This is a genomic window from Paenibacillus sp. FSL H8-0048 (genome assembly GCF_038002825.1).
GTDB lineage: Bacteria > Bacillota > Bacilli > Paenibacillales > Paenibacillaceae > Paenibacillus_AQ.
This window is the reverse complement of the sequence record NZ_JBBODF010000001.1, coordinates 4,898,076-5,013,418: the sequence shown is the minus strand read 5'-3', so window position 1 is coordinate 5,013,418 and position 115,343 is coordinate 4,898,076. Positions and strand designations below refer to the sequence as shown.

96 protein-coding genes and 2 riboswitches (1 of these 98 only partly in view) are annotated in these 115,343 nt (G+C 54.7%); of the genes, 23 read left to right on the top strand and 73 right to left on the bottom strand.

Annotated features, from left to right (window positions below; translation table 11 throughout):
- Positions 1–831, top strand: partial view of an ATP-binding cassette domain-containing protein gene (locus NSU18_RS21550; RefSeq protein ID WP_341015995.1) — the 3' portion only. It extends 990 nt beyond the left edge of the window; 831 of the gene's 1,821 nt are visible here — the last part of the coding sequence; the start codon falls outside the window, past its left edge; it ends in the stop codon at positions 829–831.
- 571 nt (positions 832–1,402) lie between these two features.
- Here the strand turns inward: NSU18_RS21550 and mprF are convergent.
- From mprF to NSU18_RS21510, 8 genes are all read right to left on the bottom strand, one after another.
- A complete protein-coding gene (gene mprF, locus NSU18_RS21545) occupies positions 1,403–4,054 on the bottom strand; it encodes a bifunctional lysylphosphatidylglycerol flippase/synthetase MprF (protein WP_341151080.1) in 2,652 nt (883 codons plus the stop codon).
- 672 nt (positions 4,055–4,726) lie between these two features.
- Positions 4,727–5,086, bottom strand: a complete 360-nt coding sequence (locus NSU18_RS21540; protein WP_341150021.1) for a FlxA-like family protein — start codon at positions 5,084–5,086, stop codon at positions 4,727–4,729.
- 88 nt (positions 5,087–5,174) lie between these two features.
- Positions 5,175–6,041 carry a DMT family transporter gene (locus tag NSU18_RS21535; protein WP_341150020.1) on the bottom strand — a complete coding sequence of 289 codons (867 nt, stop codon included), beginning with the start codon at positions 6,039–6,041 and terminating at the stop codon, positions 5,175–5,177.
- Entirely contained in the window at positions 6,038–7,264 is a 1,227-nt protein-coding gene (locus tag NSU18_RS21530) for a multidrug effflux MFS transporter (RefSeq protein ID WP_341151079.1), read from the bottom strand. The genes NSU18_RS21535 and NSU18_RS21530 overlap by 4 nt, the downstream gene beginning before the upstream one ends.
- A 758-nt stretch (positions 7,265–8,022) precedes the next feature.
- Positions 8,023–8,640 carry an alpha/beta hydrolase gene (locus NSU18_RS21525; protein ID WP_341150019.1) on the bottom strand — a complete coding sequence of 206 codons (618 nt, stop codon included), beginning with the start codon at positions 8,638–8,640 and terminating at the stop codon, positions 8,023–8,025.
- Positions 8,637–9,587 (bottom strand): ring-cleaving dioxygenase, encoded by a 951-nt coding sequence (locus NSU18_RS21520; protein WP_341015990.1) that lies wholly within the window; start codon positions 9,585–9,587, stop codon positions 8,637–8,639. Before NSU18_RS21520 ends, NSU18_RS21525 begins: the two co-directional genes overlap by 4 nt.
- Before the next feature lie 98 nt (positions 9,588–9,685).
- On the bottom strand, positions 9,686–10,087 hold the full coding sequence (locus NSU18_RS21515; RefSeq protein WP_341015989.1) for a DoxX family protein: 402 nt from the start codon (positions 10,085–10,087) through the stop codon (positions 9,686–9,688).
- A gap of 146 nt (positions 10,088–10,233) precedes the next feature.
- Positions 10,234–10,707 carry a MarR family winged helix-turn-helix transcriptional regulator gene (locus NSU18_RS21510; RefSeq protein ID WP_341015988.1) on the bottom strand — a complete coding sequence of 158 codons (474 nt, stop codon included), beginning with the start codon at positions 10,705–10,707 and terminating at the stop codon, positions 10,234–10,236.
- Between the two features lie 531 nt (positions 10,708–11,238).
- On the opposite strand from NSU18_RS21510, the gene NSU18_RS21505 reads away from it, so the two are divergent.
- The 5 genes from NSU18_RS21505 to NSU18_RS21485 all read left to right on the top strand — a co-directional run bounded on the left by NSU18_RS21505 (position 11,239) and on the right by NSU18_RS21485 (position 16,125).
- The gene (locus NSU18_RS21505) at positions 11,239–11,946 is read left to right on the top strand and encodes a futalosine hydrolase (protein ID WP_341015987.1); all 708 of its coding nucleotides are present in this window, start codon (positions 11,239–11,241) and stop codon (positions 11,944–11,946) included.
- The gene (locus tag NSU18_RS21500) at positions 11,946–12,797 is read left to right on the top strand and encodes a 1,4-dihydroxy-6-naphthoate synthase (protein ID WP_341150018.1); all 852 of its coding nucleotides are present in this window, start codon (positions 11,946–11,948) and stop codon (positions 12,795–12,797) included. The genes NSU18_RS21505 and NSU18_RS21500 overlap by 1 nt, the downstream gene beginning before the upstream one ends.
- 93 nt (positions 12,798–12,890) lie before the next feature.
- Positions 12,891–13,715 (top strand): class I SAM-dependent methyltransferase, encoded by an 825-nt coding sequence (locus NSU18_RS21495; RefSeq protein WP_341150017.1) that lies wholly within the window; start codon positions 12,891–12,893, stop codon positions 13,713–13,715.
- A gap of 251 nt (positions 13,716–13,966) precedes the next feature.
- A complete protein-coding gene (locus tag NSU18_RS21490) occupies positions 13,967–15,340 on the top strand; it encodes a helix-turn-helix domain-containing protein (RefSeq protein ID WP_341015984.1) in 1,374 nt (457 codons plus the stop codon).
- A gap of 110 nt (positions 15,341–15,450) precedes the next feature.
- The gene (locus tag NSU18_RS21485) at positions 15,451–16,125 is read left to right on the top strand and encodes a hypothetical protein (RefSeq protein WP_341015982.1); all 675 of its coding nucleotides are present in this window, start codon (positions 15,451–15,453) and stop codon (positions 16,123–16,125) included.
- 477 nt (positions 16,126–16,602) lie between these two features.
- Here the strand turns inward: NSU18_RS21485 and NSU18_RS21480 are convergent, their stop codons facing one another.
- Genes NSU18_RS21480 through NSU18_RS21465 form a run of 4 tightly spaced genes read right to left on the bottom strand, consistent with a single transcriptional unit; the run spans position 16,603 to position 20,435 of the window.
- Positions 16,603–17,676 carry an ABC transporter substrate-binding protein gene (locus NSU18_RS21480; RefSeq protein ID WP_341150016.1) on the bottom strand — a complete coding sequence of 358 codons (1,074 nt, stop codon included), beginning with the start codon at positions 17,674–17,676 and terminating at the stop codon, positions 16,603–16,605.
- Positions 17,673–18,518: an ABC transporter permease gene (locus tag NSU18_RS21475; RefSeq protein WP_341150015.1), complete on the bottom strand. Its 846-nt coding sequence runs from the start codon at positions 18,516–18,518 to the stop codon at positions 17,673–17,675. The genes NSU18_RS21480 and NSU18_RS21475 overlap by 4 nt, the downstream gene beginning before the upstream one ends.
- Positions 18,515–19,321 carry an ABC transporter permease gene (locus NSU18_RS21470; RefSeq protein WP_341150014.1) on the bottom strand — a complete coding sequence of 269 codons (807 nt, stop codon included), beginning with the start codon at positions 19,319–19,321 and terminating at the stop codon, positions 18,515–18,517. The genes NSU18_RS21475 and NSU18_RS21470 overlap by 4 nt, the downstream gene beginning before the upstream one ends.
- Positions 19,311–20,435 carry an ABC transporter ATP-binding protein gene (locus NSU18_RS21465; RefSeq protein WP_341015978.1) on the bottom strand — a complete coding sequence of 375 codons (1,125 nt, stop codon included), beginning with the start codon at positions 20,433–20,435 and terminating at the stop codon, positions 19,311–19,313. The genes NSU18_RS21470 and NSU18_RS21465 overlap by 11 nt, the downstream gene beginning before the upstream one ends.
- Positions 20,436–20,719: 284 nt before the next feature.
- Here NSU18_RS21465 and NSU18_RS21460 point away from each other — a divergent pair, with 284 nt between their 5' ends.
- Positions 20,720–21,832, top strand: coding sequence for an FUSC family protein (locus NSU18_RS21460; RefSeq protein WP_341015977.1), 1,113 nt, complete (start codon positions 20,720–20,722; stop codon positions 21,830–21,832).
- 533 nt (positions 21,833–22,365) lie between these two features.
- Here NSU18_RS21460 and NSU18_RS21455 read toward each other — a convergent pair.
- The 8 genes from NSU18_RS21455 to biuH form a co-directional block, all read right to left on the bottom strand.
- Complete coding sequence (locus NSU18_RS21455; protein WP_341150013.1) at positions 22,366–24,423, bottom strand: allophanate hydrolase; 2,058 nt, start codon at positions 24,421–24,423, stop codon at positions 22,366–22,368.
- Positions 24,424–24,429: 6 nt separating this feature from the next.
- A complete protein-coding gene (locus NSU18_RS21450) occupies positions 24,430–26,067 on the bottom strand; it encodes a PucR family transcriptional regulator (protein ID WP_341150012.1) in 1,638 nt (545 codons plus the stop codon).
- A gap of 16 nt (positions 26,068–26,083) precedes the next feature.
- The gene (locus tag NSU18_RS21445) at positions 26,084–26,512 is read right to left on the bottom strand and encodes a cupin domain-containing protein (protein WP_341015973.1); all 429 of its coding nucleotides are present in this window, start codon (positions 26,510–26,512) and stop codon (positions 26,084–26,086) included.
- Positions 26,513–26,582: 70 nt separating this feature from the next.
- Complete coding sequence (locus NSU18_RS21440) at positions 26,583–27,653, bottom strand: ring-opening amidohydrolase (protein ID WP_341150011.1); 1,071 nt, start codon at positions 27,651–27,653, stop codon at positions 26,583–26,585.
- The gene (locus NSU18_RS21435; RefSeq protein ID WP_036728133.1) at positions 27,650–28,402 is read right to left on the bottom strand and encodes an ABC transporter permease; all 753 of its coding nucleotides are present in this window, start codon (positions 28,400–28,402) and stop codon (positions 27,650–27,652) included. Before NSU18_RS21435 ends, NSU18_RS21440 begins: the two co-directional genes overlap by 4 nt.
- A complete protein-coding gene (locus tag NSU18_RS21430) occupies positions 28,399–29,208 on the bottom strand; it encodes an ABC transporter ATP-binding protein (RefSeq protein WP_341015970.1) in 810 nt (269 codons plus the stop codon). The genes NSU18_RS21435 and NSU18_RS21430 overlap by 4 nt, the downstream gene beginning before the upstream one ends.
- A gap of 14 nt (positions 29,209–29,222) precedes the next feature.
- Positions 29,223–30,236 carry an ABC transporter substrate-binding protein gene (locus NSU18_RS21425; protein WP_341150010.1) on the bottom strand — a complete coding sequence of 338 codons (1,014 nt, stop codon included), beginning with the start codon at positions 30,234–30,236 and terminating at the stop codon, positions 29,223–29,225.
- 25 nt (positions 30,237–30,261) lie between these two features.
- Positions 30,262–30,945, bottom strand: coding sequence for a biuret amidohydrolase (gene biuH, locus NSU18_RS21420; RefSeq protein ID WP_341015967.1), 684 nt, complete (start codon positions 30,943–30,945; stop codon positions 30,262–30,264).
- 505 nt (positions 30,946–31,450) lie between these two features.
- Positions 31,451–31,543, top strand: a riboswitch (cyclic di-GMP riboswitch).
- Positions 31,544–31,623: 80 nt separating this feature from the next.
- Between biuH and NSU18_RS21415 the strand changes: the two genes are divergently transcribed.
- The gene (locus tag NSU18_RS21415; RefSeq protein WP_341015966.1) at positions 31,624–33,273 is read left to right on the top strand and encodes a flagellar assembly protein A; all 1,650 of its coding nucleotides are present in this window, start codon (positions 31,624–31,626) and stop codon (positions 33,271–33,273) included.
- 107 nt (positions 33,274–33,380) lie between these two features.
- Here the strand turns inward: NSU18_RS21415 and hcp are convergent, their stop codons facing one another.
- Positions 33,381–35,033: a hydroxylamine reductase gene (gene hcp, locus NSU18_RS21410; protein WP_341150009.1), complete on the bottom strand. Its 1,653-nt coding sequence runs from the start codon at positions 35,031–35,033 to the stop codon at positions 33,381–33,383.
- A 132-nt stretch (positions 35,034–35,165) separates the two neighbouring features.
- On the opposite strand from hcp, the gene NSU18_RS21405 reads away from it, so the two are divergent.
- Positions 35,166–35,870 (top strand): Crp/Fnr family transcriptional regulator, encoded by a 705-nt coding sequence (locus NSU18_RS21405; protein ID WP_341015964.1) that lies wholly within the window; start codon positions 35,166–35,168, stop codon positions 35,868–35,870.
- A gap of 18 nt (positions 35,871–35,888) precedes the next feature.
- Here NSU18_RS21405 and NSU18_RS21400 read toward each other — a convergent pair whose 3' ends face one another.
- Positions 35,889–38,852, bottom strand: a complete 2,964-nt coding sequence (locus tag NSU18_RS21400; RefSeq protein ID WP_341150008.1) for an ABC transporter substrate binding protein — start codon at positions 38,850–38,852, stop codon at positions 35,889–35,891.
- 219 nt (positions 38,853–39,071) lie between these two features.
- Between NSU18_RS21400 and NSU18_RS21395 the strand changes: the two genes are divergently transcribed.
- The gene (locus NSU18_RS21395; protein ID WP_341015961.1) at positions 39,072–40,049 is read left to right on the top strand and encodes a LacI family DNA-binding transcriptional regulator; all 978 of its coding nucleotides are present in this window, start codon (positions 39,072–39,074) and stop codon (positions 40,047–40,049) included.
- A gap of 296 nt (positions 40,050–40,345) precedes the next feature.
- On the opposite strand, the gene NSU18_RS21390 is transcribed toward NSU18_RS21395, so the two are convergent.
- Positions 40,346–41,752 (bottom strand): transposase, encoded by a 1,407-nt coding sequence (locus NSU18_RS21390; RefSeq protein WP_341014692.1) that lies wholly within the window; start codon positions 41,750–41,752, stop codon positions 40,346–40,348.
- A gap of 646 nt (positions 41,753–42,398) precedes the next feature.
- Between NSU18_RS21390 and NSU18_RS21385 the strand changes: the two genes are divergently transcribed.
- Positions 42,399–42,770, top strand: a complete 372-nt coding sequence (locus tag NSU18_RS21385; protein WP_341015960.1) for a hypothetical protein — start codon at positions 42,399–42,401, stop codon at positions 42,768–42,770.
- A 422-nt stretch (positions 42,771–43,192) separates the two neighbouring features.
- Here the strand turns inward: NSU18_RS21385 and pgmB are convergent, their stop codons facing one another.
- From pgmB to NSU18_RS21360, 5 genes are all read right to left on the bottom strand, one after another.
- Positions 43,193–46,210 carry a beta-phosphoglucomutase gene (gene pgmB, locus NSU18_RS21380; RefSeq protein WP_341150007.1) on the bottom strand — a complete coding sequence of 1,006 codons (3,018 nt, stop codon included), beginning with the start codon at positions 46,208–46,210 and terminating at the stop codon, positions 43,193–43,195.
- A gap of 131 nt (positions 46,211–46,341) precedes the next feature.
- Positions 46,342–47,433, bottom strand: coding sequence for a carbohydrate ABC transporter permease (locus NSU18_RS21375; RefSeq protein ID WP_341150006.1), 1,092 nt, complete (start codon positions 47,431–47,433; stop codon positions 46,342–46,344).
- Entirely contained in the window at positions 47,433–48,548 is a 1,116-nt protein-coding gene (locus NSU18_RS21370) for a carbohydrate ABC transporter permease (protein ID WP_341015957.1), read from the bottom strand. The genes NSU18_RS21375 and NSU18_RS21370 overlap by 1 nt, the downstream gene beginning before the upstream one ends.
- Positions 48,549–48,684: 136 nt before the next feature.
- A complete protein-coding gene (locus NSU18_RS21365; RefSeq protein WP_341015955.1) occupies positions 48,685–50,112 on the bottom strand; it encodes an ABC transporter substrate-binding protein in 1,428 nt (475 codons plus the stop codon).
- Between the two features lie 366 nt (positions 50,113–50,478).
- Entirely contained in the window at positions 50,479–51,483 is a 1,005-nt protein-coding gene (locus NSU18_RS21360; protein ID WP_341015954.1) for a LacI family DNA-binding transcriptional regulator, read from the bottom strand.
- Positions 51,484–51,843: 360 nt separating this feature from the next.
- Between NSU18_RS21360 and NSU18_RS21355 the strand changes: the two genes are divergently transcribed.
- The 4 genes from NSU18_RS21355 (at position 51,844) to pepT (ending at position 56,892) form a co-directional block, all read left to right on the top strand.
- On the top strand, positions 51,844–52,854 hold the full coding sequence (locus NSU18_RS21355) for an LLM class flavin-dependent oxidoreductase (protein ID WP_341015952.1): 1,011 nt from the start codon (positions 51,844–51,846) through the stop codon (positions 52,852–52,854).
- A 967-nt stretch (positions 52,855–53,821) separates the two neighbouring features.
- Positions 53,822–54,790, top strand: coding sequence for a hypothetical protein (locus NSU18_RS21350; RefSeq protein ID WP_341150005.1), 969 nt, complete (start codon positions 53,822–53,824; stop codon positions 54,788–54,790).
- A gap of 30 nt (positions 54,791–54,820) precedes the next feature.
- Positions 54,821–55,480, top strand: a complete 660-nt coding sequence (locus NSU18_RS21345) for a sortase (RefSeq protein ID WP_341015950.1) — start codon at positions 54,821–54,823, stop codon at positions 55,478–55,480.
- A 179-nt stretch (positions 55,481–55,659) separates the two neighbouring features.
- Positions 55,660–56,892, top strand: coding sequence for a peptidase T (gene pepT, locus NSU18_RS21340; protein ID WP_341150004.1), 1,233 nt, complete (start codon positions 55,660–55,662; stop codon positions 56,890–56,892).
- Positions 56,893–56,939: 47 nt separating this feature from the next.
- On the opposite strand, the gene NSU18_RS21335 is transcribed toward pepT, so the two are convergent.
- The 5 genes from NSU18_RS21335 to hxlA form a co-directional block, all read right to left on the bottom strand.
- Positions 56,940–57,347, bottom strand: a complete 408-nt coding sequence (locus NSU18_RS21335) for a winged helix-turn-helix transcriptional regulator (protein ID WP_341015947.1) — start codon at positions 57,345–57,347, stop codon at positions 56,940–56,942.
- 148 nt (positions 57,348–57,495) lie between these two features.
- A complete protein-coding gene (locus NSU18_RS21330) occupies positions 57,496–58,632 on the bottom strand; it encodes an NADH-dependent flavin oxidoreductase (protein WP_341150003.1) in 1,137 nt (378 codons plus the stop codon).
- Between the two features lie 91 nt (positions 58,633–58,723).
- Complete coding sequence (locus NSU18_RS21325) at positions 58,724–59,098, bottom strand: winged helix-turn-helix transcriptional regulator (protein WP_341015945.1); 375 nt, start codon at positions 59,096–59,098, stop codon at positions 58,724–58,726.
- A 143-nt stretch (positions 59,099–59,241) separates the two neighbouring features.
- On the bottom strand, positions 59,242–59,799 hold the full coding sequence (hxlB, locus tag NSU18_RS21320; RefSeq protein WP_341015944.1) for a 6-phospho-3-hexuloisomerase: 558 nt from the start codon (positions 59,797–59,799) through the stop codon (positions 59,242–59,244).
- Positions 59,800–59,805: 6 nt separating this feature from the next.
- A complete protein-coding gene (gene hxlA / locus NSU18_RS21315) occupies positions 59,806–60,438 on the bottom strand; it encodes a 3-hexulose-6-phosphate synthase (RefSeq protein WP_341015943.1) in 633 nt (210 codons plus the stop codon).
- A 247-nt stretch (positions 60,439–60,685) separates the two neighbouring features.
- Here hxlA and NSU18_RS21310 point away from each other — a divergent pair, with 247 nt between their 5' ends.
- Positions 60,686–62,065 carry an MATE family efflux transporter gene (locus NSU18_RS21310; protein WP_341015942.1) on the top strand — a complete coding sequence of 460 codons (1,380 nt, stop codon included), beginning with the start codon at positions 60,686–60,688 and terminating at the stop codon, positions 62,063–62,065.
- A gap of 93 nt (positions 62,066–62,158) precedes the next feature.
- Here the strand turns inward: NSU18_RS21310 and NSU18_RS21305 are convergent, their stop codons facing one another.
- From NSU18_RS21305 to NSU18_RS21260, 10 genes are all read right to left on the bottom strand, one after another.
- A complete protein-coding gene (locus NSU18_RS21305; RefSeq protein WP_341015941.1) occupies positions 62,159–63,484 on the bottom strand; it encodes an extracellular solute-binding protein in 1,326 nt (441 codons plus the stop codon).
- A 122-nt stretch (positions 63,485–63,606) separates the two neighbouring features.
- Complete coding sequence (locus NSU18_RS21300) at positions 63,607–64,407, bottom strand: response regulator transcription factor (RefSeq protein ID WP_341150002.1); 801 nt, start codon at positions 64,405–64,407, stop codon at positions 63,607–63,609.
- Positions 64,391–66,166 carry a cache domain-containing sensor histidine kinase gene (locus tag NSU18_RS21295; protein ID WP_341018535.1) on the bottom strand — a complete coding sequence of 592 codons (1,776 nt, stop codon included), beginning with the start codon at positions 66,164–66,166 and terminating at the stop codon, positions 64,391–64,393. Before NSU18_RS21295 ends, NSU18_RS21300 begins: the two co-directional genes overlap by 17 nt.
- A 321-nt stretch (positions 66,167–66,487) precedes the next feature.
- The gene (locus NSU18_RS21290; RefSeq protein WP_341150001.1) at positions 66,488–66,730 is read right to left on the bottom strand and encodes a hypothetical protein; all 243 of its coding nucleotides are present in this window, start codon (positions 66,728–66,730) and stop codon (positions 66,488–66,490) included.
- Between the two features lie 128 nt (positions 66,731–66,858).
- Positions 66,859–67,089: a cold-shock protein gene (locus NSU18_RS21285; RefSeq protein ID WP_341015937.1), complete on the bottom strand. Its 231-nt coding sequence runs from the start codon at positions 67,087–67,089 to the stop codon at positions 66,859–66,861.
- Positions 67,090–67,219: 130 nt separating this feature from the next.
- Positions 67,220–67,420, bottom strand: coding sequence for a cold-shock protein (locus tag NSU18_RS21280; protein ID WP_036722718.1), 201 nt, complete (start codon positions 67,418–67,420; stop codon positions 67,220–67,222).
- Positions 67,421–67,699: 279 nt separating this feature from the next.
- On the bottom strand, positions 67,700–67,978 hold the full coding sequence (locus tag NSU18_RS21275; protein WP_340751030.1) for a hypothetical protein: 279 nt from the start codon (positions 67,976–67,978) through the stop codon (positions 67,700–67,702).
- 69 nt (positions 67,979–68,047) lie between these two features.
- Positions 68,048–69,154 carry an MBL fold metallo-hydrolase gene (locus NSU18_RS21270; RefSeq protein WP_341150000.1) on the bottom strand — a complete coding sequence of 369 codons (1,107 nt, stop codon included), beginning with the start codon at positions 69,152–69,154 and terminating at the stop codon, positions 68,048–68,050.
- Between the two features lie 38 nt (positions 69,155–69,192).
- On the bottom strand, positions 69,193–70,491 hold the full coding sequence (locus tag NSU18_RS21265) for a DUF3999 family protein (protein ID WP_341149999.1): 1,299 nt from the start codon (positions 70,489–70,491) through the stop codon (positions 69,193–69,195).
- On the bottom strand, positions 70,463–73,033 hold the full coding sequence (locus tag NSU18_RS21260) for a DUF2339 domain-containing protein (RefSeq protein WP_341149998.1): 2,571 nt from the start codon (positions 73,031–73,033) through the stop codon (positions 70,463–70,465). The genes NSU18_RS21265 and NSU18_RS21260 overlap by 29 nt, the downstream gene beginning before the upstream one ends.
- Before the next feature lie 183 nt (positions 73,034–73,216).
- Here NSU18_RS21260 and NSU18_RS21255 point away from each other — a divergent pair, with 183 nt between their 5' ends.
- A complete protein-coding gene (locus NSU18_RS21255) occupies positions 73,217–74,425 on the top strand; it encodes a polysaccharide deacetylase family protein (RefSeq protein WP_341149997.1) in 1,209 nt (402 codons plus the stop codon).
- Here NSU18_RS21255 and NSU18_RS21250 read toward each other — a convergent pair.
- The 18 genes from NSU18_RS21250 to NSU18_RS21165 form a co-directional block, all read right to left on the bottom strand.
- The gene (locus NSU18_RS21250; RefSeq protein WP_341149996.1) at positions 74,397–75,974 is read right to left on the bottom strand and encodes a diguanylate cyclase; all 1,578 of its coding nucleotides are present in this window, start codon (positions 75,972–75,974) and stop codon (positions 74,397–74,399) included. The genes NSU18_RS21255 and NSU18_RS21250 overlap by 29 nt on opposite strands.
- Positions 75,975–76,123: 149 nt before the next feature.
- A complete protein-coding gene (locus NSU18_RS21245; RefSeq protein WP_036722727.1) occupies positions 76,124–76,372 on the bottom strand; it encodes a type B 50S ribosomal protein L31 in 249 nt (82 codons plus the stop codon).
- Positions 76,373–76,576: 204 nt separating this feature from the next.
- Positions 76,577–77,431, bottom strand: a complete 855-nt coding sequence (locus NSU18_RS21240) for a diguanylate cyclase domain-containing protein (RefSeq protein ID WP_341149995.1) — start codon at positions 77,429–77,431, stop codon at positions 76,577–76,579.
- Complete coding sequence (locus NSU18_RS21235) at positions 77,428–79,512, bottom strand: cellulose biosynthesis cyclic di-GMP-binding regulatory protein BcsB (RefSeq protein ID WP_341149994.1); 2,085 nt, start codon at positions 79,510–79,512, stop codon at positions 77,428–77,430. The genes NSU18_RS21240 and NSU18_RS21235 overlap by 4 nt, the downstream gene beginning before the upstream one ends.
- 42 nt (positions 79,513–79,554) lie before the next feature.
- Positions 79,555–80,805 carry a glycosyltransferase family 2 protein gene (locus NSU18_RS21230; protein ID WP_341149993.1) on the bottom strand — a complete coding sequence of 417 codons (1,251 nt, stop codon included), beginning with the start codon at positions 80,803–80,805 and terminating at the stop codon, positions 79,555–79,557.
- Positions 80,806–80,839: 34 nt separating this feature from the next.
- On the bottom strand, positions 80,840–82,396 hold the full coding sequence (locus NSU18_RS21225) for a hypothetical protein (protein ID WP_341149992.1): 1,557 nt from the start codon (positions 82,394–82,396) through the stop codon (positions 80,840–80,842).
- Entirely contained in the window at positions 82,393–83,940 is a 1,548-nt protein-coding gene (gene wsfD, locus NSU18_RS21220; RefSeq protein ID WP_341149991.1) for a glycan biosynthesis hexose transferase WsfD, read from the bottom strand. The genes NSU18_RS21225 and wsfD overlap by 4 nt, the downstream gene beginning before the upstream one ends.
- A 22-nt stretch (positions 83,941–83,962) precedes the next feature.
- The gene (locus tag NSU18_RS21215) at positions 83,963–85,123 is read right to left on the bottom strand and encodes a hypothetical protein (RefSeq protein ID WP_341149990.1); all 1,161 of its coding nucleotides are present in this window, start codon (positions 85,121–85,123) and stop codon (positions 83,963–83,965) included.
- A gap of 188 nt (positions 85,124–85,311) precedes the next feature.
- The gene (locus NSU18_RS21210; protein ID WP_341149989.1) at positions 85,312–86,328 is read right to left on the bottom strand and encodes a potassium channel protein; all 1,017 of its coding nucleotides are present in this window, start codon (positions 86,326–86,328) and stop codon (positions 85,312–85,314) included.
- A gap of 92 nt (positions 86,329–86,420) precedes the next feature.
- A complete protein-coding gene (locus tag NSU18_RS21205; RefSeq protein WP_341149988.1) occupies positions 86,421–86,813 on the bottom strand; it encodes a DUF350 domain-containing protein in 393 nt (130 codons plus the stop codon).
- Complete coding sequence (locus tag NSU18_RS21200; protein WP_341149987.1) at positions 86,810–87,463, bottom strand: signal peptide protein; 654 nt, start codon at positions 87,461–87,463, stop codon at positions 86,810–86,812. The genes NSU18_RS21205 and NSU18_RS21200 overlap by 4 nt, the downstream gene beginning before the upstream one ends.
- On the bottom strand, positions 87,450–88,673 hold the full coding sequence (locus NSU18_RS21195) for a glutathionylspermidine synthase family protein (protein WP_341149986.1): 1,224 nt from the start codon (positions 88,671–88,673) through the stop codon (positions 87,450–87,452). The genes NSU18_RS21200 and NSU18_RS21195 overlap by 14 nt, the downstream gene beginning before the upstream one ends.
- Positions 88,670–89,356, bottom strand: a complete 687-nt coding sequence (locus tag NSU18_RS21190; protein WP_341149985.1) for a hypothetical protein — start codon at positions 89,354–89,356, stop codon at positions 88,670–88,672. The genes NSU18_RS21195 and NSU18_RS21190 overlap by 4 nt, the downstream gene beginning before the upstream one ends.
- 29 nt (positions 89,357–89,385) lie before the next feature.
- Positions 89,386–89,604 carry a hypothetical protein gene (locus NSU18_RS21185; RefSeq protein WP_341149984.1) on the bottom strand — a complete coding sequence of 73 codons (219 nt, stop codon included), beginning with the start codon at positions 89,602–89,604 and terminating at the stop codon, positions 89,386–89,388.
- Between the two features lie 244 nt (positions 89,605–89,848).
- Complete coding sequence (locus NSU18_RS21180) at positions 89,849–90,985, bottom strand: response regulator (protein ID WP_341149983.1); 1,137 nt, start codon at positions 90,983–90,985, stop codon at positions 89,849–89,851.
- Positions 90,986–91,023: 38 nt separating this feature from the next.
- Positions 91,024–94,092 carry a hybrid sensor histidine kinase/response regulator gene (locus NSU18_RS21175; protein ID WP_341149982.1) on the bottom strand — a complete coding sequence of 1,023 codons (3,069 nt, stop codon included), beginning with the start codon at positions 94,090–94,092 and terminating at the stop codon, positions 91,024–91,026.
- A 138-nt stretch (positions 94,093–94,230) separates the two neighbouring features.
- Positions 94,231–95,529, bottom strand: a complete 1,299-nt coding sequence (locus NSU18_RS21170) for a nucleobase:cation symporter-2 family protein (RefSeq protein WP_341149981.1) — start codon at positions 95,527–95,529, stop codon at positions 94,231–94,233.
- Positions 95,523–96,128, bottom strand: coding sequence for a xanthine phosphoribosyltransferase (locus tag NSU18_RS21165; RefSeq protein WP_341149980.1), 606 nt, complete (start codon positions 96,126–96,128; stop codon positions 95,523–95,525). Before NSU18_RS21165 ends, NSU18_RS21170 begins: the two co-directional genes overlap by 7 nt.
- Before the next feature lie 179 nt (positions 96,129–96,307).
- Positions 96,308–96,411, bottom strand: a riboswitch (purine riboswitch).
- Positions 96,412–96,655: 244 nt separating this feature from the next.
- Here NSU18_RS21165 and NSU18_RS21160 point away from each other — a divergent pair.
- Entirely contained in the window at positions 96,656–100,258 is a 3,603-nt protein-coding gene (locus tag NSU18_RS21160) for a response regulator (protein ID WP_341149979.1), read from the top strand.
- A gap of 8 nt (positions 100,259–100,266) precedes the next feature.
- On the top strand, positions 100,267–101,442 hold the full coding sequence (locus NSU18_RS21155) for an ATP-binding response regulator (protein ID WP_341149978.1): 1,176 nt from the start codon (positions 100,267–100,269) through the stop codon (positions 101,440–101,442).
- 310 nt (positions 101,443–101,752) lie between these two features.
- Here the strand turns inward: NSU18_RS21155 and NSU18_RS21150 are convergent, their stop codons facing one another.
- The 4 genes from NSU18_RS21150 to NSU18_RS21135 all read right to left on the bottom strand — a co-directional run bounded on the left by NSU18_RS21150 (position 101,753) and on the right by NSU18_RS21135 (position 105,237).
- Entirely contained in the window at positions 101,753–102,100 is a 348-nt protein-coding gene (locus tag NSU18_RS21150) for a hypothetical protein (RefSeq protein WP_341149977.1), read from the bottom strand.
- Between the two features lie 59 nt (positions 102,101–102,159).
- Complete coding sequence (locus tag NSU18_RS21145) at positions 102,160–103,065, bottom strand: AEC family transporter (protein ID WP_341149976.1); 906 nt, start codon at positions 103,063–103,065, stop codon at positions 102,160–102,162.
- A gap of 175 nt (positions 103,066–103,240) precedes the next feature.
- Entirely contained in the window at positions 103,241–103,723 is a 483-nt protein-coding gene (gene greA / locus NSU18_RS21140) for a transcription elongation factor GreA (protein WP_341015906.1), read from the bottom strand.
- A 116-nt stretch (positions 103,724–103,839) separates the two neighbouring features.
- Positions 103,840–105,237 carry an MDR family MFS transporter gene (locus tag NSU18_RS21135; RefSeq protein ID WP_341149975.1) on the bottom strand — a complete coding sequence of 466 codons (1,398 nt, stop codon included), beginning with the start codon at positions 105,235–105,237 and terminating at the stop codon, positions 103,840–103,842.
- A 295-nt stretch (positions 105,238–105,532) separates the two neighbouring features.
- On the opposite strand from NSU18_RS21135, the gene NSU18_RS21130 reads away from it, so the two are divergent.
- From NSU18_RS21130 to NSU18_RS21115, 4 genes are all read left to right on the top strand, one after another.
- Positions 105,533–105,964 carry a MarR family winged helix-turn-helix transcriptional regulator gene (locus NSU18_RS21130; RefSeq protein WP_341015904.1) on the top strand — a complete coding sequence of 144 codons (432 nt, stop codon included), beginning with the start codon at positions 105,533–105,535 and terminating at the stop codon, positions 105,962–105,964.
- Positions 105,965–106,060: 96 nt separating this feature from the next.
- Complete coding sequence (locus NSU18_RS21125) at positions 106,061–107,230, top strand: ATP-grasp domain-containing protein (protein WP_341149974.1); 1,170 nt, start codon at positions 106,061–106,063, stop codon at positions 107,228–107,230.
- 13 nt (positions 107,231–107,243) lie between these two features.
- Positions 107,244–107,996 (top strand): esterase family protein, encoded by a 753-nt coding sequence (locus NSU18_RS21120; RefSeq protein ID WP_341149973.1) that lies wholly within the window; start codon positions 107,244–107,246, stop codon positions 107,994–107,996.
- Positions 107,997–108,143: 147 nt separating this feature from the next.
- Positions 108,144–108,356 (top strand): hypothetical protein, encoded by a 213-nt coding sequence (locus NSU18_RS21115; RefSeq protein WP_341149972.1) that lies wholly within the window; start codon positions 108,144–108,146, stop codon positions 108,354–108,356.
- A gap of 200 nt (positions 108,357–108,556) precedes the next feature.
- Here the strand turns inward: NSU18_RS21115 and NSU18_RS21110 are convergent, their stop codons facing one another.
- The 8 genes from NSU18_RS21110 to NSU18_RS21075 form a co-directional block, all read right to left on the bottom strand.
- Positions 108,557–108,844 carry a DUF6509 family protein gene (locus tag NSU18_RS21110; RefSeq protein WP_341015900.1) on the bottom strand — a complete coding sequence of 96 codons (288 nt, stop codon included), beginning with the start codon at positions 108,842–108,844 and terminating at the stop codon, positions 108,557–108,559.
- 33 nt (positions 108,845–108,877) lie between these two features.
- On the bottom strand, positions 108,878–109,966 hold the full coding sequence (gene rlmN / locus NSU18_RS21105) for a 23S rRNA (adenine(2503)-C(2))-methyltransferase RlmN (protein ID WP_341149971.1): 1,089 nt from the start codon (positions 109,964–109,966) through the stop codon (positions 108,878–108,880).
- Positions 109,967–110,159: 193 nt separating this feature from the next.
- A complete protein-coding gene (locus tag NSU18_RS21100) occupies positions 110,160–110,516 on the bottom strand; it encodes a nucleotide excision repair endonuclease (RefSeq protein ID WP_036722768.1) in 357 nt (118 codons plus the stop codon).
- 124 nt (positions 110,517–110,640) lie between these two features.
- On the bottom strand, positions 110,641–111,189 hold the full coding sequence (locus NSU18_RS21095; protein ID WP_341015898.1) for a TetR/AcrR family transcriptional regulator: 549 nt from the start codon (positions 111,187–111,189) through the stop codon (positions 110,641–110,643).
- 53 nt (positions 111,190–111,242) lie between these two features.
- Positions 111,243–112,427 (bottom strand): nitric oxide synthase oxygenase, encoded by a 1,185-nt coding sequence (locus NSU18_RS21090; protein WP_341149970.1) that lies wholly within the window; start codon positions 112,425–112,427, stop codon positions 111,243–111,245.
- 47 nt (positions 112,428–112,474) lie between these two features.
- Positions 112,475–113,323, bottom strand: a complete 849-nt coding sequence (locus tag NSU18_RS21085) for an EcsC family protein (protein ID WP_341015896.1) — start codon at positions 113,321–113,323, stop codon at positions 112,475–112,477.
- 161 nt (positions 113,324–113,484) lie between these two features.
- Positions 113,485–113,766, bottom strand: coding sequence for a hypothetical protein (locus NSU18_RS21080; RefSeq protein ID WP_341015895.1), 282 nt, complete (start codon positions 113,764–113,766; stop codon positions 113,485–113,487).
- Positions 113,767–113,861: 95 nt separating this feature from the next.
- Complete coding sequence (locus tag NSU18_RS21075) at positions 113,862–115,283, bottom strand: hypothetical protein (protein ID WP_341015893.1); 1,422 nt, start codon at positions 115,281–115,283, stop codon at positions 113,862–113,864.
- Between the last annotated feature and the right edge of the window lie 60 nt (positions 115,284–115,343).

The window sequence follows — 115,343 nt, the reverse complement described above, 5'->3', positions numbered from 1 at the left end:
CAAGCCACCGGAGCGGAGACGGCCCAGGCGATCATCAAGCCCGGCAACCCGAGACAGGAGCCGACTCCTCCCCGCAGGCCCGGCTGGCAAGCTGTTGATCCCCGGGCCAAATGGCTGGGGATGATTCTCGGATCGCTGGTTCTGTTAGGGATGCACACTCTGCTTCCGCTGCTGCTTACCGCCGGGCTACTGGCCGGGCTCGCGGCTTCGGCCCGTATCTCCTGGCGCCGGGCCTTCCGCTTCTTCCGCCCGTTCCTGCTAATGTTCCTGTTCCTCTGGCTGCTGTCCGGGCTTAGCTGGAGCGCTCCCGACTTCGCACTCGGGCCGCTCAGCTTCAGCTATGCAGGACTAATGCGCGGGGGAATCAGCGTGCTGCGCTTCCTGCTTCTGATTGCCCTGGGCTTCCTGTTCACCGAGACAACCACCGGCGCCCCCTTGCGCGAGGGGCTGGAATGGGGCATCGCTCCGCTACGGACCCTGGGCATCCGCACTCGTAACTGGTCGCTTGCCGTATCCGTGACCCTGCAGTTCGTGCCGTGGATTCTCGGCAAGCTGGCCCAGCTGCAGCTTGCGCTGGGCTCACGCGGAAGACGCGCACGCGGAGTGGCCCGCTGGTCCCCGAGGCAGATCGCCCTAATCATCGTGCCTCTGCTGATCCTTGTCCTGGGCATGGGCGACGAGCTGGCGACAGCCGTAGAATCACGGGGGTATGATCCCGCCAAGCAGCGGACTCCCGTCTATCAGCTCCGCTGGAGCAGGCGCGATACACTGGCAGCGCTAGGTATTCTGGCGGCCGCAGCCATGCTGTGGTGGTTAGCGCGGATTAGCTGAGCGGATGCAGAGCGAGTCCGCGAACAAAATCACTTTAGCGGATGGATCATGCAGAAACAGTTACCACCACCTTCCCCATCGCCCGTTTGTGGGAGATCCCTCACATCAGCCCAATGTATGCTGTTTTTGGCATACATGGGCCCGTGCGTCTGCGCGGCAGCACATTGTATGCTGTTTTTGGCATACATTGGCCCGTGCGTCTGCGCGGCAGCACATTGTATGCTGTTTTTGGCATACATTCGGCCCGTGCGCCTGCGCGGTAGAACATTGTATGCTGTTTTTGGCATACATTCGGCCCACACTCCCTCTCGCCGCCCATTGTATGCTGTTTTTCGCATACATTCCAAACTCCTCATTCGTATGATTGAAATAGTGCTTATCCCTTACCCTATGCGTACACTTGCCCATCACAGACGGAAATCATAAATTCCAAAAAAACAACAAAATGCCGCTCTCCAGCTTTCGGAGAAGGGCGGCATTTGTTTGAACGGATGCATTTTTATATGCTTGTCTAACTTTTCATTATGCACAACACTCTGAACACTCCAGGATACCTTCCAGTATGAAGAGCTCACTCCTCCTCCGGATGCCTGGAGACCAGCCTCACCAGATCCAGGGTCAAGAGAGGGAGAGTCACAGCAGCGGGATAGGCCAGATACCGCGGCTCCCATACCGGGTTGAACTTCTCCTTATACCGGCGCAGACCGGAAAAGCCGTACCAATGGCCGCCGCGTTCAAAAACAAGCCGGGCAAGCTTCTCCTCCCTCAGCGCTCCAAAACGGCCCCCGACATTGGACAGCGGGGCAGACCCGAGATTGAAGCTTTTGTATCCGCGCGCTTTCGCCCATTCCAGCAGACACAGGAACAGGTAATCCATAGTCCCGTTCGGGGTATCCTTGTGATGGCGCATCAGATCCACCGAGACGCTCTTCTGCCCGTCATAGCCAGGAGCCATGGAGGCGAAGGCCAGCAGGTGGCCCTCTGGTCCGCGCAGCAGTGCCAGCGGTGCGAGCTGGAGATACGGCTCGCTGAACCAGCCCAGCGAGTAGCCTTTTTCCATCCGCCCGGCCAGCCATTCCTCTGACAACAGGCGAAGCTCCTGCAGCAGCTCCTTCGAATGCTCTGCCTCTGTGATCTCGAAACGGTAGCCCTCGCGCTCGAACCGCCCCTTCACATTACGCAGGCTGGCGTTCCGCGAACCGCTAATGCCGAAGTCCGCCAGCGGGACCAGCGCTTCTTCCCCCAGCTTGAAGAACCGGTAGCCCTGCTCATGATAGAGCGGAAGATGCGCCGGGGTCGCCTGATAGAAGACTACAGATAGGCCATATAAGTCCGCAGCCTGCCTGAACTCACTGATTCCATTGTTAAGGAGATCCATCGGCCCCAGCGGGTCACCCAGTACCACCAGCTTGTCCCGGACTCTGGCGAAGGCGAACAGCACCCGGCCTTCCTGAGCCCAATAGAAGCTTTTATCGCCGAGGAACAGCATGTGGCTTAAGGCATTGCCCCAGCCTTCCGAGAGAAAGCGCTCCAGACGCACCATATCCTTATCCGCGAGAAGCGTATCTGCCTTGTGCTGCGGCCTGAGGGCTACAAGCATCGTCAGCAGCAGCCAGGAGACAATCAACCCGCCGGCTGCCGTGGCCGCCACATTACTGTGCTGCCGCAACCATTCCGGCTGGATGCCGGGCGGGAGATGCTTCAGGAAGCCGTGATGGGTATAACTCGCCAGCCCGTAATAGCTGAGGGCTACAACGGAAGTCAGGAGCAGCCACCATAAGGTGCTTTTGGCGCTAAACGGAACACTGATCCGGTAGAACCGGCTTCGCGAGATCCAGAGAATCATCGCAACCACCAGGAGGAACAGGGCCTCCTCGTAGTCAAACCCCTTTGTGAATGCAAAGACCGCCCCGCTGAGCAGCAGCAGGCTAGTCCAGACGTATGCCCTGCGGACACGCAGGGAGATCCCGCGCGACAGCAGAATCAGCATAAAGCCGATTACCACGGACAGATGGTGCGAGATCTGCATCACGGGCAGCGACAGCAGTTCCGCTGTCACCTTCAGCCTGTAGAGCAGCTCAGGCGTAGCTGCGGACAGCAGCAGAAGCAGACCGCTGGCCAGGACCAGTTTGCCGAGCGCCCATACCCCCAGATCACTGAGGAAGGTGTACTGGCCGGGCCAGCCCCATACTTTTTGCCAAACCGTCAGAGGGGCTTCCACTCTGTCGCCGCTGCGTTCAGCACCCTTCGTACCCGGCAATCCGAACTCCAGCGCAGCCAGCACCAGCCCGAGCAGCCAGGGGATAATGTAATAGAATAATCTGTAGATGACCAGGACTGCCATAGCATGGTCGCTCTTGATGCCTAGCTGGGTAAGCCCGAGCAGCGCAATCAGATCGAACGCACCGATGCCGCCGGGAGCCATACTTAGAATTCCCGCTATCGCAGCCACTACATAGATACTGAAAACGGTGAGAAACGGAGCACTTCCGAGCATCTCACCGGCAATGAACCAGAAGGTCAGCCCGGCGAACACCCATTCCAGGAAGGAGGCACCCACAGAAGCAACCACAGTAGGCCAGGCGGTTCGCCCCTCACCCCGGTTGATCCATTTGGCGAAGAGCGCAGAGCGCTGGAGGAGTACAAAGAACGGCAGATACAGCGCTATCCCCCAGACTGCAAAACCCAGCCAGCGATGCGCCTCCAGCAGCCGGTCAGCCGGTAGAAGCCCGGTGATCGTCCCCCACCCGAGCAGCGACAGCCCCGTAATCATAAGTGGTGACAGAAACACAATAGCCGGCGCGAGCAAGGACGCAGGTACACTGCTCCGCTTATAGAGCAGCGTTCTAAGGCCCGCACCAGCCAGACCGGCGAATCCGATCATATTATTGAATGTATTGGCAATCCAAGCATAACGGAAGGTCCGCAGCCAGCCGATCTGCAGGCGGAAATGCCGCCGGATCAAATAATCATACGTACTCATAACCGCCACCGACAGCAGTGATATTCCCAGCATCTGCATAATAGAGGGCACGGGAACGGATTTCAGATCACGGATGATTTTGCCTAAGTGAATCTGCTTCAGCTCATGCTGCCCCTCCAGATAGACAAGCCCGATAATCAGCAGCGGAAAAAGCGCCCGCACCGCCTTAATCCGGTAAATGGATATCAGCAGCCGTACGATTTTGAAGCGTTCCAATTTATTTTTGATTACAGTATGCATGACTTCACCTGTCCTCACTGCCGAATGCTCTTGCTGCCTGAACATATTCAGCCCTCTTCATACGAACCCATTATAACAAGATCCGCAGCAGAACTCCCGTATAATGGTCACACGCTTACAAAAGTTAGACGGCCGGTGGAGGGTTAGTCCCTGCAGCAGAATTGATATTTATTCAGTGATGGTGAGAAGCATATCCCTCTATATTTTCAGCACAAAATCACCCTAACGGGTGAAGGATGTTGGCGCCTCATCGCATTCTGGTAGCATACATCCAGCCCATATTTTTTCTCTCTCACCGACCGCTTGCATAGAGCATTGTTGCATATTTTGCAGGATTTCTCTATTAAGGTTACTGTATGCGGGTACAATGTTGCATTATTTGCACAAATTCCGGTGCAGAAAGCAAGTTAGCGGCTGACGTTGTTGCACTTCGTGCAGGATTTCGACATATACCGCTCCTGTTGGGCTGTATTGTTGCACTACTTACAGGATTTCTCTAAAAATGTTAATACAAAAGAAGAAAATCATAATTTCCTATACAAGATAAAAGCACCCGGACTGCGATTAGTCCGGGTGCTTTTATCATTGTGCCGAGGGTTGTCATCTCCTGACAGAGGGCCTGCCACCACGGCAATGGCGGCTCTCTCCAGAGACATACTGTTCTAGTTGAGGCTATACTCTAATATCGAATCTCCCTGCGCTGTCGGTGGTTGCATTAGCAATCTCCTGAACGGATGCTGCTGCCAGCTTATTGTTCCCGGCAGGCTTGTCCAGAGACGCAGCAGCGCTGTTGGCAGAAGCGGAGCTGCCCGCAGCCTGTGACTTCTGGGCAATTTGCGCTTCGATTTGCTTGATCTGCTGTTCCAGCTGCTTGGTTTGCGTTTCTTTGGCTTGCTCCTTGTCCTGGCTTGCGCTTACTTTCTCAAGCTCAGCTTCCAGCTTCGCCTTCTGCTTCTCAAGTGCAGCGGTATCGCTGGCGCTGGAGGAGGTATAAGATACGGATGCTGAAGCGGCTACGGATGAGACATTCATGGGCGGTCCCTCCTTTCACCTCTTCAATATATCCCTTTTCTCTCAACTGAACGTTAAAATGCGCTGAAAGTTTGCTGAAAATCCGCTCTTAATCCTTCCGCGTTCTCCGGTTCACCAGCATAACGCTCAGCAGGATAATGACCAGCCCGGCAATGGTGTTGACATAGACCTGCTCCCGCAGGAAGATTACGCCCCATAGCAGGCCAAATACAGGCACGAGGAAGGTAACGCTGACGGTCTTGACCGGTCCGACACTGGCAATCAGCCGAAAGTAGAGCAGATACGCCACCGAGGTGCAGATCAGCGACAGGCCGAGGACAGAATACACAGCGGCGGAAGAAGGCAGATGATCCGGGGCAAAAAGCACCGCCAGCGGCAGCAGCACCACACTTGCACCCAGCTGCTGTCCCGCAGCAAGCGCCAGCGGAGAGAGACCGGAGCCTACGCGTGACGCATATAATCCTCCGAACGCATAGCAGAGCGCAGCTCCAAGCGAATAACCTACCGATAAAAGAACCGTACCGGTCAGCGGAAGCGGGCTCCAGCCGACCAGCACACCCACACCTACAAGACCTATTATCAGCCCGGCGGATTTGGCCGCTCCCGGCTTCTCCTTCCGGGTCCCCCACGCCGCCAGTGCCGCAAACATTGGGGTTGTTGCATTCAGAATCGCCGCCAGCGAGGCGCTTAAATGCAGCTCTGCCATACAGATCAGCGTGAACGGAAGCGCCGCGTTAACCGCACCGAGCAGCAGAAAGGACTTCCAGTGCTTGAGGAGGTCGAGTCTGCGCCGGGTCAGCAGCGCATAGAGCAGCAGAGCCGCTCCGGCAATCGTAACGCGCAGCTCTGTCGTGAATACCGGACCAAGCTCCGGCGAGGCAATCCGCATGAACAGGAAGGAGGCTCCCCAGGCAAAAGCAAGCAGCAGCAGGGTAGCGAAGTCCTTGCGGCTCAAGGCTTGGCCTCTCTTCTGCACAGCAGCAGATAGGACAGAAGCGACAGGAGACCCGCTCCCGCGATGACCAGCGCCATCGGCAGGGCCGAGCCGCTGCCTCCAAGTCCGACCAGCGGAGCCGCGCAGCTCCCCAGCAGCAGGGGAAGCAGACCGAGGAGCGCAGAGGCACTGCCTGCCGTCTCCCCCTGATCCTGCATCGCCAGCGAGAAGCTGGTCGTACCCACCAGGCCTACACTGGAGACCACGGCGAACAGACAGGGCAGAATCAGCGCCAGCCCTCCCCCCGCGAGGAGAGTGACCAGCAGCAGGATGCCGCCTGCGGTGCAGAGAAGAAGGCCGCAGATCAGCAGCTTACGCTCACCCACTCTGGCCGACATCCGCCCGGCAATCTGCCCGGTCAGAATAATACCGAGGCCGTTCACGGCGAAGATCAGGCTGTACATTTGCGGGGATACCCCGTAAATGGTCTGCAGCACAAAGGATGATCCCGAGATATACGCGAACATGCCTGCCATAACAAAGCCCTGGGAGAGCGCGTAGCCCATGAAGCCGGCATTGCCAAGCAGTGTGCGGAAGGTACGCAGGGTTCCTGCCAGTCCGCTGCGAATACGCCGTTCCTTAGGCAGAGTCTCCGGCAGCCGCAGAAGAATGACCGCCGCGAAGAGCAGCCCGCATACGAACAAGACGATAAATACACCCTTCCAGTCTGTCACTCTCAGCAGCTGTCCCCCGATGACCGGAGCTGCAATCGGTCCCAGTCCGTTGACAATCATCAGCAGCGAGAAGAACTTGGTTAATTCAGAGCCGCTGTACATATCGCGGACCGCCGCGCGGGAGATCACCACCCCTACCGATCCGGCCAGGCCTTGAATGAAGCGCAGCACAATCAGCAGCCCGATGGACGGGCTGAACGCGCAGAGGAGTGAAGACACCGCATAGATAATCATCCCGAACAACAGCGGAATCCGGCGCCCATGCACATCACTGAGCGGGCCGGCTACAAGCTGGCCCGAAGCCAGCCCCAGCAGAAAGAAGGTCAGGGTAAGCTGAATCATGGCGGGGCTGGTATCGAAATAGAGGCCAAGAGCCGGCAGTGCCGGCAGATACATATCAATCGACAGCGGACCAATGGTCGCGATGGCTCCCAGAATCACGGCAAGCTGCAGCCGCTGGCTTCTGGACGGCCCGCTCCCGGCCAGGCTTGTCACCGAATTTTGCTTCATCATAAACAGAATACATCCTTTCTTGCCCGTAACCTTTAGTAAGACGGTAAATCCGTTTTTGTTCAGGTCCGTTTTTATATTTCTCCATACTACCCGATTGCAAGCAGAAAGTTCAATGACTTTCTGGTTTAGCGGGGTATAGCTGCGGCAGCGGATGTCCGGTGATATCTGGGGCAGTGATGTGCAGGGATTATAGTGCAATAGTCGCGATGAATAGTGCGGTCTGTAAGGAAATCCTGCAGAAAATGCAACATTGTTGCTAGTGAGGAGCCGGCTGCACGGAAATCCTGCATGATATGCAACATTCGCAGCCTAACTAGCCACGAAGCGCCGGAATTCCTGCAAAAGATGCAACAATGTGCCATAGCCAGTAACAAATTTAGAAAATTGCTGCAAAAAGTGCAACATTGCTGCTCGGTTGAAGTGTACTGTGCGCATATCCTGCGCGAAATGCAACAGTCGCAACCCAACCAGCACTGAATCTGAGCCCCGTATCCGCTTGCCCCCGTGACTGCCAATGTGTCCGGTTTTTCGCATACACCCCTCCCGTGCACGCCCGCCCAAGCTCCACTACAAGTAGAAGCGGCTTCGCCGCCCTTTTAAAGGGCGGTACCGTTTCAGCGGGAAATAGAGGGATAAGTTATCGTGTGAAACATCAATTCCGGCATATATTTCAACAAAAAAAACCGCCTGCCGTAGCCGCCAATCCTCTTGGTGATCGGCAGGCCCGCAGGCGGTTATTCCGGGTGGTACTGTTGTTACTTCACTGAACCCTTCAGAGCGGCCAGCCAATCTCTTGCCGCCTCCGCCTCGGCTGCGCTCAGGCGGTGCCCCTGATTACCCCAGTGCGAGGTAACCTCTGCTCCGGCTCCGCTGAGCAGAGCCTCCAGCTCCCGGGTCTCCTCGGAGCGGATAATCGGATCATTGGTCCCGGCCCCGATAAAGACCGGAACACCCTGCAGCGAAGGAATCGCCAGGCCGCGCAGCGGAACCATGGGGTGCAGCAGCACTGCTGCCCGGAAGAGGGGCCCGTAATGGAAGAGTAGGCTGCCCGCGATGTTCGCACCGTTGGAGTAGCCGACAGCGACCAGATTACCGGCATCGAAGCCATATTTTGCAGCCGCTTCCTCCAGGAACTGCTTCACCTCACGGGTGCGGAAGATCAGATCCTCCTCATCGAAAATCCCCTCCGCCAGCCTCCGGAAAAAGCGGGGCATGCCATTCTCCAGCACGTTGCCGCGGATACCCAGCACAGATGCTCCAGGAGCCAGCAGCCCGGCCAGCGGCAGCAGATCACGCTCATTGCCGCCTGTGCCATGGAATAGAACCAGCGTTGGCTGTGTTACATCCGAGCCTTGCTCAAATACATGAATCATACCTTCTTCACCTCCAGTTCACGGATTTCAAACGGGCTTAAATTGTCTTCAATTGCCGCACGCTGCGGCTCAAACCACGCCGGAAGCATCAGCTTCTGCCCCAGCGCCTCAGGTGCTTCATCACGGGCGAAGCCCGGAGGATCGGTTGCAATCTCGAACAGAATTCCGCCTTCTTCCCGGAAGTAGATGGCATTGAAGTACTGGCGGTCCTGCACCGGGGTCGGCTGGTAGCCGTGGCTCTGAACCCGGCGGCCCCACTCCAGCTGCTCACTGTCATCTGCCGCCCGCCACGCAATATGGTGAACCGTACCTGTACCGCCGCCCCCCTGAGGAACCGGAGTCGCCTTCAGATCAATAATATTGCCGATGTCTCCAGCCGCTCTGTACCGGATATAGCCGTCCCCTTCAGCGATACGCTCCATTCCCAGTGTGCGGGAGAGTGTATCAGCGGTCCGGTCCGGAGCTTTGCTGTAGAGAACAGCTCCTCCGAAGCCTTTTACCGCATGTTCTACCGGAACGCCGCCGAACGACCAGGTGCTCAGCGCACCCTCTTCCCGCTCCACCAGCTCAATCCGCAGTCCGTCAAAATCCGCGAAGGAGAGATACGACTCGCCAATCCGGGTAACCTTAGTCACAGGGATCTGGTAAGCGGCCAGCCGCTGCTCCCAGAATCCGAAAGAGCCGGCCGGTACAGCATAAGTGGTCACACCGACCTGACCGCCGCCGATTCTGCCTTTACGGCCATGAGCCCATGGGAAGAAGGTGATGATTGTACCCGGTGCACCCTGCTCATTGCCGAAGTAGAGGTGATAGACCTCAGGGGCGTCGAAATTGATTGTTTTTTTGACGAGCCGCAGGCCCAGAATTCCGGCATAGAAATCAGCATTACGCTGTGCGTCTCCTACAAAAGCGGTAACATGGTGAATCCCAGCAGTATGCATAGTCATAAGTGAACCCTCCTGGTATATGGTGTAAAGCTAATTTTTATAGAAAGAAAGTGCTAAGGTTGTATACTTTTCAGAATGGCGCCGTCTTGACGTACGTATTAGTTGAAGAACAGGGCGTCCAGTGAAATCGAACCCGCGCCTGTCAGCGCTATACCTACAGCGACCACCAGCACCGTCAATGGAAACTCAATCCCGTTCGCCGTGGACCAGAATCCGTTAGGAGCATGAACCTTCACAATGGCACCGAGCATCGTTGCCGCAATCAGTACCGCAGCCACCGGAGTCAGCAGCCCAAGAGTGAACAGCAGGCCACCGACCAGCTCCATCAGACCTGCCAGCACCGCCATACGCACGCCCGGCTTAATACCAATCGACTCCATCCAGCCGCCTGTTCCCTTAGGCCCATATCCGCCGAACCAGCCGAACAGCTTCTGTGCACCATGCCCGATGAACGCTACACCAATCACCAATCTCATCAACAATAAACCTACACTAACCATTTTAAACACTCTCCATTCTCTTGTTTTTAATTATCTTAACGTTAAGATATTGGCTAAAAAAATTGCTGCTCGACTATTCTCTCCAGTAGTACAGTGTACTAGCACGCAGACAACCTTACCGCCGCTGAGCTGCGACGTACTCACCTCTATACGCCCTTGCCCAGCTTCTTCAGCAGCCGTGTAGCCTGAGCCTTCTCTTCGCTGTCCAATCCGCCCATCAGGCTATGAATAGAATCGACATGCTGCGGAAAAATATGATCGAACAGCTCACGCCCCGACTCTGTAATCTCGGCATACGTAACCCGGCGGTCATCCTCGCAAGGAACGCGCTTCAGCAGTCCCCGCTTCTCCAGCTTGTCGATATTGTAGGTGATGCTGCCGCTGGTGACCAGAATCTTCTCGCCAATCTGCTGAAGCGGAATCCGGTTTCTATGATACAGCACCTCCAGCACCATGAACTCCGCCGAGGCCAGCCCGTGACTCTTCATATCCTTCACCGCCTGATCCATCAGGCTCTTATATGCCTTCGACAGAACGACGAACAGCTTCAGCGATGCTGCCTGCTCTTGTTCCTGAGCAGTATCTGCTTCTGTTCCTGCTGTCTTATTCTTGCTGCTCATTAGGTGCACCTCCTGTCCGGCTGTGTTTGTCTTTAAGTTAATTATCTTTAAGTTAAGATAAATATACGGTATCGGGAGCAGTCTGTCAAGTGTATTAGGTGAATTAATTATCATTCCACCCGCCCTGGCCTTTGCAACAAATACTCTACCTTCATGCTTCCGCAAATACTCTACCTTCGCGCTGCCGCAAATACTCCCCACAACCTGCGCAACAATCACCTCCTCTAACTCCCGCAACAAACAAGTGGAAAGCCGTATCTTAATTTTTCTGTTTCCTTAAATTGTAAGGAAGCAAGTGGAAAATCTACATCTAATAGAGCTGAATACCGCCGCTTTGGATGAATCACCCTTAATGAAGTGCCTTTTATCCATCTGCTGTTTTAGCAGGGTTTATTCACTCATCAGCAAGTGGACAAAATCCATCTATCTCCCGCCCCCGCATATTTGACCTGCCCTTCAAAACGGCGTAGACTTTCAAAAGGTGAGTATGAACTGAGGAATATAAATAATATCTATAGAAGGAGGCTGATTATGGAATCGAAGGATCATCATCAATCCGGGACCGCCGCGCGCAGTGCTGCGGCGGAGGAAGCCGCCGCGCCGCGCGTGCTGATCGTGACCGCCGTCGCGGCTGAGCGCGATGCGGTCCTGCGCGGCCTGGCCGGAAGCCGCCGCTTCGACGTTATCGCAGCGGGTGCCGGCACCGCTGCGGCAGCGGCGGGCACCGCCGCCGCCCTGGCAGCCGGCTCGTACGGCTGCGCCGTCAGCGCCGGGATCGGCGGCGGCTTCGCGGGACGCGCGCCCGTAGGCTCGCTGGTCGTAGCCAGCGAGATGCGGGACGCGGCCCTCGGCGCAGAGACGCCGGAGGGCTTCCGCAGCGCTGCCGAGCTGGGCTTCGGCAGCGTGTCCGTGCCTGCACCGGGCGCTGCGGTGCAGGCCCTTGCGGCCGCGCTGGCAGCGGCCGGCCTTACGGTAAGCACGGGCACCGTGCTTACCGTGTCCACCGCGACCGGCACCGCCGGGACGGCCGCGGCTCTGGCCGCGCGCCATCCGGAGGCGGCGGCGGAGGCGATGGAAGGCCACGGGGTCGCCGTGGCCGCCCAGGCGCTGGGGATCGCGGCGCTGGAGGTGCGCGCGATCTCGAACCCGGTCGGCCCGCGCGACCGGGCTGCGTGGAAGATCAATGAAGCGCTGGACGCTCTGGCAGCGGCGGCGGCTATTTTACGGGAGGTGCTCTAATGACACAAGAGCTTCATATTGCTTATTCCCCTTGTCCGAACGATACCTTTGTCTTTCATGCCTGGGCGCATGGCCTTGTGCCTGACGCTCCCCGGCTCAATGTGACTTTTGCCGATATCGATATTACGAACGGGCTTGCCGCAGACGGCGCCGGACCTGAGGTACTCAAAATCTCCTACGCCGCACTCCCCTGGGTGCTGGACAAGTACAAGCTGCTCCCTTGCGGCGGTGCACTGGGACGGGGCTGCGGCCCGCTGGTGCTGACCCGCAAAGGCGCAGGTGCTATCAAGCATCCGCGCGAGCTGTCCGGCCGCAGAATTGCTGTACCGAGCGAACGCTCTACGGCATACCTGCTGTTCCGGCTATGGGTAGCGCAGCAGGTACAGGACGGTCCGGCCGAGATCATCGTTATGCCTTTTGATGAGATCATGCCTGCCGTACAGAAGGGAGAGATTGATGCCGGACTCGTCATTCACGAAGCCCGCTTCACTTACCCGTCCTACAATCTCAATCTGCTGACTGACCTCGGCAGCTGGTGGGAGAGCGATACCGGCTTGCCCATTCCGCTCGGTGCGATTATTGCGCGCCGCGATCTGGACCATGACGCCATTACCGGCTGGATTCGCAGCTCACTTCAGTATGCCTGGGACCATCCTCTGGACTGCCAGGAATACGTGCTAAGCCACGCCCAGGAGCTATCGCCGGAAGTGGCCAAGTCGCACATTGATCTCTATGTCAACAAATTCACGATGAATCTGGGTAAGGATGGCTATGCAGCCATCTCCGCACTTTTAACCCGGGCCGCTGCCGAAGGGCTTGTGCCTGCGGTTGATCCGGCGCTTTTGCGTTAGCAGGGGGAGCTTCATGGCCCTCCGTTCCTTTTGAACAGCAGCCATGACTAACTTATCCTACACTTAGCTACCTATAGCGAGGAGGCCGTTCTTATGATTCCTTCAGGCAACAGCAAGGCTAATATCGACCGTTTTCTAGGGTACCAAAATGACTACGACCGTTACCGGCCGGAAGCCCCGCCGATGGCTATTGAACTGCTCACCAGTTACCTGGGCCGCCGTCCTGCCCATGTGGCTGATATTGGCTGCGGCACCGGCCTGTCCACCTTCCTGTGGAAAGACGATGCCGATGCCGTCACCGGCGTAGAGCCTAATCCCGATATGCTGGGCAAGGCACAGGAGAAGCTCCGTCTGCTCGGCAGCGGAGCGGATAACCTGTCTTTTGTGCAGGGCTACTCGAACCAGCTTCCTTTTGATACAGAGAGTGTGGACATCATCACCTGCTCGCAGTCGTTCCACTGGATGGACCCGGACAGCACCCTTAAGGAGATCGCCCGTTGTCTGCGGCCAGGCGGAGTCTTCGCAGCTTATGACTGCGACTGGCCCCTGGTACTGCAGCCTTCCATTGAAGCCCGGTACAACCGGATAATTGCCGCTTCGGATGCCTTGCTTACAGAGCTTCAGCCGGACGCAGATCAGGCCAGCAAATGGGATAAGGAAGAACATCTGGGCCGGATCAAAGCCAGCGGAAGGTTTACGTACGCGCGCGAGATTGTTTTTCATAACACAGAATCATGCGATGCACAGCGTTATGTCGGACTGGCCCTCAGCCAGGGCGGCGTCCAGTCCCTCCTGAAGCTCAGCCCGGCCTCACTTGAGCAGGATATTGCCGAATTCTCGGCAGAGGTAGAGGCATTCTTCCAGGGCCGGACCTTACAGGTGCCGATTAGCTACCGGATGCGGACCGCTGTGAAGTAACCATCCCTGGCTGCACCCAAGCTCCTATTTAATAGGATAAGCTGCATCAAGAACACCCCGGTTATCCTAACAAAGGAACCGGGGCGTTTCAATGTCACAGCAGACTTAACCCGGGATATAGCTTCAATCTCCCCTTTCCTTTGTTCACCGTATCTACTAATCCGCTCTATTGACCATTGGAATATTATCACATATTATTACACCAATGAATTAAAAATCTATTTACTGGGATTAGGTCAGGTGGTGTTTGTATGAAGTCCACAACCACGATTCGCGATCAGGTAACCAAATATTTGTCCAATCAGGGCCTGTCCATTAATCAGTTTGCCATCTCTTCAGGAATTAATTCCGGCACGCTCAGCCGTGTCATTAAAGACCGGCAGCCGATTGCCATGGATCATCTGGAGCGCATTACCCGGGGCATGGGCCTGCCGGAGGACTACTTCTATAGCTTATATGTGGACGAATGCTTTCACCATTCGGCTCCTACCTGGCGGCGTTTGCGGCCATTTCTTGTGCGTTCAGCGGCACTCGGCCGTCTCGATTGTGTTGAACAGGTCGTTCTGAACCTGCTGGAGAATCTGGTCTATGCCCCTATGCTATTCGAGGTTGCAGAAGGACTGTTCGAGCAGGGATTGTGGCACGCAGCAGCATTATTGTATGAGAATGTGAGTACCAGTGAGAAATATCAGAATTCCGAACGGCTGGCCGTATGCCAATACCGCTTGTTCCGGATTGGCCTCGGTGATGACCAGAGCAGTAATCTGCGGGTAGCCATCCTGTTCGAGTGCTTCATCGACCGGCTGAATGAGGCGGATCAGCTGGACGGATTGAAAGACCTGCTGGATGTCTACTACTCTCTGCAAAAGTGGTCCAAGGTCAACGAGCTTGCTGAGAAAATGCTCCAATTGGCCACCCTCCGTTACAATCTCCAGCTCCGGTCAAAACGTAAACCGGACAATGAAAGATTGCCTTCAAGTCCGCTGTATTTATATATTCTAAATGCTCGGCTTTTAATCTCGAGCATTTATATGGAATATGGGGATTACAAATCTGCGATTGAGCATGTCCCTCACTATATGGATGGTAGCTGGATACAAGAGAAGGATGATGAAGCAGCTCGGACATTAGCACAGTTCAGGGAGTGGGGGAAGGCAAATATCTTCCTATATCGTCTGCTTGATGGACAGCTAGAGGTATTATCTGATTATGTGGAGTATATCTCTAAGCAGCCAGACGAGATATTTACAGCTATGTACCATATTGTTAAGTCAGCGAACCGGTATGATTGGAATGTGGATGATATTCTGGAACGCTTCTCTGAGCACATCCCATACCGAACTTATAAATCGGTATTTGGAGAATATAACCAGCAAGTTATGGCAGACAAGCATACCCGCTTTCTTGCTGAATTAGCAGCCTATTACCTCCACAATAAGTATTATGAGAAGTTTACGAATGTACTGCGAAACCTGGAATCCTCCGCTAAAATCAACAACGAGAGTATAGCCATTACTTGTGTGGATCTATTTGAACAATACAGGTATACAGCAGGAGAAGAAGAAATGGAGAAATACAAACTTTTAATTAGAACAGCACGAAATTTAAAAGCAACAGCGTTCTAGCTTCCTCCCAGCATTTACTTTATACTTAACATCAGCGAGACGAAGAACGTCCCGGTTGCCCTTTGTGGGGAAGCCGGGGCGTTTTCTATTTTCCGGAGAGGATGAGGAGCATGACTTTTGAAGAAGCACATGAACAGTTTATCAGCGGACACTTGACTAGCAGACCTGAGGGGGAACGAAGAGCACGCTTGGAAAGGGGGCATCGGCATGCCGAGGTACTGTTCCTGAAGAATGTATGGTGGCCTTTGCGGGGACATTTTACCGGACTTCACCCGGAGTATGAGGTCATGGATTGGCGGGGGAGATCTTATTTTGCCGACTTCGCCTGGTTACCGGGGTACGTGAAGCTGCTGATCGAAATCAAAGGCTATGCTTCGCATGTCCGCGATATGGACCGCAACAAATACTGCGGCGAACTGAACCGCGAAACCTTCCTCTATGCCATGGGTTATCATGTGATTTCCTTCGCATACGATGATGTTGAACAGCGGCCCGAGCTCTGCATGACGTTGCTGCGGATGGTTCTGGGCAAATATCAGCCTGCCGAAGCCCCGGTATCACGTATACGGCTATTGGAGCAAGAAGTGATCCGGTTAACCCTTCATCTGGCCCGGCCGATCCGCCCGCAGGATGTGAAGCAGCATTTCTCCATCGATTACAGAACCGCCGTCCGGACGTTACGAAGTCTCTCTGACAAAGGCTGGCTTCTCCCGGTTGCCACCAACCAGCAGCAACGCATCGCCCGGTATGAGCTGAACCACGGAGTGCTGGAATATTTCAATTAGCCTTCGGCAAATAATTGGAAAAGTGCATCTTAATTTCGCTATTCCCAAGCAATACCCAACAACAAGTGGAAAAACAGCAACTGCTGCTCCTGGTTTTGCCGCTATGGGGCGATCCGGGGAAATATAAGTGCTGTTTTTCCAACTCTCTCCCCCACAACCCCTTAATACTCATCAGTAGGTGGACAAAATCCATCTGTTACCCGTTTCCGCAGCATTATCACCCGATTCCACCAACATAGATTACTCCACAAACATCGGCAACACCCGTTCTTATCCTCTACCAAACCATCAGCCGCCAGTACCCCACTCCTTCAATCCTAGTTAGTCCCCATTCCTCCACGCCGTTATAGTCCCGCTCTTATCCCCTATGCAACTCCCGCCACCTACTTCCACCTTACCCCCTGGCAAGCAAAAGCCCCCCGCCTACGCAATACGCGCATGCAGGGGGCTTCTGTACTCTTCCGGCGCTTACGCCGGCTACTTCTTATTCATCTTAAACATCAGGAACAGCTCATTATAATGGGCAAGCATCCGCTTGCCGAGGTTGTCGTAGACCTCCAGCCGGTCGGTGATCTCGGCGGGCGGATAGAAGCGCTCATCGCCGGAGATGTCCTCCGGCAGCAGCTTCAGGCCGGGAACGTTCGGCGTGGAATAGCCGACGTATTCCGCATTCTGTGCGGCGACTTCCGGCCGCAGCATGAAGTTGATGAACTTATGCGCGCCCTCGACATTGCCTGCGGTGCGCGGAATGACCATATTGTCGAACCATTTGTTCGAGCCTTCCTCCGGCACGACGAAGTCCAGCTTGTCGTTGTCATCCATGATCTCCGAAGCGTCGCCGGACCAGACGATGCCGACCGCCGCTTCTTCGTTGGCGAGCAGCATTTTGACCTCGTCGCCCACAATAGCCTTCACATTCGGAGACAGCTTGTTCAGCTTGGCAAGCGCCTCCTGCAGATGCTCCTCCTTCGTGTCGTTGACGGAGTAGTGCAGGCTGTTCAGCGCCATACCCATGACCTCACGGGCTCCGTCCACGAGGAAGATATTATTCTTCAGCCGCTTATCCCACAGGGAATCCCAACTGCTGAAGTCAATGCCCTTCGTCATTTCCGGGTTGAAGATGATCCCTACCGTGCCCCAGAAATAAGGAACCGAATACTTGTTGCCGGGATCAAAGGACAGATTCATGAACTTGGAATCGATGTTAGCGAGATTCGGCAGCTTGCTGTGATCCAGCGGCAGCAGCAGATTCTCCTGCCGCATTTTGGAGATAGCATAGTCGGAAGGGATCACGACATCGAAGATCGTACCGCCCTGCTCGACCTTGGTCAGCATCGCTTCATTGGAATCGAATGTCTGGTAGATGACCGTAATTCCGGTCTCCTCCTGAAACTGCTTCAGCAGGTCGGGGTCTACATAGTCGCCCCAGTTATAGATCGTCAGCGTGTTGCCACCAGAATAGCCTTGGGCCGAGTTCAGCCGGGAGGCCAGGAACATCAGCCCAAAGGCGACGATTAGAATCGCCAGGAACGTATTGACTAACTGCTTCATCTAGGCACCCCCGCTTCAGCTACCGGCTCGGCAATCTGGACCGGCGTACGGCTCTTACGCTGGTTCAGGTAGTAATAACCGATGACCAGCAGAATGGTGAAGAGGAAAATCAGCGTCGACAGCGCGTTAATTGACAGCGAGACCCCTTGCCGGGCGCGGGAATAGATCTCCACCGACAGGGTGGAATAGCCGTTGCCCGTGACGAAGAAGGTGACCGCGAAATCATCCAGGGAATAGGTCAGGGCCATGAAGAATCCGCTGAAGATTCCCGGCTTGATAATCGGCAGAATGACCTTCGTGAGCACATCCCGGCGCGTAGCGCCGAGATCGCGGGCGGCATCCGTCAGGGTCGGACTCATGTCCTGCAAATGCGGCAGGATCATAATGACCGCAATCGGAATGCTGAACGCCACATGCGAGAGCAGCACGGAGGTGAAGCCCAGCTTGATCCCGACAATCGTGAACAGGATCAGGAAGGAGGCTCCGATAATGACATCCGGGCTGACGATCAGCACATTGTTCAGCGAGAGCAGCGTGTTCTTGGCCCGGCGGCTGCGGACATGATGAATCGCCAGCGCACCGATCACCGCTATGATGGTTGCAATGGTCGACGACAGGAGGGCAATGACCAGTGTGTTAATTACAATAATCATCAGCCGGGTATCTGCAACCACTTCACGGTAATAATCCAGCGTGAAGCCTTCGAACTTGTGCATGGTGCCGCCGCTGTTGAACGAGTAGTACATCAGATAGAAGATCGGCGCGTACAGCACCAGGAAGACCAGCACCAGATAGATATTGGCGATGCCGTTCTGGTTCTTAACCCTGCGTTTGTTCTTCATCCGCGCACCCCTTTCCGCGAGCCGCCGGTCAGAATCATGAACAGCGCCATAATCGCGATCAGGAACACCGCAACGGTCGAGCCCATCCCCCAGTCCTGTGTGACCAGGAAATGCTGCTCAATCGCGGTGCCGAGCGTAATCACCCGGTTCCCGGCAATCAAACGCGTAATCATGAACAGTGACAGCGCCGGAATGAACACCGCCATGCAGCCGGAGCGCACTCCTGAGATCGTCAGCGGAAAAACCACCCGCCGGAACGTCGTCCATCCCGATGCACCCAGATCACGCGCGGCATCCACCAGTGACAGATTCATCTCATCCAGAGCACTGAAGATCGGCAGAATCATGAATGGAATGAAAATGTAGACCGACACAAATACAAAGCTGAAGCCCGTGAACAGAATTTGCTGCTCGCCCAGACCCACCAGATCAAAGAAGTTATTGACCGGGCCGAAGGTGCCGAAGATCCCGATGAAGGCGTATGTCTTCAGCAGCAGGTTGATCCAGGTCGGCAGAATAATCAGCAGCAGCCACAGCTGCTTATGCTTCGTTCGCGTCAGCAGATAAGCGGCCGGATAGGCCACCAGGAGCGAGAACACCGTGATCAGAAAAGCGTACCAGAACGAATTCAGCATCATTCTCATATAGACCGGTGTGAAGAAATTGACGTAGTTATTCAGCGTCAGCTTCCCCTCCAGATCGAACAGGGAATAATAGACCACCAGCAGCACCGGCGCAATGACAAACAGCGCGATCCACAGATAGTACGGAATGAGATAATACGACTTGCCCTTAGTCATCATGGCTCTCCACCTCGGCGTAAGCCTCCAGACGCTTGTCGAACTCTTCCTCCGTTTCACCGAAACGCATAACATGGATTGCTTCCGGGTCAAAATACAGCCCGATTTCGGACCCAACCTCCGCCTTACGGGTGGAATGGACGAGCCATTCATGGCCCGATCCGTCATAGCAGCTGATCTCGTAGTGAACCCCGCGGAACAGCTGGGAATCCACCCGCACCTTCAGCTTGCCCGCTTCCAGGGTGGCAATCTCCAGATCCTCAGGGCGGATCACAACCTCCACCGCTTCATTTGGCCGCAGACCGGCATCGACACACTCGAACCGGTGGCCGTTAAATTCCACGACATAGTCCTCAATCATCACACCCGGCACGATGTTCGACTCTCCGATGAAATCGGCCACGAACCGGTTAATCGGTTCATCGTAGATATCATTAGGCGTGCCGCTCTGCTCAATTTTGCCGCCGTTCATGACGAAGATCCAGTCGGACATCGCCAGCGCTTCTTCCTGGTCATGGGTGACGAAGATGAAGGTGATGCCCAGCCGCTGCTGCATCTCCCGCAGAATATACTGCATCTCGGTGCGCAGCTTCAGATCAAGCGCAGACAGAGGCTCATCCAGCAGCAGTACCTGCGGCTCGTTGACAATGGCGCGCGCAATGGCGACACGCTGTCTCTGCCCGCCGGACATTTCATTAATGGCCCGCTGATCATAGCCGACCAGGTTGACGAAGCGCAGCGCTTCCTGCACCTTTTGCTGAATCACATCCTTCTTCAGCTTCTTGATGCGCAGTCCAAACGCCACATTCTCGAATACGTTCAGATGCGGAAACAGCGCATAGTCCTGAAATACCGTATTGACCTGCCGCTCATTGGCGGGAATGTGGTTGATTTTTTTGCCGTTCAGATAGATCGAACCTTCAGTCGGCTCCGCGAAGCCGGCGATTAGACGCAGAATGGTCGTTTTTCCGCAGCCCGAAGGGCCCAGCAGCGTGTAGAATTTACCGCGTTCAATTTCGAAGCTCACGCCTTTGAGTACAGCCTCTTCGTCGTCGTATTGCTTAATCACCTGGTCAAAAGAAATAATAGTGCCTTCCGGGGTAGCTATAGCTAACAACCTCCCTTACTTATGTAGTACAACCTATTTTACCCGCTTCTTGCGGGAGACAATCCGGCAGCGGCATGCCCAGCACGGATAAGCGACAATTCCTGCCCTCGTTCGACAGACTTCAATATATATAGCATAAAGGAATCCTGCAATATATGCGATAGCTTACATTGTGAAATCACGCACAAAAACTTAACAAGTTCGTAAAATCTTGCCCGCCTCCGGCCTGTTTTGAGGTGCTATAATGAAAACGGATGAAAACCATAAAATTTTTCCTATTTACATGAAAGAAGATGACAACCATGAACGAGGGCTTACAGGAGCGCCTTGAAAAGTTCGGATTATCCTTATATATGATACGGATTACGCTCGCCGCTTCGCTCTCGTGGCTGGCCGTGCACATTATCTACGGGGACCATTACCTGTACTTCGCACCGCTGGCGGCGATTCTGATTACCCAGAGCAGTGTCAAGGCCTCCCTTGAAAAAGGCGTCTACCGCATGACCGGTGTGGTCCTTGGCGGCATCGTCAGCCTGATCGTAGGCAAGTTCTTCGATGTGGGCGCGCTGTCGATTCTGCTGATGCTGCTGATTGGCATTGGGGTGGCTACCGCCTGCCGGATTAATATCCAGGCCGTCTCCCAGGTCGGTGTCACCTCGGTGCTTGCACTCACCTTCTATCATGAGGGGTATATCGTCTGGAGAGTCGCCGAGACGCTGATCGGCGTGCTGATTGCCCTGATCATCAATATGATTATCGTGCCGCCCAAGAGCTTCGTCAAGGTCAAGGACCTGGCGCTGAAGGGCAGCCTGACCTTATCCGATGCTTTAACCGGATTCGCTGCAAGCGGCCGTGATGCTGCACAGGCCCAGGCTGCTCTTGAGCGCTCCGGCGAGCTGCTGAAGAAGAGCGACCGGCTGCAGAAGGAGATGCATTACACGCTGTCTCATTACCAGTGCCGCAAGGACATTGGCAAGCTGACACAGTCGACCACCCATCTCATCAAGGTTCACTCCTATGTCAAAGCCATAAGCGAAGAGATCGCCCTGCTGCCGGCCCATTATGCCGCCGCTGATTGGATGCTGGAGGTTGTAACCGCAACGGCAGACTGTATCGCCCTGTACGGCACACGGACGCTATCGGATGCCGAATGCAGCGGACGTTCACTTCAGGAGAGTCTGAGAAGAGCCCGCGATGTGCAGCTCGCCTGGTTCTCGCAGCTGCAGGATCAGTGCCCGCTGGCGGCCTTCCGTGATCTCGGTGCGGTATTCTCCCACCTGAACCGGATTCTTGAAGAGATTGAACGCGCCGATTACGCGGCCCTTTCCACCGCACCACAGCATGTCAAGGCACAGCCTGCACGCGCCATTCAATTCATACAAAAAGGACTCTTCCACAAGCTATAAGCTTGGAAGGGTCCTTTTTTTGTTGTGTCCGGGTAGTCCTGCACCTGGCTGGGTCGTCCTGCACCTACCCGTCTCTCCAGCTCCTCGCCGGAACATTTACCGTCTTGATGCAGAGCGTTGCAGTTGAGTTACCTTGCTGGTAGGATAGTGCGCGCGGATGGCGTGGATGGTATGGTGGCTTGGTTAGCTTGGTTAGCTTGGTTCACTTGAGTAGCCTGTGGCATACACAGGCGTCAGCACGTAAAGTACAGTTGGAAAAATGACACTTAAATCAGCCGAATCAACCGATTGGACTGAAGCAGTTGGATAAAGTACATCTAATCCGCCGAATTCTATGGTATCCTTTTAAAACGGGTAAAATAAGTGCTGTTTATCCATCTGCTGTTCCCATAGGCGGTAATCATTCAGCAGCAAGTGGACAAAATCCAACTAATTACTATAAGTGTAACGATGGCGCGAAAGGGTACACAAATATCAGCAATTATCACCTTGGTATATTGCCGCACTTCGGGCTGAACGCCGAAAGCGGTATATTATTCAGCCGGAAGATATCTCCAGCCCCCGTAGGCTGTAACATTCTCGGCTCCGGGGGCGGCATAGCCCTCGCAGATGAAGCCCGTCACTTCGCGGCCATCGGCAAGCGCTACCCGTCCCAGGCCCAGCGGAGCCGGGATAAGCGTCGCGAATGCGCCCAGCGATTCCACAGGCATCTGCCACAGCTCCAGCTCGATTGCGCTTCCCCCTGCCGCCTGTCTCAGCAGGCCAGGCTTCGCCGGCACGGTAGGGAGCTTGACCAACTCGTAACAGGCAGCGGTCCGCGCTTCCTGCCAGAAGCGGGCACCATGCTCCAGCATCTGCTTCTCCAGCGGGAAGCCGCGCATATGCAGCCCGCAGACCGCAAGTGTAACCATGCCGGACACTGGCAGATCGGCATCAGTAGCAGCTCCAGCAACAGCTCCAGCAACAGCTCCAGCTCCAGCTCCTGCTCCTGCTCCTGCTCCTGCTCCTGCTCCTGCTCCTGCTCCTGCTCCTGCTCCAGTTCCAGCTCCAGCTCCTGCTTCAGCACTAGCACCATTTCCAACGTCAGCCCCAGCAGTACCACCTGCATCACTACCCGCAGCACTAGCACCTAACTCCTCTTCCAACTCTAGCGATTGGCGCTCTGCCAAAAGCTGAGCCCCGGTCCCGGCAGAACTCCCCGCAATCTCACCACCATCAGCCTCCCGACCCGCTGAATTCCCCTGCGCCAGAAACCGCGCTCCGGCTCCGGCCAGCAGATGCTCGCTGTCCGCCAGCGCGAACAGTGTAATGCCGAACGGCAGGTTCTCCGCCGCTTCCCCGGCGGGAATTGCCACCGCCGACAGGTCTAGCAGGTTGCAGTGATTGGTGTAGCGGCCCATATCGGAGTTGGCCCCTACCGGGTTCGCGGCCACCTGTTCCCGGGTCCAGGTTCCGCCGCAGGTCGGCAGCACCAGCACCGCATCCCGCAGCAGCAGCTCCGTCTCGCGCTTATACTGCTGCAAGCAGTGCATGGACTGGAACAGGCTTGAAGCGGTGTGGCGCTCCGCTGCCCCGGAAGAGAGGATCGACTCTGTCACCGGCAGCACAGCTTCACGGTGACGCTCCACGAAACCGGCCAGATCCGCCCAGCGCTCAGCTACCCAGGGGCCATCATACAGGATGGCTGCCGCTTCAGAGAACAGCGTACAGTCCACCCGTTCAACCGGCAGCCCCAGCGCCTGCACCACCGCTTCGGCCCGTTCCCAGGCCCGGCGGTATTCGTCCGCATGGGGTCCATAGAAGTCCAGCGGCGCTTCCGGCAGCAGCAGCTTCCCGGGCAGAGCGGCAGCCCCCCGCTTTACTGAACGCGACCACGGATCGGCTGCATCGAAGCCGCGTGCTGCGCGGTCCACCGCGAGCGCATCCTCCAGATTGTGCGCGAACACGGTGACACAATCCAGGCTGGCACACGCCGGGACTACGCCGCGCACCGGCCAGGCGCCCAGGCTGGGCTTGTAGCCGACCAGCCCGTTCAGTGCAGCCGGCACGCGGCCCGAGCCGGCGGTATCGGTGCCCAGGCTGAACACCGCCTGGCCCCGGGCTACGGCAACCGCCGAACCGGCGCTCGAGCCGCCGCTGATGTATTCCGGACGCAGGGCATTGTGCGTCTCGCCGTAAGGGCTGCGCACACCGACGAGTCCGGTGGCGAACTGGTCCAGATTGCTTTTGCCGACAGGGATCGCACCCGCAGCCACCAATCTCGCCACCACCGCTGCATCCGTGTCCGGCTGATAAGCGAATTCAGGACATGCCGCCGTAGTGGGCAGGCTCTTCACATCAATATTATCCTTCACCGCAAACGGAATGCCCCATAAGGGATGCTCCTGCGGATTCAGCTCTTTGAGCGCTGCCAGGTAGGGAGCGATCTGCGCCTCCGCGGGCGCTTCAATCCAGAGGTTCATGTCCTTGTCCCGCTCAGCGCGGCGGATGATCTCCCGGATGACCCGCTCCGGGTCCAGCGTGCCGTTCAAATACTGCCCCCGCAGCCAACCGGCAGTCAGCTTGGCGGGCCATTCTGTTGTTGCTGTCATCAGGCTTCATCTCCTTCTCTGCATATCGGTGCCGGACCTGCGGCCCTTGCTCATCTCATGCAGCTTCAGCGCGAGCTGCAGCTCCAGCATATCGTCACCGTCATCCTGGCTGAGTCCCAGCAGCTCACAGGCCCGGTCGATCCGGTAGGTGACCGTATTATAATGAGTGAACAGCTCCCCGGAGGTCCGCTTCACGTTGCGGTTGCACTTGAAATACAGCTGGAGCGTCTGGAGCAGCGAAGCGTTATGCTTGCGGTCGTACTCCAGCAGCGGAGCAATATACTGATCCCTGTATTCCGTGATTTCCTCCAGCTCGGGCAGATGGTACAGCAGCCGGAAGACACCAAGCTTCCGGTAATCGACATAAGACCCGCTGTAGCCGCTGATTTGGCGGATACGGGCGATTTTGCGGGAGGATTCATAGCTGAACCGCACCTGATCGGGACCGTCCGCAAGATCGCCAATACAGAAGGCGCAGCTCCCGCTGACAAACACCCGGTTCATCTCGGCCAGCAGACGCCCCAGCGTCTCCTCCAGCGGAAGCTCCGGCTGCTCCGGCACAGTCAGGACCAGTTCCCCTTCAAGGATGGTGAGCTTCACATGCTGGAGGTCTGCCCGGGCACGCACCCGCTTCACTACCTGCTGCAGCTGCTTAAGCTCCGGCTTATCCTCCAGCCATCCGGCGGTGACAGCACGCAGCGGGCGCTCCGGCAGCGGACAGCCGCAGGCCGCGCCGCGCAGCTTCAGATCCTCGGCAGCCGCAATCCGGCCGCTAATCCAGTCCTGCAGGAACTGGTCCACATACTTCAGCTCCACCTCGCGGCGGGCCCCGGCATTGATCATCTCCAGCCCGACCAGCACTCCGACCCGGTCAATCGTTAACTGATCCACCACCGACAGCTCGCTGTTCCACTCCAGCAGCACCAGCAGACACTGGTCTGCCCCCTTGTCATTGACGGCCGAGACATAAGCGCGGATACGCCGTTCTCCTACTGTGAGGAACGTGATACCGAGACTGCCTTCCTGGCGAAGCTGTATCCAGGCCGGAAGCTGCTCCTCCAGCTGTAGCGCATCCGCCTGCGGAGAACAGAAAAGCTGATCGGTATCGTCCAGCAGGACGACCGGATTATGCAGCATCCCGTCCAGGGTCAGCAGGAAATCCTCAATCCCGTCGCCATGGAGAAGCTGCTTCGACAGCTTCTGGAACCGGCTCTGCAGCTGCGAGAGCTCCCGTGCCTCTTGCACCAGCACCCGCTCCATAATGTCGCGGACCACATCGGAGAAGGAGGTGGAGGCGGGCAGCTCGAAGATCGGGAAGCCCAGCTGATCCGCCAGCTCCAGCGCGCGCGGCGGAATCTCATCGATATAACGCTTGGTTTTGATCCCGAGCGCGGACACTCCCTTCTGGTTCAGCTGCGGAATAATCTCTGCGAGCAGCTCCGGCCGGTTATGAAAGGGGAAGCCGCTCGTAATCAGGAACTCTCCCGGACGGACCCAGTCAATGACATCGGGAACCTCCATGACATTGACCCGGTTAATATAACGCCCAAGGCCGCCGGCTCCGGCCAGCAGGGCCGCTTCCTTGAGGTCGGGAATCAGCAGAATATCGCTGCAGGTCAAACCGGTAATTACATTGCTGCCCATAGCTCCGCCGCCTTTACTATAGCTTGGAAGAATAGATATCCTCGATTAGTGTAGTGCCGAAGAAGCTGTTAGTTGGCACCTCCGCCTCCGCCGGCACAAAGATACTGATCTGCTCCGAAGGAGCATCCCCTGTATTCCTGACAGAATGAACGACGCCCGCAGGCACGTGGAACGTATCCCCGGCCCGGTAGCTGTACCACTCTCCGTCACATAGCAGCTTGACCTCTCCTACGGTAATATGAATGATTTCGACTACATCATGATAATGCGGCAAGACCTGACCGCCGATCCCCAGCTTCTCCCACAGAATCGAGCTCATGCGGATGCCCAGGCGGTCCGCCTCCTTTGCCGAGACAATCTCCCGGTGATACAGCTCTATGTGATTCGGCATAAGCTCCCATGTCATATCTGCTGCGGTCAGCACTTTCGTTTCCTGTGTATGCATATTCGAATCCCCCATGATGGATAAAATTTTTCCTTCAACTTAAATTTCCGGTTCAATCTATATAGCTCTGCTACCTCCGGCGGAACACAGCCGCCACCGGCCCTCCGCCCTTCGGTCCCTGATGCTCGCCTCCGCCGGAGACGTAGATCATCGGGTCGCCGCCGACATAGGCCAGCACACCGCCGACTACAGCCCGCGCATGACGGGTATGATTGATATCGGAATCATCCAGCATGATATGGCGGCGTCCGCGGATGACGCCATCGGGATCGGCTTCCGCCTTGGCCAGCACCTGCACCAGCTCTTCACCGGGATACCGGTCCAGCAGGCCCTGAAGCGCAGCGCCATCCACAGCATCCTGCATCAGGGCATGGTCGATGTGGTACGGGCCGTCCGCAGACAGTGAATTCCCGAATACAATGACCTCACAGCAGGACAGCTCACTGCCCGCTGAAGTGGAGGCTACTGCGCTGAATTGAGTCCAATCGGTGCAGATATCGCCTTCCTGTAAGGCCGCACGGTCCACCTCACCCAGCGCTACCCCGGCACCCAGTGCAGAAGCTCCTCTGGAATAGCCCATCGATTTATAAGTATCCTCTGTGATGAGCGATACCTCACGGCTGTGCGCCTCATAGATCTGTTCAGCGGTAAGCAGCGGACACTTGATCTGCACAAAATGCACATCATCCGGTGAGGTGATGCCCGCATCCATAACCGCACGGGCCACGGCATCTGCAACGGCATCTACCTGAGGGAGCCGTCCCAGCTCCTCCGGCCGGAAGCTCCGGGTTCTTGCCACACCAATGGCGAGCGACTTCAGGCCATCAGCGGCCACCCCCGGCTCCCCCCGTCCGCTGCGGCTGATAACTGTGAAGTGGGGGCTAAGCACCCCTTCCGTACCGCCGGACATCACATAAGAGATGCCGGCAGCTCCTCCTTTTGCCGCTTCAGCAAAGAATCCCTTGAGGGCCATAACCGCATACCCCCGCGTAAAATCATTCACACAGCCGTTGCCCTCCGTCTTCCCCAGCACCGCAACCACTTCCTCCGGCCGGAACAGGCCTGCTTCCACCGCTGCCTCAAGGCCCGACATATCATGCGGCGCGCCTGCAGGGATTCTGATAACCGAGCAGTTCATCATAGATCATCGCTCCTTGTCCAGAAAATAACCCGTTTCTCCAGCAGCCCGATACACCAGAACAGCAGCAGGCCGCACAGCGCTGAAGCAATAATAGCCGAGAACATCACCGGCGTATCCATATGATAGGAAGAGACCAGTACTACATAACCCAGTCCCTTATTCGCTCCGACAAATTCGCCGACTATGGCACCGACTATCGCGAGTGAGGTGGAGATTTTCAGGGCAGAGAAGATATAAGGCAGACTCGTCGGCAGGCGCAGCTTCCAGAAGATTTCACTCTTCGTCCCTTTGTAGGTGGAAAACAGCTCCCAGGCTTCGTATTCAATCGCCTTAAGACCCTTAACACTGTTCACCAGAATCGGGAAAAAGCAGATCAGCATCGAAGCGATGACCTTCGAGGTATATCCGGTCCCCAGCCAAACGACCAGCAGCGGGGCCAGCGCCACCAGCGGTGTAGTCTTAAGAGCGATGGCCAGCGGGAACATCCCCTTCTCGATCGGCTTGGAATGAACAAAAATCACAGCGGTAGCCAGTCCGAGGATATTGGCAAGAATGAAGCCGGTCAGGGCTTCGCCCAGCGTAACCAGCGTATGCGACCAGAGCGAGCCATTAATGGCCGAGACTACCTGCGTAGGTGCAGGCAGCAGATACATAGGAACCGACAGGAGACGTACAGCCAGCTCCCACAGCAGCAGGAAGCCGAGCGCAAACGTGACCGGGTACAGGGTGTCTTTGATTTTGACCGTCATAGATGCTTCACCCGCTTTCTCAGTTCCTTGACAATCCGGTGGAATTCCGGCAGCTCTTCCATGCCCGCTTCACGCGGGGAGGGCAGCGTCACCGGAATAATATCCGTCACACCGGCAGGCCGGGGAGACATCATCACGACCCGGTCCGACAGCAGCGCGGATTCATGGATCGAATGGGTAACCATCACAATGCTGCTTAGACTGGTCTCCGGGCTCTCCCATAGCCGCAGCAGCTCGAAATTCAGCTTCTCACGCGTCAGCTCATCCAACGCGCCGAACGGTTCATCCATCAGCAGCACTGTCGGATCGGCTGCCAGAGCCCGGGCAATCGCTGCCCGCTGCTGCATCCCTCCGCTGAGCTGATGCGGGAAGTGGTTCAGATAATCCTGGAGGCCGACCAGACACAGGGCACTTTCTGCTTTTTCGCGTGCCTCGGCCTTGCTGAATTTCTTCTTCTCGCCCAGCTCAAGCGGCAGCATTACATTCTGTAGCGCACTAAGCCACGGCATCAGGACCGGCTTCTGGAAGACCATGCCCAGGGACAGATCCGGGGAGGCATACGCCACCTCTCCACCGGCCTCCGGACTTAACAATCGCAGCATTAGCCGGAGTGTTGTAGATTTCCCGCAGCCGCTTGGTCCAAGAATTGAAATGAACTCATTGCGGTATACGTCAAGGCTGACCTGATTAAGCACAGGCACGTTGCCGAAGGACAGAGAGCAATTGCGCAGGGAGAGCATCGTTTCCCGGGTACCGGGATGCTGCACGGCGGCAGCCTCCAGCTGTTCTTTGATCGCTGTTGTCATTATCAGGCCCCTCCTTATTTCAAAAACTCGTTGGTGAACAGTCCGCCTATGTCCTGTTCATTTTTCACAAAGCCCAGCTCGACCAGATTCTTCTGCAGTGTCTCCCAAGATGCCTCGTCCATCGAGCCCAGCGGGAGCTTCTCCGGATCAAGCAGCGGAATGCTGGCCTTCATCATATTGACCTCATGCTTCAAATCCAGCTTCTCGCCATACTTAAGACCGAATTCTGCCGCCTCCTCCGGATGCTTGACCGCATAATCCCAGCCCTGCATAGAGGCCTGCACGAAGCTTGCGACCATCTCCGGGTCCTTCTTAATAACAGACTCCGTGGTGAACAAGGTATCGGCATAGAAATTGATGCCATAGTCGTTTGGATCGATAATATTCACTTCCTTGCCCTGCTCCTCTACAGCCAGCACTTCATTAATGACATATCCGGGCCAAGCCTTGACCTGACCGGTTAACAGCGGACTCAGATCATATTTGACCGGCATCTCTTCGATTTGCGAAGGGTCAATGCCTGCGCTTTTCTCCATGGCACGGAAGGTCAGCTCTTCGTTGCCGCCCAGCTTGATGCCCACCTTTTGCCCGGTAAGATCCTCCATTGTCTTGATCCCCGACTCTTTGAGTGCGAACATGACGAACGGGGTTTTGCGGTAGATTGCGGACAACGCTTTGACCGGGACGCCCTTTTCTCTGGCAATGACGACCTGGTCGGCACCGGTAACCCCGAACTCCTCACTGCCGGAAGCTACCATCTGCACAGCCGGGAAATCCGAGCCCCCCGGGCGGATCTCAACATCCAGCCCCGCTTCTTTATAGAAGCCTTTTTCCACTGCGGTATAAAAGCCGGCAAACTGCGCCTGGTGAATCCATTTCAGCCGGAGCACCACCTTTTTCAGCTCGCCCGAGCCTTCCGCTCCTTGTCCTTCGGCCTTCCCGGCTTCCGTATGGTTACCGCAGGCGGTCAGGAGCAGCATTAGCGAGGTTAACAGCATCAGCGCCTTCGTTCTGGACTTGTTCCACATGGTAATTCCCCCGTTTATGAATGATTTAGTATTGCTCCAGCGCCTTCAGCACCGCTTGTGAATCACTTACACTGCCGAACACCCCGCCCTGCATTTGAACCATACTCAGTGCCGCCAGGTGATTCGCTTCATCCGTCGCTCCTGTACAATCTGCAAGAATCAGACACTCGTACCCCCGGTCATTGGCCTCCCGCATCGTGGTGTGTACACAGACATCCGTAGTAATTCCAGTCAGAATCAGATGGGTAATTCCTTTATTCTTCAAGATCAGGTCCAGGTCCGTTGCATAAAAGCTGCCTTTGCCCGGCTTGTCTATAATGTACTCTCCGGCAATAGGCGCCAGCTCCTCGATGATCTGCCAGCCGCGTTCCCCCCGTACGAGGATTCGTCCCGCCGGTCCATCGGAGCCGATCTCAGCCCCGATCTGGCGGCTTCGCCACCGCTTGTTCGCCGGCAGATCCGACAGATCCGGCTTATGCCCCTCGCGGGTATGAATCACGGTGAACCCTTCGATGTCCCGGATACGGGCCAGCAGGCGCTGAATGGGCTGAATCGCCCGCGCTGTTAATGAGAGGTCATAGCCCATTCTCTCGACGTAACCGCCCTTGCCGCAAAAATCCGTCTGCATGTCGATAATCATCAGCGCTGTCTTCGCCGGGTCCAACGCCCCGTCATAAGGCCAGATGTAAGGTGTTGCTGCAATTTGCATGGTTTATGCTCCTCTCCTGATGCCGTCATCTCTATTAACGTTATATTTGTTAACATTAATTCGCGTTTCCTTGGTATGAGTTAGATTATATTACAATGAATTTGGGATGTCTTCGGTTTTATTACGAAATAATGCATTGAATGTTTGTGTTAATTCACATAACTAACACATACATAACATATTCACTCGCAATACTGCTTATTAAAAAGGAACACTCCGGGTTTTGCTAAGCCCAGGATGTCCCAACCGTTGAATACCCACAATCCCTCTCCTATTCCCCTTCCATAAGCTGTAAGCGCTGGGAAACCAGTTTTTTTGTCGAAATAGAGCTGCATATTTCGAGTTTTTTGATAAATAGGCATAATATAGTTGAAAAATAGCTCTTTAAGTACTAGAATTAAGCTTGTTTGCAGAAGTTAATGACGCATAAGAACTATTTATGATTCTTTTTGTCGATTGCAGTCGATCACAATTCATCGCCTCTACAGGATGTATATCATTGATCTATTTCTAAAGGCAAACTCCCCGAAAGGGCAGGACGCAAAGCTATGGGCCTAAGAACGCCGGAATCCGCGTTTACGGTTGCCAGGCTGCCAATAGAGACCACTTAAGCCAGCTGTTCAGGAGGAAGATAAGACTTCCGGGCTTGATGATGTTCTTTTTCTGTACGAATTGCCATTGATCATACGAAAAAGTGAGGTTACAACCATGCCGCAGCAGGATATCGAACCAAGCCGATATGAATTCGTAGAGTCCCTGATGCTTGAACGTAAAGGTCTCCTGGATTCATTCTCTGTGGAGGGCCGAGCTTCTGACGGGACAACTGGAGATAAGAATGGAATTATCCTCGTGCAGGACAACCAGATATTCATTACTCCCCCGCTCCCCGGAGGCGCTCCCGCCCGTATTTCTGCGATCCACCCTGTTGTCCTGAAGATCAACTGGAAGACCGTTACAGAGCCAACTGAGGTGACCAAGGCAGATTATATTACCTGGGAGATCTGCGAGAAGCCGCAGTATGAAATCACCGTATCGCCTGACAAGCTCAAGGTCCACTTCACTTTATATCGTGCAGAGAAGTACGCCTGGAATCTGGTCAACTGTCCCGCCGCCTTCGAGACGGTCGTCCGTGCCCAGCCCAACCCGGCGGTGCTGCTGTCCACGCTCACCATAGAACAGATTATTTCCTCACTGGACAACCGTTTCATTCTGCAGAGCCTGAACATTTCCGCCCTGTACGCGGAGCTTACGAATCCTACATATCTTCCCGTATGTATCGCTGAAGGAAGAGCCCCGCTGCCCGGCAAGGAGGCCCGGCTGGAATTCCAGCTGCCGGAGCATACACTGGAGGGGAACAGAATGCTTGGGGGGCAGGAAGCCCCCGCTCAGAAGCCCGCGGAACCCTTGGAGTATCTCCGTTTCCCGGGAGCCCCCTTCACCTATGCAGGTGAAGTCTTCGCCCGCAAGCTGCCGCCGGAGGAAGGCATTCCCGGCCTCGGCACAGACGGAAGGGTCCTGCCCCCTCCCCCGCCGCAGGATATCTACTTCGCTGCCGGTAATCACGCCAAGCTCCTTCCCTGCGGTAATATCGTAGCCAACCGCACAGGCAGACCCCGCATCTGCGGAGGAAGCGGCAGCGTCCGGATCTGCGACTTCCCTCCGGTCTGTCTGCTGACCAGAGAGATGACTGAGCCTGCGGGCGACGTTATGTTCGCAGGCGACATTATTGTACCGGGAGATCTGGAAGGATCTGTACGGATCGAAGCCCTGGGAAATGTGTACGTCTATGGCGATATCCGCCAATCTACGATTATAGCGACCGGCAGTATTTATGTTAGCGGCCAGGTCACCGGCAGCGGCCTGTACGCCGGATATGCCGGGGTACAGCAGCATCGTCTGCACAGCCTCGCAGGACTGCTGCGTATAGAAGTGGACGGACTGCGCGAGGCGGCACGCCAGCTTGCCAAGAACGTAGAGTCCCGGCAGCAGTCGGTGAATTACGGACTGGTGGTCATGCTGCTGCTGGAGGATAAATACAACCACCTCGATAGCCTGATCCGCGATCTTGAAGCTGCCCTGAGCCGTATGAACGGAGAGTTCGGCTCAGGCACAGACCCGCTCCGGCACATGCTTGAGGTGTTCACCCACCCGGGGCAATTCACCGGATATATTACGGATAGTGTCCTAAGCAGCTTCTCCAGGCTGCTCCTCAAGCTGGGCGAAGAGATTGAACTGCTCCAGGAGGAGCATGCAGTGATTAATCTTGCCCAGTCGCAGGGCAGCCGCCTGGAGTCCGGCGGCAAGCTGCTTGTGCGGGATTCTTGTTAAGTACTACTACTGACGGTGACGTTCATATCTATACACACACAAAGCGAGCCCCCGTATACAGATACGGAGACTCGTTTTTGTGTTTTTTGGCTCATATTGAATTAGTATTATACCGCAGCGATGAACCGCTCCATGTCTTCCTGCACGGTAGTAATACCGCCGATACCGAAGGTATCTACCAGAACCTTGGCTACATTAGGCGACAGGAAGGCCGGAAGCGTAGGGCCCAGATGAATGTTCTTCACACCCAGATGCAGCAGCGCCAGCAGGACGATCACCGCTTTTTGCTCATACCAGGCAATGTTATAGGAGATCGGAAGATCATTGATATCCGCCAGACCGAAGACTTCCTTCAGCTTAAGCGCTATGACCACAAGAGAATAGGAGTCATTGCACTGGCCGGCATCAAGCACGCGCGGAATTCCGCCGATATCACCAAGCGCCAGCTTGTTATATTTGTATTTGGCACAGCCTGCGGTCAGGATCACCGTGTCACTAGGCAGCTCTGCTGCGAAGTCGGTGTAATAATTCCGGCTCTTCATCCGTCCATCGCAGCCGGCCATGACGAAGAATTGCTTGATAGCGCCGCTCTCTACCGCTCCAACCACCTGATCCGCCACATTCATTACAGCCGCATGGGCGAAGCCGCCGACAATCTCTCCGGTCTCAATCTCTACCGGAGCACTGCAGCTCTTAGCCTGCTCGATCAGAGCTGAGAAATCCTTCTCACCGTCAGTGCCTGCCGCGATATGCTGAACTCCCGGATAACCGGTGTTGCCTGTCGTGTACAACCTGTCTTTGTAGCTGTCCTTCGGCGGCACGATGCAGTTCGTGGTCATCAGAATCGGACCGTTGAAGCTGGCAAATTCCTCATTCTGCTTCCACCATGCATTACCGTAGTTGCCTACGAAGTGGCTATATTTCTTGAAGGCCGGATAGTAGTGGGCCGGCAGCATCTCACTGTGCGTATATACATCCACCCCAGTTCCCTCGGTCTGCCTCAGCAGCGCTTCCATGTCCTTGAGGTCATGACCGCTGATCAGAATACCGGGGTTCGTGCCTACTCCAATATTGACTTTGGTAATCTCCGGATTACCGTAGGCTGCGGTGTTGGCCCGGTCCAGCAGCGCCATCACATCCACGCCGAACTTGCCGCATTCCAGCACCAGAGCCGTCAGCTCACCGCCGCTCAGATTGTTATCCAGCGCAGCTGCCAAGCCTTTTTCCATAAAAGCATGTGCTCCTGCTTCATAGAAGCCCAGTACCGCAGCATGCTCCATGTAAGCAGCCATTCCCTTCAGACCGTAGGTCAGCAGCTCGCGCAGGGAACGGATATCCTCATGCTCTGTAGCAAGCACACCCACCGTTACCGCCTTGTCCATCAGCTCCTCATCGGTCACCGCACTCCAGTTCGCCGCGTCATGCTCCGACAAATAGGCCATCACTCCGGCATCAGCCACTCTGCTGCGCCACAGATCCCGCAGGGCCAGTCCTTCCCGGATCTTCGCCGTGAAGTATTCCGGCACGAAGTTGGCATTGGTAATCGTAGCGAACAAGCTCTCTATAATGAATTTCTCCGTCACCGGATCGGTAATCCCCAGCTCACGCCCGCTGCGCGCGAAGATGGCAATACCCTTGAGTGTATACACCAGAAGATCCTGCAGATTCGCTACCTCACTGGTCTTGCCGCATACCCCCTGAATCGTACAACCGGTCCCCTTAGCTGCCTCCTGACACTGGAAACAAAACATTTCGCTCATTACCTGAATCACTCCTTATCATTAATGGAACCGCTCTGTGCCTCGCCTTTACAGTTACCAATAATTGTAGTAGACTTTCGTCTATCAATCGGTAACGAATGTTACCAATCACAAATCATCAGGAGGAAAAGTATGAGACCGGAGCCCGCTTCGCTGCAAGCCTGCCTGCTGTTTCGCGGAAAATCCGCAGATGAGATCGAACAGCTGCTGCATACGCTGGCCTACTCTGTCAGCTCCTACCATAAGAATGCGATTATTCTGGCAGAGGGCGATCCGGCGGACCGGCTTGGGATTCTGCTCTCCGGCCGCATCGAGGTGCAGAAGACACATCCCACCGGCAGCAGTGTGACCATCGCGCATCTGAAGGAGGGGCAGACCATCGGCGAAGCCGTATTATTCCGCAGGAATAACACCGTGCCCGCCACCGTCACAGCCACAGGCCCCTGCAAGGTAATGTTCATCAGCAAGCAAGAGCTGCTGAGATTATTCGCGGCCGACACCGATATCCTCACCCGCTTCATCGAGAATCTGTCCGAGCGGCTGGTGCTCGTGAACCGGAAGATTGAGAACCTGTCCGCCGGGCCGCTGCGCCGCCGTATCGTAGACTTCCTGCTGGAGCAGGGAGAGCAGCAGGAATCCGATACCTTGAAGCTCCCCTTCAGCCGGAAGGAATGGGCCGAGCATATGAATACCGCCCGCCCTTCCTTGTCGCGGGAGCTGGGATTCCTGCGCGATCAGGGCTGGATCGAATTCAAGGGCAATGAAATCACCCTGCTGAACCGGAGCCGGATGCATGATTACATCCAGACTCTGCCCTCTTCGGCAGGCAATCTATAGGAACCGCAACCGTTCACCTCAGCCCGCAATCCGCCCCGCCACCCAGCCCGCGACCTCTTTCTCAGGAATAGGCTTGCTGATATAGTAGCCCTGAATCTTATCACAGCGGGTCCGCTCCAGAAAAGCAAGCTGCTCCGGGGTCTCCACCCCTTCAGCGGTAACGTTCAGTCCCATTTCATGGCCGATGGTGACGATGGAGCTGGCCAGCGACATATTGTTCGGGGTATCGATGCTGTCGATGAAGGACTTGTCGATCTTCAGGGTAGTAATCGGGAGCTGCTTCAGATAGCTGAGTGAGGAATAGCCCGTTCCGAAGTCATCCAGCGCAATGCCAATGCCTCTCTCCTTGAGTGCCTCCAGCTTGGAGCTGATCGCCTCGAAGGATTCCATGAAGATCGATTCCGTAATCTCCAGCTCCAGATACTCCGGCGCAAGCCCGGTATCCTCCAGCACGCCCAGCACCAGGTCTGTGAAGTCATCCAGCATCAGCTGGATGACCGAGATATTGACTGAGATATGATAGCCCTCATAGCCCTGATTCTGCAGATCCTTAGTGAACCGGCAGGCGGCGCGCAGCACCCACTCACCTATGGGGACGATCAGGCGGCAATCCTCGGCAATTTTGATGAAGGATAAGGGGGAGACGAAGCCTAGCACCGGGCTGTTCCAGCGGATCAGCGCCTCGAAGCCCCAGAGCTCACCTGTGCCGGTATCCACCAGCGGCTGGTAATGCAGCGACAGCTCATTATTGGATACCGCGCTTCTTAAGTGATTCTCAATAATCATCCGTTCGTCAAAATACTGCTGCATCTCATGCCCGTAGATCATATAGCTGCCCTTGCCTGCTTCTTTGGCCTTGTACATGGCAATGTCGGCATTCTTCAGGAGCTCCTCCGCATTCTTCCCGTTCTCCGGGTACCCTGCAATTCCGATGCTCGCGGAGATATGCACCACACTCGCATGAAGCTGGAACGGCTCCTTGAAGCCCTGAACCAGGGAATCCGCATAGCGGATTACCTCACCCGCCTCAGCCACATCCTTGAACAGAATCACAAACTCATCGCCGCCGAAGCGAAAATGCTTACTGCGCCCGTCAGCGCGGCTAAGCAGCCGTTCACCCACCTGCACCAGCAGCTCATCCCCGAAGGTATGGCCCATGGAATCATTAATGTACTTGAAGTTATCGATATCCAGGAAGAACAGCGCCGCATGACCGCCGGAGTGCTCTTCAATGAACCGCTGCAGCTCCTCGGATAACGACAGCCGGTTCGGCAGACCGCTAAGCACGTCATTATAAGCCAGCAGCCGGTATTTCTCCTCACTGGTCTGCAGCAGCGCCTGATTCTCCACCACCTTGTTATACTGCTCCAGCAGCTCATCCTGCAGGGCAGTCAGCTCCTCATAGGTCGATTCCAGCTCCTGATAGCTCGTTTGCAGCTTGCTCTCATAGCCCTTGCGGTCCGTCACATCCACCATCGACCCGGCAAACCGGATATATCCGCCGCCCGCATTACGCAGCACCTTGCCCCGCGCCTGAAACCACTTGTATTCGCCTGCCTTGCTGCGCATCCGGTATTCAGCGTAGTAGTAAGAAGAACGACCCTCCAAGTGCTGGATGCGCAGCCGGTTCTCCTGCTCGGCATCCTCCGGATGGAGGATATCCCGCCAGCCGCCGCGGCTCTCATTCAGCTCATCCCGGGCATATCCGAGCACCTCATACCAGCTGTCCGAGAAATAGTATATCATCGTAGACATATCAACGTCCCAGATTACCGCATCCGAGCCGTAGGTTGCCAGGCTGAAGCGTTCATTGCTTTTTTCCAGGTTGCTTCTAATCCTTCTGACCAGCTGCACATAGAATAACAACACCATAATGAAGGTTACCAGCACCGCAAAAGCAGCCACGATGCTTAGCACCAGCACCTTGTAGGTCTGATAGAAGGAGAACGGTTTGTTGATTACTTCGCTGCCCTTCGGCAGCTTATCCGGTGATATCTGGAAGCGCTGCAGCTCATTGTAATCAAATACCTTGCGTACATTGCTGTCGGTCACCACCGGGATATCCCCGGCACGCTCCCCCTTCAGGATACGCAGCGCCAGATCTGCCGCCGTCTGCCCCTGCATTCTGCCGCTGATCAGGCTCCCGCCGAAGGCGCCATGGTTCAATCCAAAATCATAGATATGATACACCGGAACACTGCTGCTCTTGCCCAGCTCGCTTGCGAACCTGTCGAACTCCACAATTCTTCCGGTTGAGTCACTATAATATGTAGTCATCAGCACAATGCTGTCCGGGGACAATGCCGATGCGGTAGCTTTGATCTGTTCCATGGACATGCGGTTCATGGGGAACAGTTCCAGCCCCGGATTCAAGGAGCTGATCTGATCCATCACCATCCGGCCGGTCGACAGCCCGCTCTCCGAATTATCGAAGACGACATACACCTTTTTCAGAGAAGGGTTAAGGTCCATGGCCATGCGGAGGGTAGGCGCAGCATCAATTTTCTCAATAACGCCTGTCATGTTGCGCCTATCCGCGAGGCTGTCCACCCCCAGCTCGTTGACCCCGCTGAAAATAATCGGAGCATCGTTCAGAAGCTCATGGCGGTACTTCATCGCGAAGCTAAGCGCCGCATCGTCCGTTGTAATGATCGTATTAATATGGATGTTCTGATACTTGAAGCGGATGGTTTCGTAGAAATGTTCGAGGTTCCCCTGCGTGGGGTACCTTTTCCAGTCCATATATTCAGTGTAGATGACGGGAGGATTTGCCGTGCCCTTGAGACGTTCCTCTATTCCGGCACTTTGGTCATCGGTCCAGGCGAAGCCCTTCTGATAAGAATGCAGCACCAGCACGTTCCGGGCGGGAAGCTCCCCGGCTGCGGCGAATGCAGCTCCTGCCGGGCCTGTTGTACACAGGAAGATCAGCAGAGGCACAAGCAAGTTTCTTAACAACCTGAGATGAATATGATCTACACTCATTCGCACACTCCCGTTCATCTATCTCATAATCGGAATCTGACAAGTAGAAGGATAATGTATACATGGGGCTTCATTACGGGGACTGCTTTGATACAATTATAGGGGGAAAAGATGTTTTTAGAAACAACAAAAAGCGACAGCAGCCGTCCATATTGGACAGAGCCGACCGCTCACGTTAGAATGAATCTGCAGTTGACTGCTCAGACAGGAGGCCTGGCCATGCCGACCATCAAAGACGTTGCGCTGAAGGCTGGCGTATCGGCAACCACCGTATCCCGGGTACTGAACAACAGGGGTTACTTAAGCGAGGAATTGAAGCACAAGGTGCACCAGGCGATGGAGGAGCTGAATTACCGGCCGAACGAACTGGCCCGCTCCCTTAGCCGCTCGAAATCCAACATCATCGGACTGATTATTCCGCATGTGTCTTTGCCTTTTTTCGGCGAATTGACCAGTCATATTGAAGAACATGCCTACCGGGAGGGCTATAAGCTGCTGCTCTGCAATTCGTGGCAGGACAAGCAGAAGGAACAGGAATACATCCACATGCTGCGCGCAAGCCGGGTAGACGGCATTATTATGGGCAGCCATACGCTGGAGGTGGAAGCCTACCGGCAGATGAATCTGCCGCTGGTGACGTTTGACCGGCAGATCTCACCGGATATCCCTTATGTCTGCTCGGATAATTATGAGGGAGGCAAGCTGGCTACCACTCTTCTGATCCAAAAAGGCTGCCGGCACCTCGCCCATATCGGCGGGCATCCCAAGCTGAATATCTTATCCCATCTGCGCTGCGTGGCCTTCGAGGATATGGCGAAGCAGCACAGCATGGAGTATGTCACCCTTCATACCGACAACAACAGCTTCGACTTCGAAGCCTACGAGCAGCTGCTCGGGCAGCTCTTCGCGGAGCATCCTGAGGTGGATGGGATTTTTGCAGGCAGTGATATCATCGCCGCCTATGCCCTGAAGGCCTGCCGCACCAGAGGACGGCGTGTCCCGGAGGATGTGAAGATCGTCGGCTACGACGGCATCGCGCTCCGCAGCCTGCTCGACCTGCCGATCACCACCATCCGCCAGCCGATGGAAGCGATAGGCCAGCTGGCCGTGGACCTGATCCTGCAGCAGGTGCAGGGCCACAGCGTGGCCGCTGCGCACATTCTGCCTGTGGAGCTGGAGGAGGGAGAAACAACTTGAGTGGAGCTGATACCTGCGAGCGCTACTACTTGAGGATGCTGATACTTGAGGGAACTGATACCTGCGAGCGCTACTACTTGAGGAGGGCTACCTCTTAAAGTAGGTGGAGACTGAGGGTTTGCTCGTCGCACCCGATTAAGATGCAAGTGGTAGTGTACTTAACTGTATTCCGTACAACTATATCGTCTGATTTAACGCCGAAAACCCGTTTAACTGTATTTCGGAGTCAATTTCATAATTCAGTTTACTGAAAAGCAAGATTGGTCCAAAATCTAAGGTCATATTTTTTAAAAAAATCAGGCCACTTGCTGGGAGTCTCTCAACTGCTGATTCAATTTGTCTAATGCAAACTTACTCAAATTGTACGCGAGCGTACTGAGCTGGAAATCGACACTTGCCCGGACACCCCGGTGACGTGTGCGTTTCATCCCGAAATACTCTTTGAGATAGGCAAACACACGCTCCACGGCCGTCCGCTTGTTGTACAGGGTGGTAAAACTTTCGCTACCTCTGGCGGGATAAGTGTGCAACCGCAAATCCGTTTGCATGCGAATTTTAAACACTTTTTGGCAATCGGAACCGGAAAGCTCACAGCCTTTGCATTCGCTAGGCCGGGTGTACTTCAGGGTCTCATACTTGGCATCAAAACTGTCGTAACGGTACGTATGTCCTTGAGCGCACACCGGCGTGTAATCCAGATTCATTCCTGCAGGCGGGTCTTTATGGTGAATCAGGGAAATCGCAGGATAGGCGCCGAGCGTATGAATCAACTGGTAGATTGCCGCGCAGTCGTAGCCTTTGTCGCCCAAGATATGCTTGACCTTTAGCATCGGAAACTTTAGGAGCAGGCCTTTGAGAAGGACGACCGCCATACGCTGGTCATTCGGATTGGCCGAACTAAAGAGCCCACTGAGGATATACTGGCTGTCCGTGTCGACTAGCAGATTCGCCTTGAACCCGTAATAGCTGGTCATTCGGCCCTTCGTATTTTTCTTATCACAACGCGCAGCATGCCGGGGCAACTCGGTCAGCAGTTCATCGTACGTGTACGGCAACATCGCTTCAATGGTTTTCTGGAACGGTCCGAGACTTTGTTCATAGGCTTCCATTTCCTCGCGCCGACGTTCCTTTTCGGCCTGGGATGGACGACCTGGCTTGCTGTACCTGGGTTTCTTCAGCGGCGCGTTCACCGCCTTCGGCTCAGGCTCTTGATGTTCGAGCTGAAGTTGTTCGGCCCCCGGAGCTTCGCCTTTCTTTTGCTCCCGGCGAGCCGCACGACGCTTGGAGGCTGATTCGCTAAATTGGCAATCCCATGCCTCAACCATCGAGGAATCCACAGCCAGATGGGTGCCGCTCACAAAACCTTCTTCTAGGGCAGAGGTGACTAGGCGATCCTGAAGTTGTTCCAGCATTCCCGTTTGCGCTAGGGCGTGAATCAAACGAGAATAGGAGGCCTGACTGGGAATATTGTCCGAGCCCGTAAACCGGCACTGGACTCGAAATTCGTGGCTATGATTCAATCGCCGGACCAAGGCAGAGACAAACTCGATGTTCTCCATTTTGGCAATCAGCAGCGAGTAGATCATGGCAGGTACGTTTAGTTTTTCAGGCCGTCCACGGTGGCTCTTTTTCCGCAGTGCGAACAGAACTGGAGCTAAATGTAAGTGTTCAAAGATTTGGCTATATTTATCTTCCGGAGCCATCTGGAGCAATTCCTCAAAGGAAAACAGTTCTTCTTGTCGAATAGAATAGATAGGGATTACCTCTTTTCTTCTCGGGTGTTGGTTTCGTCACCTATAACTTCGAGAATTTGGGGAGGTACTCCTTTTTCTATGCTCAAAAAAACCAGGTATAGCAAGGGTTTTGAATTATGAAATTGTCTCTTTCGTACAACTAAAATGCCAGCCGTACCCGGTTCCCGCCCTTTTGGGCAAATTTAGTTGTACAGACTACACTTAGAAGAAGAAATTCTGCCTTTTTACGGTTTTTAATTGTACAGAATACATCTATTGCCGAAAGTTGGCCTCGAACAAAACTCCATACATCGCTGCATATATGAGTGTAGCAGAACAAGCCTCTGCATAGCTGCAGAGGCTTGTTTAATCTCAATTGTGTTAGTGGTCTACTCTGTGTCCTATTGGCACAAACCCGTATCATCTTTTAGTTTAACCAAGTTTTCCAAATAATTCAAAAGTGTATTAGCAGCATCAAATATATTCCCCTGAAGGGAGTAGTAGGCGGCATGCGTTAAGCTAACGGGAAGAGCTTAGACTTTTTTATGAAAAGAGGGTTTTGTGGTATTATATGTAATTATATTTTGTAAAATAAATGGAATGGGGGAATCAAAATATGGAACGTAAAATTCAACTAATGGAAACCCACGTAAATATCGACCTTGGAAACTCACCCTTTTTAAAATTAGATAAAGGGTTGCAAATTCCATACTCTTCAATCAAGGGAATAACAACAGGCAGACCGATACCAAATGCTTTTAAACTATATGGTGCTTTATTAGGAGAAAAGAGAAATGGGTTATTCAGATCAAAAGGTGGTTTTCAACTGCACTTTTTTGAGAATGAGCTAGAAACTCTTCATTTCGATTTGGATAGCTTTAAAGTTGGTAAGTTCAAAATATCAAAGTTGATCATTGGCATTAAAAATCCTGAAGAAATAAGTAAAAATATTTCGGAAAGAGTTGAATTAACGTCGAATGATAGTTGAACAAGTATAGTACTCCGGCTCTCTGCTTCTTACCCTAGAGATGACGCCCATGCTGGGCGTACACCGAAGGAAGCCTCTGCATAGCTGCAGAGGCTTGTTTAATCTCATAATAATGGTGTGTAATATGAACAAAATCGGCTCTTGAGTAAATAACGTTCTATTTCTCGCCAGCACATTGTATTCGGTTTTCCGCATACATTTGGTCCACTAGCCCTCGCACAACAAATTGTGTTCGCTTTTTCGCATATATTCAGCTCACTAGCCCTCGCACTAGCATAATGTGTTCGGCTTTTCGCATACACTGGGCCCGCACGCCTTCTCGCAACACATTGTATTCGGTTTTCCGCATACATCGGCCACACGCCTGCTCCCTTACTATACGGACAGCAATTCCGCTGTCCGATACCGCCTACCGCCAGCGGCTAACGCGCGAACAGCTCAAGCAGCTTCCCGGCATCCAGCTCCGCCGTAGAAGGCAGCACCAGGTCGGCCGTGCCAAGCTGCCCGGCCGCCCCGATGCCCACAGCCTTCATGCCCGCCGCCCGGATCGCGGCCACGCCTGCGGCTGCATCCTCCACGCCGATGCAGTTGCCCGGCGGAACACCCAGCCGCTCTGCCGCCTGCAGGAAGATCTCCGGATCGGGCTTGCCCTTCCGGAGTACAGCCGGGTCGGCAACCGCCTGGAACCACCGGGCTGCGCCGAGGCGCTCCAGAATCAGCGGCGCATTCAGGCTGGCCGAGGCCAGCCCCACAGCGATTCCCCGCCCGCGCAGGGAATCGAGCAGCTCCCGGATACCCGGCAGGAGGTCCGCCGGGGTGATCCGGCCGATCATCTGCCGGTAATGATCGTTCTTCTTCTCCGCCAGCCGGAGCTTCCCGGCTTCAGGCAGGTTCGCAAGGCCGCTGCCCTCCAGCATAATCTCCAGCGATTCCATCCGGCTGACGCCCTTCAGCCGTTCATTCTTCTCCCGGCCGAAGGGTACGCCCAGCTCATCTGCGAGAGCCTGCCAGGCCAGATAATGAGCCTCGGCAGAATCTGTAATCACACCGTCAAGATCGAAGATTACAGCCTCCAGCCGCTGCGCCAGCGAAATCCTCACCGGCTTCTGCGGAAGCAGCCGCAGCGGCTGCCCCCTATGCCTGATCTCAAGCGTTGTCCCCTCCAGCAGCGTATACACTGCCGCCTCCCGTTCAACGAATATATCCAGCAGCTGACCGCCTACTGTAACCTTGAAGCGGTAGCTCTCCCACTGCTCCGGCAGGACAGGGGTAAAACTCAGCTCCCCTTGAGCCAGCCGCATGCCGCCAAAGCCGTTCACAATCGACATCCAGGACCCGGCCATCGCTGCCATATGCAGCCCGTCCTTGGCATTGTGGTTGATATCATCCAGGTCCATCCGCACCGTGCGGCCGAAATAACGGTATGCCCCGTCCAGATCGCCGATCTCCGCAGACATAATACTGTGGATACAAGGAGACAGCGAGGAGTCATGCGTCGTTAACGGCTCATAATAATGATAGTTGCGAAGTTTATCCGCCAGGCTGAACTTGTCCCCGAGCAGGAACAGCGCCATGACCAGATCGGCCTGCTTCAGCACCTGATGCCGGTAGATGACCAGCGGATGATAATGGAGCAGCAGCGGATACCGGTCCGCAGGTGTATGCTCGAAATCCCATTTTTGCTTACTCAGGAACGTGTCATCCTGGGCATAGATGCCGAGCGGTTCGTCAAAAGGAATGAACATCGCTGCGGCGGCATCCCTCCAGCCCTCTGGCTCTTCAGGAGTCAACCCGATCGCCTGCCGCAGCCGTTCGTAATCCGCCGGATAGTCCCGTTGAAGCAATAGTGCTGTCTCATAGGCATACTGGAGCTGATCCTGCACCATGAGATTGGTGTAAGCATTGTTATTCACAATTGCTGTATATTCATCCGGGCCTGTTACTGCATCGATGCAGAAGGTCCCTCCACGAGCAGGGTTGTAGTGGCCCAGATCGGCCCAGAACCTTGAGGTCTCGAACAGTATCTCTGCCCCCCGGCTAACCAGAAAATCCATATCACCGGTGGCCTGAACATATTGCTTCAGGCCGTAGGCAATGTCGGCGTTGATATGCGCCTGGGCAGTACCTGCGGGGAAGTAGGCGGAGTTCTCCTCGCCGTCAATCGTCCGCCAGGGGTACAGCGCCCCTTTCTGTGACATGACCGCCGCCCGCTCCCTGGCCTTGCCGAGCGTTGCATACCGGAAGTCCAGCAACGCGCGGGCGATCTCCGGCTGCGTGAAGGTGAAGAACGGCAGCATGTACATCTCCGTGTCCCAGAAATAATGCCCCTCATAGCCTTCGCCGGTTAAGCCCTTGGCTCCGATATTCGTTGCTCCGTCCCGGCCCACGGATTGCAGCAGCTGATAAGCATTGAAGCGGATGCCCTGCTGGAGGGCAGGATCACCGCTAATCTCCACATCAGCATGTGCCCAGAATCCGTCCAGATAAGCCTGCTGCTCCTCAGCCAGACCGGCGAAGCCCAGCTCCTTGGCTAGTGCCAAGGCTTCAGCACTCCGTCCGGGCAGCTCCTCCTCCCCGTAATCTCTGGAGGTGTGATACGTAATATATTTGGTAAGCGTCACCGTCTCCCCGCTGCGGACAGCAGCGGCATAACAGACGGAGATGCGCTGTCCGATCAGCTGGTGACTCATCTTGCGCCCGGACTTCGCCTGCAGCGCATGGCTGACAGCAGTCAGCAGCGCGAAGCGTGTATGCCGCGTCCGCTGCTTCATCCACAAGTCCCCGGACGCTTCGTCATAACCGGTATCCTCAAGCAGCAGGCTGGGTAACGCACTGCCCGCTCCCAGCCTGGGATCATCCGTTGCCTCCGGCCGCCGGATCTCGCCATCTACCGCCGAATCGAACTTCAGTGTCCCGGAGAAGTTCAGCGCCGTCACGGCATATTCGATAGCCGCCAGATGCTTGTGCGCCAAGGCAACCATCCGGCGGATCACCAGCAGCACCCGCTGCCCGGCTGGAGATTCCCATTCCAGCTCCCGGTGCAGCATGCCGCTCCGCATATCCAGCCGTCGCTTATACCGGTGCAGCTTCCCCTGATCCAGCCGGAATTCATGGCCTTCGATGCTGAGACGGATGATACGGGCATCGCTCACATTCAGCATAGCCTGATTGCGGGAGGGGTAACCGAAGGCCCCCTCAGGATAGACAACCGGCTCAGAATCAAAGAAGCCGTTCAGATAATTTCCGGCTACCGAAGTCCCCGCCTTGCCGTGATAACCTTCCTCGAAATTCCCGCGCATGCCGATATATCCGTTGCCTAGTGCGAAGACACTCTCGCTCCGCTGATTGTATTCATCCTCGTAGTGTTCCTCTTCAATACTCCACTCCCTGTAAGGATATAAGGCGGGAGGATGCTCACAGGACTTCATCTTTATTTTCATCTCCGCGCGTATCTCCGTACTTATCTCCGTACTTATCTCCGTACTTATCTCCGTACTTATCTCCGTTCTTGTCTCCGGTCTCATCTTCGTATTCTCCTCCCGATTGCCGACTTCTCTTGTCCCAGCGCAGGTCAGCCCTTGACTGAGCCGCCCATCAGACCCCGGACGAAATACTTTTGCAGCAGGAAGAAGATCGCCAGCGGCATCAGCATCGAGATAAAGGCGGCCGAGGTCAGCAGATGCCAGTCATTGCCGCGGGAGCCGACCAGATCGGCGATCTTCATCGACATGACCTGCACCGACGGCTGGTTGCCGATGAAGATCAGCGACACCAGATAATCATTCCATACCCAGAGGAACTGGAAGATCCCGATGGAAGCGAGCGCAGGTACGGAGAGCGGCAGAATCAGTCTGCTGAAAATAGTAAAGTGGCTGGCGCCGTCAATAAAGGCCGATTCAAACAGATCCTTCGGCAGCTGGCTGATGAAGTTGTACATAAAGTACGTAACCAGCGGCAGTCCGAAGGCCGTATGTGCCAGCCAGATTCCAAGATAACTGCCGTTCAGCCCAAGCGCCGTGTAATCCTTAAGTACCGGAATTAGCGCAACCTGAATCGGAATGACCAGCATCGCAATAATAATGACGAACAGCGTCTTCCGTCCCGGAAACCTTAGCCAGGCGAAGGCATATGCGGCAAAAGAGGCGATCAGCACCGGAATCACCGTCGCCGGAACAGCAATCGTCAGTGTATTCCAGAACGCCTGGGATAATCCGCTCCCCTTCTGCACCGTTTCACTGCCGTCTGCTTCCTTGAGTGTGTACTCCTTGCCGGACAGCACATTCTTGTAGTTGTCGAGCGTAAGGTCCGGCACCGCCTGCCAGCCCTGCTCCTGCATATTCACCGTGCGTGCCCTGCGGTTCTCCCACATCAGGCGGCTGCCATCCGCCTTCACCCCTGCCTTGAGCTGTTCATCCGTATAGGTCTTGCCGTTCACCTCAATCGGCTCCCGCAGATCCACTTCCTTGGAGAGCTGCACCGTCTCGCCCGCCTTCCATTCCTGATGGGGGAACACCTTCCACCAGCCCGTCTGCAAAATATCCGCTGCGGGACGGAAGGAGGAGGCGAAGAGGCCGAAGGTCGGCAGAATCCAGAGGAAGCAGATGAGGCCCAGAATCAGATTGACGGCCGTTTTGCTGCCCTTTCTTTTCTTGGTTCCTACCATTAGAATCCCCCCTGCTTGCGGAACTGCCGCAGATTAATAAGGATAACAGGCAATACCGCGATCAGGAGCACGATAGCCAGTGTAGAGCCGTAGCCGAAGTTACGGTACATGAAGAACTGCCGGTAGAACTGCGTCGCTACAACTTCTGTATCGTATTGACCTCCTGTCATCACCATGACAACGTCAAATATTTTCAGCGTAAAGACAATAATGGTAGTGGTCACCGTCAGAATCGTGGTGGAGATGTAAGGAATCATGATGCCAAAAAAGATCTTCACCTCACCCGCGCCGTCCACCCGTGCAGCCTCCAGAATATCCTCGGGCACTCCTTTGATGGCCGCTGAGAAAATAACCATCGCAAACCCCGTCTGCATCCAGATCAGAATGATAATAAGGAAGAAGTTGTTCCACGGCTGCAGCATACTCGTCCAAGCCTGCGGTTCACCGCCGAAATAGGTGACAATCGCATTCAAGAGTCCAATCTGCTCATCGCCCGGCTGGTAATAATAGACGAACTTCCAGATGACCCCGGCGGCAACAAAGGAAATAGCCATCGGCATGAAAATAATAGATTTGGCGATCCGCTCATAGCTGCTACGGTCGGCAAGAATGGCAATCAGCAGCCCGAAGCAGACACAGGCCAGCGTGCCCACGAACACCCAGAGCAGGTTGTTGCGCAGAGCCGTGGCCATCAGACGGTCGCTGAAGATCGCGGCGTAATTGCTGAGTCCGACGAACTTCTCTGAGGACGCGTTGAAGAAGCTTAAGTACAGCGTCCGCAGGGCAGGCAGAATCAGCAGCCACCCGAGAATAAGGACCGCCGGTCCGACAAAAACATAAGGCAGCACCTTCCTGCGGACATAGTCCGGGTACTGCTCCACTGCCCAGGTCAAGGTGTAGTAGATCAGATATACGCCCAGCACGCCCCACAACACGGCGAGCACCGCAGTCAGCAGCGGTTGAAGCGTTGAATCGCGGAAAAACAGGAAAATCAGCCCGTTGACCACAATATTCGCAAGCAAGACGCCCAGCGACAGCAGCACTGCCCTGCCGCTGATTCTCTGACTGGCCTGCGCCCCGGCGGCACCCGGCTCCGGTCTTATTTGTGCATCCATATCGGTTCCTCCTATAGGCTCTGTTAGAGCAGAGCCCTCTTCATAAACAACCGTTAACACCAGTTGAGGGGCAGGCCTGATTGCTCAGGACCGCCCCTTCAACCTCTTGGCGTCTAATTCCCATGCTGCCTGGTCCTTAGTTCTTCCAGCCTGACTGAATCTGCTCCAGAGCCTGATCCAGCGTAGCAGTTCCGCTCACATAGTCAGTCATGCCTTTCCAGAAGGTACCTGCACCCACCTTGCCCGGCATCAGGTCCGAGCCATCGAAGCGCAGGGTCGAGGCATCCTGTACCAGCTTCGCCATCCTGCGGTCGGATTCGGACTGGTACCAGTCCAGGGAAGCATCATTCATAGGGGCAATGACACCGCCTGATTGCACCCAGCTTTTGATCGATTCGCCAGTGGTGAAGAATTCCATTACCGCGCGTACCTCCGGGCGGTCATTGAACATAGCGTAGATGTCGCCTGCCACCAGGACCGGCTTGCCGTACTGCTCATCAATCGGCGGGAGATAGAACCAGTCATAGTCTGTATCCACCTTGGCCGTTTCCGGGAAGAAGCTGGTAATAAAGTTCCCCATCAGGTTGAACCAGGCTTTGGGAGGATTCTCGAACATCGGCTTCGGAGCATCGCCGAAGGCAGTAGTGACAATGGATTTAGCACCGCCGTAGACATAATCCTTATTCAGCCAGATCTTGGACATCACTTCCACCGCGTTCTTCACTTCCGGCGAAGTGAACGGCAGCTCCCCGCTTACCCACTTGTCGTAATTCTCAGGCGTCGTGGTCCGCAGCATGATGTTCTCCACCCAATCGGTTGCCGCCCAGCCGGTTGCCGCGCCGCTCTCGATACCGATTGCCCAGGCCGGATCACCGTCTTTGGCGATTTGCTCCGTCAGAGCCATCATCTCATCCCAAGTCTGCGGAACCGTATATCCCGCTTCATCAAATTGCTTCTTCGGATACCAGACCAGGCTCTTCACATTACTGCGGTTCCAGATCCCGGCCATAATCTTGCCATCCTTGCCGTCCATGGTGGACATATCCAACCAGCTCTTATTGTAATTGGCCGTCAGCTTCGCCTGATCCAGCACCCCGGTCAGATCGATAACCTTGCCGGTCTTGGCAATAGAGGCCAGAAGGCCCGGCTGCGGGAAGTCCGCGATATCCGGCGCATTGCCGCCATCAACCCGGATATTAATCGTGGCTTCGAATTCCTTGGAGCCTTCATATTGAATATCAATGCCGGTTTTCTCTTCGAATTCCTTAATGCTGCTCTCAAACTTCACCTGGTCCGCATCAACAAACGGTCCGAACATCGTGACCTTCGTGCCTTTATATTCACCCTTCATCGCCAAGTCCAACGGGCTGCCTGATGCAGCGGGATCTGGGCTGTCTGTTGATGCTGCGTTGTTATCTGCCGACGGTGCTTTTGGCGCTTCTGTAGCCGCCGGGGCCTGCGTTGGTGCAGCGTTGTTATTGCCGCCGCAGCCGCTGAGCATCATGGTGAAGGATAGACACAGCACCATCGCAAGTGACAGTTTACGTGCTGGAGCTTTCTTCATTGTTTTATACATCCCCTTTAATTGTTTTTAGAGACTGCATCAATCCAGCTTCATTACCGGAACCCCTTCCGGCAGCGCAGCAACTCACCCCCTTATCGAAATTCACGGACACCAGGCACCCGCACCCATTAACACCGCCAACTCAAACGTACATTCTCCATATTCCACTATAATGTATGCGCTTCCAATAGTGCGTTAGTACCTTCTGCTGCAGGTGGGTTTCCTGAAACAGTTCCTGAACCGGTTCCCGAAACGATTCGCTCGTATTTCTGTAACCCTCCGCTCTGAAAAGCTTTTCAGAATACCGCGAAGAAACCGTGCTGCCCTATCCCGGGCAGCCGCGCTTCAGCCCGCCGGAACTACCTTTCACTTCTCACGCGAGGATTCTCTTACGATTAGCTTATGTTCCATCTTCTCTTTCATGACAGCCACCTTGCCCGTGGTCAACAATTCATGCAGCTTCTCGGCCGCCCGGTATCCCAGCTGATAGATAGGCTGTGCAATTGTTGTCAGCTTCGGAATGAACATCCCCGACATCCGCAGATTATCGAAGCCGATGACCGACACCTGACCGGGAACCAGAATATTGCGGTCCTTCAAGTAAGAGATGGTTCCCATAGCGAACTCATCCGCTACACAGAATACTGCGGTTAGCTCCGGATATTCAGTGAACAGCTCGTGCGTTGCCTGATAAGCCTGCTCAAAGCGGTGGTTGGCGTACTTGATTTTCGGGATATTACGCTCCAGCCCCGATTCGCCCAAGGCTCTCACGAACCCCGCCATTCGCGGTGGCCCGGACACCGAATTATCATGATTGAAGCCGATCATCCCGATCTCCCGGTGCCCCAGCTCAATCAGGAATTTCACAGCATCATACGCCGCCTTCTCATCATCCACCTCGACCGACGCTACCTCGTACTCATCGGAATGGGAGGAGACCAGCACAAAGGGAATTCTGCAGTCCACCAGCTTCTCATAATACTCAGGGTGCAGAATATCACTGGCGAACACAACGCCATCCACCTGCTTCTCATGAAAAGTATCCATATAGGACAGTGTCCGCTCCTTGTCACGGTCTGTATTGCAGATCATCAGACTGTAACCGAGCTTAATGCAGGCATCCTGCATTCCCCGGATCACGCCTGCGAAATACAGGTTCTCAATATCGGGAATGAGCAGCCCGAGGGTGAATGACTTCCTGTAAATTAGCCCCCGTGCGAATGCATTAGGCTGATACTTGAGCGCTTCTATCGCTTCAATGACCCGGACGCGCTTGCTCTCCACTACCGTATCCGGCGCATTCATTACACGGGACACGGTGCTGATGGATACTCCGGCCATCTTGGCGACATCTCTGATTGTTGGCTTCATAGTCTGACTTCCTTCTTATTCGTTTAGCCCGAAACGTGTGCCCTCCTTATCAGGATTGGCCTAGCCGCTTAAGTTAGAAAAGCTTTTCAAAGCGATTATAGCAAGGCTCCCTTAAATTGGCAAGCAAATTGTTATGCGCTTACATTATTGTCTAAGGAGCGCATGCTGCATGGTTGTAGCAGTCCAAATTCATTCCAGAAGCAACTGCACTTTCCTCCCTCCAGATCGCTTCTCCCCGTCATGCTGCTTACTTAAAGTGTGTAAATTATATTATTTCATGTTATAATTGGCGGGTATCTTGATTCATGGCTGCAAATAATGCTACTGATGCTGTAGGCATCTACTATAGGAGGGATTCATGTGAAGCAATTGCACGACATACCATTCTCCGTACTGGATTTGGCCCCTATCCGGGAGGGCGGAACGGCGGCGGATTCTTTTCATAACACCCTTGACTTGGCCCGTCATGCTGAGAAATGGGGGTATAACCGTTACTGGCTGGCAGAGCATCATAATATGACCGGCATTGCCAGCTCCGCTACCTCCGTTGTTATCGGACATGTGGCGGCCGGAACCAGCTCCATCCGCGTGGGTTCAGGCGGCATCATGCTCTCCAACCATGCACCACTGGTGATTGCCGAGCAATTCGGCACGCTGGAGTCCCTGTATCCGGGACGGATTGATCTGGGTCTGGGCAGAGCCCCCGGCTCCGACCAGGCAGCCGCCAGAGCACTGCGCCGCAGCCTCGGCAGCGATGGCAGTGAATTCCCCGAGCAGCTAAGTGAGCTGCGGGCTTATTTCGACCCTGAAGGATCAGGCTCCCGCCCGGCCGGTGTCCGCGCCGTGCCCGGCGAAGGACTGAACATCCCGATTTGGCTGCTTGGCTCCAGCGGCTTCAGTGCCCAGCTTGCGGGCCAGCTGGGTCTGCCTTTTGCTTTTGCCAGCCACTTTGCACCGGATTATCTGCTGCCGGCCCTGCATCTGTACCGTACCAGCTTCAAGCCTTCAGCTGTACTGGGCGAGCCTTATGTTATGGTGGGCTTGGGAATTACGGCGGCGGATACGGTAGAGGAAGCGCGCAGACTTGCCACTTCCCAGCAGCAGCAATTCCTGAACATTATCCGTGGCCGCACCGGCAAGCTCCAGCCGCCTGTAGACAGTCTGGACGGAATCTGGACCTCCCAGGAGAAGGCACTGCTTATGAGCAAACAGCAATACTCCATTGCGGGCGACCAGGCCCTGATCGAAGAACGGCTGCTGCAGATTCTCGAAGAGACGGATGCCGATGAGTGGATTATCGCTTCACAGATCTATGATCACTCTGCCCGCTTACATTCGTATGAGCTTGTGGCCGACCTGTTGAAGAAGTAACAAGCTGTAGTACGGTGTCAGATTTAAAAGGGTGGATAAGCTTGTGAAACTCGGCGGTTCGTGTAATAAAATCCTATCATCCCAAAAAATCTAACGGACCGAAGAGACCTTATTCCCACGAGAAAGCCACCTTTTGCAGCGTAACGGACTCAGGCGACCTTATCGTCGTTCTGCGGGACGTTTGGAGTTGAGTTGCAGGGGATAAGGTCCTTGCAGTCCGTTAATCTCCCAAGTAACGACTTTCTTCCCGGATAAGAGCACCTCAGTCCGTTACGCTAAGCCAAACGCCCCTAAAGAACTAAAGCCCCCCCTTTGGAAAAGATGTAATTGAAGGGGATTTGCTTCGGTTTACTAATTTGATTACTGGCCAGTCTATATATTTAGCCCATTTAACTACCTGTGGAGTACTCCATTGGGTAGCTAAGTGGGCTATTTTAGCATTGGAGCAAGTGATTATTAAAAAACCAGATTAAGAATGAAGAAAATCTTAGCTGCTCAGTGAAATATATAAAGTCAATTTTGCAAAAGACAAATGTGTTCGGTGCAGAAATTATTGAGCCGAGCCTCCCCACCCACATCGTTCTTTATAAAACACAAAATTAATAAAAAACAGAGAATTAATGAGTTAACCGCAGTGAACATTAAATAAATTCCGTTTACTCATAATAAACGGCCGAATTCATTCACTTAAAGTATCTTTTCCTGTTTTTCTTTATGCTTAATTTCGATTATACTGTAACTAATATTCGTTATAACGAACAATAGCGTATTCTTACCATTCTGGCTTGTTCATCGCACGTTCAGGCTCATCCACCCTTTCATACTCGTTCTGATTTATACTATCGCTTTGATATGTAGTAGTTCTTTAAAAAACTACTTTATTCGACAAACTACGATTCAGAAGCGCGAACCTGGGCGGATTATGGCTGGGGGCTGCCGGAGGTCTGCAACGAAAGGGGCGGGGAGAGTGAAGAAGAGACACACAACCATAATCGGCGCATATATTTTGGCTGTTCTTGCAGGTGTGATCTGGCATGCCGGAGGGGTCAGCGCTGAGGATACGATCAAGCTCACCGTCAACTCGCATACGACCAGCACGGCAACCATGAACAACATGCAGCCGGGAGATACGATGGCTTCGGATTATAAGATTATCAATGACGGAAATGATCCGTTCGATTATGCGGTTGCCTTCCAATTCCGCTCCGGGGACGCAGATCTGTACAATATCCTGCAAATGACTCTGCAAAAAGAGGGAGTAATCCTCTATTCAGGGGTCATGAGCGAGGCCCCGGGTGTGGTGACCATCGGCTCGCTTGCCGGAGGGGAAGAGGAAGCTATCGAAATGAAGGTGTTGTTCCCGCCGGAGGCAGGCAACGAGTTCCAGGAGAAGACGGTAAGTGTCGCCTTTGAATTTACAGCTACAGCGGAGCCTGCGCCTACAACCGCGCCAACCTCCTCACCGCAACCGACGGCTGAGCCAGCGGCTTCAGCTACACCTTTACCCGGGTCAACACCGGACACCACGGTCAGTCCCGGAAGTACGCCAGCAGCAACAAGTGCCCCTACGGATTCAACAGCAGGCACAGTCTCTCCTGGCGTTACACCATCGCCATCACCAGCAGCGACGGCAACACCGCCTGCGGGTGGAATAACTGTAAGTGAAGATCCTGTTCCGCTAGGCGGAGGGGAAGAGGACGGCGGCAACCATCCGTCCGCAACCCCGGATTCCGGAGCCGCTGCACTTGGCAGCACACCAGCCCCTTCACCAGGGAAAGAGGTCAACCTCACAGACGACACGCTTCCGCTGGGCGGACCGGAGGAAGACGGCAGACTGCCGGACACAGCCAGCCCTTGGTACAATCTGATTGCGGCCAGCCTGGTTGTCGCCATGATCAGTGTGCTTGTACTCCGCAGGCTGGGCCAGAAGAAGTAACTTTATGTATAGGTAAGGAGGAGAGAGAGCATGAAGATGCGCAGCGGGTTCACTTTAGCCGTCAAGCTTATCTTCCTGCTCTCCTTGTGCGTTATGGTGTATTCCGCCTTCCAGATCCTCAAAGCGCCCGCCGAAGCCCGAGAAGCCCTGAGAATCTGGGACAAAAAGAGGGAGGAAGCCCAGCTTCCCGTAACTTCCGAAGAAGAAACACCGCTTCCTGAAGGTATGATCAGCAGCGCGGAAGCACCAAAGGGTGACCAACCTGCTTATATAGCAGGAGAGGTAATCGGGGAGATCTATTTTCCGAAGCTGAAGAAGCGGGTCGCCATTCTGGAGGGAACCGGACGGGCGGAGCTTAAGCAGGGTGCCGGACATGACGAAAGCAGTGCCGCCCCGGGCGCCTCCGGGAACAGCGTGCTGGCCGGACACCGTGACACCGTCTTCCGCAGCCTCGGCGAGCTGGAGACTGGAGACACACTTGAGCTTGCGACAGCGGACGGAACTTTCACCTATGAAGTGACCGGCAGCCGGATTGTTGATGGAGATACACGGGGAGCGATTAAGCCCAGCAGAGACCCCATACTCACCTTGATTACCTGTTACCCGTTCTCTTACGTGGGCGCAGCGCCCGACCGCTACCTGCTCTCAGCCAAGCTTATCTCCAGCCAGTCTACGGTGCAGCAGCCATAATCCGGATTCCCTCTCCTTCCCCCTCTCCCGCTTCCCTACTGCCTTCCTCACTCCAACTTTTCCCTCGCCTCCCTCCAGCCAGCTATCCCCCTTCACTCCACACCATTCGCCTAAAGTATGAGACCCGGGCCGGATCGTGATAATATAGACATACGAAGCTGAAGAGGAGATGACCCGCATTGAAGGAAGAGTTAATTAGACGTTTTGTATCGTATGCTGAAATGGATACCCAATCCAGCGAGGACAGCGAGACCTGCCCGTCCACTCCAGGCCAAATGGTACTGGCGCATAAGCTGGCAGAGGAGCTGCAGGAGCTGGGACTGACGGAGATTACGGTGGACGAGCATGCCTATGTCATGGCCTCGCTGCCCGCTAATACAGATAAAGAGGTTCCGGTAATCGGCTTCCTGGCCCATCTGGATACCGCCACGGATTTCACCGGTACGAATGTGAAGCCGCAGATTGTAGAGAACTATGACGGGCAGGATCTGGTGCTGAATGAAGCCCAGAATATTATCCTGTCCACGAAGAGCTTCCCGGAGCTGAGCGGCTACAAGGGGCATACGCTCATTACGACTGACGGCACCACCCTGCTGGGGGCGGACAACAAGGCAGGCATCGCTGAGATCATGACGGCTATGGCCCATCTGCTGGCGCATCCGGAGATTAAGCATGGCAAGATCCGCGTCGCTTTTACCCCCGATGAAGAAATTGGACGCGGCCCGCATAAGTTCGACGTTGCCGCCTTCGGCGCTTCCTATGCCTACACCGTGGACGGAGGCCCGCTCGGAGAGCTGGAATATGAGAGCTTCAATGCCGCCGCCGCCAAAATCAGCTTCCATGGAGTCAACGTCCATCCCGGTACAGCCAAGGGCAAGATGATCCATTCGTCCAAAATCGCCATGGCCTTCCATCTCCGTCTGCCCGCCGGTGAAGCTCCTGAATTCACAGACGGCTACGAGGGATTCTACCATCTGATCTCCATGCAAGGCAGTGCCGAGCACAGCAAGCTGCATTATATTATCCGTGATTTTGACCGCGACAGCTTCGAGAACCGCAAATCGAATATCGCCGCGATTGTGGAGGAGTTCAAATCTACGTACGGGGCGGACAACATCGTGCTGGAGATGAATGACCAATACTATAATATGCGCGAGAAAATCGAGCCCGTCCGGCATATCATCGATATCGCCCGGGAAGCGATGGAGGGCCTCGGAATCACGCCGGTTATCCGTCCAATCCGCGGAGGGACTGACGGCTCACAGCTCTCATATATGGGGCTGCCTACACCGAATATTTTCACCGGAGGCGAGAATTTCCACGGCAAATTTGAATACGCCTCTGTAAACGTCATGCTGCAGGCTGTACAGGTGATCGTTGAGATTGCCCGTCTGGCGGAGCAGAAAGCATAAGCAGGGCTATAGGATGCAGCAAAAATCCCCGTTCAAGCGTACTCCGCTCATTCGGGGATTTCCGTGCTGCGCGGAGCTCTATCTTCACCTCTTGCGAGTACCTCGCGGTATCCCTCTCCCCAATGCTTGATGCTAAGAATCGCGGTCTCCAGGCCCTGTGCCCATTCGGTCAAGGAATACTCTACCTTCTGCGGCACCTGCGGGTACACCTTCCTGTGGACCAGGCCGTCACGCTCCAGATCCCGCAACTGCATCACCAGCATCCGCTGAGTAATGCCGGGGCATAATCTGCGCAGCTCGTTGAACCGCTTCGGCCCGCTGATCAGATGATAGAGCAGAACACCCTTCCACTTCCCGCCAATAACTTCAAGGGTCCGCTGCAATGAGCTGTTCTCCGCCCCGCAATCCACGCCCTCTGCCTCATCAGAGCCTCCGTCTCTTCCTTGTACGTTCATCTCTGCCGCACCCCATTTCCGGTCGTCCCTGATTTAGTACAATTGTATCATAGATGCCGATACGGCAAAAACCCCGTGCCGCCTGGAACAACGGGCGCACGGGGTTCTTAACATGCTATGGTCACAGACCGTTATCTGTCTGTCAGACTTATTTCTTCACCGGCAGCCAGCCCGGCGTATGGATCAGCGCTCTCCAGAGCGGGTCCGGGATCACAAGCTCTGCTTGGGCATCTGGATCAAGCTCTGTCTTAATCTCATCGGCCCGGCCCCCGGCCAGCTTCTGCACCCAGTCCGGTTCAATCAGCAGCGGGCGGCCCAGAGCCACCAGGCTGATGCCGCTGTCCAGACTCTTCAGGGCGTCGGCGGCAGAGTAGAGCGAGCCTACGCCAATTACCGGAGCCTTGTCTCCCGCCCGGTCTACGATCTGTTCAATGCGCGGACGGCTGTCCTCCGTTCCCCGGCGCGGCAGCGACCACAGCTCCATGAGGGAGGCGTGCAGGTAATCCAGTCCCTCCGCTGTCAGCGCATCGATTAGGGCAAACGTGTCAGCCATTGTAATTCCCGGTGTCTCCGGCTCTTCAGGCGAGAAGCGGTAGCCTACAAGGAATGCCCCCTGCGCATGCTGCTTCACGGCAGCCTTGACACTGCGCAGAACGGCCAGCGGGAAGGTGAGCCGCTTCTGTAGATCCCCTCCCCAGCGGTCTTCGCGTCTGTTGGAATGCGGCGAGAAGAATTGCTGCAGCAGATATCCGTTCGCGCCGTGAATCTCAACGCCATCGAAGCCGGCCTCAATCGCCCGGCGTGTGGCTTCTCCGAAATCAGCGATAATTCCGGTAATCTCTTCGTCTGTCAGCGGGCGCGGAACAGCACCCTGTCCACCGCCCGGCAGCTCAGCCGGCACATCACTCGCACTGACAGGCTGCCCGTCAACCAGCTGCTCCGGCGGGCATTGACGTCCGCCATGGAAGATCTGGAGCACAGCCTTCGCTCCTTCGCCCTTGATGGCCTCTGCCAGCTCACGCAGGCTTGGAATCAGACCATCATGGTCAGCTCCGAATTCGCCCGGGAAGCCTTTCCCGCCGCGTGAGACATAGACACAGGCGGTGATGACCATCCCCGCCCCGCCCGATCGGCGGATATAATAGTCCAGCTCCGGCCGGGAGACGGTTCCATCCTCATTCGAGGAGAAGTTAGTCATCGGCGCCATGACCACACGGTTCTTCAGTTCAATCCCGTTCTTGAATTTGAATGTCTCCAGCAGCGGGCTATATTGTGTATTAAGCATACCTACCAGCCTCCATTTATAAAATCTTCACAAATGTTATTATACAATTTAATTTTGCGCAATACAAATACAGTGACTTCGTTTACGGATGCTATTTATCACAGTGAGGTGAATCTTTCCAGATTACCTTCTCCCCGTAATTCTTGCCCCAGTCATACATCATACGCAGCACCGGCATCAGAGTATGTCCATACTCAGTCAGGGAGTATTCGACCCGCGGAGGAACCTCCGCATAGACCTTCCTGAATACCAGCTGATCCTCCTCCAGCTCGCGAAGCTGGTTGGTCAGCATTTTCTGGGTGATATGGGGGATCAGCTTCTTCAATTCACTGAAGCGTTTGGTCCCTTCCAGACCCAGGTGCCACAGTATAATCAGCTTCCACTTGCCGCCGATCACAGCGAGCGTGAGCTCCTTCTCGCAGTTGATCTCCTTCAGATTGATGCGGTCTTTAATTTCAGTAGCCAATATCCAGCCCCCTTCCGGCTATAATCATAATACAAATCCATCAGCCACTGCACATAGGCAGCAAAGGATGCCCTCCCGTCAAGGAAAGCATCCGTGTGATAGCTTTATTGTATTCCAAGCTCTATTCTATTCCAAATCGTATACTATTCCAAATTGGCATGCTTGCCGAACATCCGGCCGGAGGTCTGCCCCGTCTGCTCCATAATCCGCAGGATGACTGCATCATAGAATACAAGCAGCGTCTGTTCAAATAAGGAGGCCATCGGCTGCAGCGTTGTATAGCCGCCATCCGGCCGTTCCTTGGGAGCGCCAGGCAGCTTGACTGCATGATCTGCGAGACGTCCGAGCGCCGAGTCCGGCTGAATGGTTACCAGGACAACAGCTGCTCCGATTGCCTTGGCTTTCTCAGCCATGGAGACAAGCCCCTTCGTCTCGCCTGAGCCGGAACCCAGTACAAGCACATCGCCGGGGCCTATGCCCGGCGTTACCGTCTCTCCGACCACATAGGCTGTCCGCCCGGCCTGCATCAGCCGCATGGCAAAGGCCCGGCCCATCAGGCCGGAACGTCCGGCACCGGCCACGAAGATCTGGCCCGCACGCAGCAGCAGCTCCACCAGCACCTCGCCCTCTCCGGCATCCAGCCCGGAGAGGGCGCCTTCCAGCTCCTTCACAATTTCACGTGCGTAATGCTGCGTGTCCATGGCTGCTTAAGCCTGGCTTACAAGGCGCTTCATTTCCGCTGCAGCTGCCTTCATGTCGGCTTCGCCGGTAATACCGCCGCCCACGATTACCAGATCAGGCTGCGCAGCAATCACTTCAGGCAGCGTACTCAGCTTGATGCCGCCGGCAATTGCAGTTTTGGCGCGGGTCACCACGCTCTTAATATCTTTCAGATCCGCGAAGGAATTCTTGCCTTCGGCCTGATGGTCATAGCCGGAATGCACGCAGACATAATCCACACCCAGCGCATCCACTTCAGCGGCTCTGGCCTTGAGATCCTTCACGTTAATCAGATCGACCAGGATCTCAGCGCCCGTCTTCTTCGCTTCCTCCACCGCACCGCGGATCGTTGAATCATCGGATACACCCAGTACAGTCACGATGCCCGCGCCCGCTTCTACTGCCTTCATAACCTCGTATCCGCCAGCATCCATGATTTTGAGATCGGCCAGCACCGTAAGCGCCGGAAAAGCCTCCTTGATCGCTTTTACCGCATGCAGCCCCTCATTGATAACGACAGGTGTTCCAATCTCAACGATATCTATAGATTCGGCAACCTCTGCAACAACCGCCTTGGCTCCAGCAATATCCACCAGATCGAGTGCTAACTGTAATTTCATATGTGTAAGTTCTCCTTTTTCGTTAATGATTTTGTGAAGTGTTGTTTCTCAGTTTAGGGATATACTGCCGATAAGGGAAGTAGGCACTTTTTTGTGAGGTAGTCACCTGGAGGATACTATTGGACAAAGCCGGGGCATTTCCAGGCAACATGCCCGAAAATCCTACTGCATTTTCACAACAGCTGTGCTACCATACATTTGATCCGAAGATTCACAGCCGTATGGAATCCTAATAAGAAGGTGTACGATGGAAACAAGTAAGCCCAAAACATTCAACCTAATGAAGCTGACCTGGCCGATCTTCCTGGAGCTGTTCCTGTTCATGCTAATGGGCAGTATGGATACCTTCATGATCAGCTCGGTGTCCGATGATGCAGTCTCCGGTGTTGGAGCGGCCAATCAGATTATTGCCATAGCTATTCTGGCGCTTAGTGTCATCGGGAATGGCGCGGCGATCGTCGTGTCGCAATACCTCGGCTCCAAGCAGCCCAAGGAGGCCGCCAAAGTGATCGGCAATGCGGTTACCCTGAACCTTGCGGTAGGAATCGTACTTAGTACAGTCATGCTGCTATTCGGAGGTCATCTGCTGCAAGCACTGAACGTGAAGGGCGACATTCTCGCCTACGCCCGCTCGTATATCAACATTGTCGGAGGCGCGATCTTCCTGCAGGCCCTCATCAACGCGCTGGCTGCAACTATCCGCACCCACGGCTTCACCAAGCAGACGATGGCAGTATCGCTGCTGATGAACGTTATCCATGTCGGCGGTAACTATCTGCTGATCTTCGGCCATTTCGGTCTGCCTGCGCTTGGCGTAGAGGGTGCTGCCGTATCCACCGTAATCAGCCGCTCCATCGCTCTCCTGATCTTCTTCCTGCTGCTCTACCGGATTATGGAGGTACGTGTGAAATGGAGCTATTACGTTCACCTCTCCAAGAAATATGTGCTGCAGATTCTCAAAATCGGTATTCCATCCGCCTTCGAATCGGTAATGTACCAATGCTGCCAGCTCGTCTTCACCCTGTACATCACCTATTTGGGGGCCGAGGCCATGGCTACCCGCCAGTATGCGGTTAATATCTCGAACTATATCTTCCTGTTCAGCGTAGCGGTGGCAATGGGGACCTCAATTATTGTGGGCCATCTTGTAGGTGCAAGGCGGACGCAGGAGGCTTACTCACGGGTATTCACCAGTGTGAAGTGGGCGCTGCTGGTCACAGTGATCATGGATCTGATCGTCATTCTATTCCGCAAGCCGCTGCTGGGCCTATTCACGGATAATGAGCTGATTATCACCATGGGCGCCCAGGTGATCCTGCTCAGCTTCTTCCTGGAGACCGGGCGGACCTGCAATCTGGTCATTATCAACTCGCTGCGCGCGTCGGGCGATGCCAAGTTCCCGGTCTACATGGGCATGATTTCTATGGTGTGCATGAGTCTGCCGCTGGGCTACTTCCTGGTCTTCACGCTTGATCTGGGTCTGGCCGGGGTATGGCTGGCCACCGCGTTCGACGAATGGGTGCGGGCCGTCATTATGTATTTTCGCTGGAAAAGCAGAGCCTGGGAGAAGCACGGCCTGATCCAGCATGAACCGCAGGAAGCCGTTCCGGCAGCCCCGGCGCACTAATTCTGCGGCCGCTCCCCGCACAAATAAGGGATGTTAATCAGCCACCGGAAATACGGCTGATTAGCATCCCTTTGTCGCAAGCTTGTCCCCTGCTCAGTTCCCTTTGGCTACTGCAATTTTATGCCTGGCTGCGAACTGCTCGGGCGTGACCGCTTTGCCGAACAGCGCCTGAATCATATCCAGATGGACCTGGGCAGCATTCGGCTTCATCTGCACATCCGCGAACAAGGTAATACTGCTGGCATTGTTCAGTTCATTCAACAGATCCACGTATAGCTGCGGCAGCTTCTCATTCGTGGTATCAACCTTGGTCGCCGGTATCACCCCCGCACTCGTCACTGAAGCCTCGCCCCATTTGAAGACGAAGTATTCGACAAAAGCCTTAGCCTCCTCCTTCACTCTGGACGATTCCGCTACGAACAGTCCGACACCCGGACCGCCTACCCAGTCGCCGGAATTCCCCTTCCCGCCTTCCACCGCAGGGAATTTGAAGAAGCCAACCTTGTCCTTGAAGGCCTGCGGAATCTCCGGGTTGGTCGTGAAGTTGGGCAGCTCCCAGGTACCGGTCAGGTACATGGCCGCCTTTTCCTCCATGAATTCCGATTTGCCCTCATCATATGACAAGCCGTTGAAGCCGTTGTTGAAGGCGTTCATATCAACGAGGTTCTGTACTTCCGCCGCAGCCTGCACCAGTCCGGGATCATCGAAATAACCCGTCCCGTTCGTCGCCCGCTTCAGCGTCTCACTTCCGGCCATGCGGTCTGCCAGATACATATACCACAGCGAGCCTGTCCACCGGTCCTTATTGCCCAGAGCCACGGGAGGCACACCATGACCGGAGAGCACTCTCACAACTGCCTTGAACTCCTCATACGTTGAAGGCACCTGAAGATTATATTGGGCGAAGATTTCTTTATTATAAAAGATCGGTGAGATGTTCATCTCCAGAGGCAGCGCATAGGTCTTGTTATCGACAACATACGACTCTGTAGTACTCTTCACGAACTTATCCTTAAGCTGCCCGCCGTTCAGGATGTCATCCAGCGGAGCGAATAATCCGCCTTTTACATAAGGCTCCATGAAGCCGGCGGCCCAGGTAATGCCCACATCAGGAAGGTCATTGGAGGCGGAGAGCACCTTGAGCTTGCTTTTATACTGCTCATTCTCCAGCACATCCTGCCTGATGAAGATACCCGGATGCTCCTTCTCGTATTCTGCGATAATCTGGCTGACCAGCTTATACTGCTGCGCAGAGAGTCCGGCGGGCCAGATGTGCATCATATGAATGGTTATGTTGGGGGAAGAGGCGCCATTAGCTGCCAGCGTACTATTATTGTCTCCCGCAGAGCCGCAACCCGTCAGAACAAGCACCCAGATACAGGCCAGGAGCAGCCCCTTGGTCATGTGATTCCTTCGCATTGCATTGCCTCCCCATCTCACATTGCAAAAGGCCGAACTTACCCATGTAATCGCTATCATTAAAATTCTAGCATCGTACTCCGAGGCAGATAAGGGCACACTTATTGGCTAAAATACCACATTTATTGGATTTCCTGAGCTCCGCCCTTCATCTGCTGACGGTAACGGCTAGGGCTTATGGCCTCCAGGGACTTGAATACCTTAATGAAATATTTATCCGTCCGGTACCCTACACGCTCTCCGATCTCCCCGACCGGCAGCGCAGTCTGGAGTAATAACTCCTTCGCCCGCTGAATCCGCAGACGGGACAGATATTCAGTGAAGGACACCCCGGCCTGCTCCTTGAACAGCACGCTGAAATAGCTGGCATTCAGGTGAATCAGCCCTGCTACCTCAGCCATCGTCAGCTGTTCATGCAGATGCTGCTCCACATAGGCAATTGCCTCCTTAACCGGCTGCCCCATCCCGGCCTGCTCCGGGTCAATCTCCAGCAGCTTGTGATCCACCAGCTTCTCCAGCTTCACATGGCGCTGCTGCTCCTCCTCCCGCTTCAGCGCATCCTCAACCACTGTCAGCAGCTCGGACTTGTCCAGCGGCTTCAGCAGATAATTGACCGCCCCCAGCCGCATTGCCTGCTGCACATAATCGAACTCCGCATAGCCGGAGATGACAATGATCACCGGCTTCCGGGGAGATTCCTGCAGCGAATGGATCAGATCCAGCCCGCTCACCTCCGGCATGCGCACATCTGTAATCAGCAGATGAACCCGCTCATGCCGCAGCCGCTCGCGCGCTTCCACCCCGTTGTCACAGGTCTCCACGATATACCGGCCTGCCGCCCATACCTCCAGCGTCTGCTTAATCCCCTGACGCGTTCTTGGTTCATCATCTACGATTAGAATCGTCTTATTGCCCAGACTCATCGGTATCTCCTCCATTGCTTGGAATCTCAAACCTTATTACGGTCCCCTCCGACCGCCGGCTCTCCACGATCAGGCCTTCCGTCTGCATGCCCGCTTCCGCGTAGTACAGCTTCAGCCGCCGCTGCACATTCACCAGCCCCACTCCGCTGCCCTTGGCAGAGACCGGCGGCCCGCCATCCAGCGCAGCGCGGAGCGCCAGCAGCGTAGCCTCATCCATACCCGGCCCGTTGTCCGACACCTCCACTGAGGTCCACCCCTTGCGGGAGGAGGGGGTGATTACGACTCCAATCACGCCCTTGCCCACGCGGCTCTCCACTCCATGGAGAATCGCGTTCTCGACAATCGGCTGAATCAGCAGCTTGGGCACCGGTACAGCAGCCTCATGCGGATCAAGCCTGATGTCCCAGGACAAGCGTTCCCCCATCCGCATCTCCATAATCCGCAAATACCGCCTGATCTGCTCGACCTCTTCGCTCAGCGTTACCCATTCATCCTTGTTATGGGGGCTGCCGATAATGTAGCGGAACAGCCTGGACATCATGACCACGAGTCCGGCCAGCTCCTCCTCCCCCTTCTCCTCCAGCGACCAGTTGAAGGCCTCCAGCGTATTGAACAGGAAATGGGGATTGATCTGCGCCTGCAAGGCTTTTAGCTCAGTCCGGCTCTGCAGGACCTCCTTCTCATAGACCACCCTGATCAAATCATTAATATTAGCGACCATACCGTTATAAGTATTATTCAGCTCCCGCAGCTCCATGGTAGATACCTTCTGCGAATTGGGGGTCAGCACCCCCATGCGGGATTTGCGCATCGCCCGGATCAGGTGAATGATCGGCCGGGTAATCATTGTCGACAGCAGGAAGGATATAATCAGAAACAGCAGGGTTCCGATTCCGCCGGACACCAGCAGCACCGTCCGCAGCACAGACAGCCCCTTGGTCACATAGCTGACAGGCGTCAGTACCAGCAGCGTCCAGGAGGTCTTATCCGAGCGCAGCTTGACCTGCACATACTCCTTGCCACGGAAGCTGACTGTCTGATCCCCACTCTCCAGCAGCGGCAGCAGATCCTCCTGCGGTGTTCCGCTGCTCCCGAGGAGCTGGCCTTCATCATTCACGAGCAGCACTGACTCCCCGCTGTCGCTGCCGGAGAACGGATCATCAAGCTGGAAGTAGCTGCGCTGGATGCGGGCCATCAGGTAGCCTCCCCGCGAGAACCAGCGGTCCATCAGGCTGACCTGGCGGATCGCCAGCAGGCTCTGTTCATCATGCGGATCAACGCCGATCCAGACCAGCCGCCCCTTCTGGGCGTTAGCCTCACTGATATGCTGCTCGTTAATTCTGCTCTCCAGGCTGCCTTCCTTAATCGGGAACAGAAGCCTGTAATCAGCGGTATATAGCTCCAGCGAGCCCACGCTCGGCATGTACGCCTGATAGCTGGAGACAATCTGCAGCAGCGACTGGCGCTGATTGAAGGACACCTCATTGCCGTCCAGCTCCTCCAGCAGCAGCTGCTGGACGGTAGGATGATTGGCCACCTGCTCCATCAGACCGTCAATCTGACCGGTCAGCGCGTCCAGCCTTCCGTTGGCCTGAACCGCCGTCTGCTGGATATGCCGCTCGGCATTATTTTTGAGCAGAATAGAGACACGGTCATACACAAATATCCCGGACACCAGAATAATAATGAGCATCACCAGCAAAAAACCGATGAATATCTGATTGCGCAGTGTGTTGAGCTCTCTGAACCTCTGAAGCATCAGAATTCCCTCTTTCGTTGGCAGCGTTTCCAACTCTATTCTCCAAACCCCGGAAGTTTTGTCAAGCTAAATCATTGCCCATCCTAACATATGAACGGGCTCACTATGTCGCCGCCACACGCATACATTCGGCCCATAGGTCTGCGTGCCGCCACAATGTATGCTGTTTTTAACATACATTTGGCCCATGCGCCTGCGTGCCACCACCTCGCCATACTTTGTAAGCAGTGAGAAACCTATAAATTATATTTGAACAAAAAAAACCTTAGCACAGTTCTCCCGCTTCGAGGAGCTGCCCTAAGGGCTTACACAAAAGACTACTTAGATGAACATCAACGGAGTAATCCATTCGAAATGCAGGGCAGCCCACAGCAGAGCCAGCAATACCGCGCCGATGCAGTAACTCATGACTTTGCGGCGGGTCGGCTCCAGATATATATCCAGCGGAATCAAGATCAGAATCAGACCAATCGCAATGATGTTCAGCATAGGCTTATGATAAAAAATCCCCGCTGCATTCAAGGCAACCGCAAGGAGCGTCAGAAGCAAAACATATTTTCTCATAGCTCCATCATCCCTGTATTTGCCATTATTGTCAAACAAAAAAAATAGCCCATTGCGGGCAAGAAAAAGACAGCTGTATAAGCTGGCTATCCTCTAATTCTGTATGAACCGGCCAGAGAGCGGCAGCCTTAGCGGATAGTCACACTCTTCTTAACAGCCTTCGCATCCAAATTCTTATTAACGAGCGCAGGCAGCATCTTCATGCTCCGGGTCATAGGCGAATTGCATTGCCAGCAGGTCGGCACATGTTGGAAGGCAAAATTGTCGCGTATCCATCCGGTGCATTCTTCCTTGGTGCAGGACCAGATGGCCGTCTCTTCCTGTGGAAGATCTACTACCGCTTTTTTACGAAAATACATAAGTACCCCTCCTAATAGCTTGGTTAGTGCGTCCTACGGACGGTCATGGCAGAACGGAAGCTACTCCTCTACTACCTGGCCACAAAAAAAACTACCCTCAACTAATGTTAAGGGCAGCTTATTTGTGATATTACAGTTTTACAACGTTTTCAGCCTGTGGTCCACGAGCGCCTTGAGTTACGTTGAACTCAACACGTTGGCCTTCGTCCAAAGACTTGAAGCCTTCGCCAGTGATTGCGGAGAAGTGTACGAATACGTCGCTTCCGCCTTCAACCTCGATAAAACCGAAACCTTTGTCTGCGTTGAACCATTTTACTGTACCTGTTTGCATGATATTACCTCCAAAGTTTATTTAACACATGTCCTTTTATTCCTACGTATTGTACGAACAAATAAAAATTCACACATTGGAAAAGGATTCATACACAAATGATAACCTTTTACAATATGTGAATTAAGGGTTAAATTTATGATTGACTTTATTGTAGCACATCAATCCCCCAAATGCAAAGCATTATTGCCAAATACCCAAAATAAATTTTAAATTTTAGAGAAGCCTTGCCGGACGCACGGGTTCTTGGCATCAGCCATGCGCCTCCGGCTACAGGATTCAGTCGATATATCCGGCCAGTCCCTTGTCCATCAGGTAATCCATTTCCGCATCCAGAATGGTCTCCACCGTAAGCTCGTCCAGCTTCACATCGCGCTGCGCAGTCACGTAGTCGACCAGATCATCATTATCGATATCAATTTCGCCTTTGGCATTGGCCTTGGCCTTATTGATGAACGTCTGCTCATGCTTCAGCACCAGCCGGATGACAGCCGGGTCCACCTTCGTCTGTGCAGACAATACCTCCACCAGTTCCTGCTCGTTCACTTCATTACTCATCTTCGTTTGTCAGCTCCTTGGTCTCTATGAACCCTGATTGTACCACAAGTCCCCTTCGGGCGCGCAGCTTCATCTCCACCAGGGAAGAACCGGATATCCGGCGGCCCCTGCGGTTACAGTCTCCCCGATTCTCGGCGTGGCCAGCCGCACCCCTCTCAGCGCCGCAGCAGCCGAGATCCGTTCTGCCGGATCGGTCCAGTCATGCATTGACAGGGTGAATGCACCCCAATGGATGGGGATCAGCAGACCTCCCTGCACATCGATGTGCGCCTCAACAGTCTGTTCCGGCAGCATATGGATATCCGCCCAGCGCGGATCATATTGGCCGCATTCCATCAGCGTGAGATCAAAGGGGCCATACGTACGTCCGATCTCGGCAAAATGCGGGCCATACCCGCTGTCTCCGCTGAAGAAGACCTTGGTCTTCTCCCCTTGAATAATCCAGGAGCACCACAGCGTGGTGTTGCGGTCCAGCAGACTCCGCCCCGAGAAATGCCGCGCCGGAGCACAGGTGAAGGTTATCCCTTCATAGGTAAGCATATCGCCCCAGTCCTGCTCGCGGATCTTCTCTGCGGCTACCCCCCAGCGGCGCAGATGGGCGCCGACACCGAGCGGTACAATGAATAGTCCTGTCTTATCCTTAAGCTGGCGGATGGTTCCATAGTCCAGATGATCATAATGATCATGGGAGAGCAGAACCACATCCAGCTGCGGCAGAAGGGCAGCCTCCAATGGAAGCTGCTTACTGTAGCGGCGGCCGCCGATGAACGGAAACGGTGACGGTGCATGGCCCAGCATAGGGTCGAGAAACAGAGTCAGGCCGTCCATCTCCAGCAGCACTGCTGAATGCCCGAACCAGGTAACCCGGGTGTCGCGGCCCTGTCCAATAGAGGACGGCAACAACGGCTGCGGCTGAAGAGGCTCAGCCGGTCTGGAATTAGGGTTGCCCTTAATGAAGTCCCTCAGAATGGAGAATCCGCTGCTCCCGGCCTTCTCACCGCTCAGGTCTGCAGTCTGCGGATACGCAAATTTGCCCTTGCTGTATTGGGCGGAACGGAGGTTACGGGTCCTCTCCTGCTTCCCGGCCCTCCGCCCAAACGCCGGATAGACGGTCATGATAAGATACGCAGCGGCAACAACGGCAAGCAGAATGGAGCCAATAATAATCAGGGTCATGCGGTAATCCTTCTTTCTGCGGGTTCGTGCCAAATCTCCTATTTCGTCTGGCCCAGCTTGCGGGCAACGATAAGAACAAGCAGCAGCGAGACTGCAATAATAATGGCATTGAAGCCCCAGCGGCCCTGAAGCCACCAGCTTGTGCCGGGCGGATCTGCTGCCGGTACCGGGATCTCTGCACCCAGCGCGGCCTGTAGAAGCTTCTCTCCGCTGATCCTGTCTTTGAAATTAATAATATCATACTGCGGAGCCGTTGCCAGCGTGTTGCCATAGAGCAGGGAATACGGCATCTTCTCCCCGCCCGCGAATACAAGCCGGTCTACCAGATATTCGATCTTAAGGTCCGTGATGGAGATGGGAGCATCGTCCAGATTGTAGATGACCACGCGCAGGGAATCAGAAGAGGCCGGAACCACCGGCTGAATCTCCGTCCGGGAGATTCGGGTATCCTTGAAGTCCAGGCGGTACAGCTCTCCGCTTCCGGTGACCGGTATCTTAATCCCGGCACTGTCATACAGCTCATAGCGCCGCAGGAAATTCCCGGTGCTGCCGAGCATCACCTTCCCAATCTTCAGCCGGTCCGTGTTGCTTATCATGATCTCGGTACGGTTCTCCACCTGCTTAATCTCTGTCTGCGGCGTCTTCTGCCGCATGAATGCAGCCGTGCTCCACTCCCGGCTGCTGTCTACCAGGGTCAGGCCGGGGAATTCCAGTCCTTCCGGGTTGCTCTTCACTACAAGCCGGTAATAGCCGAACTTGTAGCTGCGCTCCAGCGTAATGCTATCCGCACTTAACCCGTTCGTGGCATACAGATCCCCTGTGCCAAGCTGCTCCCAGGCCTGCCCGTCATAGCCGCCCCACACCTCTACATGCTTCAGGAAGGATTCTGCGGGCAATTCGAAGACCAGGCGGTTTCCCTGAATATCGACATGCTCGGCAAGCGGCTTAATCTGATAATCCAGCAGGGTATCCGTTCCTTTCACTGCCTTGTGAATCAATTCTGAGACATAGACCGCGCTATGCTCCTCCACCGTTTCCGCTCCGCTCTCCATATAATAGGGAACCGGAGCGCCGGTGCTGTCCTGTATACGCAGATCACGTAAGTCCTCTGCCGCCGAGCGGTACACCGCTTCATCCAGATACAATTCATAGTACGGAGCCGCCTCAGGGACGGAGATTTCACGCGAGAACCTCCATTGCCCGCCGTCCGTCTTCTCCGCTCCGCCGGATGCTGCTGCCGCACTGTTCGCCGGGAAGATGCCGGAACCCAGTACCAGTCCGCCCAATACAGCGAGCAGCACAGCCGCCCTAGCTCTCCGGCCTATCTTGCTCAGCAAGCGCATAAGCTTCCTCCATTCTTACTGTTATCCGCTGATAGAGGTAGGATATCCCCAGCAGGCAGAGTCCGAAGCTGAAGTACGCGATGATCTTGCTGCCGGTGTTCAGCAGAGTCAGGTCATAGAGCAGCAGCTTGCCGGTTGCCAGCAGGGACAGCGCCAGGCCGAAGCGGCGGATATACAGATATCTTTTCCAGAAGCCGTACATAATGAACAGCACAGCCAGCAGCAGATAGAGCAGACTGAAGGCCAGCCCGCCGTCACGCACCTGCATCTGCACTCCCAGGAACGCCGTAACCATCACCAGCAGATAGATACCCATAGCTACCGGATACAGCTCTATATTCTTATAATCGTGCAGCAGCGTTGTCCGCAGCAGCCTTGCACTGCTGAACCATACGAACACATTGAACAGAATAAGCACACCCAGCGCCACTACATCGGCAGCAGTGCTGCCGGACCACCCTTCCGGAAGACTAGGCAGACCCAGCGTGATACCGATACAGACCGCATAGGCGATCCCATGCAGCACCAGGACCATGATTCTGACCACCTTGTCATACAGAACATTCACCTTCGGCAGCGCATAAGCGAGTCCAGAGGTAAGCAGACCTGCCAGAAGCAGCTTGTAAAAGGCTTTATGCGCCATATCCTCCGGCACCATCCAGTCGTACAGCCGTAATGCCTCATACACGACATACCCGTAAAAGTTGACGATTGCCGCATATTTAAACCAGACGGTAGCCTGCACCTCCGCAGGCGTGCTGCGAAGCAGCGTCTCCTGGTTCGAATAACGGATGGCATACAATAAGGCTACAATCACCATTCCCGCCGTAATGAATGTATATTTCAGATCGAAATAGGAGTTCGTGTAGTAGATGACCGCATTATAATTCGAGAGCTGCAGCAGAACGTCGAATCCGAAGAAGGTCAGCAGACAGAGGGAAAGGATGCCCCAGCCTGCGCGTTCTACCATTTTGAAGCGGTACAGATGTCCGTAGACCGTAAGCGCCACGCCTTCCACCAGCCAGCCGATCGACCACCAGGCCGCTCCCAGCTGGAACGGAATCATCAGGATGGCGAAGGTCAGTGAGGTAACATAGAAGAGCAGACGGCTCTCGCGTTCCTGCGGCATCTGCTTCTCCAGCAGTACGCCAAGCCCCAGATACATGAGGCAGAAGGCCAGCGCCAGCGCGCCTTTGAATTCATCCAGCCCGGCATTCAGGAACAGAAGATACAGCGTTATGCAGCTAACGAGCGTGTTGCAGCCCAGCAGGCCGAAGTCCAGCCAGTTAAGCTTCGCCTTGAACTTGAACGGATACCAGAGTGTAATCCCCAAGTACATAGCGAAGGTCAGCACAGCGCAGAGAATGCCCGCAGCATAGCTATCCGCCAGATAAATCAGCAGCAGGATAGACGGCGTGTTGAACAGGAAGCTGATGTAATTGACAACCACCCAGCGCTTACGCAGAGAGATTAGCAGAATCAGCAGGTTCAGCACGAACAGATACCCCATCGCTGCATACACCGCACTGCCCTCCAGCCCGAAGGCTCCAATATAAGAGAAGAGCGGCAGATAACCCCCTACAAGCCCCATAGAACAGATCGTCCGTGACTCATAGCGCAGCGACAGCAGCACAGCGGACAGCGTGACCAGCACCGACAGGCCGATCCCGGCCCATAACCCGATAATCTCCAGCAGAAAATAACTGTAAAATATCGAGCCATACAGCACCGACACCCCGCCGCCAATCAGCCCCAAAGCGAAGGCTCCCCGCCCTTTGCGGAACAGCCACTCCCCGCCCCCCAGCAGGACTGCCCCCAGCAGGAAGAAGGCGCTTCCCTTCATATAATCATTGAACCAGGTGGAGTAGGTGTATCTGAACCCGGCCCCCACTGCAAGGATCAGCAGCAGAATCCCCAGGCGGTTGATCCAGTTCAGGCCGATCTTCATTTCGATCCGGTTCTGCTTGCGGCGGCGCAGCAGAGTCTCCTCGTCAATCCCTTCAGCAGCCAAATCATCCAGCCCGCTGTCCATCGTCCCCCTGAGCGAACGCTCTGCTTCCCGCTGCCATTGTCTGCGCAGCAGGATACTCTCATTCAGCTTCGCCTGCACCTCATCCAATATATAAGTAATCTGGGTCTTCTCCTGGCCCAGCTCGCGGGCCCCGATATTGTACATCTCCTCTATACGCCGCTTGGCGTCCTGCTCGAAGGAGGTCAGCCGGTCGAGATACGCATGATCCCGTGAGGCAAAATAAGTCTGCAGCTTCTGCCGCGATACCCGGAGAATACCCAGCTTCTCATCCAGAATCTGCTCCGCCAGCGCAGTCCGCAGCTCCGAGTTGTCGCGCTCAAGCCTCGCAGCCTGAGCCTTCAGCTCCGCCAGGCTCTGCCTGTTTGCCCCATTTTCCCGCTTTAACACTTCGTTCTCGCGGACGAGATCACTGCTCTCATATTCTTCAATCAAAGACTGGTATTCCTTCAAAAGCCCGTCCTGCTGCTGCTGCACAGCCCTCATCCGATCTCTGAAATCCTCCATAGCCGCCCCCCAGTATCTGCTAATCGGCAAATTGTTAATATATTGATATTACTATATTTCTAATTACCACCACAGACCTTACAGAAATCACACCGCTTAGTTAAGATCCTGTCACATTTTTGTCTTGGCAGACGTTATAGGTTTATTATTGTTGTATATTCGGGAGATGGGGAGAATCGGACATTGAAACTGAACCTGCACAAACCGCAAACACGTTATATCCTCATCCTGCTGCTGGTGGTGGTCTTCCTGCCTGTGCCTTTTAGACATAAAGGATTGACCAAGCTTAGCATTACCGGCCTTGATGGAGCCATAATCAAGACAGAGGCCTATGCACTGACCGCGGACCATAAGCTGATGGTGGATAAAGAACTTGCTGAACGGATTCTTAATGCGCGTATCGGCTGGGAGAAGGAGGCTCCGCTCCCCAAGGGTGTCTACTACAAGGATCATGTGGCGGTACTCATGTATCACCATCTGACAGAGACGCCGTTAATGCTCTATCCCGGGGTATTACCCGCCGCACAGTTTGATGAGCAAATGCAGCTCTTGAAGCAGGAGGGCTTCCATGTCATTACGATGAAGCAGTACCGGGAATTCATGCTGGACCGTGCGCCGGTTCCCGATAATGCGGTTCTATTGACGTTCGATGACGGCTATGAGAGCTTTTATAAGCTGGCGTTTCCCATTCTGCAAAAGTACGGCTACACCGCAGTGAACTTCGTCATTGTCTCCGATGTGGATCACCCTAATAAGCATCAGGTGCCCAAGCTGACCTGGGAGCAGATGCGGGAGATGAAGCGCGCCGGAATGGACTTTTATAATCATACGTATAATTTACATTATTATGCAGTTGTTGATGCAGAGGGCGGCACCCGCCCGGCGGCGAGCTCCTTACTGTACATTCATGACGAGAACCGGAATGAACTGAATGAAGAATATTACAGAAGAGTAACCGGGGACCTCGCCCATGCAGAGCGCAGGCTGAAAGAAGAATTGGGCAACACAGATTCGGCTATCGCTTTCCCTTACGGCTCCTATAACGAAAAGCTGCTGGAAATCTGCGATTCACTCGGCATCCATCTGAAATTCAATATCGGACTGGGCCTCGGCTCCAGAACCACGCTGAACGCTCCACGGATCAATGAAGGGAACCGGACACTCACCCCGGAGCTGTCCATCCAGCAGCTGAAGCAATTCGAGCCGCCGATGATTCTGACTGTGAACGGGAGGAAGGTTCTCCTTGCCGGAACTCCGCCGGAGCTGCGGAACGGGAAAGTTATGATCCCGCTGGATGCGCTGTGCTCCGAGCTGGGCGTAACGATGCATTATGACCGCAGCAGCGCAGTCCTCAAGCTGACGTCTACCCCTCAGCCGCCTGACGCACCATAGGTTCGCGACCCAAGGTTACCCGGTTCTTCCCCATGGCCTTGGACAGGTACAGCGCTTCGTCTGCCTCACGGTACAAGTCCTCGAAGGTTACATCTGCCTGATCCGTAAAAGCAATGCCGATGCTCACCGTAAGCTGGATGTGATGCCCCCCGTCCAGCTCAACGATGTGCCCGCCCATAGCAGTGCGGAAGCTCTCTGCCTCCTTCAAGGCCTCCGCCTCATTCCCGGCGGAGAAGCAGACGGCGAACTCTTCGCCGCCTACGCGCCCGGCAATCCCTTTGTTATGATATACCTGCATAATCTTGCCCGACAAATCCACCAGTGCCTGGTCGCCGGCCATGTGTCCATATGTATCATTAATTAATTTGAAATCATCGATGTCGAACAGCAGCAAAGCCATGCCAGCCCCGATCTGCGCCGAATAATTCTGCACCAGCCTCATGAAATGCCTGCGGTTGTACAGCCCGGTCAGATCGTCCACCGTAGCCTGATGCAGCAGCTCCCGCTCGTACCTCTTCTTCTCGCTAAGATCACTGAAGACCAGCAGCATCCCCGCGCCCTTCCCCCGGAGCTGCTGCTCCGTAGCAATGAGCGCCACTCCATAACAGGACCCGCTCCGGCCGGGAGGCTCGATTTCAAACTGCCCCTCCCGCCGCTCCGCATAGCAGGCCGACAACTGCCCGTGCTGCCTGAGCAGTGGCTGAATACTGGTGCCCAGCCAGGTCTCCGGCTTCTCCTCCAGCAGCTCGGATAGCATAGCGTCCGCCGCCTCATTCACATCCATGATGTAATCGTAGCGGTCCGTCAGGACGATGCCGTCCTTCATATTCTCGAAAATTTTATTCTTAGCCAGCGGATATAAGGACAATCTGGGATCGCGGAACAAGGTGAGGTAAGCAGCCACGATGGGCGGCAGGTAGGTGAAGGCTGTGAAGCCTGTAATCGTAATCTGCAGCAGCGGCAGCAGGAACACCGAGAGGACCGGCACCAGCAGACTGAATAACAGCAGCGCATTATGGCGGAAATAATACTTAGGCCCATTCAGGAGAGAGATGGCCAGCAGATATACAGCATACAGTCCGAATAACTGATCGTACGCGATGAGGATCATGCTGAGTACCGTGGGCTCCACTACAATTCCGGTAACCCCCGCCACCGTAGCCAGTCCAACCCCGCTGCGCATCAGATGATGGTAGGAGTCAGTGAAGATCAGCAGCACATCAACCGCCACCGGGATACAAAAATAAATAAGCCTCTTGGACAAACCCTCAGAGGAACGGGACACATACTCTTTAATCACCGCATAGGTAAAGATCGCACTCAAAAAAAGCGGGCCCTGCTGCACATTCTTCCACCATAGCTTCGCTTCGAAGGAACCGGATAGAATCTCTCCGGCTGTAGCTGCGAAGATCATGCTGACCAGCAGCATCAATATCCATAAATAGCATCTTCCTGGTGTATGGCGGTGCCTGTAAGAACCGATGCCCATGTAGAGACTTAGAACGCTGCCCATTACCAAGTAAAACGGATAACCCTGCATCCACGGCATGTCATATTTCTCCTATTTTTGAGATTGCTTTGCCTTATTATATCCTACTCTTTCGCACAAATGAATCATTCCGGCAAAAGTAAGCAAAACAAAGAGGATACTCCTTCACCATCTGCATGGATGCGGGAATATCCTCTATAGTAATACCATTATTTCTTCTGAGCGAGACGTTGTTTGAACTTGTCAACGCGGCCGCCAGTTTCGGTATCTCTTTGTTTACCTGTGTAGAACGGGTGGGATGCAGAGCTGGAGTCTACACGGATCACCGGGTAAGAGTTGCCGTCTTCCCATTCCATAGTTTCACCGGATGACTTAGTGGATGAGCTAAGGAATTTGTAGCCTACGCTAGCATCGAAGAAAATAACCTGGTTGAACTTAGGGTGTATGCCTTGTTTCATTGTAGTAACCTCCTTTCCGTACTAATACAACTTATGAAGAAGTATTGAAGCCATCTCTTGGTCTATTTGAACAATCCGGTTAGACAAAGGGAGATGCGTAAATCTTCCGATTTTTACACGCCATACTATCATACGTGAAATCAGCCACTGAGTCAAGAGCCTGTCCTAGAGCGATTTCACCATTCCGCCGTCGATCAGCAGGGACTATACATCGTATTCCAGTTCCTTTTTGGCCTGGACAATGAAATCCAGCGGATTCTCGATGGTGTCCGCCGCATATTCCACCGCACCGATCTTCAGCCCCAGGGTGACCTTGTATTTGCCGGAGAACTCCGAGTCATTCAATTCCTGCAGCCGCTGTTTAATCCGCTCAATGACAATCTTGGCCCCTTCCCGGTCCGTGAAGAGCAAGAGGCCCCAGGTGGCATCCTCCTTGTCCAGCAGATACAGCGCGTCATTGGTACGGATGCTCGACTGGCTGAGCTGGGAGACATCGTAAACAGCTTCTGACAGCTGCTCTTCCGGGATCAGGCGGCGGATCTCATTCCAGTACTTCACCTTCACCACAAGCAGCGTCAGCGGGATTTTATAACGGACCGAGATTCCGGTGAACAGGCTGGCGTCCTTCTGAAAAGAAATGCTGTTGCGCAAATCCGTATTCTCATCCACCGCAGCCAGATTATTCGTGCGCTTCAGCAGCCGTTCATTCTCCGCCTGCAGCTCGCGGGTGCTTGAGGTGAAGACCCACAGTACCACCGTAAGCAGCGGAGTCATAATCAGCCAGAAGTAGGTCTCTACACCGATGGATGCGCCTTGGGATACCGTCTGATAGACCACGAAGAAGCCGTAGCCGAAGACAAACGCCAGATTCAGCGTCAGTCCCGCCGTAACCGTGGTGAAATACGTGACCAGCGCCAGGATGAACGATACATTCAGAATAATAATGTTCTGAACGTAGTTATCCGGTGAGCCCGCGATATATACGATGCAGGCGAAGATCAGGACCAGAAAGGCCAGGAAGCCTAAGTCCGAGGTTAGACTGCTGCGGTTACGTCTCACGCTTGATCACCACGTTTCTTCTTATGTTTGCGCAGCATCAGAATCAGCGCCACGACCACCAGCGTCACGATCATCACCGCTGCGGTCACGAAGCCCAGCACATCACTGCGCTCCATCACCCGCGAGACCAGAGAGTCCGGCGCAGCGCCGGAGACTGTCTTGAAGCGGTAGGCATTCACCGTGCCGTCCTTATCCGCTACAACGCCGTCACCGTACACCCTCCACCTGTCCTTCTCGCTCCCGATCAGCTTCGAGACTACGAAGTAGCTCTCGGAGCTGACCGCAGTCACCGCAAGCAGGCCCCGTCCGCTCTCGTAAGGGGATTCCAGGAGCTGGAGCGTGCCGATGGTGGCTCCGTACTGCTCGTCCAGGGCGATTTTCTCATTGGAGAGGAAAGCCAAACCGTCCTTGTTATACTTGAAAAAGAGCTTGCCGTTGTTGTCACGGATCACCTTATTATTCTTATAGCTCCCGATCGCAATAATATTGTTGTCCTTCAGGTTATCCGCTGCGGCGTTATCGCTGTAAAAGTGGACATCCCCGGTATTTCCTCCGGCAAACTGCCCGAGCATATTGAAGACATTCCCTAGGCTCCGGTAGGTGTAATCCTCCCTCTCCTTCGGCAGCACCACCGCTACACGGTTGAAGATGCCGTCCCGCAGGAACGGATACGGGTAATTGCTCAACAGCAGGTCGGTGCGGTCTTTCGTGTTCAGGCGCATCAGAGATTCCTTGCTGATATAGGCCCAAGGCATCTCCTCTTTGTTCGGAGTGCAGAGCATGCTGGCAAGCTCCAGATCGAAGGCCACTGTCACGGTGAAATTGCCGGAGATATTCAGGCTCTGCGGCACATTCAGATTCAGCACATCGCCGTTCGCCAGCTCCTTCGTCAGCTTCTTGCTGCCGATGGGCGTATTATTGATGCTCACCGTCACCAGAGAACGGTTGAAGTCCAGATTCGCCGCATACCGGAAATCGAGGCTAATTCTGCCGTCATCCGCAATGGAGCGGTTGGACGGGAGGGAGACGAAATACGTTTGCTCCTGATGATTCGGCCCGGTGAGCTTGTCGCCTGTCTCCGTGAACGTAATGTTCGAGCTGATGGCCGGCGCAGGGTTCACTACATCGGTAGCATTCGAAACAACCTTCAGATCCTTGCGGAGCTGGCTCATCAGCTCCCGGCTTGCCATCAGCCGTCCGGCTTTAATCAGCAGGCTCTCATCCTTCGAGGTCACCACCAGCGTTGGCAGAGAATCCTTGTTCACCAGTTGAATGACCGCATGGGTGCCAAGGTCGTCCGTCGTACTTACCAGCTTCTTCACCCGTTCCGGCAGATGATCATACGTAGCTACCAGCACTACCGCACTCTTGTCCTTGACGGTATCCTCACGGTAAGGCAGCAGCGGAATAGTTCTGTCGTTCAGTGTGTTGCCTTTGGCGAATCCCGAGAGGGCGTAGGTCGCGCTCTCCAGCTCTGCCCCGCTGGCATTCTGCGGCACGGCGAGCAGGCTTTGTTCATTTTTTACCGTATCCATTCCTGAGAATCTGGCACTGAAATCCTGAATGCCTCCAGTAATGGGCTTCGGCGTATAATTCACCGCAATGTTCGAGGTGTTGAACAGATGCAGCCAGCTGTCCTGCATATCATCGATATTGCACAGCTCATAGCCGCCCGTCGTGGTTCTTAAGCTCCCCTGTATCCGCAGCGTATTGCTGCCCTTCGTCAGGAATCCTTTAGGCGCTTCAACGCTCAGGCTCTGCTGTCCGTTATTGTCCAGGGACGGCCGGAAGGAATAGAACGGAATGCCGTTCAGCGACAGGGTTACGCTCGACAGCTTATCCTCACTGATCTGTGAGGTCTGGAATTGCAGATTGATCATCACCTTATCCACATTCCAGTAATCCATGACTGTGAAGAACTGCTGCTGGGAGCTTGCGCCCCTCAGCGAGACATCGTTGGTGAACAGCGTCTCATACGTTGCCCCGGCTTCACCGGGAAGCACCGCCGCCTGCGCCGCAGGGATTTGAACCAGGAAGAGGGAGAGGCAGAGCAGCACTGTTAGGATCTGTTTTTTCATCATGTTCCGTATCTCCTGACATCTTATTTCTGGACCTCCGGCGCACTAGTAACGCTCGGTTTTGTACCACTTGGCTTCCCGTTTGAAAATAACGTCTTTGAAATAGTTGTACAGCCCGTAAGCAGCCACTACCATCCAGAGCTGGCAGTACGAGACGTACATCAGCAAAATGATCCACAGGTTCGACAGGCTCATCTCCCCCTTCTCTGTGGTCAGGGTAACGAAGATCCCCACCACGAACAGCACAATGGCGAGCAGCCACAGGAAGCTGCTGAGTCCGGCGATGGTCGTATGTACATACCCCATGGCATGCAGCACGAGCAGAATATCCGAGGTGACCAGCGAGATCAGCAGCAGGAAGTAGATGGAGACATAATACAGAATATCGAAGCGGATCTTCGCCGCCTTCCGGTCGATGAGGAGCGGAAGGTTCTTCACAATGACATAGATGTTGCCCTTCGCCCAGCGTGTCCGCTGCTTGAACCATACCTTCACTGTCTGCGGCTCCTGCTCCCAGGTGACCGACTTCGGCTGGAACTTGATCCGGTAGCCCATCATATAGATGCGGAAGCTGATCTCCGTATCCTCGGCTATCGCCTTCACATCCCAGCCGCCGATGCTCTCGACAATGCTCCGGCGCATAATGAAGTTCGTCCCCGGAATCGTGCAGAGCTTGAACAGCTTCCAGCGCCCCGCCTGCGCCATCCACTGGAAGGACAGGGTCTCGATATTAATGAACCGGGTCAGCAGGCTGGCATCCCGGTTGCGGGTTCTGAACTTGCCGATTACCGCCCCCAGGGAGTCATCATTCATAATCTCTGCCACCAGGTATTTGAGCGCCGTGCGCTCCGGCGTATTGTCGGCATCATAGATCGCAATCAGCTCCCCGCTGCTGCGGGTGAAGCCGATGTTGAGCGCATTGGATTTCCCTTTGCCGCCTGTGACGGCGTCCGTATTGATAATAATCAGCTTGCGCTGCGGATTCCGCTCCTGGATTGCAGCCAGCAGCCCGGCGCTTTTGTCTGACGAATTATCGTTGATGACGATAATCTCATAACGGTCATGCGGATAATCCAGCGCCAGCAGGGATTCCACGGTTTTGCTGATGACGACCCCTTCATTGTGGGCAGGAACCATAATCGTCACCATGGGGTGCTCCCCGGTAATTTCCGGCACCGGTTCGTTTTCCGTTTGAATGTAGTACAGATACCCCGCTATAATCAGCATCACATTTACCAGCAGCAGGGACCAGATACAGATGACCGCGATCACCATCAATACGTCTGAGATCGTCATAGTATTCTCCTAAACTCGCTATATTTTTCCGGGATTACTTGTTCAAATATTTCCTGCGGTACAGCCTGTAGCCGATTGTGAGCAGGCCGCCGAAGAGGAGCAGCGCAGCCAGGATTACGATAATGAAGAATTGATTCTGCACGCTGAACAGCCGGTTGAAGCTTGTCGCCTGCTTTTCCTTGTACTGGAAATCCACGGCGACCTTCTGTGGGGTATAATCGACATCCAGTGTGTTGCCGTCCATGCGGATCACCCCGTCAGCAGACTCAAGGGTGTGCTTATCCGTGCGGACCGTATGGGCCTCCTGCTTATAGTCTGCGAAGGTATACCATTCCGCATTCAAATGCTGCAGAAGTTCCTCCAGTCCCCGCTCATCCTCCGGCAGATCCAGCGTCACCGCCGTATTGAGCGGAAGCTCCGGCATCGCCTTGCCGGTTCTTCCAATTCCCTGCAGCAGCTCCGGGGACAGACTGTACAGGGACGAAGAGAAGGCCAATGAAGTGTCAGTCTGTTCCATATAGTGAGTCTCTCCATCCGGAAAAAGCACCGCCGAGTCGAAGAAACTCATTCCTGCTGAAGAATACTCCTTGTCATATGTCCAATAGCTCTCGGCAGCAACGCCGAGCGGTGCCACGCCCCCCTCGGCCAGCACGTTAATGAACTGATTCATCTTCCCGCGCAGCGACCGGTCATTCGAATTGATCGGCGGTCTGACCGCAGGGGCATTGACAATGATGCTGCCGTTGCGGGACTGGACGGCTCTGAGCGCCTCCAGATACCGCTTCATGGCGGGGAAATCGGTATTTGCGAATACCGGACGGACACTCGCGATGAAGGGAATACCGCTTGTATAGAGGCGGTCAGCCAGCTGCTCCAGCAGATTCAGATCCGAGAAGGGATAGATCTCCTTGATGACCAGATACATTTGCGGCTGCGCGGTATAGTGCAGCCAATCCTTCAGCACATAGGCCGCTGCTATGGCTGTGAAATCGCCCTGCTTCAGATAAGGCAGGTAGGCGGAGCGGCCGCTGCTTACCGCAAACGGTACTTGTGCCCCCCCGTCTGATGAGGACCACGTTCCATAAGAACGCCCTGCGGCAGAAGCGGTTATATAGGGCATTCCTTCGGCCTCCAGCGGAATGCCGGTGAAGCCGCCGATGGAGAGGCTTGCGCCCGCTCTATGCCATACCCCGGTCTTCAGCCGCAGCGTCTGCTGCATCCGGGCAGGCGGTCTATATCCAACATGCAGCATAGCCCCCTTATACCCGGCTGCCTCCTGAAGGTAGGCTTGATTCGTAATCTCAAGCTCATCATTATTAATCACAGTGATCACGCCGGAATAGCCCTTCATGCCGCCCGGCGCATAAGAGGAAATAGGCTTCAGCGTGACCTGTGCGCTGTAAGCGGCAAGCAGCCGCTGCAGCTCGGCCACATTCCCCTCCTGGCCTGTATTCTTCGCCAGGCTGTCGAACAGCAGCAGAATCCGCTGCGCCGGAGCCGGAGAAGCGGCAGCGGATACCGATCCGGCCGCAGACGGCAGACCACCCGCCAATACAATTAGCAGCAGAATAACGATTCCTCTGCGTCTCACATGCCCACCCCTTTATGAAGTGCCGGATATTCTTTAAGCGGCCGGGCGGACGGGGCAGACGGCACCGACCGGCGTGAAGAGATACCGCGGCCGATTACGCTGGCAGCCGTCTGGAAGATAATCAGATCGAAGGCCAGGGTGAACAGGAATTCATGCTTGGCAATATCCGCGTCACCCGCCCCGATAATGGAGACTACAATACCCGACAGTCCGACCAGCATCGTTGCCAGAATCACCAGCAGACGCTGCATGCCCCGGAAATCCCGGGTGCGGATGGACCGGACGAACGATGGCATATAGACCCCTATCGTTACGGCCATCCAGAGAAGGATGAAGGCGAAGGGCCGGGGCGCCAGCTTCTCTTTAAGTGTGCTGTACAGACTGAAGAAATGACTCTGCGCCCGGAACTCCTTGCCTGCGGACTGCTCATAGTTCCCCATCGCCGCCGGCTTAATTTTATAAGCACTCTCAGCAGCCGTGTCCAGAATCGAACCCAACTCATTCGGGTGCGAAGCATAATAGGTCAGAATGGAGACGAAGCCGTAACGGCTGTAGAAATTTTTATCCAGCAGCTCGGATTTCACATCCACCGTCCCGTATTGGTCATAGTAGGTATTCTCTTTGAGAATTGCGTACTGTTCATTGATCCCGAAGGAATCAAGGGCGATCTCCGGATTCTTGGATTCCATCAGCACCCCGCGTGTCATCGCATGATACTGGTTAATATTCACGAACTCCTTGGAGATATTAAGATACGTCGCAATTCCGGCGAACATCATCAGACCGGCCGACAGCAGTGTAACCCAGCGGAACAGCTTGTCCCGGCGGATCAGCACCAGCGGAATCGAGAGCAGGGAAATCACCATTCCCACCGGAGCATTCTGCTGCTTGGAGGTAGTCAGGATCAGGGTGCTGATCAATAAGATCGCCAGCATGGCATAATCGTTGTATCTCTTCCTGTACAGCAGCAGCCAGGAGGCGAACACCAGAATCATGGTCACCATCACCAGGCTCTCGCCGAAGAAGGAGCTGAAATAGTTGGTGTAGCCTGTATCCCCGAAAATGAACACCGCAAGCGCCGCGACTGCCATCCCCCGCTTAGGTGACATTTTCAGCGTGATCGCTTCAACCAGCAGGTAGACTGCGGCAACGTACAGCAAGGTGTAGATTGCAGCCTGGAAGCGGATATCGAAGACCTCGCGGCTGAAAAACAGCTTGTTGACGAAGATCGCCAGCTTGATGAACAGGGACTGGGAGGAGACCACCATCGTGCTGTTCTCGTTGAAATATTGAAAGATTCCGAACTGCTTCACGAAATAGCCGAAGTACTGGCTGTCATAGTCCGGAGCATTGAAGTACAGGCCGTTGCTATATATAATCCGGTAAAAGTCTCCGTTATCCGCCATGCCGATATAAGGGGAGGTAAACAGCGAAATAGCCGTCACCAGCAGCACGCAGAACGCGGCGGCAAATGCCGGAGTAATCCGAAAGCCAGCTAACGTGATACCGGGCCGGGTCGATGTAAGCTCTAGGTTGTCTATCATTCCGATTCCCCTTTTGGTTATATTATGGTGCCTTATAGGAGTACGCCAGCAGTGCCATCAAATTATCAAAAGAGTACGCCTGCCCGGAGGCAGGGTCACCAAAGCCGCCGTATAGCGGACTTGAAGGATCTGTCACTCTGAATTCATTCATCCGTTCTATACTGGACTGATAGAGGTCACCATCCTCCAGCACGGCTCCAATCATGGCTGTGAGCGCATAGACCGCCGTTGAACGGATGTCATTAGCCGGCTTGCCCTCACGTGTATATTGTCCGAATAAGGTTCCCGCTGCGACCTGAGCTTTGATGTAGCTGATGCTTGCAGGCTTTTGGCGGCCGGTCTCTGCCAGATGCAGAATAGTCAGCAGAGATTCTACCGAATTGATGCCTTCAGAGCTGTACTGTCCACTCTTGTAATCGAAGCGGGTCTCATAGAATGGAAAAGAATCGGACAAATATCCCTCCTCCAAAATACTGCTCATATTATTCAACAAATTCTCTTGTAATTCGCTAGATATCGACAATTTCTGCAATACACTCAGATCAATATAACACAAAGTTACGAATCCGTTGACCACTTTCAAATAATTGTCATATATGTCATAAATGAAACCTTTTTTAGTATTGTTTTTATAGAAACGTTCTCCATATTTATCAGCTTCTCTGGTATATTCCGGCTGGTTAAATGCCTGCCCTGCCTCATATAACGCTCCGATCATCCGCAGGTCATCCACCGCTGCATTCACGGGATAACGCTTCTGCTGCTTGGGACTGTAGCGGTAGCTGAAACCGCCTTCCATATCGAAGGTTCTGCGGGCTGTCTTCCATTGCCGGTCGAACAGCTCCTGATTGCGGGTCCGGACGGCAGTCTCCATCAGGAGAGAAGCAGACTCGCTCAGAATCTCATGGCCGGTAGCCACCTCTGCCGATTCAGAGGTCTCCTTCAGATTCGTATATACCCCATTGGGTCCTGTAAGCTGCGTATTTATGAAATTGAATAATTCCTGCTGTTCCAGCGTGGGTTCAAGCTGCGGCGCTTCCTCCGGCCGGGTAGTCCCTGAAGGAGAGACTGCCGGAGTAAACCCAGGAGAGGATGGCTCTGGCCCTGCCTGATTGCCGCCGCAGGAGGTTAAGAGTAGCAGCGACATCCCCAGAACAGCAGCCTTCTTATATCTGCTTCCCAATCGATCACATCCTTAAATGACAACTAACAATTGATTCATACTAATATAACGGTAATTATTGTCACATTATTTACTGTTTCTTCGAACATTATGTGTCAGCATCATATTTTTCTCCTACTCAGCCAAAAAAAGAGCCGCTCCAGGTCTTAACGACCGGAACAGCTCTTATGCATGCTTGGGTATTGCCTCTAGCTCTCTTTGATTCTCCGGTACGTGGCCTCATCAGCGACGATGTAGAGTCTGGCGTCTGCCGGAATCGGCTGGCCAAGCTTACGGTTAATGCCCAGATCACCGCGGTCGGACAGCAGGGTCGCCCCCTGGCGGAGCAGGTCCTGAAAGGCCTCCCCATAGGTTGTCCAGCCGCTGCGGCGGGGAATCTCATAGATATCATCCCCGTGCTCGCGGCTGAGCAGCTGGGTGATCACTTCAGAATTGCCCTCCTGCAGGGCAGAGCGGACGGCCAGTCTGGAGATGGCATCATGGGAGAGTACGAACTCGTTCACCTGCACATGCTTGAAGTTCTGAATATTCTTCTCCTGCATAATCTCTACGGTTGTATGTACCTGCGGGGCAATCCGTTCTATGCTGGAAGCAATCAGCAGCGACTTGCCGTCGCTTAAGGAAGCTTCGTCGATACGGGTGTCGCTGAACACAATCGCTGCTCTGGCGCTCCCGATATTCGCCTTCAGCAGAATGTCATCGCTTGCGGCATCGCCGCTGATGAAGTGGACCTGCTCCATGGATTCCAGCGGATGCCGTCCGTTCTCATCGATAATGACCACTTTGCATTCCCTGTCGTAACACAGAATCTCATCTACTGCCGCCTGTGTCTTGCGGTTCCAGTTAATCAGCACCACATGATGTTGTCCGTGAAAGGTCAAGGTTCCGGCTCCTCTCCTGCGCTGCAATTCACCCATGGCATCGATAATCTTGCCGATGACCAGACTGAGCAGACCAATGCCAAAGATATATAAGAAAATCGTAAATACTTTGCCGGTGACGGTAGCGGCGAAGTAATCGCCATACCCTACAGTAGCCATGGTGGTCATCACCCAATAAAAGGCGTTGAACCAGCTATGAAACGTGCCCGGCTCCAGCAGGAAGGCGATAGTTGCGCTTAGAAGAATAAAGGCCAGAATAATAAAAGCTATGGACTTCTTCTTCAAATGAAGCAGCTTGCCGGATAATTGGATTAGAAAATGCAACGCTCATCCCTGCTTCCCGGGTGAATTGAGCGGGCAGGCAGCAGCCTGTGCCGAGTCCCTTGCGGGTCACAGCCACCGCCCGCCTGCCAAAACTAAATAATCAGACTGCTGACCGCGAAGGCCGTCCCGATGAACACCATGCAGAGCATGACGCCGACCGCAGCATTCCCCTTCTCCAGCTGCTCTGAAATCCGGAAGCCGGGAGTGAACAGCTCGAAGATCCAGTAAGAAGCGATCAGGCAGACATAGCCCACCGCGAACCAGAGCATCATGAACCAGATGGAGGTATTGGTATAGGCCGCTACTCCAAGAATGACCGCCGTCGCCAGGAACTTGCCGCCGAACGCCAGCGCTACCGCCACGTTCCCCTTCTTCAGCTCCTCCATATCCTTGAAGGGAGTCATGAGCGCGAAGATCACCATACCCAGCACTTGAAGCAGAACAATGGTCAGAATACTGACCACCAGATTAATTACGATTGTCATTTAGCCCACCCCCGAAATTTCGCATAGGCCGAATCATAGTCGGCGAAATCATGTACTTCCTCCAGCACCACAGAAGCTGTCTTCTGCTTCTCCAGCGCGGCATAGCGCTTGTCGTCAATCGGCTGCTTGATCCGGTTGCCGGAAGGCAGCTCCAGCACTGCGAAATTTCTGGTCTTGCTCTGGTATTCCGTCTTGTATACACCAACCAGGTCCACATCCGTTGTGATGGATACCTTGAGATTGGCCAGATCCTCCGTGGCCGCCTTCTGGTCGGCGTAGGATTTAAGCGTCGTCCAGGCGGACAGCTTGATCTCATTCTTCTGATCGGCATCCGTCACCAGCTCGGCATCCATGAACTGAAGCGTCCAGACGGTGTCGCCTGTAGCATAATTCCCGTCGTTGGGAAGCAGCTCATTGTCCGGCAATATAGTCATATCGCTGCCGACCAGATCGCCAACCTTGCCTTCCACCACCCGGTAATCCCACGGTACACGTGATACGTTATCCGTTGTGTCTGTACCCGTATGAAATACACTGTCGCTATTCGCCGAACATGCACTCAGCACCATAACCGCCAGCAGCAGCAATGCAGTCAGCAGGGCGCTCCGGGATCTGCGCCCGGCAGCACGCCCCTCTCTATCCTTGAACATCTTCAAGCCCCCTCACTCCTAGCGCGATAAAATGACTGGCATTGCCTGTAATCGGCCCGCCGGCCCGGCCAAGCAGCCCGCAGGGCGTTCCGTTAATGACGAACATGCCGGTCAGCAGGTGCAGCTCACCCTCCGCCGTCATGATCCGGGCCATTTCGGCCCTTTTCTGATAGACCACTGGGAAGAGCTGGCTGCTGTCGTAGCCCTCCTCGTCCTCGATCTCAAGCGCGCCGCTGTCATCAAAGATCCGTACAGATCCGCCTTCACGGCCGAATACAGATTTGGATACAAAGCTCTCTGAGAAGACTGCCTTATTGTAAGTCGGCAGGATATAACGGGAGATGGCCTCGCGTTCCGGCTCCGTGAACAGCAGGCCAAGCTCATACATTCCCCAGACAGCAGCCATCAGCCCCTTGGACTGGAGGATGATGCTATGCGGTCCGTTGAACAGCTGGAGCTTCCCGCTCTCAATGGCGTAGGCCAGAGCTTCGCCGCCTTCATCTACGGCCATCCACTCCTTCGGATACAGCGCGAACATCCGCTCTATGATCCGGTTCTCCCCGTCCTTGACCACACCCTCATCAATCCACAGATCCAGGCAATCGACACAGCGGACATCCAGTCCGCTATGCAAGGCGAGCGCCTCAATCGTTCCGCTGTCCTCCTCATGGCTGCCATAATCCACACAGGCTACCGTGTCGGGGCGTTCCACGCTCCAGGCAGCGGCAAGCTGCTGCTTCATGGCCTCATTCGCGCTTCCGACGCCTGCTTCCGCGCAGATCCACGGCGTAGCAATGGAGGCTTCCACATAGCCGGTCGGAGTATCCGCATTCAGCTCCAGCAGCTTGATCGTCCCATCCCCGGCCACGGCAAAATCGAACCGGGCATACCGGCTGATCAGGCCCGGCTCGGGCAATGGACAATCATCCAGCATCTGCCACAGCACCGGAGGAATCCCCAGCAGGTCGTACAGGTCATGTCTGAGATGGACATAACGCACAGCCTTATCCAGAATCGCCCATAGCGCTGCAGCTGCTTCCTTCAATTCCTGGTAGGTCTCACTGCGCATCACAGCCACCGCATCCAGCCAGTATTCCTCGTCCTCCAGATCGGCCCAGGTGAAGCCCAGCTCATGCAGCCGCTCTACCCGGGGAGCGCGCTCCAGACCGGACTGGTCTATATATTCGAATGCCTGCTCCGCCTGGATCATCCGCCGAACCCGCTCTTTCCGGAGCGCACCGAGCTTTTGCCGGAGCTTTTACTGGAGCCGGATTTGGATTTGCTTGAACCCAGCCCGCTGGAGGTGCCGCCGATGCCGCCTGATTTGGAAGAGGTATTCCTTCTGGTAATGGAGCCGGTGGATGAAGTTGAGGTCTTCGGCTTCACCACCGAGCCGGCCACCGGCTTGTTCTGGAATCGTCCGCTATTATAGGAAGGCGGCTTATAGGTATTGCGTGTACCGCCATAATAAGTAGGCCGGTCATTGTACCAGCCTCTGGAAGAGTAGAATGAACCGCTGTTGAAGAGCATGTGGTACAGAAGCACATCGTCCCAGCCGAACCCGGAGTTATACCCGCCGTAGTTGTTGATTACCGTCGTACCGCCGGAGGTCACAGCCCCTTGCCCTTCCTGAACCTTCTCCTCCTGGTCTTCCGGGTATGGAATATTCCAGTCTACATTCTTATCGAAATATTGCTTAACCTCCTCGGTAGACCAGGAGACCAGCTTAGGCTCCTCGCCGCCGGTGCCGCTTGCGCCTGCGCCGCCGGGAATGAATAACGCGTTAGCCAGCAGCGCAATGCCGAGCGAGGTGGATAATACGCGGACCGGTTTGCCGTCCGGCGTGAACAGCCTGCTGATTGCAGGTTCTTTAGCACTTTCGTCTTTTGCCAACTTGGGGCCTCCTTTCCTGGTATTCATCCTTAACCTTCCGTACGCATGGGAACCAGCAGAAGCTCCAGCTTCCCTTCATCCACATTCAGCCTTCCCTCTACCGCCTCGAACTCACGGCCGCCAACGACAATATAATTGACATGCTCAAGCGCCGTAACCATGTTCATGCTCCAGACACGCTCTTCAATCGTTTGCAGGTCGCCTTCAGGCAGCTTCTCGAACAGGATGACCTTCAACCCGTTATCCATTCCCACTCCATCTCCTCTTGAATATTCGTATGCTTCTGATACGCTGTCATGACGCTTTCGTTTCAACTCCCGCAGCCTTGAATATGTATACCACAGCATACAAGTGGAAACTGCTTTGCCGTCCTTTTAAAGGGCGGTACCGTTTCAGCGAGAAATAGAAGGATAATTTATAACGTAAAACATATAAATTCTATATTTTAAATAATAATGACAACAAGCCGTTGTGCAGTGGCCGGCTACAGGCTTACAATACCTTCTGGACCCAGCTGTCCATGACCTGGTCAGGGCGGATGCCCAGCTCATTCTCCAGGAGCTCCTTGTACTTATCGTAGTGTGTCCTGAATCCGATGAAATCCCCCAGGTCGGCGTAACTTCGCAGGATCAGTCTGCAGAGCTGGTCGGAATAAGGATCTGCTGCCTGCAGATCCAGCAGCCGCTCCAGCGCCAGCCGTGGCCGCCCGGAGGACAGCTCATATTCGGCGGAATGCAGCGCCATGCGGATATACCGCACCTGCAGCTCCTTGCGCCGGATTTCTGCCCAGTCGTAATGATGCTCCTGCAGATAGTCTCCACGGTACAGCTTCAATATTTTTTCACGGCGCAGCCATTCCTCTTCGGACTCCACTGGCGTACCGGCGTAGCCCAGCTCGAACTCCTCCACATCCAGCAGCACCTGCTCCTTGGTCAGCCTGTACCTCTCCTGCGAGAATTCGACGAGCACCTCCATATCCCAGGCCTTCAGCAGCTTGCGGATATGGTACACCGTGGTATGCAGGTTCGTTACGGCCTTCTCGGGCTTGAAATCGGGCCAGACGAGATCCACAATCGTGTCCTTGAGTACCCACTGGCCGCGGTTATGCAGCAGCAGGGCGAAGACCTCCTGCGCCTTGCTTGTTCTCCACTGCATTTTGCGCCCCGGCTCCGTGCTGTCTGTGAACTCAAGGCGGTGGAAGCAGAGGATGGACAGCTCCTTAACGGGTGCCGCAGACGCCGGGGCAGGCGGCATCTTCACTCCAGCGCTCTCCTTGCCGACCTCCAGGCGCTCAAGGGTTTTGCTTAACCGCTGGGAGGTCACCGGCTTGAGCAAATAATCCGCAGCATTGAGCTCGAAGGCTTCGATGGCATACTCACTGTACGCGGTGATATAGACAATCCGGATGTTCCGGTCCATCCCGGCAATGTATTCACCGGCTTCCAGCCCGTTCATCTCCGGCATCCCGATATCCAGGAATACAATATCCGCCTTCTCCCGCTCCAGATGCGCAAGCCCCAGGCGTGCCGAGGTGAATTTCCCGGTAATTGTAAGACGCCCATCCTTCTGGAGCATCCGCTCCAAATGCTGCAGCGCCGGTTTCTCATCGTCAATCAATATAGCCTTCATCGGTCGGGCTCACCTCCTCTTTGTCGTTCTCAGATGCTTTAGGTGGGAATGGTATACGATATAGCGGTTCCCCTTCCTGGTACACTGTCGATATTCAGGCCTGCTCCGTACATCTTGAGCAGCCGGTGCTGAATATTGCGCAGGCCGATGCCCCCCTCTGTCCGCTCTTCCGAGAGGATCTCTGCAATCTTCTCCGGGGTCATGCCTACACCGTCATCCGTGACCGCTACCTTGAGCCTGCCTGGCAGCAGCTCGACGGTCAGCCTTACTGTCCCTCCGGCCTCCTTCTGCATCAGGCCATGATTCACGGCATTCTCCACAATCGGCTGAATGCTTAGCGGCGGAACCATCGCCATTACATCCTCCGGTACATCGAATTCGATATTCAGCCGTTCATCGAACCGTGCCTGCTCCAGCGCAAGATAGGATTTGACCAGTCCCAGCTCCTTCTCCATGGAAACCGTCTGTCCCCGGTTCTGGAAGTCGAAGCTGCTCCGCAGATATTGGCTGAGGTCCAGCAGCAGCTCTGTGGCCTTGTCCGGGTCCTCCGGACAGACCGAGATAATCGCGTTCAGCGCATTATATAAGAAATGCGGCTTGATCTGTGCCTGCAGGAAAGCAATCTCCGACTGGACGGATACCCGGATCGACTTGCGCATATCCAGCAGGGTCTGCATCCGCGCCTTGAATTCGCGCACCTCCACCGGCTTGCTCAGATAATCATTCGCTCCGGCCTCGAAGGCTGCAAGGATATCATCAGGGCGGCTGCTTGCCATGAGCACCAGAATCGGCAGCTCAGACAAGGTGAACCGTTCACGGATGGCCTTGCACAGCAGGAGACCGGGCATCTCCGGCATGACCCAGTCGGCAATCACCAGATCAAGCTCAGGATGCTGCTGGATGATCTGAATCGCCTCAGCCCCGCTGCTGGCGGTAATCACTGAATGGTTATCCAGCTGCAGTACGCCAACCAGCACGCGAAGATTAACAGGATCATTATCCACTACCAGAATGGAGCAGCAGTCCTCAGACGGCGGCGGCACAGGCTCTTCCCCGGGAAGCGGGTACGAAGGCGCTGTCTCCCAGCCGTGAAGCTCCCCGAATTCCTCCTCCAGCAGCGCATTGCTTCGCTGCAATACCGGCTGGGTGAAGCTGAAGACCGAGCCGTGCCCCAGCTCGGAATGCACTGCAATCTCCCCGCCTGTCATCTCTACCAGTCTCTGGGTAATACTGAGGCCAAGCCCGTTCTCCCGGTAGACCTTACTTGCGGCAGGACCGCTTGGATCATTTGCATCGAAGATCGTACGCAGACGCTCAGGCGGGATGCCCTGACCGGTATCCGTTATGATAATGGCAACATACTCTTCTTTAACCTCAGCAGACAGCGTTATCACGCCTCTAGGCGTATAATTCACTGCATTTGCCAATAAATTATGCAGGATCTGGGCAAGCCGCTGCTCATCCGTCTCCAGGAGCGGAAGCTGCCCGGGCAGATTCAGCCGGAATTCCAGCTGGCTGTTGCCATAGACCTGACGGGTGACCGCCATGATAGAGGAGGCTGCCATGCGTAGATCGACGGCCTGCCGGCGCAGAAAGAGAGAGCCGTGATTCAGCTTGGCGAAGTCCGACATATCATGGATCAGGGCTGTAAGCCGCTTGCCGGTAGAGACGATTGTGAGCAGCTGATCCTGCTGGGCGGCGCTGATAGAGCCGGCCGTACCCTGCGCCAGCACCTTGGCCAGGTTGACAATCCCCTGCAGCGGCCTCCGCAGCTCCTGCGAGGTATCAGAGATGAAGTCATCCTTCAATCCGTCCAGCGACAAAAGGCGGCGGGAGAGCTGTTCCACCTCCTGGAAGGAGGCTGCGTATTGCCGGGTCATCAGAATTGCCTGCACGAACCCGAACAGAAGAATCTCGTAGGAGATGATGAAATAGCTGAACCCCAGGCCCATGAAGCTGACCAGATAATAGATAATAACCACGCTCAGGCTCTCGATGCTGACCATCATCAGGAACATATTCTTCGGATTTCGCCGGGTACCCTGGACCATGGAGTAGAGCACGAAGCCCAGGCTTACCGAGCCCCAGGTCAGCAGCAGCACTTCCAGATAGCTGAACAGATAGGCCGGGACGAAGACAGCAATCAGCAGCAGGAATGCCGTAACCAGTCTGGAAGCCTTAATTACCCCGATAGACATCGGGTAATTCACTGAATTGGCGACATAGTGCAGCAGATAATAATAGACCAGTGTAGAGGACGCGAGCTGCAGCTTGAGTATAATCTCGTAAGGGAGGCCGGGCAGCGCCGCCAGGATGAGCTTTTCGCCATGCGTGAAAATGTAGACAAAGGCCGCTATGCAGAACAAGCCCAGATACAATGTGACTCCCCGGCTTTCCCTCACCTTGGAGAACATCAGCAGGAAGAGGGACAGCACGAAGAATCCGATCAGCGCAGCGCCGTCAACAAACAGGGCAAATTCCCTGTGCTTCAAAATAGCGGCCTGATTACCGATCACAATTGGCTGAACGATCCCGCCTGAGGAGTAGCTGTAGTTAGCCACCTGCACAATAATCTCCAGGGTATCCCCGGTTACCGAAGCGAATCCCATAAAAGGCATGTTATTCTGTCTGCCCTCAGAGGCCGAGGCTGCCGGAGTCCCACTGCTTCCAATCTCCTGCCCGTTCAGGTAGACCTTGCCTGCACTGCGGATGTTGCTGGTGCGCAGACCGTAGACCATGGCTTCTCCTGGGGTAATCTTCGCCTGGAGGCGGTAGGTAGCATAGCCTTTGGCTCTTCGCTCCCCCTGTTCGGAAATATCGTCGTTCCACTTCCCCGGGACCTGAATCATTGTAGATACGGCGGGAACCTCCTTACCTGCGTTCACCGGATGGAAATCCCCGGGCGACAGCAGCACATCGCGGTACAGCTCCCACTCTCCATCCAGCTTCATAATCCCGCCGTGGCGGGCGTCCCAGGAGCGAAGGTCAATCACACCCTGCACCGCCTGCGGCCTGTCCCCCTTGTGCTGTGTCTGGAGGACCGAGAGCAGCGGAACAATCAACACCAGCACCAGACTGCCGAGAATGCTCAGCCAATACTTTCTCATGTCCTCTGCCAGTCCCTTCTAGTTGTCATTGTATAAATTATACAACAGGCTCCGTTCATCTGAAGCAAAAAAAAAGCCGAGTTCCATTTATTTCGGAATCGGCTGTTCATCTGATTAGATTTACGTGTATGGAATATTTTACTTCGTTTCCGGAGCGGCGGCGGCAGGAACCGCACTCTCCTGGGTCTTCGACAAGAAGATATTGAGAATGATCGCTGTCAGCGACCCGGATACGATTCCGTTCTGCAGCAGCATTCTGGCGAATTCAGGCAGCTGATCGAACATGGACGGAAGCACCGCAGAGCCGAGCCCCACCGCGATGCTGCAGGCGGCGATCAGCAGATTGCCGTCCTTGCGCAGATCCACATCGGACAGAATCGACATACCGGAAGCAGCAACCGAGCCGAACATGACAATCATCGCCCCGCCCAGCACTGCATTCGGCACAACCGTAGTCAATGCTGCCAGCTTCGGCAGCAGCCCTAGTACGATCATAATTCCGCCTGCTGCAAAAATAACATTCCGCGTCTTCACCCGCGTCAGCGACAGCAAACCGACATTCTGGGAGAATGCGGTGTACGGGAAGGCGTTGAACAGGCCGCCCAGCATGATGGCCAGTCCCTCGGAGCGCAGGCCGTTCACGATCTGCTTCTGCTCCACCTGCTGGTCCGTCGCCTTGCCTACAGCAAAGTAGACCCCTGTCGATTCGACCATAGACACGATATTCACGATAATCATGGTGAAGATCGCAGTGATGCTGAACTGCGGCCAGCCGAAGTAGAACGGCTGTGCGACGCTGACCCAGGAGGCTGTGGTCACTGTGGAGAAATGCACGATGCCCATGGCATAGCCGATTACAGTACCCACTACAAGTCCTACCAGCACGGATACGGAGCGCAGGAACCCTGTGGTCAGCCGGTTCACGGCCAGAATAACGAGCAGTGTGATCAGTGCCAGCAGCAGATTGCGGGGCTGCCCGAAGTCGGCGCTTCCCTGGCCGCCGGCCACATTATTCATTGCGACGGGAATCAGCGACAGTCCGATGATGGTGACTACCGAGCCGGTGACCACGGTCGGGAAGAACTTCAGCAGCTTCCCGTACACCGGGGCTGCCAGCACCACGAACAATCCGGAGATAATGATTGCACCATAAGCGGTCGCCAGATCGGAGCCTGAAGCGATAGCGATAATCGGGCTGACGGCCGTGAAGGTACAGCCGAGAACCACCGGCAGCCCGCTTCCGAAATACTTGCTGCCCATAATCTGCAGCAGGGTCGCCAGCCCGCAGGTGAACAGATCCGCTGCAATCAGATACGCCATCTGCGTACCGTTCAAATTAAGCGCTCCCCCGACAACCAGCGGTACTATGACCGCTCCGGCGTACATCGCCAGCACATGCTGAAGCCCTAAGGCGAATATCTTCTGTTTGCTTAACATCCTGCACGCTCCTTGATTAATCCTTCATTATCTATGAAATGAATCTCACCTGGCGACATGGAAGCAATCCGCGCCAGGGAATACACCGGAACTCCGCGCTGCTCCAGCAGACCGCGCCCCTCCTGGAAGCTCTTCTCGATCACACAGCCGACCCCGGCAAGCTGCGCCCCGGACTCTGCTACGATATCGCATAACCCTACAAGTGCCGCACCGGTAGCGAGGAAATCATCGACAATCAATACGGTATCTCCCGGCCCGAGATATTTCTGCGAAATGCTGATCTGGTAGTCCTCCTGACGGGTGAAGGAGTGAACCGGTGCCGAATACACCGCTTCGGACAAGGTGACTGCCTTCTTCTTCTTGGCGTAGATAAACGGCACGCCCAGCGCAATGCCCGCCGCCATGGCGAACTGAATGCCGCTGGCCTCCACAGTCAGCACCTTGGTGATCTGCCGGTCCCCGAAGGCCGCTGCGAATTCCTTCCCGATCTCAAGCGCAAGCGCCGTGTCTACCTGATGGTTCAGGAACGAGTCTACCTTCAGTACAGTCTCCGATAGAATTAAGCCTTCTTGTCTGATACGTTCTTCCAATACTTTCATTACGGCGGATCTTCCTCCTTAGAAATAAAAAACGGATATAAAAAAGGACAGATTCCCTGAGCGTTTCTCTCAAGTGAATCTGTCCTTCTGGGTTTTTGTCCCTTGGCGGTGTAACACATATACGTGTCCGCATCGCTTGGACCAGCCTTTCCCGCGCCGCAGCACAAGAAACGGAACCCTAGATGCGCTATTTCACTCATAGTCGGATAATTACAGTGGCTATCCGGTAGAAACTTATGGGCCATATTCCCAAGATTATATGAGTTATATGAATCTGTTATATAAAATCTATTCATGAAGCATGTCTGTTATCTTACACGCTCTCCCCGCTGCTTACAAGCAAAATTTTAAGTAAATTGCGGTGATTTCAAAGTTTTCATGAAACCCCGGGCAAAAGCGGGCCTGCCTCCGGAACGCCTTGTAAATTTTAGGTTTCCGGTGTTTTCTTCCTATCTCTATATCGCTGAAGCTCCATAAAAGCTATAATTATATAGCTTAACATTCTAACTGAACAAAGGCGGCGAACAATGAGAATAAAACAACAGGTTTGGTTAGCAACTTTAGCTACTATACTGCTGCTAGGCAGTATGATTACTATATCTATCCTCTTTTTGGAGGGTGGCCCGCGCCTGATTGCAGCAGGATTAGGTACGGTCGGCATTCTGGTCAGTATCGGGCTTCTTTACAGCATCGGGCGGAATGTAGACCGCGGGCTTGGCCGGATCACGGAGATCTCGCAGGATATCTCCGCGGGTATTCTTAACCCTGCTGCGGCGGCTAATGTGCGGACGGATGAATTCGGGCAGCTGGCGGCTTCCTTTTTCGGGCTGGCCTCTGACCTTCACCACAGAACCGCTGAAGAGCGCGAACTGCGGCTTAGAGCCGAGGAGCAGGCTTGGATTAACACACAGGTGTCTGAGATGGCGCTGCTGCTTCAAGGCTCTGTCCAGCTGAAGACAGCCTCACGTGTGTTCATCGGCAGGCTGGCTACCGCTGTAGGCGGCAGCTACGGGGCTATCTATCTGAAGCAGGGCGGTCAGCTGAGCTTCGCGGCCGGCTATGCCTTCGATGATGCCGCAAGGCAACAGGAATCCATTCCGCTGGGCAGCGGCCTGGTCGGGCAATGCGCACTGGATGAGCAGATGATTGTTTTGCAGGATATCCCGGAGAATTATATCAAGGTCCGCTCCAGCCTGGGGGAAGCTGCGCCTTCCTCGCTGATTATCGTTCCTATTAAGCATGAACAGGAGGTTGTAGCTGTCATGGAGCTGGCTTCCTTAAGCCCGTTCAGCTCCAAGGAGATGCAGCTGATTGAACGCACCGGACAGAACATGGGTGTGCTGATGAATACGCTGGCGGATGTCGCCAGAATTGAAGAGCTGCTGAGCGAGACTCAGCTGCAGAAGGAAGAACTGGAAGCGCAGACCGAGGAGCTCCAGGCCCAGACCCAGGAGCTTGAGGCGCAGACCGAAGAATTGGCGGCACAGACCGAGGAACTCCGTATGCAGACTGAGCAGCTGCATGATCAGAAGATAGAGCTGGAGATGCAGGCTGAGAGCCTGCTAAGCTCCAATGAACAGCTCCAGACGCAAATGCAGCTGACTGAGGAGCAAAAAGCTGAAATTGAGGCCCAGGCCGATGAGCTGAAGCAGCAGACGCAGGAGCTGTACGCCTCCAATCTGGAATTACAGAATCAAATGGAGATTTCCCGCCGGCAAACCATGGAGATCAAGACCCAAGCCGATGAGATCTCTGCGGCAAACCGCGATATGCAGAAGCAGCTGCAAATCACGGAGCTGCAAAAGTCCGAGATCGCAGATCAGGCCGACGAGCTCCAGGCCCAGACGAGTGAATTGCTGGAGCAGAAGGAGCAGCTCCAGGCCCAGACAGAAGAGCTTCAATCTCAGACGGAAGAGCTTCAGACCCAGACAGATACCTTGCAGGCTCAGGCCGATGAACTGCTAACCCAGAAGGAAGAGCTGGCTGCCTCCCATGATCAGCTGCTGCTCCAAGTTGAGCTGACCGAGAAGCAGAAGGAAGAGATCCAGGCTCAGGCACAGGAGATCTTCATGGCCGCGCAGTACAAATCGGAATTCCTGGCCAATGTCTCCCATGAGCTGCGCACGCCGCTGAATAGCCTGCTGATCCTCTCGCAGATTCTGGCTGAGAACAAGGACGGCAATCTGGAAGCGAAGCAGCTGGAATACGTCCACACGATCTTCTCGGCAGGCAAGGATCTCCTGCAGCTGATCGATGAGATTCTGGATCTGGCGAAGCTGGAGGTCGGCAAAATGACCCCTGTCATCGAGCCGGTCTCTCCGCACGATCTCAGCAATCATGTCCACCGCCATTTCGAACAGCAGGCCAAGAAGAAGAACCTGCGGTTCGATGTCCATTCCGACAACCGGCTGCCTGATTATCTGATGACCGACGGTCATAGGCTGCAGCAGGTCTTGAATAATCTGTTATCCAACGCCATCAAATTCACACCGGAGCAAGGCTCCGTCTCCCTGTCGATCCGCACCGGCGGCGGGGAAGTCATCTTCGCCGTCAGCGATACCGGTATCGGCATCCCTGCCTCCAAGCTGGAGAGCATCTTCGAGGCGTTCCAGCAGGCGGACGGCACCACCAGCCGCAAATATGGAGGCACCGGCCTCGGCCTCACGATCTGCCGGGAGCTGGCTACACTTCTGGGCGGAAGAATTGAGGTTGACTCCGTGGAGGGCAAGGGCAGCACCTTCTCCCTGATCATTCCCGCTGTGGAAGCAGGAGAGGATGCCCAGACCCTTGCTGCCGCAGCCTATTCAGCAGCCTCTCCTGAGATTCCGGCCTCCGAACCTATCCGCCGGGAGAATCCGGCCTTCCGCGAGTCCTTCGTGCCCGACATTTCCATCTCCAATCCGAAGCTGCTGCAATATGCGGAGATGGATGATGACCGGAGCAATCTGCTGAGCGGGGATATTACCCTGCTGATCATCGAGGAGGATGCCGAATTCGCCGCCCGGCTGCTGGAGCTGGCGCGCAGCCGGGGCTTCAAGGCCATCGTCGCCTTCCAGGGCGATCAGGGACTTGCCCTGGCCCATGCCTACAAGCCTGATGCGATCCTGCTGGATCTGCATCTGCCCGTTCTGGACGGCTGGTCCATTATCAGCCGCCTGAAGAGCCGGCCGGAGCTAAGGCATATCCCTGTGCATGTCATCTCTACAGCCGAGGAGAACCAGCAGAGCCTGTCGATGGGCGCCTTATCCTTCTGGAAGAAGCCGAATGATTATGCAGAGCTGGAGGCAGCCTTCCTCCAGATTGAGACGTATATCCGACGTCCCGTGAAAAGCCTGCTGATTGTCGAAGACAACAAGGTGCTGCGCGGCAGTCTGGTCGAATTCATCGCCCATCCCGATGTGAACATTATTGCGGTTGGCACCGGCAGAGAAGCGATGGAGCACCTGGCCAGCCATCATTTTGACTGCATGGTACTGGACCTGGGCCTCTCGGATATTTCCGGCTTCGACCTGCTGGAGCAGGTCAAGACCAACCGCAAGCTGCAGACCCTGCCGGTGATCATCTATACAGGCAAGGATCTCAGCAAGACAGATGAGCAGCGCCTTAAGCACTACGCCGAGAGTATTGTGATCAAGAACGTGCGTTCCATGGAACGTCTCTATGACGATACGGCCCTGTACCTCCACCGCAAGCACGCAGATCTGCCACCGGATAAGCAGCGCCTGATTGAGAGCCTGCATAATCCGGAATCCGCTTTTGCCGGCAAAAGTATTTTGCTTGTGGATGATGATATGCGCAATATTTTTGCGTTATCCAGTGTGCTGGAAGGTTATAATATGGAGATCAGCTTTGCCCAGAATGGTAAAGAAGCCCTGGAGCATCTGGAGACCCACCCTGGCGTTGAACTGGTATTCATGGACATCATGATGCCGGAGATGGATGGTTACGAGACGATGGAGCATATCCGGCGCAACCCGGCTTATGATCAGATTGTCATTATCGCGCTGACCGCCCGCGCCCTGGAGGAAGACCGGGTGAAATGCCTCGAAGCTGGGGCGAGCGACTATATATCCAAACCAATTAATACCACACAGCTGGTGAGAGTGCTGAAATCATGGTTGATTCAATAGGAGGCAGCATGGAGTATCCGATTAATATTTTGGTTGTAGATGACCGGGCAGACGAGTTCCTGTCCGTTCAGGCTTTGCTGGCCGAGTCGCCCTACCGGCTGGTTCATGCCCTCTCGGGCCTGGATGCTCTGAAGTGTCTGCTGGAGCAGGAATTCGCCCTGATCATCATGGATGTGCTCATGCCCGGCATGAACGGGTTTGAAACGGCGAAGCGGATTAAGATGCGGCAGAAGTCACGGGATATCCCCATTATTTTCTTAACCTCACTGACCTCCGAGCTGGAGAACTATATGATGGCCTACTCGGCCGGGGCGATTGACTATCTGACCAAACCGTTCCACCCGACCGTGTTAAAAAGCAAGATCGACGGCTTCGTCCGTCTCTACCAGACCCGCAAGGAGCTGCAGCTCAAAACGCAGGAGCTGGAAACCGCCAACAGCATCCTGACCGAGCTGAAGGAGACGGCCGAGGTAGCGCTGCGGATCAAGAGCGGCTTCCTCGCCATGATGAGCCATGAGATCCGCACCCCGCTGAACGGGATCATTGCCATGTCGGATGTGCTTCGTTCCTCTGAGCTGTCAGCAGACGACCAGGAGATGGCCGAGATCATTCATACCAGCGGTCACGCGCTTGTCTCTGTCATTACGCACATCCTGGACTTCACCAAGATTGAATCCGGCAAAATGGAGCTGGATTACGAGCTGTTCAACCTTCATTCCTGCCTCAAGGAGACCGTTGATCTGTTCCGGGCGCTGGCCAGAGAACGCAGCCTGACCCTGGAGACCTCCATTGATCCTGACATCCCTGCTCTGCTCATCGGTGACCCCAACCGTCTGCGGCAGGTCCTGAATAACCTGATCGGCAATGCCATCAAGTTCACGCATTCCGGCGGCGTCAAGGTGGATGTCCGCCTCCGGCAGGTCGTGGACAAGCTGCTGGAGCTGGAATTCATTATCGAAGATACCGGGATCGGTATACCGGCGGACAAGATGAAATACCTGTTCCAGCCGTTCACCCAGATCGGAGCCACCATCAACCGCAAATTCGGCGGTACCGGACTCGGTCTGTCCATCTGCAAAATGCTGGTCGACCTCATGGGCGGCAGAATCTATGCCAAGCCTGATGTGGTGGGCGGAGCTACCTTCATCTTCACCATCCAGGTCGCTGAAGGCCAGCCGGACTGAGACCCTGGCCCGCTGATTGCATAAAGGAAGCTCCCCCTTCAGTTGATGAAGAGGGAGCTTCTTTGTTATGGGTAAGGACTATTGTAGAATGAATGAATAAGCTGCGGAAGGGGATGAACTCTATAGATGGCAACCTCCAGATTTCCTTTGTTCCAGCGGAACTTTGTTCTGCAAGCGCGAAGTAAGACTCATCCTTGGGAAGGCGCTGGACCCCTTTGGAGTGTAACGGAATTCAGATGGTGTTGAGTATTGCTGAAGACGCGCGGTTCGATCATCCCAGCTCGGTGTTCTATTTCCAGGTTGACAATATTCACTCATCGTATGAAACGTTGGTCGACCAGAATGTACATGCTCTGATGAGTGAGGTACCCGTGTCCGAATAATTACTTCCAGGGGCGTTATTGCCCCTCTTTTCGGTTTTTCCCATACATCCGGCCCCGCTTGCCTCCGCCACGCCAATTGTAATCGGTTTTTCGATTACATTCCGCTCGCACGCCTCCACCACGCCAAATGTAATCGGTTTTTCGATTACACTGCGCTCGCACGCCTCCGCCACGCCAATTGTAATCGGTTTTTCAACTACATTCCGCTCGCACGCCTCCGCCACGCCAATTGTAATCGGTTTTTCGACTACATTCCGCTCGCACGCCTCCGCCACGCCAATTGTAATCGGTTTTTCGACTACATTCGGTGCCCCCTATCCCCCCACCGCCGCAATCAGCACCGGAGGACCAGGAAGGAGGCCAACGTCGTCCAGACGATACAGCGCGAGACCAGCGCTGGCGAGCTGCCGAAGCGTTCGGCCAGGACGACGGAATTGACAGCCACCGGCATGGAAGCCAGAATCAGCAGCACCGAGAACAGGGTGCCTGTGATGTTCAGGGCGAGCAGCACCAGCGCGGCCAGCAGCGGAGCCAGCACCAGCCGGACGGTCAGCCCCGTCCAGAAGGCCAGCTGCACATTGCGTTCCGTATGTGCGGCTCTAACCTTCACCATCTGCGCACCCAGAATCGCCAGCACAACCGGCGAATAGGCCCCGGCGACCATCGACACCCCCGAAGCCAGCTCATGCGGCATATGCAGGCCAAGCGCCCGCAGCAGCAGCGCCAGAATGGCGGCGTAGATGGCCGGAAGCGAGAAGACTGACTTCAACGCGCTGCGTACAGAGAACTGTGAACGGGCGGCAAAATACACGCCGATCGTATTCACGATCACCATCTGGGCGATGACGTAGACCGATGCCTTGTCCAGGCCCAGCTGGCCGAAGGCCAGCAGCACCAGCGGCAGGCCATAATTGACGCTGTTCGTGAAGGTGGAGATGAGCGTAAGACCGGCGGCCTCCGGCGGAGCCAGCTTAAGAATTTTGCCGATCAGCGTCGCCACACCCCATAAGAGGAACAGGTTCAGCAGCGAGAATGAGAGTGTCTTATAGACATCATCGAAGGAGATATCCGCCGTAGCCAGTGTGTCGAGAATAATGGCCGGACTGAGAAAATACAGGTACAGCGTCAGCAGAGGCTTCGTATCGAGCTGCTTATACCGTCCAAGCAGCGCTCCGGCGGCCACCGGAATGGACAGCGGTACGATGACCTCAACAAGTGTCGTGAGTACAGTCTGAATCACAAGCCAGGACTCCTCTATGTATTAGTTATTTCTACTATAACCCTCCTTGGCAGGGAGCGTCTAAGACAAGGAAGCAATATCCTTGATAGCAATTGCCTATGGGCACCAGTCATTCTCCACAAAAAATCCCGCACCCTTCAATTAAGGGCCACGGGATTCCGGTTAGGTCTTCGGTTTACAGCATTTTGATCTCCAGCAGCTCGTATTTGATGATCCCCATCGGGGCGTTGACGCTGATGATATCGCCTACCTTTTTGCCGATCAGCTCTTTGCCGAGCGGGCTCTCGTAGGAAATCTTGTTGTCCAGCACATCGGCTTCCGCCGGTCCGACCACTCGATATTCAATCTTCTCCGAGTACTCCACATCATTCAGCGTCACGATGCAGCCTACACTGACTGTACTGAGATCCATAGTGCTGGCATCCACGATCTGCGCCTTGATCAGCATCTTCTCCAGAATCATAATGCGAGTCTCCATGAAGGATTGATCCTCCTTGGCAGAGTGGTATTCACTGTTCTCCTTCAGATCGCCGTAGCTGATCGCCAGCTTAAGCCGGGCTGCAAGCTCCTTGCGCCCTGCTCCCTTGAGTTCCCTCAGCTCTTCCTCCAGCTTGGCCAAGCCTTCTTTAGTCAAAAATACTTCGTCATTATTAGACATGTATACAACTCCTATTATTTGCTCGCTTTATAGTATTCTAACTCATATTCGCCCAACATGCGAAGAGAAAGCGCTATAACGCATGATAAAGGAGTATTTACGGCACAGTCACGGCTTCAAGCCTCCACCTGCGGAGCAGTGGTAGCTGCCGGCTTGCCGCTACTGCCTCTCAGGAGGAAGGTCATCGGAATAGCCAGCAGCCCCACTGCCGTAGCGATCAGGAAAATATCCTGTACGCCCATCGTCATCCCCTGCGCCTTCAGCAAAGAACCCGCTGCCTGGGACGTCCCGTCTGCCAGCTCCTGCTGATGGGCCAGCGATCTGGAGGCGAGCAGCGAGCTGAATACGGCAATGGACAAGGCACCTGTAGCCTGGCGGACCCAGTTGGTTACGGAGGAGGCATGGCCGGTAATGGCTCTTGGCACTGCCGACATACCGGCATTGGTCACCGGCATGAAGGACAGCGCAATGCCGACATTGCGCACCGCCATAAGCACGGCCACACGGGTATGAGTCACGGCCAGCGTGATGTGGGCAAGCTCCCAGGTCGAGGCGCTTAGCAGCAGAATGCCGCCCAAAATCAACCAGAACGGTCCAATCCGGGAGTACAGCTTACCGACCACCGGTGACAGAACGGCCATCACGATGGAGCCCGGCAACAGCACCAGCGCGGTCTTCAGCGGGGTGGACTGCTGGATATCCTGCAGAAAGACCGGAATCAGGAAGGTGCCCGAGTATAACGCAACGGTAATAATACAGTTGATGATCAGGCTGTAGGTGAACCGGCTCTGCCTGAATACCTTCAGATTCAGCAGCGGCTCCTGGAGCGACAGCTCTCTGCGGATGAAATACGTTAAGGCCGCCGCCCCAACCAGTAGCAGGGTCAGGGTATTCCAAGATGTCCAGCCCCAGGCGCCCCCTTTATTGAAGGCCAGAATAATGAAGGCGCTGCTCAGAATGACGGTGACGAAGCCCGGCAGATCGAAGCGTTTGCCGCTTGCAGCCTGCCGCTGAAGCGGCAGACATTTCAGAGCTACGCCAATGGCGATCAGGCCAATCGGCAGATTGATCACGAACAGCGATTTCCAGCCGAAATATCCGGTCAGCCAGCCGCCGAGTGTCGGGCCGAAGGCAGGCGCCAGCATCGAGGACAGGCTCCAGAGGCTCATGGCGAAGGCCTGCTTTTCTTTGTCGATAAACTGATAAATCATCGTCATGGTGGTAGGGATGATCAGGCCGCCGAATATTCCCTGGATAATGCGGAAGGTAATGAGTGAGTGAATATTCCAGGCCACCGTACACAGTGCCGAGAACAAGGTGAAGCCCGACAGGGCGAATACGTAGAGAACCTTATAGCTCCATTTATCCCCGAAATAACCCACCACAGGCGCAATGACGCCGGTAGCCAGCAGATAGCCGGTAATCATCCATTGTACAGTGCTGATCCCGGCGTGAAAGTCCTTCAAGAAGACCGGGAACGCTACGTTAATGGTGGTTGTACTGAGAATAGCCATGAAATTACCGAAAAAAATGGCCAGAATGATCAGCCAGAATGATGAATGTTTTGCCGCCGGACTGCTCAAGGGCGCTCTCTCCTCTATTTTGCGGTTCACCTTCATATAGGTGTATGATACAATCAACTTAATATATGTGTATTATACAACTATGTGTTTGAAAGTCAATGTGACTTATTTCATGAGTCTTTCAAAATGAGGCAAGAATCTCAGGCAGCCTTAGCATAAGGCCGGTATTATCAATTATACTAGGGATACATATGACAAAGTTACCAGTAAAGGACGGAATCTAACTATGGCTGATGAACAGAAGGACAAGCACCTCGAAGCTCTGAATCAGGAGCTGATTACGCTGATCCGCCACGGCTCGCTGGATAAGAAGCATGGCGGGCTGGACCGCTCCTCGTATACCCTGCTCCACCATTTGTCGATGCACGACAAGGTAGGCGTTAAGGCGCTTGCTGAACAATTCGGCCTTGACACCTCTACCATCAGCAGGCAGACAAGTGTCCTGGAGGCGAAGAACTATGTGGAACGGGTGCCTGATCCGCTGGACGGGCGCTCCAGCTATTTTCAGCTTACTGCGCTTGGTGCACAGACCTTCGCCGAGGCCCGGGACATCCGGCTTGCACGCTATGGAGAGATCTTTGGGGACTGGTCCCCGGAGGACTGCGGACTCTTCAGCGAACTGCTCGCCCGGCTCAACCGCAGCCTGCAGCAAAAATAGCACGAAGAGGATTGACGGATGCTGGCGAAGCTGGTAGATTGAATTAATCATACAAAACAACTCGGAATTATATTTTAGTCAAAGGGGCCGGTCTGCATGAACTTTATTTTCTTTTCCCCGCATTTCCCCAAGAACAGCGCTGAATTCTGTACGCATCTGCAGGAGCAGGGGGCCAACGTGCTCGGGATCGGCGATGCAGCCTATGACCAGCTGGAGGACAAGCTGAAATCGGCACTGACCGAATATTATAAGGTAAGCAATCTGGAGAGCTATGAGGAGATTCTGCGGGCTGTCGGCTATTTCACCCATAAATACGGCAAGATTGACCGCTTCGAGTCACTGAATGAATACTGGCTGGAGCAGGATGCCGCGATCCGTACGGACTTTAACATCTACGGCACCAAGTCGGATTTCGTCCATAACCTGAAGCAGAAGTCCAAGATGAAGGAATTTTTCCGCAAAAGCGGGGTAAGCACCGTCCAGTTCTCCACCGGCACAACGCGTGAGAGCGTCGAGAGCTTCATCCAGAGCGCCGGCTTCCCGCTGGTGGTGAAGCCCGATCTTGGCTCCGGGGCCAGTAATACGTATAAGATCAATAACGAAGAGGAGCTCCAGCACTTTTTTGACACGAAGCCGGAGAATGTTGCCTTCATTATTGAGGAATTCATAGACGGGGTTATCCTCACCTATGACGGCCTGGCGGACCGGGACGGGAATGTACGCTTCGCGGTCAGCCACCTGTTCGAGAACAGTGTGATGGATGTCGTCAATACGGACAATCACCTCTACTACTTCTGTCTGCGGGAGATCAGCCCGGAGGTCGAAGAGGCGGGCCGGAGCATTTTGCAGGCTTTTGACATCCGGGAACGGTTCTTCCATATCGAGCTGTTCAAATCGCACAAGGATGGCCGGATTATTGCCCTGGAAGTGAATATGCGTCCGCCCGGTGCCTGGATGACTGATGCGATTAACTTCGCCTATGATGTCAATGTGTATAAGGAATGGGCCAGCATGGTCGTGCATAATGAGGTCGGCGGTCCGTACGAAGGCAAATATTATACCGGCTATGCCAGCCGCAAGAATCATAAGCATTACGCTCACAGCCATGAGGACATCTACCGTGAATTCGGCGGGAAGATTGTCAATTATGACGAGATTGAAGAGGTCTTCAGCAGAGCAATGGGCAACCGCGCTTATCAGTTCCGTTCCCCCGAGCTTTCGGAGGTCAGAGACATTAGAGGCTATATTCAACAAGAAGAGGGATAGGATGTGTTAACGGATGAGGATAAGCTACCATAAGGAGTACAGCCACAACCTGGGCAGAGACATGGAGTATAAAATATACGGCCACGCCGGCAAACCAATGCTCGTTTTCCCCACCTCGCTTGGACGCTTTTATCAATATGAGGATTCGGGCATGATCGATACGCTCTCGTCCTTCATTGAAGCGGGCAAGCTGCAGATCTGGGCCTGTGACAGTCTGGATGAGGAAACCTTCTTCTCTACTCACTGGAACAACGAGGACCGGATCCACCGTCATGAACAGTATGACAAATATATTGCGCATGAGCTGATTCCAGGCATCCTCCATGAGAGCAAACGCAGTAACGGCGGGACCGACCAGCGCATTCTGATCTCCGGCTGCTCGATGGGCGCTTATTACAGCGCCAGCTTCTTTTTCCGTTATCCGCACTATTTCGATACCTTGATCGCCCTGAGCGGCGTCTATTCCACCTACTACTTCTTCGGCGACTATATGAGCGGGAACGTCTATCTCAATTCACCGCTGCATTATCTGCCGGGGCTGACGAATGAGCATTATCTGAACCAGTACCGCAGCAGCACCATTATCGCCTGTGTCGGTCAAGGGGCGTATGAGGACGAGATGCTTCATGAGACCCGGCTGCTTCAGGAGGTGCTGGCGCAGAAGGGCATTCCGGCCCGGATCGACTACTGGGGCCATGATGTCAGCCATGACTGGCCTTGGTGGAACAAGCAGATTCATTATTATGTGGAAGGCTGCCTGGGCTAGTGAAGCTTGAACGCGAATTCATTTCAACTGGAAACTGCTTTGCCGTCCTTTTGAAGGACGGTACCGTTTCAGCGAGAAATAGAAGGATAATGTATAGCGTGAAACATATGCATTCTTATATTTGAATAAAATCATCCTACCGGATTAATGGATTTACCTGCGCGCCACCGCAATGTATGCTGTTTTTCACATAAATTGGGCGGCACGAGGGTTGCCAGGCTAATTGTAATCGGAAAACCGATTACATTCGGCAGCGCGTGGGCTTCCGCACCGATTGTGATCGGAAAACCGATTACATTCGGCAGCGCGAGAGCTTCCGGGCTGATTGTAATCGGAAAACCGATTACATTCGGGCCATAGGCTGCTGTACCAGCCGATAGTACTAGTTTTTCAGCATACCAAGTTCAATCTTGCTCCTCGCGGCTGCCCTCAGCCACATTCAGCAACTAAGTACTCTGCGAATCATTCAACACGAGGAAACTATAGTTTCCTATACAAGCACAAAAAAGGAACTGATGAAATCAGCAGTTCCTTTTTCTTGAGACCATTATCGCCTTGTCCTATACAGGAACATGCTCCGTACAGAACTGAAGCAGCGCGGCTTCCTCATCGTCTTCCATATCGAAATCGAGCAGCTGGCCTGAGGAGGTCTCCAGCAGATCGTAGCTGACCATGCTTGTCTGCTCTTCTTCCACTTTGACAATCACGCGGGCGGACACGCCGTTCTCCACGTACAGCTCATCATCCTCCGGCACATCAATATTCACGACGAACTCATACCGCTTGCCGCTTAGGATATTAAATGGATCTCTTACGTTCTCCACGGTGTAGCTTGTAAATGTCAACAAGTTGCATTCCTCATTTCTCAATTCACTGCCAGATTATTGTAACACAGTATCTGCGGCTTTGCCTTTGGTCTTCTTGATCTGCTTGCTGCGCAGCTGCCCGCAGGCCGCATCAATATCGACGCCCTGCTCAAGCCGGGTGCTGACGCTGACGCCCTGCTTCTTCAGCGTATCGAAGAACGCACGCACAGACTCCCGCTCGCTCCGCTGATACTGGCTATGCTCATCCACAGGATTATAAGGGATCAGGTTGACGTTCGCCAACTGGCGGCGATCTCCGATTAACTCAGCCAGCTCCAGCGCATGCTCCTCGCGGTCATTGATATCCTTCAGCAGGATATACTCCAGCGTGATTCTCCGGTTCGTCTTCTCCAGATAGTAATCAATCGCCGGCATTAATTTCTCTATAGGAATGGCCCGGTTAATCTTCATAATCTGTGTCCGCAGCTCATTATTCGGGGCATGCAGCGAGATCGCCAGATTGACCTGCATATTAGCATCAGCGAATTCTCTGATTTTGTCCGCCAGGCCGCTGGTGGATACAGTGATTCCTTTGCCGGCAATCGCCAGACCCTTGTGATCCTTGATGGTAGTCAGGAAGTTCAGCAGATGCCGGAAGTTATCGAACGGCTCGCCAATCCCCATAACCACGACATGGGTGACCTTCTGGCCGTGGCCGGCCTGATCCAAATAATGCTGAACCTTCATAATCTGCTCCACGATCTCGCCGCTGGTCAGGTCCCGGCTCTTCGCCAGCAGCCCGCTTGCACAGAAGCTGCACCCGATGTTACAGCCGACCTGAGTAGTGACACATACGGACAAGCCGTATTTCTGCCGCATCAGCACGGTCTCTATCAGGTTGCCGTCATGGAGGCGGAAGAGGAACTTCACCGTACCGTCGGCTGATTCCTGCTTCACATGCTCTTCCATCGTCTGAAACACATAATTCTGTTCCAGCAGCTCTACGCATTCCTGATTCATTCCGTCCATCCCGGCGAAGCTGGTGATCCGCTTGCGGTACAGCCATTCCCAGACCGCAGTGGCCCGGGATTTCTTGTGGCCATGCTCCAGCAGCCATGCCGTTAACTCTTCCAAAGTCAATCCATAAATGGATTCTTTATTCATTTCATATCCTCTTTTCAAAACATTAAAGTTCAATCTATCTATTCTACCTTGACAGGGACATTAGCAGCAACAATACCTTATTGTCTCAAATTTCGTTTATTAAAACAAGAGGAAACGCTGCGGAGTTGGGCGCTTGGAGCAGGGAAATATAAAAAAGCGCAGTCCGCAGGGACCACGCCTTTTCTGTCAAACCTTATTTATACAAAACCTTCTCGACATTGTATTTCGCGCGAAGCTTGTTCACAATGTAGGTCTCATAAATCTCTCTGTCCACCGGATCTTCGACAAGGCAGACTTCAATGCGGGTAACCTCATCACGGTGGGGCTTCATCACAGATACATTGTCCTCGAAATGCTTCTTGATCCGCGGTCTCAGCTTGCGGGCCTTGCCCACAAACAACAGCTCGTCCTGATCATTGTAGAACATGAAGATGCCGCCGGCCTCGCGGGTAATCAGGTGGAAATCGGTGAATCCGTAAATATGGCTCAGCTCAGGGTTAGCTTGCTTGTAAATAATAACTTCCGGTGACGGAATGGTAATGCTGATCATTAAGCTTCACTTCCTCAATTGGATATAGAAATAAATAGTATCACAGAATGGGAAACGTGACTATTTCTATCTTGGAATAACGGTGATTGGCCAGTCACTACCCTTGTACTCTCCTGCTCATAAGTTACTTGCGCTTCGGCTTCAATTCCGGCATGCCCAGCGTAAGAGCCATATTGCACAGCATAGAGTTAGCCAGGAAGGTACTCACCTTCACCTCAGGGTGCGCAAACCCGGCAGCGGTGAACTTACTCTCCATCAGACCGGTTACCTCCTGCATTCCAGCTTGCATGGCCTGCCGGATCGCTTCATCCCGGATGCCGCTTGCCTGCACCTGCAGAATCAGCTCGTTCGGATGAGTGTCCATCAGCTGTTCATATAACTGGATCGCTTCGGCTAGCATTTGTTTTTTGGGGGCGCGAAATCCGGCAAAAGTAAGGAGAATCCGTTCAAACGCACGCTCCAGTGCAGCTAAGAACAACTCCTCCTTGTTCTTAAACAGCTTGAAGATGTACGGCTGGGAGATTCCCACCTTCTCCGCCACCTGAGCGGTTGTTGCCCGGTAGTAGCCATACTCGGCAAAAACAATCACCGCCGCCTCCAAGATCTGCTCCCGGCGATTCACAGTAAGGGTCTCATCTCCCTGTGAACGGATCTTTGCGGATTGCTTATTCATATAGGCTTCCCCCTTATGCCGAAGCATCCGCTCCCGCACTGATTGGTTATTGATCAATCACTTTTGATGGACTGATGGAAAGGACATCCCTTCGCTTCCGCAGCTTCATGCTGCCCAGAGTCCGCCTGTTGCTTCTTCCGGTAGACGAAGCGCGGGCTTAGCTGCAAATCACGCAGCTTGTTGTCATTCCAGATCGGTGTAGAGGAAGGCGACATCGGCGGAATCAGCCAGCCCCACTTGCCTGACACTTCCCTTCCCTGCTGCTGTTCCTGTTCCTGGAAGCGGACGAATTGATCTGCGGCTGTATGATGGTCCACAATGCTGACCCCCGCCTGCTTGAAGGAATGGAGGACGGCACGGTTCAGTTCCAGCAGCGCCCGGTCCTTCCACAACGAGGTATTAGTGGAGCGGTCCAGGCCCAGCAGGTCTGCCACCGCAGGCAGGCGGTTGTAGCGGTCCGCATCGCCGAAATTCCGCGAGCCGATCTCCGTCTCCATATACCAGCCGTTGAAGGGCGCTGCCGGGTAACGGATGCCGCCGATCTCCAGGCACATGTCCGAGATGATCGGAACGGAATACCAGCGCAGGCCCAGCTCCGTGAATTGCGGGATCTCCGGGTGGCTGAGCGGCACCTCCTGTACAAGTCCTGCCGGAATAGGGAAGCAGCGGGGTTCCTCACCGCCGATGCTGATCACGAGCGGCAGAATATCGAAATCCCCGCCCGTGCCCTGCCAGCCCAGCTTAAGGCAGACGGCGGTGAATTCATCCGAAGCCGGATCACCGGCACGCGGATGCTCCCGGTCCCCGGGATAACCGGCATAGCGGATGAGCTGATGATTCCAGATCCGGATGGTACGGCCTTGCTCCTCTTCACTGCGGAAGACGGAAATGACCGGCCGGATCCGGCCGCCGTTATTCGCATGCTCCATATGATGCAGCAGCGCCTCCGCCACCTCTTCTACAGTCTCTGCTCCGCGGGCGTCAATCACATCTAAGGAATGCCAGAATAGTCTTCCGATGCAGCGGCTGTTATGGCGCCAGGCCATCCTTGCCCCGTGTGCCAGCTCTTCTCCTGTATGCCTGTATGTACCTGTGCGCTGCACCTCTTCCCGTATGTCTGCCAGACGTTGATCCCGTTCACCCTCTGTTAACCCCAGCTCCTGATAGCAGGCCGTAATGAAGGACTCGGCCTGCCCGATCAACTCCTGAGTGCTATGCCGTGAGACTGAGTGTTCCATCTTCTCTCTCCTATCCATGCGTTCCCTGCATCAGTACCCTCAGCGTATCATCTCTGCTCCAGCTCTGCCAGTCTGGAGATAATCCGTCTTTTGCGGTAGAGCATCCGCGCAGCCTCCGTGACCTCCTCCAATGTCTTCCGGTTGAGGTAAGCGCCGAAGAACATACCAGCGACCGGAACGGTCTGGAGCAGTTTTTTCCAGCCCCAATTGTCGCGGTATACGGTCACTACCTCCTTCCAGCCCTGAATCCTGGAGACGGTCTCCTTGGTTGCGGCCAGAATATTGCCGTCCCCGCCTGCCTGCAGATTCAGCTCCTTCAGCAGTGTGCGCTTCCCCACTACATCGGAGGAGGCGAACTGCATCACCTTCACGGTGAAGATCCGCTCCGCCTTATCGGTCGGATCGTAGCCATAACAGAGGCCGATCTCCTGGATCGCCTTCAAGGAAAGGCCCAGGACAGCAGGAATATCGGCAGCCAGCGTGAAAATCCCGCCGAATCCCGTCGTCGCCCCTTGGGCCGTAGCCGTATTCCGGCTTCGCCCCGCGAGCTTCTGTGCCACTTCATCCATCACAGCCAGCGGGAACGGCCCGTCTTCCGGAGCCCCCGCCGCCCGGCTTGTCTCTTCCATCAGCTTGCCCACCTTGCGCCCGGCCACCAGATAATTGCCACCGTTCTGGATGTAGCCGCCCAGTTCATCGAGCAGCCGGCCTACCTTATCGTGGATCACCTTTGGCGTGATTGCATCCAGCAGCTTGAACGGCAGCCGGGTAATCCGGTCCCAGATCATCAGCCTGTTCTGCTCCTTCTCCCACTTGGTAATCTCCTTAAGCGCGGCATACAGCATCTCCGGTGTCTCCGGAGGGCTCCATGAATCAGTGTTATCCGCTTCTGGCATAGGTATGTGCCTCCCCTGAATGATCTCGTCATTACCTTATAACCTATTTCACAGCAAATGATTGCAAGGGCCCTCCATTCTTCCCTTGGGTACCATTAAAAGCAAACAGGCACCCCGGATCAACTCCGGGAATGCCTGTTCAACATAGCCTGTGTCAGGCTTTAATCCTGGGACCCGCCAACCTGCCTATCCATCGAAGACAATCTGTGCTTCTCTTCCTCCAGCCGCTCTTGGACCAGATCTACCCCTTGTCTGCCGACCGAACCTTCCGGGGCATGGCGTACAGCTTCTTCAGCGTGCTCCAGGCTGTTCTCTGCCTGCTCCAACATCTGCCCGGTCGGATGACTCGAAGCCTGAGTTACAGCGTTGTGCAGCTTCGTCACCGCATCATGCGCCTGATCAACCGTACTGTTGGTGCGCAGACTGGATTCGTAATGCTTCATAAGATCCTTCCCCCTCATCACGGTTTCGGTTCCTCTCTAGGATGGATTGGAGAGCGCAATCTTATGCGGAGGTTCCGGTCCTGGCACAGAATCGCCTACACCAGGAACATGGCGACAATCGTCATGGCCGTAAGACCCAGCAGGACCGGCTTCAGATTGCGCCGGGCCAGCTCGAACGGGCTGACGCCGCAGATCGCAGCGGCGGGAATGAGCGCCCACGGGATCAGGGTGCCGCCGCCCACCCAGATGGCGGCCACCTGCCCAAGGGCGGTCAGCGTCGCTGCGCCGGAATGGATCGCGGCGGCGAACAGCCCGGCAATCGAGCCGGCCAGCGAGATGCCGGAGAACCCGGAGCCGTCGAGGCCGGTGATCGCGCCGATCACCGTCAGCGTTACGGCGGATGCAGCCCCGTTCAGCGGCACGTGATTCGCCAGGGCCACGCCCAGGTCGTTCACGATGCCGTGCGAGCCGTCCGGCAGCACCTTGCCGTACAGCTCGGTGAAGGCAGCGTCGCCCAGATAGAAGAAGGCGGCAATCGGGATGACCGGCCCGAAGACCTTGAAGCCGAAGGTGAAGCCTTCTATGAGATAGGCGGTGATCTTCTCCAGCCCCTGCCCCTGGCCGCGATGGGCCAGAAGGGTAATGACAATAAGGATCAGCACGGCGGTTCCCCCGACCAGCGCGGTAGCATCGCCGCCTTGCAGGTGAAGCACGAACATGCCGGCCACATCCAGCAGGAAGAGCAGCGGAATGGCGATCGCCAGCCCTTTGCGCAGACGGTCACTCAGGAGGACTGGCTGGTCTTCACCCGTCCCTGACTCAGCCAAAGGCTCTGCTGTTCCCGGGGAAGAGACCAGGCCGTCTCTCCATGTGCCGTTCTTCTGGTCCCGCTTCATCATCCAGAATGCGCTCACCGTCGTGACAAGACCCATAACAACAACCAGCGGGATACTGGCCTGCATTACGCTGGACACCGGAAGGCCGGCGGCATCCGCTGTCAGCTTGGGAGCACCTTGAATAATATAATCGCCGGAGAGGGCGATCCCGTGCCCGAACAGATTCATCGCTACCGCTGCGCCCAGCGCAGGCAGGCCGACCCGGATGGCCACGGGCAGCAGAACCGCCCCGACCAGCGCTACGGCAGGCGACGGCCAGAAGAAGAACGAGGTCACCATCATAATCAGCCCGATTCCCCAGTAGGCCATCGCCGGTGTGCGCAGGAACCGGGTAAGCGGAGACACCATCGTCTCGTTGATGCCCGTTATAATCAGAATCCGGCTCATCGCCACGATAATAGAGATAATCATTATGGTGCCGAGCAGCTCCTTAGTCGCATAGACAAAAGAGTTAAAGATCCCTGACACCGACCCGCTGAGCGTCGCCGTTGCCAGCAGCCCGAGCGCCAGAATCCCGGTCACACAGATCATGGTTGTATCACGCCGCCTGATCAGCAGCGCCAGAATGAACACAATAAACACCAGATACACCCAATGAATCGCAGTAAGCTGGATACCCATTAGCCACGCGCCCCCTTTCCACTTACAAATAGCAAGCAGGTGCTATATGCTATGCAGCAG

Excerpts from the sequence above, each read along its gene's own strand:
- mprF (WP_341151080.1), bottom strand. The coding sequence starts at position 4,054 with ATGCATACTGTAATCAAAAATAAATTGGAACGCTTCAAAATCGTACGG.
- NSU18_RS21540 (WP_341150021.1), bottom strand. The coding sequence starts at position 5,086 with ATGAATGTCTCATCCGTAGCCGCTTCAGCATCCGTATCTTATACCTCC.
- NSU18_RS21530 (WP_341151079.1), bottom strand. The coding sequence starts at position 7,264 with ATGAAGCAAAATTCGGTGACAAGCCTGGCCGGGAGCGGGCCGTCCAGA.
- NSU18_RS21525 (WP_341150019.1), bottom strand. The coding sequence starts at position 8,640 with ATGATTCATGTATTTGAGCAAGGCTCGGATGTAACACAGCCAACGCTG.
- NSU18_RS21520 (WP_341015990.1), bottom strand. The coding sequence starts at position 9,587 with ATGACTATGCATACTGCTGGGATTCACCATGTTACCGCTTTTGTAGGA.
- NSU18_RS21515 (WP_341015989.1), bottom strand. The coding sequence starts at position 10,087 with ATGGTTAGTGTAGGTTTATTGTTGATGAGATTGGTGATTGGTGTAGCG.
- NSU18_RS21510 (WP_341015988.1), bottom strand. The coding sequence starts at position 10,707 with ATGAGCAGCAAGAATAAGACAGCAGGAACAGAAGCAGATACTGCTCAG.
- NSU18_RS21505 (WP_341015987.1), top strand. The coding sequence starts at position 11,239 with ATGGAATCGAAGGATCATCATCAATCCGGGACCGCCGCGCGCAGTGCT.
- NSU18_RS21500 (WP_341150018.1), top strand. The coding sequence starts at position 11,946 with ATGACACAAGAGCTTCATATTGCTTATTCCCCTTGTCCGAACGATACC.
- NSU18_RS21495 (WP_341150017.1), top strand. The coding sequence starts at position 12,891 with ATGATTCCTTCAGGCAACAGCAAGGCTAATATCGACCGTTTTCTAGGG.
- NSU18_RS21490 (WP_341015984.1), top strand. The coding sequence starts at position 13,967 with ATGAAGTCCACAACCACGATTCGCGATCAGGTAACCAAATATTTGTCC.
- NSU18_RS21485 (WP_341015982.1), top strand. The coding sequence starts at position 15,451 with ATGACTTTTGAAGAAGCACATGAACAGTTTATCAGCGGACACTTGACT.
- NSU18_RS21480 (WP_341150016.1), bottom strand. The coding sequence starts at position 17,676 with ATGAAGCAGTTAGTCAATACGTTCCTGGCGATTCTAATCGTCGCCTTT.
- NSU18_RS21475 (WP_341150015.1), bottom strand. The coding sequence starts at position 18,518 with ATGAAGAACAAACGCAGGGTTAAGAACCAGAACGGCATCGCCAATATC.
- NSU18_RS21470 (WP_341150014.1), bottom strand. The coding sequence starts at position 19,321 with ATGATGACTAAGGGCAAGTCGTATTATCTCATTCCGTACTATCTGTGG.
- NSU18_RS21460 (WP_341015977.1), top strand. The coding sequence starts at position 20,720 with ATGACAACCATGAACGAGGGCTTACAGGAGCGCCTTGAAAAGTTCGGA.
- NSU18_RS21455 (WP_341150013.1), bottom strand. The coding sequence starts at position 24,423 with ATGACAGCAACAACAGAATGGCCCGCCAAGCTGACTGCCGGTTGGCTG.
- NSU18_RS21450 (WP_341150012.1), bottom strand. The coding sequence starts at position 26,067 with ATGGGCAGCAATGTAATTACCGGTTTGACCTGCAGCGATATTCTGCTG.
- NSU18_RS21445 (WP_341015973.1), bottom strand. The coding sequence starts at position 26,512 with ATGCATACACAGGAAACGAAAGTGCTGACCGCAGCAGATATGACATGG.
- NSU18_RS21440 (WP_341150011.1), bottom strand. The coding sequence starts at position 27,653 with ATGATGAACTGCTCGGTTATCAGAATCCCTGCAGGCGCGCCGCATGAT.
- NSU18_RS21435 (WP_036728133.1), bottom strand. The coding sequence starts at position 28,402 with ATGACGGTCAAAATCAAAGACACCCTGTACCCGGTCACGTTTGCGCTC.
- NSU18_RS21430 (WP_341015970.1), bottom strand. The coding sequence starts at position 29,208 with ATGACAACAGCGATCAAAGAACAGCTGGAGGCTGCCGCCGTGCAGCAT.
- NSU18_RS21425 (WP_341150010.1), bottom strand. The coding sequence starts at position 30,236 with ATGTGGAACAAGTCCAGAACGAAGGCGCTGATGCTGTTAACCTCGCTA.
- biuH (WP_341015967.1), bottom strand. The coding sequence starts at position 30,945 with ATGCAAATTGCAGCAACACCTTACATCTGGCCTTATGACGGGGCGTTG.
- hcp (WP_341150009.1), bottom strand. The coding sequence starts at position 35,033 with ATGAGCGAAATGTTTTGTTTCCAGTGTCAGGAGGCAGCTAAGGGGACC.
- NSU18_RS21405 (WP_341015964.1), top strand. The coding sequence starts at position 35,166 with ATGAGACCGGAGCCCGCTTCGCTGCAAGCCTGCCTGCTGTTTCGCGGA.
- NSU18_RS21400 (WP_341150008.1), bottom strand. The coding sequence starts at position 38,852 with ATGAGTGTAGATCATATTCATCTCAGGTTGTTAAGAAACTTGCTTGTG.
- NSU18_RS21395 (WP_341015961.1), top strand. The coding sequence starts at position 39,072 with ATGCCGACCATCAAAGACGTTGCGCTGAAGGCTGGCGTATCGGCAACC.
- NSU18_RS21390 (WP_341014692.1), bottom strand. The coding sequence starts at position 41,752 with ATGGCTCCGGAAGATAAATATAGCCAAATCTTTGAACACTTACATTTA.
- NSU18_RS21385 (WP_341015960.1), top strand. The coding sequence starts at position 42,399 with ATGGAACGTAAAATTCAACTAATGGAAACCCACGTAAATATCGACCTT.
- pgmB (WP_341150007.1), bottom strand. The coding sequence starts at position 46,210 with ATGAAAATAAAGATGAAGTCCTGTGAGCATCCTCCCGCCTTATATCCT.
- NSU18_RS21375 (WP_341150006.1), bottom strand. The coding sequence starts at position 47,433 with ATGGTAGGAACCAAGAAAAGAAAGGGCAGCAAAACGGCCGTCAATCTG.
- NSU18_RS21370 (WP_341015957.1), bottom strand. The coding sequence starts at position 48,548 with ATGGATGCACAAATAAGACCGGAGCCGGGTGCCGCCGGGGCGCAGGCC.
- NSU18_RS21365 (WP_341015955.1), bottom strand. The coding sequence starts at position 50,112 with ATGAAGAAAGCTCCAGCACGTAAACTGTCACTTGCGATGGTGCTGTGT.
- NSU18_RS21360 (WP_341015954.1), bottom strand. The coding sequence starts at position 51,483 with ATGAAGCCAACAATCAGAGATGTCGCCAAGATGGCCGGAGTATCCATC.
- NSU18_RS21345 (WP_341015950.1), top strand. The coding sequence starts at position 54,821 with ATGAAGATGCGCAGCGGGTTCACTTTAGCCGTCAAGCTTATCTTCCTG.
- NSU18_RS21335 (WP_341015947.1), bottom strand. The coding sequence starts at position 57,347 with ATGAACGTACAAGGAAGAGACGGAGGCTCTGATGAGGCAGAGGGCGTG.
- NSU18_RS21330 (WP_341150003.1), bottom strand. The coding sequence starts at position 58,632 with ATGCTTAATACACAATATAGCCCGCTGCTGGAGACATTCAAATTCAAG.
- hxlB (WP_341015944.1), bottom strand. The coding sequence starts at position 59,799 with ATGGACACGCAGCATTACGCACGTGAAATTGTGAAGGAGCTGGAAGGC.
- hxlA (WP_341015943.1), bottom strand. The coding sequence starts at position 60,438 with ATGAAATTACAGTTAGCACTCGATCTGGTGGATATTGCTGGAGCCAAG.
- NSU18_RS21310 (WP_341015942.1), top strand. The coding sequence starts at position 60,686 with ATGGAAACAAGTAAGCCCAAAACATTCAACCTAATGAAGCTGACCTGG.
- NSU18_RS21305 (WP_341015941.1), bottom strand. The coding sequence starts at position 63,484 with ATGCGAAGGAATCACATGACCAAGGGGCTGCTCCTGGCCTGTATCTGG.
- NSU18_RS21300 (WP_341150002.1), bottom strand. The coding sequence starts at position 64,407 with ATGAGTCTGGGCAATAAGACGATTCTAATCGTAGATGATGAACCAAGA.
- NSU18_RS21295 (WP_341018535.1), bottom strand. The coding sequence starts at position 66,166 with ATGCTTCAGAGGTTCAGAGAGCTCAACACACTGCGCAATCAGATATTC.
- NSU18_RS21290 (WP_341150001.1), bottom strand. The coding sequence starts at position 66,730 with ATGAGAAAATATGTTTTGCTTCTGACGCTCCTTGCGGTTGCCTTGAAT.
- NSU18_RS21285 (WP_341015937.1), bottom strand. The coding sequence starts at position 67,089 with ATGTATTTTCGTAAAAAAGCGGTAGTAGATCTTCCACAGGAAGAGACG.
- NSU18_RS21280 (WP_036722718.1), bottom strand. The coding sequence starts at position 67,420 with ATGCAAACAGGTACAGTAAAATGGTTCAACGCAGACAAAGGTTTCGGT.
- NSU18_RS21275 (WP_340751030.1), bottom strand. The coding sequence starts at position 67,978 with ATGAGTAATGAAGTGAACGAGCAGGAACTGGTGGAGGTATTGTCTGCA.
- NSU18_RS21270 (WP_341150000.1), bottom strand. The coding sequence starts at position 69,154 with ATGACCCTGATTATTATTGGCTCCATTCTGCTTGCCGTTGTTGCCGCT.
- NSU18_RS21260 (WP_341149998.1), bottom strand. The coding sequence starts at position 73,033 with ATGGAGGATTTCAGAGATCGGATGAGGGCTGTGCAGCAGCAGCAGGAC.
- NSU18_RS21250 (WP_341149996.1), bottom strand. The coding sequence starts at position 75,974 with ATGCCGTGGATGCAGGGTTATCCGTTTTACTTGGTAATGGGCAGCGTT.
- NSU18_RS21245 (WP_036722727.1), bottom strand. The coding sequence starts at position 76,372 with ATGAAACAAGGCATACACCCTAAGTTCAACCAGGTTATTTTCTTCGAT.
- NSU18_RS21235 (WP_341149994.1), bottom strand. The coding sequence starts at position 79,512 with ATGATGAAAAAACAGATCCTAACAGTGCTGCTCTGCCTCTCCCTCTTC.
- NSU18_RS21230 (WP_341149993.1), bottom strand. The coding sequence starts at position 80,805 with ATGACGATCTCAGACGTATTGATGGTGATCGCGGTCATCTGTATCTGG.
- wsfD (WP_341149991.1), bottom strand. The coding sequence starts at position 83,940 with ATGATAGACAACCTAGAGCTTACATCGACCCGGCCCGGTATCACGTTA.
- NSU18_RS21205 (WP_341149988.1), bottom strand. The coding sequence starts at position 86,813 with ATGACAATCGTAATTAATCTGGTGGTCAGTATTCTGACCATTGTTCTG.
- NSU18_RS21200 (WP_341149987.1), bottom strand. The coding sequence starts at position 87,463 with ATGTTCAAGGATAGAGAGGGGCGTGCTGCCGGGCGCAGATCCCGGAGC.
- NSU18_RS21195 (WP_341149986.1), bottom strand. The coding sequence starts at position 88,673 with ATGATCCAGGCGGAGCAGGCATTCGAATATATAGACCAGTCCGGTCTG.
- NSU18_RS21185 (WP_341149984.1), bottom strand. The coding sequence starts at position 89,604 with ATGGATAACGGGTTGAAGGTCATCCTGTTCGAGAAGCTGCCTGAAGGC.
- NSU18_RS21180 (WP_341149983.1), bottom strand. The coding sequence starts at position 90,985 with ATGAAGGCTATATTGATTGACGATGAGAAACCGGCGCTGCAGCATTTG.
- NSU18_RS21175 (WP_341149982.1), bottom strand. The coding sequence starts at position 94,092 with ATGAGAAAGTATTGGCTGAGCATTCTCGGCAGTCTGGTGCTGGTGTTG.
- NSU18_RS21170 (WP_341149981.1), bottom strand. The coding sequence starts at position 95,529 with ATGTTAAGCAAACAGAAGATATTCGCCTTAGGGCTTCAGCATGTGCTG.
- NSU18_RS21165 (WP_341149980.1), bottom strand. The coding sequence starts at position 96,128 with ATGAAAGTATTGGAAGAACGTATCAGACAAGAAGGCTTAATTCTATCG.
- NSU18_RS21160 (WP_341149979.1), top strand. The coding sequence starts at position 96,656 with ATGAGAATAAAACAACAGGTTTGGTTAGCAACTTTAGCTACTATACTG.
- NSU18_RS21155 (WP_341149978.1), top strand. The coding sequence starts at position 100,267 with ATGGAGTATCCGATTAATATTTTGGTTGTAGATGACCGGGCAGACGAG.
- greA (WP_341015906.1), bottom strand. The coding sequence starts at position 103,723 with ATGTCTAATAATGACGAAGTATTTTTGACTAAAGAAGGCTTGGCCAAG.
- NSU18_RS21135 (WP_341149975.1), bottom strand. The coding sequence starts at position 105,237 with ATGGCTATTCTCAGTACAACCACCATTAACGTAGCGTTCCCGGTCTTC.
- NSU18_RS21130 (WP_341015904.1), top strand. The coding sequence starts at position 105,533 with ATGGCTGATGAACAGAAGGACAAGCACCTCGAAGCTCTGAATCAGGAG.
- NSU18_RS21125 (WP_341149974.1), top strand. The coding sequence starts at position 106,061 with ATGAACTTTATTTTCTTTTCCCCGCATTTCCCCAAGAACAGCGCTGAA.
- NSU18_RS21120 (WP_341149973.1), top strand. The coding sequence starts at position 107,244 with ATGAGGATAAGCTACCATAAGGAGTACAGCCACAACCTGGGCAGAGAC.
- NSU18_RS21115 (WP_341149972.1), top strand. The coding sequence starts at position 108,144 with ATGGATTTACCTGCGCGCCACCGCAATGTATGCTGTTTTTCACATAAA.
- rlmN (WP_341149971.1), bottom strand. The coding sequence starts at position 109,966 with ATGAATAAAGAATCCATTTATGGATTGACTTTGGAAGAGTTAACGGCA.
- NSU18_RS21100 (WP_036722768.1), bottom strand. The coding sequence starts at position 110,516 with ATGATCAGCATTACCATTCCGTCACCGGAAGTTATTATTTACAAGCAA.
- NSU18_RS21095 (WP_341015898.1), bottom strand. The coding sequence starts at position 111,189 with ATGAATAAGCAATCCGCAAAGATCCGTTCACAGGGAGATGAGACCCTT.
- NSU18_RS21090 (WP_341149970.1), bottom strand. The coding sequence starts at position 112,427 with ATGGAACACTCAGTCTCACGGCATAGCACTCAGGAGTTGATCGGGCAG.
- NSU18_RS21085 (WP_341015896.1), bottom strand. The coding sequence starts at position 113,323 with ATGCCAGAAGCGGATAACACTGATTCATGGAGCCCTCCGGAGACACCG.
- NSU18_RS21080 (WP_341015895.1), bottom strand. The coding sequence starts at position 113,766 with ATGAAGCATTACGAATCCAGTCTGCGCACCAACAGTACGGTTGATCAG.
- NSU18_RS21075 (WP_341015893.1), bottom strand. The coding sequence starts at position 115,283 with ATGGGTATCCAGCTTACTGCGATTCATTGGGTGTATCTGGTGTTTATT.